The organism is Serratia sp. X3 (genome assembly GCF_014982455.1).
Classification (GTDB): domain Bacteria; phylum Pseudomonadota; class Gammaproteobacteria; order Enterobacterales; family Enterobacteriaceae; genus Serratia; species Serratia ureilytica.
Genome location: NZ_JADCNB010000001.1, coordinates 112,036 through 225,114, shown reverse-complemented (window position 1 = coordinate 225,114; position 113,079 = coordinate 112,036). Strand labels below are relative to the sequence as shown.

Annotated in this window: 109 protein-coding genes (2 of these 109 cut by a window edge); 29 read left to right on the top strand and 80 right to left on the bottom strand. The window is 60.9% G+C overall.

From position 1 onward, the window contains the following. The 3 genes from nrdA to yfaE all read left to right on the top strand — a co-directional run. On the top strand, positions 1 to 316 hold the end of the coding sequence (gene nrdA / locus IMX17_RS01140) for a class 1a ribonucleoside-diphosphate reductase subunit alpha (RefSeq protein ID WP_033632525.1). Its footprint begins 1,973 nt before the window's first position; the window shows 316 of its 2,289 coding nt (coding positions 1,974–2,289); its start codon lies beyond the left edge, outside the window; its stop codon occupies positions 314 to 316. Between the two features lie 67 nt (positions 317 to 383). Continuing rightward, positions 384 to 1,514 (top strand): class Ia ribonucleoside-diphosphate reductase subunit beta, encoded by a 1,131-nt coding sequence (gene nrdB, locus IMX17_RS01135; protein ID WP_004935915.1) that lies wholly within the window; start codon positions 384 to 386, stop codon positions 1,512 to 1,514. A 3-nt stretch (positions 1,515 to 1,517) separates the two neighbouring features. Continuing rightward, positions 1,518 to 1,778 (top strand): class I ribonucleotide reductase maintenance protein YfaE, encoded by a 261-nt coding sequence (gene yfaE / locus IMX17_RS01130; protein WP_004935919.1) that lies wholly within the window; start codon positions 1,518 to 1,520, stop codon positions 1,776 to 1,778. A 59-nt stretch (positions 1,779 to 1,837) separates the two neighbouring features. Here yfaE and IMX17_RS01125 read toward each other — a convergent pair whose 3' ends face one another. Both IMX17_RS01125 and IMX17_RS01120 read right to left on the bottom strand, forming a co-directional pair. Then, positions 1,838 to 1,990 (bottom strand): Hok/Gef family protein, encoded by a 153-nt coding sequence (locus IMX17_RS01125; protein WP_004935921.1) that lies wholly within the window; start codon positions 1,988 to 1,990, stop codon positions 1,838 to 1,840. Between the two features lie 230 nt (positions 1,991 to 2,220). Continuing rightward, entirely contained in the window at positions 2,221 to 3,042 is an 822-nt protein-coding gene (locus IMX17_RS01120; protein WP_193549236.1) for a helix-turn-helix domain-containing protein, read from the bottom strand. A gap of 114 nt (positions 3,043 to 3,156) precedes the next feature. Between IMX17_RS01120 and IMX17_RS01115 the strand changes: the two genes are divergently transcribed. After that, positions 3,157 to 4,365 carry an NAD(P)/FAD-dependent oxidoreductase gene (locus IMX17_RS01115; protein ID WP_227414439.1) on the top strand — a complete coding sequence of 403 codons (1,209 nt, stop codon included), beginning with the start codon at positions 3,157 to 3,159 and terminating at the stop codon, positions 4,363 to 4,365. A 3-nt stretch (positions 4,366 to 4,368) separates the two neighbouring features. On the opposite strand, the gene IMX17_RS01110 is transcribed toward IMX17_RS01115, so the two are convergent. Beyond that, entirely contained in the window at positions 4,369 to 5,565 is a 1,197-nt protein-coding gene (locus tag IMX17_RS01110; RefSeq protein ID WP_033651929.1) for a nicotinamide mononucleotide deamidase-related protein YfaY, read from the bottom strand. 245 nt (positions 5,566 to 5,810) lie between these two features. On the opposite strand from IMX17_RS01110, the gene tyrP reads away from it, so the two are divergent. Next, the gene (gene tyrP / locus IMX17_RS01105; RefSeq protein WP_193549235.1) at positions 5,811 to 7,019 is read left to right on the top strand and encodes a tyrosine transporter TyrP; all 1,209 of its coding nucleotides are present in this window, start codon (positions 5,811 to 5,813) and stop codon (positions 7,017 to 7,019) included. 61 nt (positions 7,020 to 7,080) lie between these two features. Here the strand turns inward: tyrP and IMX17_RS01100 are convergent, their stop codons facing one another. Then, positions 7,081 to 7,620, bottom strand: coding sequence for a YfaZ family outer membrane protein (locus IMX17_RS01100; RefSeq protein WP_033643844.1), 540 nt, complete (start codon positions 7,618 to 7,620; stop codon positions 7,081 to 7,083). A gap of 338 nt (positions 7,621 to 7,958) precedes the next feature. Here IMX17_RS01100 and katA point away from each other — a divergent pair, with 338 nt between their 5' ends. Next, positions 7,959 to 9,395 carry a catalase KatA gene (katA, locus tag IMX17_RS01095; protein ID WP_046896330.1) on the top strand — a complete coding sequence of 479 codons (1,437 nt, stop codon included), beginning with the start codon at positions 7,959 to 7,961 and terminating at the stop codon, positions 9,393 to 9,395. 43 nt (positions 9,396 to 9,438) lie between these two features. Here katA and menE read toward each other — a convergent pair whose 3' ends face one another. The 8 genes from menE to idnO all read right to left on the bottom strand — a co-directional run bounded on the left by menE (position 9,439) and on the right by idnO (position 17,700). After that, a complete protein-coding gene (gene menE, locus IMX17_RS01090) occupies positions 9,439 to 10,824 on the bottom strand; it encodes an o-succinylbenzoate--CoA ligase (protein WP_193549234.1) in 1,386 nt (461 codons plus the stop codon). Next, positions 10,812 to 11,795 carry an o-succinylbenzoate synthase gene (gene menC / locus IMX17_RS01085; RefSeq protein WP_046896328.1) on the bottom strand — a complete coding sequence of 328 codons (984 nt, stop codon included), beginning with the start codon at positions 11,793 to 11,795 and terminating at the stop codon, positions 10,812 to 10,814. The genes menE and menC overlap by 13 nt, the downstream gene beginning before the upstream one ends. Beyond that, complete coding sequence (gene menB, locus IMX17_RS01080; RefSeq protein WP_033639797.1) at positions 11,795 to 12,652, bottom strand: 1,4-dihydroxy-2-naphthoyl-CoA synthase; 858 nt, start codon at positions 12,650 to 12,652, stop codon at positions 11,795 to 11,797. Before menB ends, menC begins: the two co-directional genes overlap by 1 nt. An 11-nt stretch (positions 12,653 to 12,663) precedes the next feature. Then, positions 12,664 to 13,434 (bottom strand): 2-succinyl-6-hydroxy-2,4-cyclohexadiene-1-carboxylate synthase, encoded by a 771-nt coding sequence (gene menH / locus IMX17_RS01075; protein ID WP_046896327.1) that lies wholly within the window; start codon positions 13,432 to 13,434, stop codon positions 12,664 to 12,666. After that, complete coding sequence (menD, locus tag IMX17_RS01070; protein ID WP_046896326.1) at positions 13,431 to 15,107, bottom strand: 2-succinyl-5-enolpyruvyl-6-hydroxy-3-cyclohexene-1-carboxylic-acid synthase; 1,677 nt, start codon at positions 15,105 to 15,107, stop codon at positions 13,431 to 13,433. The genes menH and menD overlap by 4 nt, the downstream gene beginning before the upstream one ends. Before the next feature lie 380 nt (positions 15,108 to 15,487). After that, positions 15,488 to 15,799 carry a stress response protein ElaB gene (elaB, locus tag IMX17_RS01065; RefSeq protein WP_033643850.1) on the bottom strand — a complete coding sequence of 104 codons (312 nt, stop codon included), beginning with the start codon at positions 15,797 to 15,799 and terminating at the stop codon, positions 15,488 to 15,490. Between the two features lie 81 nt (positions 15,800 to 15,880). Further along, positions 15,881 to 16,912, bottom strand: a complete 1,032-nt coding sequence (idnD, locus tag IMX17_RS01060) for an L-idonate 5-dehydrogenase (RefSeq protein WP_193549233.1) — start codon at positions 16,910 to 16,912, stop codon at positions 15,881 to 15,883. Between the two features lie 23 nt (positions 16,913 to 16,935). Further along, entirely contained in the window at positions 16,936 to 17,700 is a 765-nt protein-coding gene (gene idnO / locus IMX17_RS01055) for a gluconate 5-dehydrogenase (RefSeq protein WP_033643852.1), read from the bottom strand. 268 nt (positions 17,701 to 17,968) lie between these two features. On the opposite strand from idnO, the gene IMX17_RS01050 reads away from it, so the two are divergent. Then, positions 17,969 to 18,952 (top strand): LacI family DNA-binding transcriptional regulator, encoded by a 984-nt coding sequence (locus IMX17_RS01050; protein ID WP_164057608.1) that lies wholly within the window; start codon positions 17,969 to 17,971, stop codon positions 18,950 to 18,952. Here IMX17_RS01050 and IMX17_RS01045 read toward each other — a convergent pair. Together IMX17_RS01045 and IMX17_RS01040 are read right to left on the bottom strand one after the other, a co-directional pair. Beyond that, entirely contained in the window at positions 18,932 to 19,441 is a 510-nt protein-coding gene (locus IMX17_RS01045; RefSeq protein WP_033643854.1) for a DUF1097 domain-containing protein, read from the bottom strand. The two genes, IMX17_RS01050 and IMX17_RS01045, sit on opposite strands and share 21 nt — an antisense overlap. Before the next feature lie 130 nt (positions 19,442 to 19,571). Next, a complete protein-coding gene (locus IMX17_RS01040) occupies positions 19,572 to 20,807 on the bottom strand; it encodes an MFS transporter (protein WP_193549232.1) in 1,236 nt (411 codons plus the stop codon). A gap of 288 nt (positions 20,808 to 21,095) precedes the next feature. Between IMX17_RS01040 and IMX17_RS01035 the strand changes: the two genes are divergently transcribed. Then, a complete protein-coding gene (locus IMX17_RS01035; RefSeq protein WP_193549231.1) occupies positions 21,096 to 21,983 on the top strand; it encodes a LysR family transcriptional regulator in 888 nt (295 codons plus the stop codon). 41 nt (positions 21,984 to 22,024) lie between these two features. Here the strand turns inward: IMX17_RS01035 and nuoN are convergent, their stop codons facing one another. The 14 genes from nuoN to lrhA form a co-directional block, all read right to left on the bottom strand. Then, on the bottom strand, positions 22,025 to 23,482 hold the full coding sequence (gene nuoN, locus IMX17_RS01030; RefSeq protein WP_033635324.1) for an NADH-quinone oxidoreductase subunit NuoN: 1,458 nt from the start codon (positions 23,480 to 23,482) through the stop codon (positions 22,025 to 22,027). 6 nt (positions 23,483 to 23,488) lie between these two features. Continuing rightward, positions 23,489 to 25,018 carry an NADH-quinone oxidoreductase subunit M gene (gene nuoM, locus IMX17_RS01025; RefSeq protein WP_033643857.1) on the bottom strand — a complete coding sequence of 510 codons (1,530 nt, stop codon included), beginning with the start codon at positions 25,016 to 25,018 and terminating at the stop codon, positions 23,489 to 23,491. 95 nt (positions 25,019 to 25,113) lie between these two features. Continuing rightward, positions 25,114 to 26,961, bottom strand: coding sequence for an NADH-quinone oxidoreductase subunit L (nuoL, locus tag IMX17_RS01020; RefSeq protein WP_193549230.1), 1,848 nt, complete (start codon positions 26,959 to 26,961; stop codon positions 25,114 to 25,116). Continuing rightward, a complete protein-coding gene (gene nuoK / locus IMX17_RS01015; protein WP_004936014.1) occupies positions 26,958 to 27,260 on the bottom strand; it encodes an NADH-quinone oxidoreductase subunit NuoK in 303 nt (100 codons plus the stop codon). The genes nuoL and nuoK overlap by 4 nt, the downstream gene beginning before the upstream one ends. Next, on the bottom strand, positions 27,257 to 27,814 hold the full coding sequence (gene nuoJ, locus IMX17_RS01010; protein ID WP_004936018.1) for an NADH-quinone oxidoreductase subunit J: 558 nt from the start codon (positions 27,812 to 27,814) through the stop codon (positions 27,257 to 27,259). Before nuoJ ends, nuoK begins: the two co-directional genes overlap by 4 nt. 13 nt (positions 27,815 to 27,827) lie before the next feature. Next, positions 27,828 to 28,370, bottom strand: a complete 543-nt coding sequence (gene nuoI, locus IMX17_RS01005; RefSeq protein WP_025160170.1) for an NADH-quinone oxidoreductase subunit NuoI — start codon at positions 28,368 to 28,370, stop codon at positions 27,828 to 27,830. A gap of 14 nt (positions 28,371 to 28,384) precedes the next feature. Further along, on the bottom strand, positions 28,385 to 29,362 hold the full coding sequence (gene nuoH, locus IMX17_RS01000; RefSeq protein WP_033643858.1) for an NADH-quinone oxidoreductase subunit NuoH: 978 nt from the start codon (positions 29,360 to 29,362) through the stop codon (positions 28,385 to 28,387). Then, entirely contained in the window at positions 29,359 to 32,097 is a 2,739-nt protein-coding gene (nuoG, locus tag IMX17_RS00995) for an NADH-quinone oxidoreductase subunit NuoG (protein ID WP_048234759.1), read from the bottom strand. The genes nuoH and nuoG overlap by 4 nt, the downstream gene beginning before the upstream one ends. Before the next feature lie 76 nt (positions 32,098 to 32,173). Continuing rightward, complete coding sequence (nuoF, locus tag IMX17_RS00990; RefSeq protein WP_015378579.1) at positions 32,174 to 33,520, bottom strand: NADH-quinone oxidoreductase subunit NuoF; 1,347 nt, start codon at positions 33,518 to 33,520, stop codon at positions 32,174 to 32,176. Further along, positions 33,517 to 34,068, bottom strand: coding sequence for an NADH-quinone oxidoreductase subunit NuoE (gene nuoE / locus IMX17_RS00985; protein ID WP_033635327.1), 552 nt, complete (start codon positions 34,066 to 34,068; stop codon positions 33,517 to 33,519). The genes nuoF and nuoE overlap by 4 nt, the downstream gene beginning before the upstream one ends. Before the next feature lie 2 nt (positions 34,069 to 34,070). After that, positions 34,071 to 35,867, bottom strand: coding sequence for an NADH-quinone oxidoreductase subunit C/D (gene nuoC, locus IMX17_RS00980; protein ID WP_094141780.1), 1,797 nt, complete (start codon positions 35,865 to 35,867; stop codon positions 34,071 to 34,073). Between the two features lie 96 nt (positions 35,868 to 35,963). Beyond that, a complete protein-coding gene (locus IMX17_RS00975; RefSeq protein WP_004936039.1) occupies positions 35,964 to 36,638 on the bottom strand; it encodes an NADH-quinone oxidoreductase subunit B family protein in 675 nt (224 codons plus the stop codon). Between the two features lie 15 nt (positions 36,639 to 36,653). Further along, positions 36,654 to 37,091 (bottom strand): NADH-quinone oxidoreductase subunit NuoA, encoded by a 438-nt coding sequence (gene nuoA / locus IMX17_RS00970; RefSeq protein WP_004936040.1) that lies wholly within the window; start codon positions 37,089 to 37,091, stop codon positions 36,654 to 36,656. A gap of 707 nt (positions 37,092 to 37,798) precedes the next feature. Next, positions 37,799 to 38,743, bottom strand: a complete 945-nt coding sequence (gene lrhA, locus IMX17_RS00965; protein ID WP_046896321.1) for a transcriptional regulator LrhA — start codon at positions 38,741 to 38,743, stop codon at positions 37,799 to 37,801. An 856-nt stretch (positions 38,744 to 39,599) separates the two neighbouring features. Between lrhA and IMX17_RS00960 the strand changes: the two genes are divergently transcribed. Both IMX17_RS00960 and yfbR read left to right on the top strand, forming a co-directional pair. After that, entirely contained in the window at positions 39,600 to 40,814 is a 1,215-nt protein-coding gene (locus IMX17_RS00960) for a pyridoxal phosphate-dependent aminotransferase (protein ID WP_019453720.1), read from the top strand. Positions 40,815 to 40,921: 107 nt separating this feature from the next. After that, complete coding sequence (gene yfbR, locus IMX17_RS00955) at positions 40,922 to 41,521, top strand: 5'-deoxynucleotidase (RefSeq protein ID WP_015378582.1); 600 nt, start codon at positions 40,922 to 40,924, stop codon at positions 41,519 to 41,521. Positions 41,522 to 41,548: 27 nt separating this feature from the next. Here the strand turns inward: yfbR and IMX17_RS00950 are convergent, their stop codons facing one another. From IMX17_RS00950 to yfbV, 4 genes are all read right to left on the bottom strand, one after another. After that, positions 41,549 to 43,381: an SLC13 family permease gene (locus IMX17_RS00950; RefSeq protein ID WP_046896320.1), complete on the bottom strand. Its 1,833-nt coding sequence runs from the start codon at positions 43,379 to 43,381 to the stop codon at positions 41,549 to 41,551. 97 nt (positions 43,382 to 43,478) lie between these two features. After that, a complete protein-coding gene (locus IMX17_RS00945; RefSeq protein WP_033643863.1) occupies positions 43,479 to 44,135 on the bottom strand; it encodes a sugar phosphatase in 657 nt (218 codons plus the stop codon). A gap of 17 nt (positions 44,136 to 44,152) precedes the next feature. Next, a complete protein-coding gene (locus IMX17_RS00940) occupies positions 44,153 to 44,647 on the bottom strand; it encodes a YfbU family protein (protein ID WP_033643864.1) in 495 nt (164 codons plus the stop codon). Between the two features lie 140 nt (positions 44,648 to 44,787). Further along, positions 44,788 to 45,243, bottom strand: coding sequence for a terminus macrodomain insulation protein YfbV (gene yfbV, locus IMX17_RS00935; RefSeq protein ID WP_004936061.1), 456 nt, complete (start codon positions 45,241 to 45,243; stop codon positions 44,788 to 44,790). 358 nt (positions 45,244 to 45,601) lie between these two features. Between yfbV and ackA the strand changes: the two genes are divergently transcribed. From ackA to IMX17_RS00920, 3 genes are all read left to right on the top strand, one after another. Beyond that, positions 45,602 to 46,804, top strand: a complete 1,203-nt coding sequence (gene ackA / locus IMX17_RS00930; RefSeq protein WP_004936063.1) for an acetate kinase — start codon at positions 45,602 to 45,604, stop codon at positions 46,802 to 46,804. A gap of 74 nt (positions 46,805 to 46,878) precedes the next feature. Further along, positions 46,879 to 49,041 (top strand): phosphate acetyltransferase, encoded by a 2,163-nt coding sequence (pta, locus tag IMX17_RS00925; protein ID WP_031300545.1) that lies wholly within the window; start codon positions 46,879 to 46,881, stop codon positions 49,039 to 49,041. A 330-nt stretch (positions 49,042 to 49,371) separates the two neighbouring features. Beyond that, positions 49,372 to 49,890: a hypothetical protein gene (locus IMX17_RS00920; RefSeq protein WP_019453725.1), complete on the top strand. Its 519-nt coding sequence runs from the start codon at positions 49,372 to 49,374 to the stop codon at positions 49,888 to 49,890. Positions 49,891 to 49,968: 78 nt separating this feature from the next. Here the strand turns inward: IMX17_RS00920 and IMX17_RS00915 are convergent, their stop codons facing one another. The 5 genes from IMX17_RS00915 to IMX17_RS00895 all read right to left on the bottom strand — a co-directional run bounded on the left by IMX17_RS00915 (position 49,969) and on the right by IMX17_RS00895 (position 54,009). Continuing rightward, complete coding sequence (locus IMX17_RS00915) at positions 49,969 to 50,931, bottom strand: transketolase family protein (protein WP_046896318.1); 963 nt, start codon at positions 50,929 to 50,931, stop codon at positions 49,969 to 49,971. Further along, on the bottom strand, positions 50,924 to 51,775 hold the full coding sequence (locus IMX17_RS00910) for a transketolase (RefSeq protein WP_182264114.1): 852 nt from the start codon (positions 51,773 to 51,775) through the stop codon (positions 50,924 to 50,926). The genes IMX17_RS00915 and IMX17_RS00910 overlap by 8 nt, the downstream gene beginning before the upstream one ends. 13 nt (positions 51,776 to 51,788) lie before the next feature. Continuing rightward, complete coding sequence (locus tag IMX17_RS00905; RefSeq protein ID WP_004936074.1) at positions 51,789 to 53,168, bottom strand: PTS ascorbate transporter subunit IIC; 1,380 nt, start codon at positions 53,166 to 53,168, stop codon at positions 51,789 to 51,791. A gap of 23 nt (positions 53,169 to 53,191) precedes the next feature. Continuing rightward, positions 53,192 to 53,473: a PTS sugar transporter subunit IIB gene (locus IMX17_RS00900; RefSeq protein WP_025303676.1), complete on the bottom strand. Its 282-nt coding sequence runs from the start codon at positions 53,471 to 53,473 to the stop codon at positions 53,192 to 53,194. A gap of 92 nt (positions 53,474 to 53,565) precedes the next feature. Beyond that, positions 53,566 to 54,009 carry a PTS sugar transporter subunit IIA gene (locus IMX17_RS00895; RefSeq protein WP_033643869.1) on the bottom strand — a complete coding sequence of 148 codons (444 nt, stop codon included), beginning with the start codon at positions 54,007 to 54,009 and terminating at the stop codon, positions 53,566 to 53,568. Between the two features lie 310 nt (positions 54,010 to 54,319). Between IMX17_RS00895 and IMX17_RS00890 the strand changes: the two genes are divergently transcribed. After that, positions 54,320 to 55,339, top strand: coding sequence for a LacI family DNA-binding transcriptional regulator (locus IMX17_RS00890; RefSeq protein WP_033651947.1), 1,020 nt, complete (start codon positions 54,320 to 54,322; stop codon positions 55,337 to 55,339). Positions 55,340 to 55,392: 53 nt separating this feature from the next. Here the strand turns inward: IMX17_RS00890 and yfcD are convergent, their stop codons facing one another. Together yfcD and yfcE are read right to left on the bottom strand one after the other, a co-directional pair. Beyond that, positions 55,393 to 55,938 carry an NUDIX hydrolase YfcD gene (yfcD, locus tag IMX17_RS00885; RefSeq protein WP_004936086.1) on the bottom strand — a complete coding sequence of 182 codons (546 nt, stop codon included), beginning with the start codon at positions 55,936 to 55,938 and terminating at the stop codon, positions 55,393 to 55,395. A gap of 100 nt (positions 55,939 to 56,038) precedes the next feature. Continuing rightward, positions 56,039 to 56,590, bottom strand: coding sequence for a phosphodiesterase (gene yfcE / locus IMX17_RS00880; protein WP_033643871.1), 552 nt, complete (start codon positions 56,588 to 56,590; stop codon positions 56,039 to 56,041). Between the two features lie 233 nt (positions 56,591 to 56,823). Between yfcE and yfcG the strand changes: the two genes are divergently transcribed. From yfcG to IMX17_RS00865, 3 genes are all read left to right on the top strand, one after another. Further along, the gene (gene yfcG / locus IMX17_RS00875; RefSeq protein ID WP_016926886.1) at positions 56,824 to 57,453 is read left to right on the top strand and encodes a GSH-dependent disulfide bond oxidoreductase; all 630 of its coding nucleotides are present in this window, start codon (positions 56,824 to 56,826) and stop codon (positions 57,451 to 57,453) included. Positions 57,454 to 57,566: 113 nt separating this feature from the next. Continuing rightward, a complete protein-coding gene (gene folX / locus IMX17_RS00870; protein ID WP_025303682.1) occupies positions 57,567 to 57,938 on the top strand; it encodes a dihydroneopterin triphosphate 2'-epimerase in 372 nt (123 codons plus the stop codon). Between the two features lie 16 nt (positions 57,939 to 57,954). Then, positions 57,955 to 58,869: a TIGR01777 family oxidoreductase gene (locus IMX17_RS00865; protein ID WP_182264113.1), complete on the top strand. Its 915-nt coding sequence runs from the start codon at positions 57,955 to 57,957 to the stop codon at positions 58,867 to 58,869. Between the two features lie 7 nt (positions 58,870 to 58,876). On the opposite strand, the gene hisP is transcribed toward IMX17_RS00865, so the two are convergent. From hisP to IMX17_RS00790, 15 genes are all read right to left on the bottom strand, one after another. Continuing rightward, the gene (gene hisP, locus IMX17_RS00860; protein WP_004936098.1) at positions 58,877 to 59,650 is read right to left on the bottom strand and encodes a histidine ABC transporter ATP-binding protein HisP; all 774 of its coding nucleotides are present in this window, start codon (positions 59,648 to 59,650) and stop codon (positions 58,877 to 58,879) included. A 21-nt stretch (positions 59,651 to 59,671) separates the two neighbouring features. Beyond that, positions 59,672 to 60,376: an ABC transporter permease gene (locus tag IMX17_RS00855; RefSeq protein ID WP_182264112.1), complete on the bottom strand. Its 705-nt coding sequence runs from the start codon at positions 60,374 to 60,376 to the stop codon at positions 59,672 to 59,674. Then, positions 60,373 to 61,059, bottom strand: a complete 687-nt coding sequence (locus IMX17_RS00850) for a histidine ABC transporter permease HisQ (RefSeq protein ID WP_033635345.1) — start codon at positions 61,057 to 61,059, stop codon at positions 60,373 to 60,375. Before IMX17_RS00850 ends, IMX17_RS00855 begins: the two co-directional genes overlap by 4 nt. A gap of 82 nt (positions 61,060 to 61,141) precedes the next feature. Beyond that, a complete protein-coding gene (hisJ, locus tag IMX17_RS00845) occupies positions 61,142 to 61,924 on the bottom strand; it encodes a histidine ABC transporter substrate-binding protein HisJ (protein ID WP_033643876.1) in 783 nt (260 codons plus the stop codon). Positions 61,925 to 62,228: 304 nt separating this feature from the next. After that, positions 62,229 to 62,801, bottom strand: a complete 573-nt coding sequence (locus IMX17_RS00840; RefSeq protein ID WP_033643877.1) for a UbiX family flavin prenyltransferase — start codon at positions 62,799 to 62,801, stop codon at positions 62,229 to 62,231. A gap of 139 nt (positions 62,802 to 62,940) precedes the next feature. Continuing rightward, complete coding sequence (purF, locus tag IMX17_RS00835; protein ID WP_033632500.1) at positions 62,941 to 64,458, bottom strand: amidophosphoribosyltransferase; 1,518 nt, start codon at positions 64,456 to 64,458, stop codon at positions 62,941 to 62,943. Between the two features lie 21 nt (positions 64,459 to 64,479). Further along, positions 64,480 to 64,980, bottom strand: a complete 501-nt coding sequence (gene cvpA / locus IMX17_RS00830; protein ID WP_004936119.1) for a colicin V production protein — start codon at positions 64,978 to 64,980, stop codon at positions 64,480 to 64,482. A 234-nt stretch (positions 64,981 to 65,214) separates the two neighbouring features. Continuing rightward, a complete protein-coding gene (gene dedD / locus IMX17_RS00825; protein WP_046896314.1) occupies positions 65,215 to 65,967 on the bottom strand; it encodes a cell division protein DedD in 753 nt (250 codons plus the stop codon). Beyond that, positions 65,968 to 67,233, bottom strand: a complete 1,266-nt coding sequence (gene folC / locus IMX17_RS00820; RefSeq protein ID WP_046896313.1) for a bifunctional tetrahydrofolate synthase/dihydrofolate synthase — start codon at positions 67,231 to 67,233, stop codon at positions 65,968 to 65,970. It lies immediately after the preceding gene. 191 nt (positions 67,234 to 67,424) lie between these two features. Continuing rightward, positions 67,425 to 68,333: an acetyl-CoA carboxylase, carboxyltransferase subunit beta gene (gene accD, locus IMX17_RS00815; RefSeq protein WP_046896312.1), complete on the bottom strand. Its 909-nt coding sequence runs from the start codon at positions 68,331 to 68,333 to the stop codon at positions 67,425 to 67,427. A 232-nt stretch (positions 68,334 to 68,565) separates the two neighbouring features. Then, on the bottom strand, positions 68,566 to 69,228 hold the full coding sequence (locus IMX17_RS00810; protein WP_004936130.1) for a DedA family protein: 663 nt from the start codon (positions 69,226 to 69,228) through the stop codon (positions 68,566 to 68,568). A 78-nt stretch (positions 69,229 to 69,306) separates the two neighbouring features. Further along, the gene (gene truA / locus IMX17_RS00805; protein ID WP_046896311.1) at positions 69,307 to 70,128 is read right to left on the bottom strand and encodes a tRNA pseudouridine(38-40) synthase TruA; all 822 of its coding nucleotides are present in this window, start codon (positions 70,126 to 70,128) and stop codon (positions 69,307 to 69,309) included. Next, positions 70,128 to 71,138: an aspartate-semialdehyde dehydrogenase gene (locus tag IMX17_RS00800; protein ID WP_046896310.1), complete on the bottom strand. Its 1,011-nt coding sequence runs from the start codon at positions 71,136 to 71,138 to the stop codon at positions 70,128 to 70,130. Before IMX17_RS00800 ends, truA begins: the two co-directional genes overlap by 1 nt. Before the next feature lie 110 nt (positions 71,139 to 71,248). After that, positions 71,249 to 72,370, bottom strand: coding sequence for a 4-phosphoerythronate dehydrogenase PdxB (pdxB, locus tag IMX17_RS00795; RefSeq protein ID WP_046896309.1), 1,122 nt, complete (start codon positions 72,368 to 72,370; stop codon positions 71,249 to 71,251). Positions 72,371 to 72,423: 53 nt separating this feature from the next. After that, the gene (locus tag IMX17_RS00790; RefSeq protein ID WP_046896308.1) at positions 72,424 to 73,197 is read right to left on the bottom strand and encodes a helix-turn-helix domain-containing protein; all 774 of its coding nucleotides are present in this window, start codon (positions 73,195 to 73,197) and stop codon (positions 72,424 to 72,426) included. A gap of 117 nt (positions 73,198 to 73,314) precedes the next feature. Between IMX17_RS00790 and IMX17_RS00785 the strand changes: the two genes are divergently transcribed. Next, positions 73,315 to 74,235, top strand: a complete 921-nt coding sequence (locus IMX17_RS00785) for a DMT family transporter (RefSeq protein ID WP_033651953.1) — start codon at positions 73,315 to 73,317, stop codon at positions 74,233 to 74,235. Here the strand turns inward: IMX17_RS00785 and IMX17_RS00780 are convergent. The 3 genes from IMX17_RS00780 to IMX17_RS00770 form a co-directional block, all read right to left on the bottom strand. Continuing rightward, entirely contained in the window at positions 74,232 to 75,650 is a 1,419-nt protein-coding gene (locus IMX17_RS00780; protein WP_182264106.1) for a sensor histidine kinase, read from the bottom strand. The genes IMX17_RS00785 and IMX17_RS00780 overlap by 4 nt on opposite strands. Beyond that, positions 75,637 to 76,311: a transcriptional regulator TctD gene (tctD, locus tag IMX17_RS00775; protein WP_033643888.1), complete on the bottom strand. Its 675-nt coding sequence runs from the start codon at positions 76,309 to 76,311 to the stop codon at positions 75,637 to 75,639. The genes IMX17_RS00780 and tctD overlap by 14 nt, the downstream gene beginning before the upstream one ends. A gap of 167 nt (positions 76,312 to 76,478) precedes the next feature. Further along, positions 76,479 to 76,808 (bottom strand): hypothetical protein, encoded by a 330-nt coding sequence (locus tag IMX17_RS00770; protein WP_046687556.1) that lies wholly within the window; start codon positions 76,806 to 76,808, stop codon positions 76,479 to 76,481. Positions 76,809 to 77,083: 275 nt separating this feature from the next. Between IMX17_RS00770 and IMX17_RS00765 the strand changes: the two genes are divergently transcribed. The 3 genes from IMX17_RS00765 to IMX17_RS00755 are packed head-to-tail and all read left to right on the top strand — an operon-like array spanning position 77,084 to position 80,040. After that, positions 77,084 to 78,064: a tripartite tricarboxylate transporter substrate binding protein gene (locus tag IMX17_RS00765; RefSeq protein WP_046896306.1), complete on the top strand. Its 981-nt coding sequence runs from the start codon at positions 77,084 to 77,086 to the stop codon at positions 78,062 to 78,064. A 15-nt stretch (positions 78,065 to 78,079) separates the two neighbouring features. Continuing rightward, positions 78,080 to 78,511, top strand: a complete 432-nt coding sequence (locus IMX17_RS00760) for a tripartite tricarboxylate transporter TctB family protein (RefSeq protein ID WP_046896305.1) — start codon at positions 78,080 to 78,082, stop codon at positions 78,509 to 78,511. A gap of 11 nt (positions 78,512 to 78,522) precedes the next feature. Beyond that, a complete protein-coding gene (locus IMX17_RS00755) occupies positions 78,523 to 80,040 on the top strand; it encodes a tripartite tricarboxylate transporter permease (protein ID WP_046896304.1) in 1,518 nt (505 codons plus the stop codon). A gap of 34 nt (positions 80,041 to 80,074) precedes the next feature. On the opposite strand, the gene IMX17_RS00750 is transcribed toward IMX17_RS00755, so the two are convergent. Continuing rightward, positions 80,075 to 80,704: a CatB-related O-acetyltransferase gene (locus IMX17_RS00750; protein ID WP_182264105.1), complete on the bottom strand. Its 630-nt coding sequence runs from the start codon at positions 80,702 to 80,704 to the stop codon at positions 80,075 to 80,077. A gap of 156 nt (positions 80,705 to 80,860) precedes the next feature. Next, positions 80,861 to 81,856, bottom strand: a complete 996-nt coding sequence (locus tag IMX17_RS00745) for a DMT family transporter (protein WP_182264104.1) — start codon at positions 81,854 to 81,856, stop codon at positions 80,861 to 80,863. A gap of 172 nt (positions 81,857 to 82,028) precedes the next feature. Between IMX17_RS00745 and IMX17_RS00740 the strand changes: the two genes are divergently transcribed. Further along, positions 82,029 to 83,495 (top strand): PLP-dependent aminotransferase family protein, encoded by a 1,467-nt coding sequence (locus IMX17_RS00740; RefSeq protein ID WP_193549229.1) that lies wholly within the window; start codon positions 82,029 to 82,031, stop codon positions 83,493 to 83,495. On the opposite strand, the gene IMX17_RS00735 is transcribed toward IMX17_RS00740, so the two are convergent. From IMX17_RS00735 to IMX17_RS00720, 4 genes are read right to left on the bottom strand one after another with little or no spacing between them, the layout of a single operon-like run. Continuing rightward, complete coding sequence (locus IMX17_RS00735) at positions 83,492 to 83,992, bottom strand: protein disulfide oxidoreductase (protein WP_046896300.1); 501 nt, start codon at positions 83,990 to 83,992, stop codon at positions 83,492 to 83,494. The two genes, IMX17_RS00740 and IMX17_RS00735, sit on opposite strands and share 4 nt — an antisense overlap. Continuing rightward, positions 83,985 to 84,701, bottom strand: coding sequence for a DsbA family protein (locus IMX17_RS00730; RefSeq protein WP_046896299.1), 717 nt, complete (start codon positions 84,699 to 84,701; stop codon positions 83,985 to 83,987). Before IMX17_RS00730 ends, IMX17_RS00735 begins: the two co-directional genes overlap by 8 nt. Beyond that, positions 84,698 to 86,734: a protein-disulfide reductase DsbD gene (locus tag IMX17_RS00725; RefSeq protein ID WP_193549228.1), complete on the bottom strand. Its 2,037-nt coding sequence runs from the start codon at positions 86,732 to 86,734 to the stop codon at positions 84,698 to 84,700. The genes IMX17_RS00730 and IMX17_RS00725 overlap by 4 nt, the downstream gene beginning before the upstream one ends. Before the next feature lie 49 nt (positions 86,735 to 86,783). Further along, positions 86,784 to 87,143, bottom strand: a complete 360-nt coding sequence (locus IMX17_RS00720) for a hypothetical protein (protein ID WP_046896297.1) — start codon at positions 87,141 to 87,143, stop codon at positions 86,784 to 86,786. Positions 87,144 to 87,348: 205 nt separating this feature from the next. Between IMX17_RS00720 and flk the strand changes: the two genes are divergently transcribed. Further along, positions 87,349 to 88,377, top strand: coding sequence for a flagella biosynthesis regulator Flk (gene flk, locus IMX17_RS00715; RefSeq protein WP_046896296.1), 1,029 nt, complete (start codon positions 87,349 to 87,351; stop codon positions 88,375 to 88,377). 4 nt (positions 88,378 to 88,381) lie between these two features. On the opposite strand, the gene IMX17_RS00710 is transcribed toward flk, so the two are convergent. Next, positions 88,382 to 88,837 (bottom strand): rhodanese-like domain-containing protein, encoded by a 456-nt coding sequence (locus tag IMX17_RS00710; RefSeq protein WP_033643902.1) that lies wholly within the window; start codon positions 88,835 to 88,837, stop codon positions 88,382 to 88,384. A 93-nt stretch (positions 88,838 to 88,930) separates the two neighbouring features. Between IMX17_RS00710 and IMX17_RS00705 the strand changes: the two genes are divergently transcribed. Further along, positions 88,931 to 90,364 (top strand): PLP-dependent aminotransferase family protein, encoded by a 1,434-nt coding sequence (locus IMX17_RS00705; protein ID WP_193549227.1) that lies wholly within the window; start codon positions 88,931 to 88,933, stop codon positions 90,362 to 90,364. 27 nt (positions 90,365 to 90,391) lie between these two features. Here the strand turns inward: IMX17_RS00705 and IMX17_RS00700 are convergent, their stop codons facing one another. After that, on the bottom strand, positions 90,392 to 91,288 hold the full coding sequence (locus IMX17_RS00700; RefSeq protein ID WP_193549226.1) for an endonuclease/exonuclease/phosphatase family protein: 897 nt from the start codon (positions 91,286 to 91,288) through the stop codon (positions 90,392 to 90,394). A gap of 217 nt (positions 91,289 to 91,505) precedes the next feature. Between IMX17_RS00700 and pepT the strand changes: the two genes are divergently transcribed. Further along, positions 91,506 to 92,753, top strand: coding sequence for a peptidase T (gene pepT / locus IMX17_RS00695; protein ID WP_042785118.1), 1,248 nt, complete (start codon positions 91,506 to 91,508; stop codon positions 92,751 to 92,753). On the opposite strand, the gene IMX17_RS00690 is transcribed toward pepT, so the two are convergent. Beyond that, positions 92,750 to 93,862, bottom strand: a complete 1,113-nt coding sequence (locus IMX17_RS00690; protein ID WP_046896292.1) for an SLC13 family permease — start codon at positions 93,860 to 93,862, stop codon at positions 92,750 to 92,752. The genes pepT and IMX17_RS00690 overlap by 4 nt on opposite strands. Before the next feature lie 152 nt (positions 93,863 to 94,014). On the opposite strand from IMX17_RS00690, the gene apbE reads away from it, so the two are divergent. Beyond that, a complete protein-coding gene (apbE, locus tag IMX17_RS00685; protein WP_046896291.1) occupies positions 94,015 to 95,046 on the top strand; it encodes an FAD:protein FMN transferase ApbE in 1,032 nt (343 codons plus the stop codon). Positions 95,047 to 95,097: 51 nt separating this feature from the next. Here apbE and IMX17_RS00680 read toward each other — a convergent pair whose 3' ends face one another. Both IMX17_RS00680 and fabB read right to left on the bottom strand, forming a co-directional pair. Beyond that, positions 95,098 to 95,319, bottom strand: a complete 222-nt coding sequence (locus IMX17_RS00680) for a hypothetical protein (RefSeq protein WP_004936201.1) — start codon at positions 95,317 to 95,319, stop codon at positions 95,098 to 95,100. Positions 95,320 to 95,531: 212 nt separating this feature from the next. Further along, positions 95,532 to 96,752: a beta-ketoacyl-ACP synthase I gene (fabB, locus tag IMX17_RS00675; RefSeq protein WP_004936203.1), complete on the bottom strand. Its 1,221-nt coding sequence runs from the start codon at positions 96,750 to 96,752 to the stop codon at positions 95,532 to 95,534. A 170-nt stretch (positions 96,753 to 96,922) separates the two neighbouring features. On the opposite strand from fabB, the gene mnmC reads away from it, so the two are divergent. Continuing rightward, positions 96,923 to 98,944: a bifunctional tRNA (5-methylaminomethyl-2-thiouridine)(34)-methyltransferase MnmD/FAD-dependent 5-carboxymethylaminomethyl-2-thiouridine(34) oxidoreductase MnmC gene (gene mnmC / locus IMX17_RS00670; RefSeq protein WP_193549225.1), complete on the top strand. Its 2,022-nt coding sequence runs from the start codon at positions 96,923 to 96,925 to the stop codon at positions 98,942 to 98,944. Between the two features lie 40 nt (positions 98,945 to 98,984). Here mnmC and IMX17_RS00665 read toward each other — a convergent pair whose 3' ends face one another. From IMX17_RS00665 to prmB, 6 genes are all read right to left on the bottom strand, one after another. After that, positions 98,985 to 99,266: a YfcL family protein gene (locus IMX17_RS00665; RefSeq protein ID WP_182264098.1), complete on the bottom strand. Its 282-nt coding sequence runs from the start codon at positions 99,264 to 99,266 to the stop codon at positions 98,985 to 98,987. A gap of 32 nt (positions 99,267 to 99,298) precedes the next feature. Continuing rightward, the gene (locus IMX17_RS00660) at positions 99,299 to 99,856 is read right to left on the bottom strand and encodes an elongation factor P hydroxylase (RefSeq protein ID WP_046896290.1); all 558 of its coding nucleotides are present in this window, start codon (positions 99,854 to 99,856) and stop codon (positions 99,299 to 99,301) included. A gap of 92 nt (positions 99,857 to 99,948) precedes the next feature. Then, the gene (locus IMX17_RS00655; RefSeq protein ID WP_182264097.1) at positions 99,949 to 100,755 is read right to left on the bottom strand and encodes a sulfite exporter TauE/SafE family protein; all 807 of its coding nucleotides are present in this window, start codon (positions 100,753 to 100,755) and stop codon (positions 99,949 to 99,951) included. Positions 100,756 to 100,758: 3 nt separating this feature from the next. Next, a complete protein-coding gene (gene mepA, locus IMX17_RS00650) occupies positions 100,759 to 101,586 on the bottom strand; it encodes a penicillin-insensitive murein endopeptidase (protein ID WP_025303719.1) in 828 nt (275 codons plus the stop codon). A gap of 5 nt (positions 101,587 to 101,591) precedes the next feature. Beyond that, positions 101,592 to 102,677, bottom strand: coding sequence for a chorismate synthase (aroC, locus tag IMX17_RS00645; protein ID WP_033643909.1), 1,086 nt, complete (start codon positions 102,675 to 102,677; stop codon positions 101,592 to 101,594). Positions 102,678 to 102,742: 65 nt separating this feature from the next. Beyond that, positions 102,743 to 103,675: a 50S ribosomal protein L3 N(5)-glutamine methyltransferase gene (prmB, locus tag IMX17_RS00640; RefSeq protein ID WP_004936224.1), complete on the bottom strand. Its 933-nt coding sequence runs from the start codon at positions 103,673 to 103,675 to the stop codon at positions 102,743 to 102,745. Between the two features lie 170 nt (positions 103,676 to 103,845). Between prmB and smrB the strand changes: the two genes are divergently transcribed. Then, a complete protein-coding gene (gene smrB, locus IMX17_RS00635; RefSeq protein WP_193549224.1) occupies positions 103,846 to 104,376 on the top strand; it encodes an endonuclease SmrB in 531 nt (176 codons plus the stop codon). Between the two features lie 69 nt (positions 104,377 to 104,445). Here smrB and sixA read toward each other — a convergent pair whose 3' ends face one another. From sixA to IMX17_RS00615, 4 genes are all read right to left on the bottom strand, one after another. Then, positions 104,446 to 104,928 carry a phosphohistidine phosphatase SixA gene (gene sixA / locus IMX17_RS00630; RefSeq protein ID WP_004936230.1) on the bottom strand — a complete coding sequence of 161 codons (483 nt, stop codon included), beginning with the start codon at positions 104,926 to 104,928 and terminating at the stop codon, positions 104,446 to 104,448. A gap of 389 nt (positions 104,929 to 105,317) precedes the next feature. Then, the gene (gene fadJ, locus IMX17_RS00625) at positions 105,318 to 107,483 is read right to left on the bottom strand and encodes a fatty acid oxidation complex subunit alpha FadJ (protein ID WP_182265079.1); all 2,166 of its coding nucleotides are present in this window, start codon (positions 107,481 to 107,483) and stop codon (positions 105,318 to 105,320) included. After that, complete coding sequence (gene fadI, locus IMX17_RS00620; protein ID WP_046896287.1) at positions 107,483 to 108,793, bottom strand: acetyl-CoA C-acyltransferase FadI; 1,311 nt, start codon at positions 108,791 to 108,793, stop codon at positions 107,483 to 107,485. The genes fadJ and fadI overlap by 1 nt, the downstream gene beginning before the upstream one ends. Before the next feature lie 196 nt (positions 108,794 to 108,989). Then, positions 108,990 to 109,286, bottom strand: coding sequence for a YfcZ/YiiS family protein (locus IMX17_RS00615; RefSeq protein WP_072145088.1), 297 nt, complete (start codon positions 109,284 to 109,286; stop codon positions 108,990 to 108,992). 405 nt (positions 109,287 to 109,691) lie between these two features. Between IMX17_RS00615 and fadL the strand changes: the two genes are divergently transcribed. Continuing rightward, complete coding sequence (gene fadL / locus IMX17_RS00610; protein ID WP_182264096.1) at positions 109,692 to 111,014, top strand: long-chain fatty acid transporter FadL; 1,323 nt, start codon at positions 109,692 to 109,694, stop codon at positions 111,012 to 111,014. Between the two features lie 117 nt (positions 111,015 to 111,131). Here the strand turns inward: fadL and mlaA are convergent, their stop codons facing one another. Both mlaA and ccmI read right to left on the bottom strand, forming a co-directional pair. After that, positions 111,132 to 111,890, bottom strand: coding sequence for a phospholipid-binding lipoprotein MlaA (gene mlaA / locus IMX17_RS00605; RefSeq protein ID WP_033643913.1), 759 nt, complete (start codon positions 111,888 to 111,890; stop codon positions 111,132 to 111,134). Positions 111,891 to 111,918: 28 nt separating this feature from the next. Further along, positions 111,919 to 113,079, bottom strand: the 3' portion of a protein-coding gene (ccmI, locus tag IMX17_RS00600) for a c-type cytochrome biogenesis protein CcmI (RefSeq protein WP_182264095.1). It continues 54 nt past the right edge of the window; only the last 1,161 of its 1,215 coding nucleotides appear in the window; the start codon falls outside the window, past its right edge; the stop codon is at positions 111,919 to 111,921.

The window sequence follows — 113,079 nt, the reverse complement described above, 5'->3', positions numbered from 1 at the left end:
GTATGAGCGTCTGAAAGACAACTACGAGCTGCTGTGGGAAATGCCGAGCAACGACGGCTATCTGCAGCTGGTGGGGCTGATGCAGAAATTCATCGACCAGTCGATTTCGGCCAACACCAACTACGATCCGACCCGCTTCCCGGGCGGCAAGGTGCCGATGAAGCAGCTGTTGAAAGACCTGCTCACCACCTACAAGTTCGGCGTGAAAACGCTGTACTACCAAAACACCCGCGACGGCGCGGAAGACGCCCAGGAAGATTTGCAGCCTGCCAAGGCCGGCGATGATGACTGCGAAAGCGGCGCCTGCAAGATCTAAAGTTTGACCTAGCGGGCCGGAATTTTCCGGCCCCTTCATTTAGCCACGTTACGATGGATTCAGGCTTATGGCTTACACCACTTTTTCTCAGACCAAAAACGACCAGCTGCAAGAGCCGATGTTCTTCGGCCAGTCGGTAAACGTTGCGCGTTTCGACCAGCAAAAGCATGAAATCTTCGAAAAACTGATCGAAAAACAGCTCTCCTTCTTCTGGCGCCCGGAAGAGGTTGACGTCTCTCGCGATCGCATCGATTATCAGGCGCTGCCGGAGCACGAGAAGCACATCTTCATCAGCAACCTGAAGTATCAGACCCTGCTGGACTCCATTCAGGGCCGCAGCCCGAACGTCGCTCTGCTGCCGCTGATCTCGATCCCTGAACTGGAAACCTGGGTGGAAACCTGGTCGTTCTCCGAGACCATCCACTCCCGTTCCTACACCCACATCATCCGCAACATCGTCAACGATCCGGCGCTGGTGTTCGACGACATCGTCACCAACGAAGAGATCAAGAAGCGCGCGAAAGACATTTCCGGCTACTACGACGATCTGATCGAGATGACCAGCTACTATCACCTGCTGGGTGAAGGCACCCACCAGGTGAACGGTAAAACCGTCACCGTCAATCTGCGTGCGCTGAAGAAGCAGCTGTACCTGTGCCTGATGAGCGTGAACGCGCTGGAAGCGATCCGCTTCTACGTCAGCTTTGCCTGCTCCTTCGCGTTCGCCGAGCGCGAATTGATGGAAGGCAACGCCAAAATCATCAAACTGATCGCCCGCGACGAAGCGCTGCACCTGACCGGCACCCAGCACATGCTGAACCTGATGCGTTCCGGCGCCGACGATCCTGAAATGGCGGAGATCGCCGAGGAGTGCCAGCAAGAGTGCTACGATCTGTTCGTGCTGGCCGCTCAGCAGGAGAAAGAGTGGGCGGAATACCTGTTCCGCGACGGCTCGATGATTGGCCTGAACAAAGACATCCTGTGCCAGTATGTGGAATACATCACCAATATCCGCATGCAGGCGGTCGGCCTCGGTCTGCCGTTCGAAACCCGCTCCAACCCGATCCCGTGGATCAACGCCTGGTTGGTGTCCGACAACGTGCAGGTAGCGCCGCAGGAAGTGGAAGTGAGCTCCTACCTGGTTGGCCAGATCGACTCGGAGATCAACGCCGACGACCTGAGCGACTTCGAACTGTAAGCGATGGCGACGCCAACCGTAACGCTGCGCGCCGCCGGCACGCAGCTCTCTTGCCCTAACAGTGAAAACTGCCTGCTCGACGTGCTGGAACGGCACGACGTGCAGGTGGAGTACCAATGCCGCTCCGGCTATTGCGGCGCCTGCCGCCTGAAGCTGGTGAAAGGCGAAGTGGCCTACCGCCAACAGCCGCTGGCGTTTATCAACGCCGGTGAAATCCTGCCCTGCTGCTGCATGCCGCTGACGGATATCGAGCTGGAAATGTAAAGTCGGGTGCCGGAAACCGCGCCTGGAGACCAGAAGGCGGGGTTGCCCCCGCCCTAGGATTACCGCTTCACCTCACACGCCAACCTGATCAGGATAGTGATATTTTCCTGGTAGATTTTCAGTTCGCACAGCGAATCTCTTATCATCCAGATAAATAACAAAACCGTAATACATACAACGGTTAGCGAGTGAAACACATGCCTTAAGCGCATGCTTGCCTCCTTGCTGTGAAGGGGCTACCATAACGGTGTCTAGGCGTTAGGGCAGCCCCATTCTGATTGAGAGTCAGTCTGGGGCTTTCATCTATCCGCCTTGTCACACAATGCCCAAGACGAACAGTCTCAAGCACCCGTCAAGAGAGTAACAGCATTCCCTCACCGCGAATATCCCCTATAAGATTATGATTAATCAGGGATATATAACTATCCTCAAAGTATTTCGCTTAGCGCCCCTTTCCCGCCGATGTGGAAAAATAACGCGCCGGGGAATCGCCGAAGGCTTTACGAAACATGGCGATAAAATTGCTCGGCGAGGCATACCCCAGCGCCTCAGCAATCTGCAGCACCGTTTCGCCTTCGGCCAGCTTCGCCAACGCATATGACAACCGAGCCTGCTGACGCCACTGGGCAAAACTCAACCCCGTCTCGCCGATCATCAGCCGCCGCAGGGTACGCGGCGACATCGCCCCCCATTCAGCCCACGCCTCCAGTGAACGTTCGCTCCCCGGTTGCGCCAGCAAGGCCTGCAGAACGCCGGCCAGGCGCGGATGGGACGACATCGGTAAATACAGCGGCTCCGTCGGCGCCAGCCGTATCTCGTCACGCATCACCTGCGCCATACGCTCCTGCTCCAGGGTAAGCGCGCTGCGTTTGTCCCAACCTTCCGCACGCTGAGCCAGCGCCTGCAGCACTGCGCTGATGCCGATAACGCAAGGTGTATTCGACAGATTGTGGCAGGCCTCCGGCGCCAGCAGTAAACTCCAGCCGCTCAGCGCGCCGCAAACCTGCACCCGGTGCTCCGCCGCCGGCGGGATCCAACCCGCCCGCTGAGGCGGCAGCACCCAATCGCCCTGCGCCGTGCTTACATGCAGCAAACCGCTTTCAACGCACAGCAACTGCCCGCGCACATGCTGATGCCAGTCGTATTCGCGCGTGCCCAACCGATACTCCCGGCCTGCCGCGTCGCGGCCGCCAAGGGCGATCAGCCAGGGGCCCGCCGACCATTCGCTGCAGTCAGCGTCGAGGGCGTGAAGGTTCGCATTCATATTGGCCACTAATCACTATTTTTAGTCCAGATACCGTTATACCAACCTTTTCCTGCGCCGAGATAATGAAATGCTTCCGGCCGCTACCGTCTGGCCACTGACTCACGAGGGAACATGATGACAACACTCAGCATTGGCATTATCGGCGCCGGGCCCGGCGGCCTGTGTCTGGCTCAGGGACTGCGCCGCTTCGGCATCCACGCCACGGTGTTTGAACGCGACACCACACCGCAAGCACGCGATCAGGGCTACCGGCTGCGCATCGATCCGTCGGGCCAGCAGGCGCTGGCCGCCTGCCTGCCGCCGGCGCACTACCGCTTGCTCTGCGCCGGCAGCGCGCAAAACAGCGGCGAGAGCAATCTATGGGATCCGCAGCTTGCCCCGCTCACCGGCCGGCGCCCCGAGCACTGGTTGCCCTCCAGCCAGCGCCAAACGCAAGAACCGGGCGGCGATCTCGGCATTCATCGCCAAACGCTGCGCGAGATCCTGCTTGCCGGCCTGCAAGACCGGGTGCGTTTCGGCCATACCTTGCGTGAATTTGCACAAACGCCGCAGGGTGTGGAACTTCAGTTCGCCAACGGCGAGCACGTGCGGGTCGATGTGCTGATCGCCGCCGACGGCGTCAACTCGCTGGTGCGGCGGCGCTGCCTGCCCGAGGCGGGGCCCGAAGACAGCGGTGCGGTCACCCTCTACGGCAAAACGCCGCTCGATGCGGCGACCCGCGCCCAATTGGCCCCTGAGCTGCTGAACGGCGTATCGGTGATCTTCGCCGACGGCATGTCGCTGGTGGTTGAACCGATGCGCTTTCAGGCCCCCATGGCGCAACTGGCGGCCGACTACGCGCCCGATTGCCGCCTCTCGCCGGTCGACGACTATCTCTATTGGGCCTGTATCGGATCGGCTGAGCGTCTCGGCGGGGCCCCGGGACTGGAGGAGAGCACCGCGTTGCAGGCGCGCGTGCGGCATATCTCGCAAGGCTGGGCGCCCACCTTGCAAACGGCGTTAGCGCTGGCGGATCCCCTGTCGCTCAGCGTGCGGACGGTGCAGGTTACGGCGGCGATGCCGGAATGGCACAGCGAACGCATCGCCTTTCTCGGCGACGCCGTGCACGCCATGAGCCCGGCGGGTGGGCTCGGCGCCAACACCGCGCTGGTAGACGCCGCCAGCCTGGCGGCGCATCTGGCGCACTCAGACAGCGCCGCGCAGGCGCTCAGGAACTACGGTACAGAGCTGCAAACGCGAGGCGCGGCGGTAATACGTCTTTCACGCCTGGCGTCCGAACGGCTACAACAAAACAGTGAGGCAGACAACTCAGCGCCATGAGCGTCACTCGATAATTTCCACCACCTCCAGCCAGGCGTTTTTACCGCACGCCTGGCCCCCATTCAGCCAACGGCGCAGCATATCCAGCGCCAGCATCGCCACCGACTCCTGCCGCAGCCGCAGCCCGTGGCGCGACGCGCGATAACGCACGGTCTGGCCAATCCCGCCGCGCGGCGTGTGCAGCGCAATGCTCACCTGCTCATCGCGCATGGCGCTGACCGCCAACGCCAACGGCGCGCCGGTCAATTCCGCCAGCGAGCGGGCGCGCGCCAGCGTCGTTTCCAGCGTTTCGATGCAATGGGCCGGCAGCAGCTCTCCCCCCGCCAGCGGCGCGCCTTCGCTCTGCAGCTGCAGGTTGATCAAGCCGCCGCTGAATTGCTCGCTCAACGCCAGCTTCAGCCCTTGCTGATTCAGGCGCTGCGTCAGCGTCGCCGGCAACCCGACGGTGCCTTCGAAGATGCAGTTGTCCCCCGCCACCTCGCGCACGCGTCGCCAGGCCAGCTCCATCTCCGCGCGCCGGCTTTCCGGCCCGGTCAGCTTCAGCTCAATGATCGGGCTGGACGAGCGGTACCCCAGCACCACGTCCGGCGGCAGCGGCAGGCTATCCAGTTCGGCGGCCAGATCGCTCTCGGAGGTGCCGAACGTCGTCAGGCGCAGGCACAGCGGCGGCGCTGGCAAAGTGAAGCGCTGGCGCAGACGCGGCACGATCTGCTGTTCGACCATCACTTTGAATTCCGAAGGCACGCCGGGGGTGAAGAACATCAGGCATTGGTTCAGCTGCAACGCGAAACCGCAGGCGGTGCCCACCGGGTTATCCAGCATTTCCGCATTGGCCGGGATCTGCGCCTGCTTGCGGTTGGAAGGGGCCATCGGCCGCCCGCGCTCGGCGAAATAGGCTTCCATGCGCGCCAGCCAGTCGGCCCGTTCAATCAGCTCTACGCCGCAGGCTTTCGCGGCGGCCAGCGCGCTCAAATCGTCACTGGTCGGCCCCAGGCCGCCGTTGACGATCAGCACATCGGCGATATGGCTGCGTTCCTGCAGGATCTCGATCAAAGCAGAGAGGCTGTCCCCTACCGTTTCCCGCCCGCTCATCGGCACGCCCTGCTGGAACAGGTAGTCCGCCAGCCAGGCGGCGTTGGTATCAATAATTTGCCCGTGCAGCACCTCATCGCCGGTGCTGAGCATCTCCACCCTTAACATTGATCTCTCCCGCATTTTTTGGTCATTCCACTATAGAAGCCCGTAAATAACTTTTCACTAGCCGCCGTCGGATTATTTCCGCCATCGCGTCGTTCATCATGCGCCATGCCGCCCGCAAGGTCGTAAACTTTAGTTTACAATGCGCGTAACGCCGGTTTGACACAAATTAGGGCTTCCACTATCCTGCCATCCTCATAAATCGTTACCTATAATTTTCAAAATCTTTCGGCTGGTAGAGAAAAAACGTGAAGAATCGCACTCTTGGCAGTGTTTTTATCGTGGCGGGCACCACCATTGGCGCCGGGATGTTGGCGATGCCGCTGGCGGCGGCCGGCGTCGGTTTCGGCGTCACGCTGGCCTTACTGGTCGGGCTGTGGCTGTTGATGTGTTACACCGCGCTGTTACTGGTAGAGGTTTACCAGCATGAGCAGGCGGATACCGGTCTGGGCACGCTCGCCAAACGTTATCTCGGCGGCGGCGGCCAGTGGCTGACCAGCTTTAGCATGATGTTCCTGATGTACGCCCTCACCGCCGCCTACATTAGCGGCGCCGGCGAACTGCTCGCCACCAGCATCAGCCAATGGACATCGCAGGACTTCCCGGTGTCGCTCGGCGTCCTGCTGTTCACCCTGGTGGCCGGCGGCGTGGTGTGCATCGGCACCCACTCGGTCGACTTGTTCAACCGCATCCTGTTCAGCGCGAAAGTGGTGTTTCTGGTGGTGATGCTCGGCCTGATGTTGCCGAATATCCACCAGACCAATCTGATGACGTTGCCGCTGGAGCAAGGCCTGGCGCTGTCGGCCATTCCGGTGATCTTCACCTCATTTGGCTTCCACGGCAGCGTGCCGAGCATCGTCAACTACATGGGCGGCAACATTCGCAAACTGCGTTGGGTGTTTATCATCGGCAGCGCCATCCCGCTGATCGCCTATATCTTCTGGCAACTGGCAACGCTGGGCAGTATCAGCTCCGACACCTTCGTCGGCATGCTGGCGCAGCAGGCCGGGCTGAATGGCCTGTTGCAAGCGGTGCGTGATGCAGTAGCTTCGCCGCACGTTGAACTGGCGGTGCACCTGTTCGCCGATCTGGCGCTGGCGACCTCGTTCCTCGGCGTTGCGCTTGGGCTGTTCGATTTCCTGGCTGACCTGTTCAAGCGGCAAGATAACGTGCGTGGCCGCCTGCAAACCGGCGCCATCACCTTCCTGCCGCCGCTGGCCTTCGCGCTGTTCTACCCGCGCGGTTTCGTGCTGGCGCTGGGTTTCGCCGCCATCGCCCTGTCGGTACTGGCGCTGCTGCTGCCTTCGCTGCTGGTGTGGAAAACCCGCCAAAAGCATCAGGCGCAGTATCGCGTCTGGGGCGGCACCCCTGCGCTGGCGCTGGTGTTTGTCTGTGGGGTAACGGTGATCGCCATCCAACTGGGTATCGCCAGCGGCATGCTGCCGGCGGTCGGGTAAGCGACGAAAGACAAGGAATGATAAAGAGAAAGGGGCCGCAATGGCCCCTTTTTGCTCAGCGTCAGAAGCTCAGACCGACACCGACATAAGGGCCATCGGCCAGGGTGTTGTCACGACGCCCGTCTTTGCCTTCCATCTGCATGTAACGATAGCCCACGTCCACGCTCAGCGGACGGAACTTCCAGCGCAGGCCGCCGCTGGCTTCGTTATAGGCCTTCACGCCGCTGGTGAAAGACTCAGGGGCAAAGTAACCTTCGCCGTGCAGGCTGAAGTAACGGTTAATTTCCCACTCCAGGCCGCCGCCCAGCGCCACCGCCCCGCCGCTTTTCCCGTCTTTCGGGCTGAGGTACAGCGCTTTGGCGCCCACGGTCGCCGTCAACGGCCCCAGCGGCACGCCGAAGTTCAACCCCACGCTGCCGACGTTGCCGTCGTGGTCGCTGCGCGCCCAGTTGCCGGTCAGGCCCAGACCTGAAGAGCCGGTGCTCATGCCAACGCCCAGGTTGGTGTAGTGTTGCCCGGCTTCGCCCGACACGCTGATGGCGTTCGCCGCGCCGGTCACAAACAGCAATCCTGCCGCGCACGCGACCCAAGTCTTTTTCATCATCTTTCCCTCTGGTTTGTCATCCGTACCGAATGATCGAATCAACGCAAAATAATAACGTCATGAGTCTATACCAAAGCGCAATGAGTATTTAAGGGATAAAAGCGAAAAAATTCTTCAATAATCAAATAAATGTAAAAATTTGCAAACAAAAATCCATATTCGTCAAGGCGATGCCAACGATAACCGAGACCTATTTGCCGTCGCTCGGCAATAGGGCTACAACTAGTAGTGGCTTTGACCAAGGTCAGGGGAAGAAGCCCCGCCAAAGGACTATGCTGATGAACGCTTAAACCGCCCGAGTCTTTACTTAACTGCACTACGATAAGGAGCAAGTGATGAGCAAGAAAGGACTGACCACCGCAGCCGGCGCCCCGGTTGTCGATAACAATAACGTGATCACCGCGGGCAAACGCGGCCCGATGCTGTTGCAGGACGTGTGGTTCCTGGAAAAACTGGCCCACTTCGACCGCGAGGTCATCCCCGAGCGCCGCATGCACGCCAAAGGATCCGGCGCCTACGGCACCTTTACCGTCACCCATGACATCACCCGCTACACGCGCGCCAAGATCTTCTCCGAAATCGGTAAGCAGACCGACATGTTTATCCGCTTCTCCACCGTCGCCGGTGAGCGCGGCGCGGCCGACGCCGAACGCGACATTCGCGGTTTTGCCATGAAGTTCTATACCGAAGAAGGCAACTGGGATTTGGTGGGCAACGATACGCCGGTGTTCTATCTGCGCGATCCGCTGAAATTCCCCGATCTCAATCACGTGGTGAAACGCGATCCGCATACCAACCTGCGTAATCCGGTGTACAAGTGGGATTTCTTCTCTCACCTGCCGGAATCGCTGCACCAGCTGACCATCGACTTCAGCGATCGCGGCATTCCCAAGTCCTACCGCCACATGCACGGTTTCGGCAGCCACACCTTCAGCTTTATCAATGCCGCCAACGAGCGCTTCTGGGTGAAATTCCACTTCCGCTGCGAACAAGGCATTGAAAACCTGATGGATGAAGAAGCGGAAGCGATCATCGCCAAGGATCGCGAAAGCTCACAGCGCGATTTGTTCGATGCGATCAAACGCGGCGACTTCCCGCGCTGGAAACTGCAGATCCAGGTCATGCCGGAACATGAGGCCTCGCAGACGCCGTATAATCCGTTCGATCTGACCAAGGTCTGGCCGCACGGCGACTACCCGCTGATCGACGTCGGCTTTTTCGAGCTGAACCGCAACCCCGACAACTACTTCTCCGAGGTTGAGCAGGTGGCGATGAACCCCGCCAACGTGGTGCCGGGCATCAGTTTCTCGCCGGATAAAATGCTGCAGGGCCGCCTGTTCTCCTATGGCGATGCGCACCGCTACCGCCTGGGCGTCAACCACCACCAGATCCCGGTGAACGGCGCCAAATGCCCGTTCCACAACTATCATCGCGACGGCGCGATGCGCGTGGACGGCAACAGCGGCAACGGCGCAACCTACGAACCGAACAGCTTCGGCCTGTTCCAGGAACAGCCGGACTTCAGCGAACCGCCGCTGAGCATTGAAGGCGCGGCCGACCACTGGAATCATCGTGAAGACGACGATTACTACAGCCAGCCGCGCGCGCTGTTCAACCTGCTGAGCGCCGAAGAGCACCAGCGCATGTTCACCCGCATCGCCGGCGAACTGTCGCAGGTGCCGGAACACATCCAGCGCCGTCAGGTCGAGCTGTTCACCAAGGTGCACCCGGACTACGGCGCCGGCGTCGCCAAGGCGTTGGGACTGAAATAACCCGCCGTCATCATTCGCTCAGCCGCCCTTTCGGGCGGCTTTTTTATGCCTGACGCAGGCGCTCCGCCACCCACGCCTGCAACCGGCGGCGCGAAATCTTGATGCCGCCGTTTTTCAGCTCATCAGGCAGCGGAAGCAATGCCGTCGGGCGTTGGAAATTGGCGAGCTTATCCTGCGACCAGGCGAGCAGCGTCGCCAGCGACAGCGACGGATCGCCGTCGATCACCGCCACCGGCCGCTGGCCGAATTCGGCGTCCACCACCGGCACCACAAACGCCTGCGTGATCTGCGGATGCGCCGCCAGCACGCGTTCGATATCTTCCGGCTGCACCCCTTCGCCGCCGCTGAAAAACAGGTTGTCCAGCCGGCCGAGAATGCGCAGTTCCCCCTCCGCCATCGCGCCGCGATCGCGGGTCGCGAACCAGCCCTGTTCATCGGCCAACGGCTGCAGATGGCCATGACGCCAGTAGCCAAGCGCCAGGCTGTCGGCGCGGATCCAGACCTCTTCATCCACCAGTTTTACCTCGCGGCCGCCGAGCGGCAGGCCGACACCCGGCCGCGCATCGGCGCGCTTGGCGCACACCGTGGAGGCCAGTTCGGTCAGCCCGTAGCCGCACCAGCAACGGATCCCCGCCGCCTCCGCCCGTTCGGTCAGTTCCACCGGGATCATCGCGCCGCCGAGCAGCACCGCCTTCAGCGTCATGCCCGCCAGCGGTTGCGCCAACAGCCGCCACAGCTGGGTCGGCACCAACGAGGCATGCGTGCATCCCGCCAACGTCTCGTTCAGCGGGTGCATCTCGCGCACCGCCAACCGGGCGCCCGCCGCCAGCCAGCGCCAGACAATGCCCTGTCCGGAGACATGAAACAGCGGCAATGACAGCAGCCAGCAATCCTCGCGCTGAAACGCCATCAGCCCCAACACCCCGGCGGCGCTGGCCAGATGGTTGGCATAGCTGTGCGCGGCCGCTTTCGGCATGCCGCTGGAACCGGAAGTCAACGTCAGCGTCGCCAGACGCTGCGCATCCCACGTCGGCAGGTCTGGCCAACGCGGCTCGGTCGACGGCGGGGTCAATCGAATCACGTCTTCCGGCAGCGCCGGCAACGAGTCTGGGCCGAAGACAAAGGTCATATCCAATTCCGGCAACAGCTGCGCCAGCAGCGGCGTCGGCAAGGCGGGATTGAGCGGCAGCAGGCGTGCGCCGCACTGCAACAGCGCCAGATAGGCCAGCAGCAGTGGATAGCTGTTTTTACCGCACAGCGCCACGCCGCAGCCCGGTTCAACGCCCTGATGCTGGAAATCCGCCGCCAGCTCATCCACCTGGCTCTGCAACGTCAGCCAGCTCAGCGGTTGTTCGCCGAGCATCAGCGCCGTCGCCTGCGGCTGAGTGCGCGCCCAGTGTCGCCACGGCCAATCGTTCAACGGCGCCATAGGCACTCCAGCGCCGAGACATCCAGCAGCGGCAACGCGCTGCCCGGCCACGGGCGCAGCACCTGCGCCTGCATCAACCCCAGCGTGTCCAGGCCCGGCACGGTATCCGGCGTCAGCCAATGGGCAATGCGCGCCAGCTGGGTCAACCCCAGGCTGGATTCGAGGCTGGAGCTGATCACCGCCGTCAGGCCCGCCGCGTGCGCCTGCGCCACCAGCGTCTGGCAACGCGCCAGGCTGCCGACCAGCGTCGGCTTGATCACGATGGCCGCCACGCCCGGCTCGGCCTGCACCACAAAGTCCGCCTCCCGCACGCTCTCATCCCAGGCGATGGCGATACCGGTCGCCCGGGCGAAGTCGCGCGATTCATCACGGGTCTTGCAGGGCTCTTCCAGGAAGGCGATGCGATCGCGCCACGCCGGGCTAACGTACCTGGCGAAGCCGTCGGCCTTGGCGCGGGTCCAGCTGCGGTTGGCGTCCAGCCGCAGCCGAAGATCCGGCAGCGCCTCCAGCAACACGTTGACGATCATGCCGTCCCGCACCGCCTCATACAGCCCCACCTTCACCTTGGCGACTTTCTCGCCCGGTAAAGCGCTCAATGTCTCGAACAGCTCATCCGGATCGCCGGTGCACAGCGGCGCCTTGCGAAAATCCGCCTGCATCGGCAAACGCTGCTCCAGCTCGGCCTGCGCGCAGCTGAGCCCAAAGGCCACCGAGGGCAGCGCGCTGTGCTCCGGTTCGTTGCCCGCCAACCACGCCTGCAGCCAGTCCAATGCGGCCTGTTCGGCCTGCGCCGGCGTTTCCCGGCTGAATTCCGGCAGCGGTGCGATCTCGCCCCAGCCTTCACGTTCGCCCTGACACAGCTGCACCACCCATCCGTCACGCGTTTTCAACCGTTGATTGCGCAGCACCACGCCCGCCTCCATCGGCAGGCTGTAACGGTATAGCGCCGCGCTGCGGTTTGCCCCGCTCATTACGGGTTACGCTTGAATTTGCTGAAGTCCGGTTGGCGCTTCTCGTTGAACGCGTTGCGCCCTTCCTGCCCTTCGTCGGTCATGTAAAACAGCATGGTGGCGTTGCCCGCCAGCTCCTGCAAACCGGCCTGGCCGTCGCAGTCGGCATTCAGCGCCGCCTTCAGGCAGCGCAGCGCCATCGGGCTGTTCTGCAGCATTTCGCGGCACCAGCGCACCGTCTCTTTTTCCAGATCGGCCAGCGGCACGACGGTATTGACCAGGCCCATGTCGAGCGCGGCGGCGGCGTCGTACTGGCGGCACAGGAACCAGATTTCGCGCGCCTTCTTCTGGCCGACGATGCGCGCCATGTAAGACGCGCCCCAGCCGCCGTCGAACGAGCCCACTTTCGGGCCGGTCTGGCCGAAGATGGCGTTATCCGCCGCGATGGTCAGATCGCACATCATGTGCAGCACGTGGCCGCCGCCGATCGAATAGCCGGCCACCATCGCCACCACCGGTTTCGGGCAGGTGCGGATCTGGCGCTGGAAGTCCAGCACGTTGAGGTGATGTACGCCGCTGTCGTCGCGATAGCCGCCGTAGTCACCGCGCACTTTCTGATCGCCGCCGGAGCAGAAAGCCTTATCGCCAGCGCCGGTCAGAATAATGACGCCGATGCCGTCGTCGTAACGGGCGTTGGCCAGCGCGTCGATCATCTCTTTGACCGTTTGCGGACGAAACGCGTTGCGCACCTGCGGCCGGTTGATGGTGATTTTGGCGATGCCGTCGGCGGACTTGTGATACAGAATGTCTTCGAAATCGCCGGTGCAATCTTGCCAGGCGATGGCGGCATACAGGTGTTCTTCATTCGGATAAAGCATGTTCGGTTCCTTTAACCAGGGTTAACGAGAAAGGTCTGCAGCTCGGCGACGAAATCCTGCGGATTGGCCAGATGCGCGTTGTGGCCGGCCTGCGGCACGATGCGCAACGGCAACCCGGCGTCGCGCGCCAGCCGTTGAAATTTGGGGTCGTTCTCACCGCACAGCACCCGCAGCGGCACGGTCAGTTGGCGCAGCTGCGGCGCCAGATAAGGCTGTCTGCCGAGCGATGTGGCTTCGAGCATGTCGGCAATCGCCGGGCCGCTGTTGATCGAACGCGCGGCGATCAGCGCCTGGCGGTGCACATGGCTAAGCTCTTTGAACACCGGCTGCTGATACCAGTCCGCCAGGACTTCGGCAATCGGCTCACTGCGAAAACGCGCCGCCCATCGCGCATCCTGCTCGCAACGATCGCGGCGCTGTTGTTCGTCCTCAAGCCCCGGATTGCCGCCCTCGACGATCACGCCTTGCAGGCCGTCATGGCGGCCGTGGCAAGCGTGATACATGGCGATGCGCCCGCCGAGCGAGTAGCCCACCAGCCAATAACGTTCAATATTGCGCAGTTGCAGGGTCGCGGCGATTTGCGCGCTGATGTCGTCAAAGCCGCGGCAGCTCACCGCCACAGAATCGCCGTGGCCGGGCAGATCGATGGCCAGCGACGGCCATTCCGGGCAACGCGCGGCGATCACCCGCCATTCATTGTTGTTGCCCAGCAGGCCGTGCAGCCATACCAGCCACGGACGCCCCGCTTCGCCCTGTTGCAAAATTCGCGTCGCCAGCATCATTGCACCGCCATCTGTTGCACCAGGAATTGCAGACTCTCGGCCCCTGCGCTCGGCGACACCTGCAGTTCTATCAGCGTGGCACCGCCGCGCCGCCAGCCTTGTTCAACCGCCTGTTGCAGTTGGCTCCAGTTCTCCGGCCGCGCGTAGCCAAGCTGGAACATCGCCGCCGCGTGGCTGAACTCGATATTTTGCGGCATGCAGTAAAAGCGCTGCCGTTCCTCTTCCGGCGTCGGCAGCAGCGAGAAAATTTGGCCACCGTTATTGTTGACGACGATCAGCACCGTCGGCGCCGAACAGTGGCGCAACAACGCCAGCGCATTGAGGTCATACAACGCGGAAAGGTCGCCCACCACCGCCAACGTCGGCCGGGCGGTGGCGCGCTGTACGCCGGCGGCGGTGGAAATCAGACCGTCGATGCCGCTGGCGCCGCGGTTGCTGAATACCGGGTAAGCGACAGGCAGCGTGGTTAACGCGTCGATCAGTCGCACCACCAGGCTGTTGCCGAGGAACAGCTGGCCGTTCTCCGGCAGCAGTTCCGGCAGGCGGTGCGCCAGCTGCGCTTCGCCAAAGTTATCGTGCAGATGCGTGGACGCCGCCGTCAGCGCCTTATCCGCCAAGGCCGCCAGCCCGGCGGCCCACGGTGCGCGCGGTTGCGCCGGATGCTGCGCCAACCACTGCGCCACCCCGGCACGCAGACGCCGCCCCCGGTGCTGGGCCGGATCGAGCCGCCCCGGCAGCTCGTCGATGACCCAATACTCTTCCGGCCGACACTGCGCCTGCCACTGCAGCAGGCGTTTACCGGTCAGACTGCCGCCGAACTGCACCACCAGCTGCGCGTCTTGCAACACGCGCTGCGCCTGCGGATGAGCGAGCCATAAATCGGCGCAGGGCAGCGGTTGCCCGGTCTGCGACAGCACATCGCCGATCAGCGGCCAGCCCAGCGTCTCGGCCCAGTCGGCCAGCCGTGCGCCCTCTTCCGCGCTCATGCGGCCGGCCAGCACCACGCCGCGTTTTTGCCGCCAGAAGAACCAGTCCGGCTGCGGCGACGGCGCCGCACGCGTCTCGCTTTCCTGCAGCCAAGGCCGATCGCTCTGCCACCAGTCGCCCAGCGCGGCGGACCAATCGGCATACTGACGCTCATCACCGCCGTACAGCGGTTCGGCGAACGGGCAGTTGATATGCAACGCACCGTGCTGCAGGCGCGCCATCGCGCTGTCGACGCTGGAGGCCAGCCACGCGGCCGGAATATCCGGCGTAGGACGCGGCAGATCGATCGCCAACGTCGGGTGGCTGCTGTAGAGGCCGTTTTGACGGATCGCCTGATTGGCGCCGCAGTCGATCAGTTCCGGCGGCCGATCGGCGGTGAGAAACACCAGCCGCTCACCGGTCAGACCGGCCTCGATTAAAGCCGGGTAAAGGTTCGCCGCCGCGGTGCCGGACGTGACAATCACCGCTACCGGCTCACGCGCCGCCTTCGCCAGCCCAAGCGCCAAATGGCCGAGCCCGCGTTCATCAAAGTGGGTATGACAGATAAAAGATCGGTTGGCCGCAGCGGCCAGCGTCAACGGCGTGGAGCGCGATCCCGGAGCGATACAAACATGCCGCACCCCATGGCGGGCCAGCGCCTCGAGCAGCACAGCCGCCCACCGGCGATTAAAAACACTTGTCGACATAGTTCGCTCACAAGTCAGTTAGCAGAGATCGTCCCCGGCGCAGCCGACGGACGCCGCGCCTGTAGTTACGCTCTGTATTATATGAGGTGTTATTTTCACGGCTTTTGCGCCAGCGCAAAAACGCCGTATATCCCTGGGTGTTTACACCAGATAATTATTTGATTTAGAACAAAAAATAAACAATAAATACACAAACACTTTACACCTGCAGCGACATGGCCTCAATCCGCCCGCACAAAAAACAGGGGAATAACGCCCCGCCTGCGGCGGCTAGCGGAAAGTATAGGCGGGAAATGGAAGAACTATCGGAGAAACAGCGGGATGAAGCACACAGTCTGCAGAAAAGAACGAGGCGGCTTGCGCCGCCCCTGGATCGTGGTTTATTTGCGGGCCAGCAGCAGCCCCAGCACCAGCCCGACGGTGGCGCCGATGCCCACGCTGTGCCAGGGTTTATCCCGCACATAGTCGTCGGTGCGGTGCACCGCTTCTTTGGCGCGGGCATAGTAGGATTCGCCGGTGTTCACCCAGCGCGCCTTGACCTCACTCAGCGCCTGCTCGGCGTGCGACTTGATGTCGATGTAGGCCTGATCCGCGCGATCGCCGCTGTATTGCAACACTTCTTCCAGCGTTTCGGTCAGCATTCTCAGATCGTCATCCAGCGTAGTTTGCTCAGCATCCGTATGTCTTGCCATCGTGAGATCTCCGTGGTTGAAAAATTAAGCGTTCCTACACTATAGACAACGATCGTCACCTGCGGCCATCGGACTTTTACCCTAAAACACTAATTGCACCTTGGCGGCCCGGCGCTTGTCGCCGGCAAACTCCAGCGCCTGCGCCAGTTGGTCCCCGGCGAACTCCGCCGACAGCAGCGGCAGCGGATCGACCACATCGCCGGCCAGCCAGGCCACCGCCAGCGCGAATTCCTCCACGAAGCGGAAGGAGCCGAGCAGATTCAACTCCTTGGCGATCAACAGCATCAGCGGGAAATCAGGGAAGCTGCCGCCCATCCCCACCTGCACGACGGTGCCCTTGGCGCGCGTGACTTCCAGGCAGCGCTGCAGCGACGTCGGATGCCCTGCTGCCTCGAAAGCGATGTCGAAATAGCCTTTGTGTTGCTGATATCCGCTGAAATCGTCGTCTGCGGCATGCAGACAGCAGTCCGCCCCCATCTGGCCGGCGAGCGCCAGACAGCGCGGGCTGAGATCGGCGCAGACGATCTCGGCGGCGCCCAGCGCTTTCAGCGCCGCCACCAGCAAACAGCCGATCGGGCCGACGCCGGACACGAAAACCGTTTTACCCTTCACCGCGCCGGGCTGTTTCGCCGCGTGGATCGCCACCGCCAGCGGTTCGGCGAATACCATCACCCTGTCGTCGCGATCGGCGGCGTAAGGAATGCACTGCACGCTATCCACCACCTTGTATTGGGTGAAAGCGCCGTCGACGTGCGGGAAATACATCGCGCTGCCGAAAAAGCGCATTTCGACGCACTGATTGCTTTGCTGCGCCAGACAATATTTGCACTGCCCGCAGGGTTTGCTGGGATTGAGCGCCACCTTCTGCCCGACCGGCAACTGCGGCGAATCGCTGGCGAGCACCTCGCCGATCGCCTCGTGGCCCAGCACCATCGGCTGGCGTACCTGAAAATTGCCGACCTTCCCTTCCTGAAAGTAATGCAGGTCCGAGCCGCAGATGCCGCCGCGGCGGATTTTCACCAGCGTGCCCTGCCCCTGATAATTCACTTCTTGCGCGATCACCGCCACGTCGCGTTTGCCGTTGACCATGCAGGACTGGGTTTGAATTTTCATCTCAACACTCCACGCAAGAGGGATTACACCGCAGCGGACATGCCGCCATCGACAAACAGCAGCTGCCCGTTGACGAAGCTGGAAGCGTCGGCGGCCAGGAACACCGCCGCGCCGATCAGCTCCTGCGGATCCCCCCAACGCGCGGCGGGCGTGCGCTGGGTTAGCCAGGCGGTAAAGGCCGGGTCGTCGGCCAACGCCTGCGTCATCTCGGTTTTGAAATAGCCGGGGGCAATGCCGTTGACCTGAATGTTGTAACGCGCCAACTCCACGCACATGCCGCGCGTCAGCATTTTCACCGCGCCCTTGGATGCCGCATAAGGGGTGATGGTGTCACGTCCCAGCTCGCTTTGCATCGAGCCGATATTGACTATCTTGCCGCGCCGGCGCGGCACCATGTAACGGGCCACGGTCTGCGACACGATGAAGACCGCCTTCTGGTTGACGGCGATGATGTCGTCCCAGTCTTGCTCCGGGAACTCGGTGAAGGGATGACGGCGCTGGATGCCGGCGTTGTTGATCAACACGTCTATCGCGCCGATGTCCGTTTCGATACGGCCGATGGCGGCATGCACCGCCTGAGAGTCGGTGACGTCGAACGCCGCCGCGTCGGCGCGCAGCCCCTCTTCGCGCAGGCGATCGGCGGCGTGCCGGGCATGTTCTTCGGTGGTGGCGTTGACCAGAATATGCGCGCCTTGCTGCGCCAGACCGCGTGCCAGCAGAAAACCGATGCCGCGCGAGGCGCCGGTGATCAAGACGGTTTTGTTATCCAGAGAAAACAGGTTGTTCATGGTGATTCCCGGCCTTCAGGCCTCCAATCGGACAGGCCTCTATCTCAGCCGATTGTTACCGGTAAAAACGTGATGGAAATCACTGAAAATAATGTTACGAAACCCTGTTACCCTTAACGTGAACTCACGCAGACAGTGAGAGAACAAAACCAACCTATCTAATTGAAAAATTAATGTTTTCAATAAAATCGCATGCGTTGTTATCACCAAATCGATTTGTTAACATACCGCTATCCCCCCTTGCCGCTCCGCCCGTTAAGGCTACCGAATGAAACACCCCCGCGTAACGCTACAGGACATCGCGCAATTGGCCGGCGTGACCAAAATGACCGTCAGCCGTTTTCTGCGCACGCCGGACAAAGTGGCGGCCGACACCGCCGAACGTATTGCGCAGGTCATGCGGGAGCTGAACATCACTGACGCCGATACCGCACAGGCCGGCAGAAAACCGCGCATCGGCGTGTTGATCCCCTCTTTCAATAACCAGATTTTCGCCGATCTGCTGGCCGGCATCGAATCCGTCACCCAGGCGCGGGGTTACCAAACGCTGGTGGTAAACTACGATTACAGCCCGCAGCGGGAAGAAGAGCAGATTGCACAGCTGCTGGCTTATCCAATCGCCGGGCTAATCCTCACCGATTCGGCGCACACCTTGCGCGCGGAGACCTATCTCGCCGCCGCGAAAATTCCCATCGCGCAGGTGATGGATCTCGACGCGCCGCCGGGGCGGATCGCGGTGGGATTCGACAATGAACAGGCGGGGTATGACATGACCGCCGCGCTGCTGGCCAGCGGCAAACGCCATATCGTTTACTTTGGCGCCATGTCCGACGCCCGCGACACTAAACGTTACCAGGGATACTGCCGCGCCATGGCGGCTCAGGGGCAAACGCCGCGCCAGATCACACCGCATCGGGTCTCATCGGTTTCGATCGGCGCCGACATGCTGGCGATGGCGCGCGAACGCTACCCGCAGTTGGACGGTATCCTGTGCACCAACGACGATTTGGCGGTAGGCGTGTTGCAGGCCTGCCTGCGTCTCGGCGTGCGCGTGCCGCAGGAGGTTGCGCTATCGGGTTTTCACGGTCTGGATATCGGCCAGGCGACCACGCCGGGCATCGCCAGCGTGATCACGCCGCGCTTTGAGATGGGTAAGGCCGCCAGTGAACTGTTGCTGCAGCGGATCGCGGGCGAGCCCTGCGCCGAGCGTCTCGACCTGCACTACCGCCTCTCACTCGGCGGCACCGTTTGAGCCGGCATGCCGGCTGACCGGTTGTGCGGCGCGGGCTTTTTCGCTGCGCGCCGCCCACCACAGCCCGCTGTTTTTCATCGCATAGCCGAATAGCAGGCCCACCAGCAAAGAGAGCGTCACCAGCGGCCAGTCGCCGCCGCCGGCGAAGGTCGCACAGGCGCCGATAAAGGTGCCGGGCACGAACCCCAGCCATTGCTGTTTGGCCTGTATGCACATCAAGAACGCCACGGCGCCGGTCAGCAGATACCCCAGCAAATTCCATTGCGGCGCCAGTTCGCTGCCGTGGATGATGACCATTGCCCAGAAAACGCCGCTGCAGCAGGTCAACGCGCCGATCAACAGCCCTTTCAGGCCGCCCTGCGGGCAGGCGAAATAGGCCGTGCAGCCGAGAAAACCGGCCCAACCGATCAGGCCCAGACTGACGGCAACCCATCCCCAAACGCCGGACAGGATCCCGGTGGTGACGGCAATGGCGAAAAGAACGTTCATAAAGTGACCTGCAGCAAAAAGAAAGCGCGCAGTTTACCCGAAAACGGGCCAATTTATGCGATACAAATCACATCATAAATGTAATTAAAGAATCATTAATTATAAAAAATAGATATTCATCACAAAATAATTAGCAAGTGAACCCCAGCCGGGACGTCTTCCATGCCAGCAACAGGCACACTGCGCTGCTGCTCAAGAACAGCAAATGGGTCGCCTGCTGCAGATCGACGCGATCGACCACCACGCCCAGCAAGATCGGCACCCAGTTGGCGATATAAGCGATAACGTAAAACAGAGAAAGCAAACGCGCATGGCTGGTCGGTGGCGAAATCAAGTTCACCAGGGTTGCGCTGCCGACGAAAATGGCGCCGTAAGCATAGCCGGCCACCACCAGCCCCGCCGCCGCCAGCCCCAGAGAATGCCACTGGATCGCCATGGCGAACACCACTGCCGCCAACACCTGCGCCAGGCAACCGAACAACAGCGAATGACGGGCGTTAATGCGGCGGCTCAGGATCTGGCTGATGCCGGCGATCAGCAGATACACCGCAATCGCATAGCCAAAGACGCCACGCTGGTGCATGCCTAACAGCCTTTCCGCCACGCCGGGGCCGATTGCCAAAATACTGGCGGCCAGCGCCCAACAGACAAACAGCGCTCCGGCGCACACAAAGAATTTACCGCCGGTAGCGCGCAGGCCATCGAGCAGCGTGCTTTTTTCCTGTTCGGCCGGCGCAGCGCGGGCCGGCGACGCAACCTGACCACGCGGCCACAGCAGCATGACGCCCAACGCCGCCATGGCGGCAATGGCCATGATGAAAACGAACGGCAGCGTCGTGGGATGAAAACCGGTCTGCAAAGCGATGCCGCTGAAGATCGGCCCCAGCGCTAATCCGGTGGTGAATGACAGCGTTGCGATTAACGCCGCGCTTTTACCGCCGTCGCGCGGCCCAAACCGCACCAACGCGATGTTCGCCGCGCCGGTCAGCGCCCCGGTGCCCACCCCGGCCAGCAGCCGCGCCATCAGCATCATGACAAAGGTATCAGCCAGCGCGAACAGCAGCGCGCCGCTCAACACCACCAGCAACGCCGGCACGATCATGCTGCGTAAATCCTTTACTTTGCCGGCCAGATTGCCGACGCCGAACAAAGAGATCAGCACGCCGGCGGCATAGGCGCCGTAGATGACGGTCAGACTGACCGAGCTTAGCGCAAGCCGCTGCTGATACAGCGGATAAAGCGGCGTCGGCGCGCTGCTGTTCAGCAATGCCGACATCAAAGCCAGCGCCAGGAACAGTAAAATGGCCGTGCGCGACGCCTGTGCGTTTGCTGGCGCCACGTCCTGGATGGCGGTATTTTCTGACATGCTTCAACTCCCAAAGTCGGCAGGCGGCGGCCTGCCATCGTCGTCTTTCCTCACCCGGTCTGCCGGGAACGGCGCTTATCATAGCGTTACGGCGAAAGGCGAAGTATCGCCAAGAATGAATCACCCCGATGCATTTTTGCATCACCGGGGAAATAACCGCCGATGTGCGTGCCGTTAACCGTCTTTCTCTCCCACCAGGCGGAACAACGCTTTATGATAGATACCGGTATCGTTCGCCCGGCCCACACTGCTCCCCTGGCGCCGACAAATCTGCAGAGAGGAAATGGCATGATGAATTGGGATGACGCGCGCTTCTTTCTGGCCGTCGCGCGCTGCGGCACGTTACGTAAAGCCGCCAACCAGCTGCAGGTTGATCAAGCGACCGTCGGCCGACGTCTCACCGCCCTGGAAAGCTCACTGGGTTCGAAATTGTTTATCCGCACGCCAAAATCCTTCTCCCTCAGCCCGCTGGGCGAATCCATGCTGGCGGACGTGATGAAGATGGAAAATGCCGTGCAGGCGATCGCTCGCAAAGCCGCCGGCGGCGACGAAAGCCTGTGCGGCAACGTGCGCATCGCCACCACCGATACCCTGGCCGAAGCCTTCGTGATACCGGCGCTGCAAGATCTGCGGCAACGCTATCCGGCCATTACCGTCACGCTGTTGACGGCACTGAACATCGCCGATATCGCTTACCACGGCGCGGATCTGGCGATCCGCGGCGCGCGCCCCGATGACGATGAACTGATCATCAAGCGGCTGGCCACCATCGAGATGGGGCTGTACGCCAGCCCGCACTATCTGGCGCAACGCGGCATGCCGGTCAAAGGCGAGCAGCTGCGCGGGCACGATCTGCTGATGTTCCCGCGCGAACTGGTGCCGCGCCATTGGAGCGATTTCGGCGGCGAGGCCCTGCACGAGCCCAACGTTGTGCTGCAATGCAATTCGCAACTGCTGTTACGTTCGGCCACTCGCAGCGGGCTGGGCATTGGCCTGCTCTCCGCGTTTCTGGCGGATAAAGACCCGGAGCTGGTACGCCTCTTTCCCGAGAACAAAGACTTGGTGGACATCTGGTTGGTGCTGCATCCCGACCTGCAGCGCGCCGCCCGAATACGCGCGGTCGTGCAGGCGCTGGAAGAGTCGTTTACTCCCGATTCCACCTTATCCGGCGCATAAAAAAGGTCGCCGAAGCGACCTTTTTACCGTCTGAAGCGTTATCAGAACGTCGGCTGCGCCATCTGCACCAGCGAAATCAGCGGCTGAGGATAAACCCCCAACAGCAGCACCAGCGCGGCTGAGATCAGCACCACGACGCCACCGGCGGTCAACGCCCAGTTGTTCGGGGTATCGCGCTGCAGCGATTCCGGCGCGCTGAGGAACAGGCTGACGGTCACGCGCAGGTAGTAGTACAGGCCGATGGCGCTGCCTACCACGACTGCGCCGGTCAGCCACCACAGGTGCGCGCTGACGCCCATCGCGATCACGAAGAACTTACCGATAAAGCCCAGCGTCATCGGGATACCGGCCAGCGACAGCATCATCACCGTCATTACCGCGGACAAGATTGGCTTGTGCCAGAACAGACCACGGTAAGAGAACAGCGAATCCGCATCCGGGCCGCGGTATGGGCTGGACATCAGGCTGACCACGCCGAAGGCGCCCAGGCTGCTGAACAGGTAACCGGCCAGATAAACGCCGGCGGTTTCCAGCGACAGCTGATGGGTTTGCACCGCAATCAGCGCCACCAGCAGGTAGCCCAGGTGAGCGATCGACGAGTAGCCCAGCAGACGCTTGATGTTGGTCTGGCTGATTGCCATCAGGTTACCGAACAAGATGGAGCAGAACGCGATGATCGACAACACCATGCGCAGCGCTTCGTTGTCGGCGGCCGGGGCATACAGGAACAAGCGCATCACGACCGCAAAGATCGCGATCTTGCTGGCGGTCGCCAGGAAGGTCGAGACCGGCGCAGGCGCGCCCTGATACACGTCCGGCGTCCACAGTTGGAACGGCACCAGCGACAGCTTGAAGCCCAGACCGACGATCATCATGCCCATGCCGGCCAGGATCAGCGGCTGGTGCATCATGTTTTCCTGCAGACTCTTGCCGAGGCCGGCCAGCGACAGATCGCCAGATTCGGCGTACAGCAGCGCCATGCCGAACAGCAGGAACGACGACGCGGCAGCGGACAACAGCATGTACTTGATGGCGGCTTCCAGCGGGCGCTTCTGGCGGTAGGCGTAGCCCACCAGGCCGAACAGCGGCAGCGAGATCAGCTCGATACCGATGAACAGCGAAGCCAGATGGTTGGCGCTCGCCAACAGGATGCCGCCCATGGCGGCGATCAGCACCAGCAGGTAGAACTCTTCGCGGTTATCCGGATAGCCGACCAGCCACGGATACGCGAAGGTGCAGGTCGCCAGACTCGCCAGCAGCACCAGCCCGGTGTAGAACATCGAGTAGCCGTCAACCCGCAGCAGCGGGGTGACGTCCATTGGGCCTGCCTGGCCGACAAAGTACAGCGAAAGCAGCGCCAGGTTGAGACCGATCACGGTCAGGGTGGCGTTGATAAAGTGGTCGCGTCGCCACGCAATGCCTAGCATCACAACCACCACCGTCAATCCGACGATCAACAGCGGCAGCAGTGCGATCAGTTGTTGAGGAGTTATTGTCATGGCGAATTACGGCCTTGTTGTTGAAATTGCTGAAACTGACGAACCAAACCAGTGTTGCACGTTGCTCATCGCCGCGTTGGAAGTATCCAGAATCGGCTGCGGGTAAACCCCCAGCAGAACCAGCAACACCACCAGCAGCAGAATGATGAACAGTTCGCGCGCGGTCATGCCCTGCAGCGGCTGGTCGGATTTAGGCGCACCGTAGTAAGCGCGCTGCATCATGATCAGCGAGTAAACCGAAGCGAACACCAGACCGAAGGTGGAGATCACGGTGATCACCGGCACCACCTGGTAGCTGCCGAACAGAATCATGAATTCGCCGACGAAGTTACCGGTGCCCGGCATCCCCAGCGTAGCCACGGCGAAGAACAGCGACAGCGCAGGGATGAACTTGATGCGCCCCCACAGGCCGCCCATCTGACGCATGTCACGGGTATGCAGGCGCTCATACAGCTGGCCGCAGATGATAAACATGCCGGCGGCGGACAGGCCGTGCGCGATCATCTGGATAACCGCGCCCTGGTAAGCCAGCTGGCTGCCGGTGTAGATGGCGATCAGCACGAAGCCCATGTGCGATACCGAGGTGTAAGCGATAAGGCGCTTGATGTCGGTCTGCGCGAACGCCATCCAGGCGCCGTAGAAGATGCCGATCACGCCAAGCCACATGGCGATTGGCGCGAACTCGTGCGAAGCCTCAGGGAACAGCGGCAGGCTGAAACGCAGCAGGCCGTAGGCCGCGGTTTTCAGCAAGATGCCCGCCAGGTCGACGGAACCTGCGGTTGGCGCCTGGCTGTGCGCATCCGGCAACCAGCCGTGCAGCGGCACCACCGGCATTTTCACCGCGAAGGCGATGAAGAAGCCCAGCATCAGCATATATTGCACGTTGTGGGACATCGGCGTTTGCAACAGGTCTTCGTAATCGAAGGTCCACACGCCGGTGGCGTTGTAGTGCACGAACACCAGGCCCAGGATCGCAATCAGCATCACCAGACCGCTGGCCTGGGTGTAGATGAAGAACTTGGTCGCCGCGGTGATGCGGGTTTTACCGTCCGACGCCTTGTGACCCCACAGCGCGATCAGGAAGTACATCGGCACCAACATCATTTCCCAGAAGAAGAAGAACAGGAACATGTCGATGGCGAGGAACACGCCGATAACGCCGCCCAGGATCCACAGCAGGTTGAGGTGGAAGAAGCCCTGATACTTCTGGATTTCACGCCAGGAACAGAGGATCGCCAGCACGCCCAGCAGACCGGTCAACACCACCATCAGCAGCGACAGGCCGTCCAGCGCCAGGTGGATGGAGATGCCGAAGCGCGGGATCCACGGCAGCAGGAATTCGCTCTGCCACTGCGGAATGCCTTTCGGCGTGGTCAATGTATAGCCGCCCTGCATCCACAGCTGCAGAGAGAGCGCCAACGTCAGCCCCATTGCGATCAGCGCTATCCAGCGCGGCACCTTAGTACCGAAGCGCTCAAGCTGCCAGCACAGCAGACCGCCGATAAAGGGGATAAGAATTAGCCAAGGTAATAGCATGGCGTTTTGTGTCCCTTATACGAATAATTTCAAACTTTGTACGTAGCGCCTGCCCGGCGCTACGCCCGAAAAATGCGTCTGTTTAAATTATTCAATTAAACCAAAATCAACAGAGCCAATACGACCACTGCACCCACACCCATAGACGCTATATACCAACGCACCTGACCGTTCTCGCTCACCGTCAGACCGCGGTTCCCCCAGCGGGAGAAGACGGCCGGCAGGTTCATCAGCGAGTTCAGCGGATCGCGTTGCAGCAGCTTCGCAATGCCCAGGTACGGCTTGACGAACACTTTGTCATACAGCCAGTCGAAGCCCCAGGCATGGAACCACCAGGTCGAGAAGAAACGGCCCGGCGCGCTGTTGGCGATGCTGTTGACCAGGCTGCGTTTGCCCAGCCACAGCGCGGCCGCCAGCAGAATGCCGACGATAGCCACCACGCCGGAGGTGATTTCAAGCCGCAGCACGCTGCCGTGCGCCAGCTCGGTGGTCTCCGGCAGCACGCCCTGCAACGGCGGCACGATCATCGCGCCGACGAAGGTGGACAGCACCAGCAGAACCAGCAGTGGCAAGTGGTGAGTGATGCCTTTACCGGCATGCGCTTTGATTTTCTCTTCGCCATGGAACACGATGAAAATCATACGGAAGGTGTACAGCGAGGTCATGAACGCACCGACCAGGCCGGCAACCATCAGGTTGATGTGGCCGTTGGCCATCGCGCCCGCCAGGATCTCGTCCTTACTGAAGAAGCCGGCCGTGACCAGCGGCAACGCAGACAGCGCCGCGCCGCCCACCAGGAAGCAGAAGTACACCAGCGGGATGCTCTTGCGCAGACCGCCCATCTTGAAGATGTTTTGCTCGTGGTGGCAAGCCAGGATCACCGAACCGGACGACAGGAACAGCAGCGCCTTGAAGAACGCGTGGGTCATCAGGTGGAAGATCGCCGCGTCCCATGCCTGCACGCCCAGCGCCAGGAACATGTAACCGATCTGGCTCATGGTGGAGTAAGCGAGCACGCGCTTGATGTCGGTCTGTACCAGCGCGGCGAAGCCGGCCAGCAGCAGAGTGACCGCACCGACGATGCCCACCAGGTGCAGCACTTCCGGCGCCATCAGGAACAGGCCGTGCGTGCGGGCGATCAGATAGACGCCCGCGGTCACCATGGTCGCCGCGTGGATCAGTGCGGAAACCGGGGTTGGGCCCGCCATCGCGTCCGCCAACCAGGTTTGCAGCGGCAGCTGCGCCGATTTACCGACCGCGCCGCCCAGCAGCATCAGGGTCGCCCAGGTGATGGCCGTGTCGCCCACCGCCAGTTTCTGCGGCGCCAGGATCATCAGCTCGCGGATGTTCAGCGTGCCCAGCTCGTTGTAGAGGATGAACAGCGCGAACGCCAGGAACACGTCGCCCACGCGGGTCACGATAAAGGCTTTCATCGCCGCCGCGCCGTTGGCCGGATCTTTGTAGTAGAAACCGATCAACAGGTAGCTGCACAGGCCCACGCCTTCCCAACCCAGGTACATCAGCAGCAGGTTGTCCGCCAGCACCAATACCACCATGCTGGCGATAAACAGGTTGGTGTAAGCGAAGAAGCGCGAATAGCCCTCTTCACCGCGCATGTACCAGGAAGCGAACATGTGGATGAAGAAGCCGACGCCGGTGACCACCGACAGCATGGTCAGCGACAGGCCGTCCAGCACCAGAGTCACGCCGATATTGAAGTTGCCGACGGCCATCCAGGTCCACAGGCTTTGCTCGAACAGCTGCACGCCGGCGGCTTTCTGGGCGAAGAAATCCATCGCCACATACACCGTGACCAGCGCAGCCAGGCCGATAGAACCCACGCCGACGGTGGCCGCCGTGTTTTCAGACCAACGACCGCGGGAAAATGCCAACAGCAGGAACCCGATCAGCGGTAGCAGAATTGTTAAATATAATAGGTTCATCCGCGCATCTCACTGACAGTATCAATATTCAGGGTATGACGACGACGGTAGAGCTGCAGCAGCAGCGCCAGGCCGATACTGGCCTCGGCTGCCGCCAGGCTGATCGCCAGGATGTACATCACCTGCCCGTCCGCCTGGCCCCAGTAGCTTCCCGCCACGATAAACGCCAACGCCGCAGCGTTGATCATCACTTCCAGGCTGATCAGCATAAACAGCAGGTTGCGGCGCACCAACAGCCCGGTCAGCCCGAGCACAAACAGGATAGCCGCCAGGATCAGGCCATGTTGAAGAGGGATCATGCTTGCTCCTCCGATTTTCTTCTCGCCATTTCGCCACCCACCGGCGCGTTGCTCAGCACCTCGCCAGGCTTGTGCTCGCGGCCGATATGGAAGGCGACAACCAGACCCGCCAACAGCAGCATTGAAGCCAGCTCAACCGCCAGTACGTAAGGCCCGAACAGGCTGATGCCCACCGCCTTCGCGTCAACCATCTCACCGCTGATGCCCTGATCGGATACGCTGCGGATCGCAACGATCAATACCACCAGCAGCGCCAGTGACAGCAGGCCAGGCCCGATCCACACCGTCGGTTTCATCCAGTCGCGCTCTTGCTGCTGCACGTTGCCGAGGTTCAGCATCATCACCACGAACACGAACAGCACCATGATGGCGCCCGCATAAACGATGATTTCCAACGCGGCGGCAAAGTAGGCGCCGAGAGAGAAGAAGACTGCCGAGATCGCCAGTAACGAGACGATCAGATACAGCAGCGCATGCACAGGGTTGGTATGGGTGATCACGCGAATCGTCGCGGCCACCGCAATCAAACCTGCCAGATAAAATGCAATTTCCATGCTTGCTGGCTCCTTAGGGCAACAGACCTTTGACGTCGATCGGTTTGGCTTCGTTTTCGGCTTCGCCTTTGGCTTTGCCGTCAATCGCCATACCGGCCATCCGGTAGAAGTTATATTCCGGATATTTACCCGGCCCCGAGATCAACAGATCTTCTTTTTCGTACACCAGATCCTGACGCTTGTACTCACCCAATTCGAAATCCGGCGTCAGCTGGATAGCGGTAGTCGGGCAAGCCTCTTCGCACAGGCCACAGAAGATGCAGCGCGAGAAGTTGATGCGGAAGAACTCCGGATACCAACGGCCGTCTTTCTGTTCCGCTTTTTGCAGCGAGATACAGCCGACCGGGCAGGCAACCGCACACAGGTTACAGGCGACGCAGCGCTCTTCGCCGTCCGGATCGCGCGTCAGCACGATGCGGCCGCGGTAGCGCGGCGGCAGGTAAACCGGTTCTTCCGGGTACATCTGGGTTTCACGCTTGGCGAAGGCATGCATGCCAATCATCCAAATGCTGCGCACCTGGGTGCCGAAACCAACCACTAACTCTTTCAATGTCATGGTTTATTCACCCCTTATTGAGCGTTGTACAAAATGACCGCGGCGGTTGCCAGCAGGTTCAGCAGCGTCAGCGGCAGGCACACTTTCCAGCCGAAAGACATCACCTGGTCATAACGCGGACGCGGCAGCGCGGCGCGGATCAGGATGAACATCATCATGAAGAAGGCCGTTTTCAACGCGAACCAGATGAATGGCGGCAGGAACGGCCCCTGCCAGCCGCCGAAGAACAACGTCACAATCAGGGCGGACACGGTGACGATACCGATGTATTCCCCCACGAAGAACAGACCGAACTTCATGCCGGAATATTCGATGTGGTAACCGTCAGCCAGTTCCTGCTCGGCTTCCGGCTGGTCAAACGGGTGACGGTGACACACCGCCACGCCGGCGATCGCGAAGGTCACGAAGCCGAAGAACTGCGGAATGACGTTCCAGACGTGCGCCTGCGATTCAACGATAGCCTGCATGTTGAACGAACCCGCCTGCATCACCACGCCCATCAGCGACAGGCCGATGAACACTTCGTAGCTCAGGGTTTGCGCGGAGGCGCGCATCGCGCCCAACAGCGAGTATTTGTTGTTGCTCGACCAACCGGCGAACAGCACGGCGTACACCGCCAGGCCGGCCATCATCAGGAAGAACAGAATACCGATGTTGAGATCGGACACCGCCCAGGTCGGGCTGACCGGTACGATGGCAAATGCCAGCAACAGGGAAGTAAAGGCGATCATCGGCGCCAGGGTGAAGATCACCCGGTCGGAGAATCTCGGCACCCAGTCTTCCTTGAAGAACATTTTGATCATGTCGGCGACCAGCTGCAGCGAGCCGCCCCAACCTACGCGGTTCGGTCCGTAACGGTTCTGGAACAGGCCGAGCAGGCGGCGTTCGCCGAAGCTCATGAATGCCCCGCACGCCACGACCACCAACAGGATCACGACCGCTTTAAGAACGGCGATCAGAATGTCGATCACCTCAGGGGTAAACCAGCTCATCGTGCCGCCTCCCGCAGATTGTCTACCTTAGCACCCACCAAGATCGGCGGGATCCCTGGCAAGCCGAGCGGCAAACCAACCTGGCCCTGGGTCAGGGTTTCACTCAGACGCACCGGCAGACGCAAGGTCTGGCCCGCACAGCTGAACTCCACCAGGCTGCCCGCGTTGACGCCAAGCGTCGCCGCGTCGGCCGGGTTGACCATCACGTAGGCTTCCGGCATGCGCTGCTGGATCACGTGAGAGCGCTGCGACATTTCATCGCTGCCGAACAGGTGGTAGTAAGGCGCGACACGCCAGCCGTCGTTCGGATTGAAGGCGGCTGGCACGCGGTCGAAGTAACCGAGGCTGCCCTCCCCCGCTTCGATCAGGCGCACGCCCGGATCGCCGTGGCGCAGTTTGCCGCCCACTTCGGCCTGGAACTTGTTCCATGCCTGCGGTGAGTTCCAGCCTGGCGCCCAGGCGAACGGGATCTGCTGACGATCGGCCAGCGGGCTGTTGTTCCCTTCCATCGAGAAGGCGAACATGGTGTCTTTATCCTGCGGCTGACGCGGCTCGTGCACGCTGATGTTGGCGCGCATGGCGGTACGGCCGCTGGAACGGTGCGGCGAACGCGCCAGCTTCTGACCGCGAATGCGGAAAGTCGCGTCCGGCGCGGCATCGACGATGCCCTGCAGCTGCGGCAACGCGGCGACGCAAGCGGCGATCACGTCATCGAGCTGAGTCCAGTCCACATGGCGGCTGGTGTAGGTGGAGTGCAGCGAGTGCATCCAGCGCCAGCTTTCCAGCATCACGGTGAACTGATTCTTCTTGGCGTCATCGTAGTAAGCCGGATCGTACACCTGGAAGAAGCGCTGCGCGCGGCCTTCCTGGTTGATCAGCGTACCGTCGCTCTCGGCAAAGCTGGCCGAGGAGAGGATCAGGTTGGCTTTGTCCATGATCGCGGTGCGCTGGTGATCGGCGACGATCAGGTTATTGACCTTGGCCAACGCTGCGTCCACCTGCGCCGCCGGCGCATGGCGATAGAGATCGTTTTCCATCACGATGGCGGTATCGGCTGCGCCGCTCGCCAGCTGTTCCAGCGCCTGATCGAGCGAACCGCCGCCGATCATCGCCAGGCCCATGCTGTTGGCGGCGCCCGCCACGAAGGTGATGCCGACGTCGGAACCGCGGCCCTTCAACGCTTTGGCGATGTTGGCCGCCGCTTCGATGATGGCTTCGCTGCCGGCGTTGCTGCCGGTCACGATCAGCGGTTTGCGTGCGCCGGTCAGCGCCTGCACGATGATATCGACTTTCTTGTTCAGACCTTCGGCCAGATCGTTCACCGCTGGCGCTGCGCTATCCAGCGCGTGCGCGATGGCGAAGCCGAAGCGCGCCTGCTCGTCTACCGGCGCACGGTAGTTCCAGGCGGCGATGTCGTCCAGGCGGGTGTTGTCGACGTTGGTGGTGAACAGCGGGTACTTGGCGTGCTGGCCGATGTTCTGCACCGCCGCGATCTGCCAGTCGGCCACGCGCTGCGCCGCCGCCATCGCGCGGGCTTTGCCTTTGACGGCCTGACGCACGGACAGCGCGATGCGCGCGCCGGTTTGCGTCAGGTCTTCGCCCAGCACCAGCACCGCGTCGTAATCTTCGATCTCACGCAGCGCCGGCGTATGAACGCCGCCGTTCTTCAGCACGTTCAGCATCAGCGCCAGGCGTGATTGCTCCGCCTGAGCGATACCGGTGTAGTAGTTCTCGGCGCCGACCAGCTCGCGCAGCGCGAAGTTGCTTTCCAGGCTGGCGCGCGGGGAGCCGATGCCGATGGTTTTCTTCGCCTGACGCAGGATGTCCGCCGCGCCCTGCATCGCCTGCTCGGCGTTCAGGGTGATCCAGTCGTCGCCGCGCAGCTGCTGCGGTTGACGCGGACGATCTTTCTGGTTGACGTAGCCGTAACCGAAGCGGCCGCGGTCGCACAGGAAGTAGTGGTTCACGCTGCCGTTGTAACGGTTTTCGATACGGCGCAGCTCGCCATAGCGCTCGCCCGGGCTGGTGTTACAGCCGATGCTGCACTGCTGGCAAATGCTCGGCGCGAACTGCATGTCCCATTTACGGTTGTAGCGTTCGGAGTGCGTTTTGTCGGTGAAAACGCCGGTCGGGCACACTTCCACCAGGTTGCCGGAGAACTCGCTTTCCAGCGTGCCGCTTTCCGGGCGACCAAAGTAGACGTTGTCGTGTGCGCCGTACACGCCGAAGTCGGTGCCGTCCGCATAGTCTTTGTAGTAACGCACGCAGCGGTAGCAGGCGATGCAGCGGTTCATCTCGTGCGAGATAAACGGCCCCAGCTCCTGGTTGTTGTGGGTGCGCTTGGTGAAGCGGTAGCGACGGAAGCTGTGGCCGGTCATTACCGTCATATCCTGCAGGTGACAGTTACCGCCTTCCTCACAGACCGGGCAATCGTGCGGGTGGTTGGTCATCAACCACTCGACCACGCTTTCACGGAACTGCTTCGCTTCGCCGTCATCGATGGAGATGAAGGTGCCATCGGATGCCGGGGTCATACAGGACATCACCAAACGGCCGCGCGTATCTTCCGCGTTTTGGTATTGCTTTACCGCACATTGGCGGCAAGCGCCGACGCTTCCCAGCGCCGGATGCCAGCAAAAGTAAGGAATATCAAGGCCGAGGGAGAGACAAGCCTGCAGCAGGTTGTCCGCCCCGTCTACCTCATACTCTTTGCCGTCTACATGAATCGTAGCCATAGTCAGCATGCTTCCAAGTGGCCTGCCTTGCGGCAGGCGTTAATCAAAAATTCTGGCCGTGTTCGGGCGAGTCGGCTTACCAGCGTTGCTTCAGCAGATTGTTCGGCTGAATGCCGCCAATCGCATGCGCGTTGCCGAAGTGCTGCACGGCGATACCCGCCTCGAACTCTTCACGGAAATATTTAATCGCGCTTTGCAGTGGCTCTACGGCACCTGGCGCGTGGGCGCAGAAGGTTTTGCCCGGGCCGAGGGAACGGCACAGCTGTTCGAGGGTTTCGATATCCCCCGGCTGCCCTTCGCCGTTTTCCAACGCACGCAGGATCTTCACGCTCCACGGCAGGCCGTCGCGGCATGGCGTACACCAGCCGCAGGACTCGCGGGCGAAGAACTCTTCCAGGTTACGCACCAGCGGCACCATGCCGATCTCGTGGTCTACCGCCATCGCCAACGCGGTGCCGAGACGGCTGCCGGCTTTGCCGATCGCGCCGTATTCCATCGGCAGATCGAGATGATCAGCGGTCAGGAAGTCGGTGCCCGCGCCGCCCGGCTGCCAGGCTTTGAAACGCAGACCGTCGCGCATGCCGCCGGCGTAATCTTCCAGGATTTCACGCGCGGTGGTGCCGAACGGCAGCTCCCAGACGCCCGGATTTTTCACCCGGCCGGAGAAGCCCATCAGCTTGGTGCCTTTGTCTTCACTGCCGGAGATGCCGGTGTACCACTCCACGCCGTTCGCCAAAATGGCCGGCACATTGCACAGCGTTTCGACGTTATTGACGCAGGTCGGCTTGCCCCAGACGCCGGCGCTGGCCGGGAATGGCGGCTTGGAGCGCGGGTTGGCGCGGCGGCCTTCCAGCGAGTTGATCAGCGCGGTTTCTTCGCCGCAGATGTAACGGCCGGCGCCGGTGTGGACGATCAGCTCGAAATCAAACCCGGTGCCGAGAATGTTCTTGCCCAGATAGCCGGCTTCGGTGGCTTCCGCGATGGCGCGACGCAGGTGCGCCGCCGCTTCGATGTACTCGCCGCGCAGGAAGATGTACCCACGGTAGGCTTTCAGCGCGAACGCGGAGATCAGCATGCCTTCCACCAGCAGGTGCGGCAGCTGTTCCATCAGCAGGCGGTCTTTATAGGTGCCCGGCTCCATCTCATCGGCGTTACACAGCAGGTAACGGATGTTCATGGATTCGTCCTTCGGCATCAGGCTCCACTTCAAACCGGTGGAGAAGCCCGCGCCGCCGCGGCCCTTCAGCCCGGAATCTTTCACCAGGCCGACGATCTCGTCCGGGGCCAGGCCTTTTAGGGCCTTCTCTGCGCCGGCATAGCCGTTTTTGCTGCGGTATTCGTCCAGCCACAGCGGCTGCTTGTCATCGCGCAGACGCCAGGTCAGCGGATGCGTTTCGGGAGTGCGTACAATGTGCTTGGTCATTGATACTGCTCCAGTAGCGTCTCGATATCTTCAGGCTTCAGCTGACTGTGCGTGTCGTCATCAATCATCATGGTCGGCCCTTTATCGCAGTTGCCCAGACAGCAGGTCGGCAGCAGCGTGAAGCGGCCATCAAAGGTGGTTTGACCCGGTTTGATGTTCAGCTTCTTCTCGATAGCGGCCTGAATGCCCTGGTAACCGGTGATGTGACAAACAACGCTGTCACAATAACGGATCACGTGACGTCCTACTGGCTGACGGAAAATCTGGCTGTAGAACGTGGCCACGCCTTCTACGTCGCTGGCGGGGATGCCCAGCACTTCCGCGATGGCGTAAATCGCACCGTCCGGAACCCAGCCGCGCTGCTTCTGCACAATTTTCAGTGCTTCGATGGAAGCGGCACGCGGATCCTCGTAATGGTGCTTTTCGTGCTCGATCGCATCACGTTCTTCCGCGCTCAGTACAAATGCATCAACGCCGCTCTGAGGAGCGGCTGCATTGATGGGCTCGAGCGCATCGTTGACTGCGTGATTGTCTTTTTGAGAGTGCATAGTTAGCGGTCCACATCTGACATTACAAAATCGATACTACCCAGATAGACGATCAGGTCGGAAACCAGGCTGCCTCGGATGACCGATGGGATCTGCTGCAGGTGCGCAAAGCTCGGCGTACGTACCCGGGTGCGGTAGCTCATGGTGCTGCCGTCGCTGGTCAGGTAGTAGCTGTTGATCCCTTTGGTGGCTTCAATCATCTGGAATGATTCGTTGGCTGGCATCACCGGGCCCCAGGAAACCTGCAGGAAGTGGGTGATCAGCGTTTCAATGTGCTGCAGCGTGCGCTCTTTCGGCGGCGGCGTGGTCAGCGGGTGATCGGCCTTGAACGGGCCTTCCGGCATATTGTTCAGGCACTGTTCGAGGATGCGCAGGCTCTGGCGCAGCTCTTCTACCTTCAGCATCACGCGGGTGTAGCAGTCGCTGGTGCCGTCGCCGACCGGCACTTCGAAGTCGAAGTTCTCGTAGCCGGAGTACGGGCGCCATTTACGCACGTCGAACTCGACGCCGGTGGCGCGCAGACCGGCACCGGTCACGCCCCATTCCAGCGCTTCTTTGGCGTTGTAAGACGCGACGCCGATGGAACGGCCTTTCAGAATGCTGTTCTTCAGCGCCGCTTTCACGTAGGAATCCAGACGCTTCGGCATCCATTCGAGGAATTCACGCAGCAGGCGATCCCAGCCGCGCGGCAGATCGTGCGCGACGCCGCCGATGCGGAACCAGGCCGGGTGCATACGGAAGCCGGTGATCGCTTCCACCAGATCGTAGATCTTCTGGCGGTCGGTAAAGGCGAAGAACACCGGGGTCATCGCGCCGACGTCCTGAATGAAGGTGGAGATGTACAGCAGGTGGCTGTTGATGCGGAACAGTTCGGACAGCATCACGCGAATGGTGTCAACGCGCTCCGGCACCTTGATGCCGGCCAGCTTTTCAACCGCCAGCACGTAAGGCATTTCGTTCACGCAGCCGCCGAGGTATTCGATGCGGTCGGTGTACGGAATGTAGCTGTGCCAGGATTGACGCTCGCCCATCTTCTCGGCGCCGCGGTGGTGATAACCGATATCCGGCACGCAGTCGACGATCTCTTCGCCGTCCAGCTGCAGAATGATGCGGAACGCACCGTGCGCAGACGGGTGGTTCGGGCCGAGGTTGAGGAACATGAAGTCTTCGTTCTCGGTGCCGCGCTTCATGCCCCAGTCTTCCGGCTTGAAGGTCAGCGCTTCCATCTCCAGATCTTCTTTCTGCTTGGTCAACACGAAAGGATCGAATTCGGTGGCGCGCGCCGGGTAGTCCTTGCGCAGCGGGTGCCCTTCCCAGGTCTGCGGCATCATGATGCGCGACAGGTGCGGGTGGCCGTCGAAGGTGATGCCAAACATTTCCCAGGTTTCGCGCTCGTACCAGTTGGCGTTCGGGAACACCTTGGTGGCCGTAGGCACGTGCAGGTCTTTTTCAGACAGCGCCACCTTCAGCATGATGTCGCGGTTGCGCTCGATGGAAATCAGATGGTAGAAAACGGAGAAATCCGCAGCGGGCAGGCCGTCGCGGTGGGTGCGAAGACGTTCGTCCACGCCATGCAGATCGAACAGCATGACATACGGCTTCGGCTGTTTTCTCAGGAACGTCATTACTTCCAGTAACTGGTCAGGTTTAACCCATACCACGGGCATGCCGGTGCGGGTGGCCTGAACAGTAAAGGCTTCCGGCCCAAAACGGTTGCGCAGTTCGCCGATCACCGGGTCGTCAAGGTGATCTCGGGTCTGCCAGGCAGGCAAGGCGTCGTGCGTCGTCAAATCTGTCATAATTTTTTTTCACCACACTAAAGGGTTATTCGCCGCAAGTTTCACTTTTCGCTGTGTTAACCAATAGCGCACTAAGATGGACGTTAAATGAACGTCTTAAATCTCGTCAGGCGTCCGGAGGTTGGTCACCGCGATGCGCTCGCCGTGTTTACGCTCTCTTTCAGACTGCATATTGGCGCGGTAAACGCCCTGATCGCCGACAACCCACGACAGCGGGCGACGTTCTTTGCCGATAGATTCCTGCAGCAGCATCAGCGCTTGCATGTAGGCTTCCGGACGCGGTGGGCAGCCGGGAATGTACACGTCAACCGGCAGGAACTTATCCACGCCCTGCACCACGGAATAGATGTCGTACATGCCGCCGGAGTTGGCGCAGGCACCCATCGAAATCACCCACTTCGGTTCCAGCATCTGCTCGTACAGGCGTTGGATGACCGGGGCCATCTTGGTGAAGCAGGTGCCGGCCACCACCATCAGGTCAGCCTGACGCGGGGAGGCGCGCAACACTTCCGCACCGAAACGCGCCACGTCGTGAACGGCGGTAAACGACGTCACCATCTCCACGTAACAGCACGAAAGGCCGAAGTTATACGGCCAAATAGAGTTTTTACGCCCCCAGTTCACCATGTCATGCAGCGCATGCTCGAGTTTACCCATGTAAACCGTGCGGTGGACCTGTTGTTCCAGGGGATCGGCGACGATCTCCTGTTTTTGCAGGGGATAACGGTCGTTCTCACCGTTCGGGTCTATGCGGGTGAGCGTATAGTCCATCTTAATGCCTCGCTGTTACTGCGGATGACTGTTGGTGTTAGTGATCGTGCTCGGTTTGCTGCGGCGTTGGGAACGCGCCGGAGTCCAATCCAACGCGCCGATGCGCACCAGATAAACCAGACCGGCCAATAGCACCAAAATGAAAATGGCGGCTTCGATAAAGCCTACCCAGCCGCTCTCGCGAATCGAGACCGACCAGGCATACAGGTATAAGGCTTCAACGTCGAAAATAACGAAGAACATGGCCACCAGGTAGAACTTGGCGGACAAACGCATGCGCGCCGTGCCGACCGAGTCGATGCCTGATTCAAACGGGGTGTGTTTGGCGCGCGCCCGGGCTCTCCCGCCCAAGAAGAACGCACCCAGCAGCATTAAGCCGCAGAGCCCGATAGCCACAACGAGAAATACGGCGAGCGCCCAGTGATGAGCGATAACTTCAGTGGTTGTTGACATACTCTATGCTTACTCATCAAAAGTGGCGTCGATCGCACTGCTCTTGTCACCGGCAGTTAGTGCGCCACATCGATTTAAGGGAAGGATAAATAACCACACAAACAAACTGCTTTTACAGCGAGTTAGGCAGCGTTTTTCTGTGGGCTTTTTACTCCTTTCTATAACCTTTTGTCAACTTTGACAAAAGTATCTACACACTAGTTTACATACGTATCATTTGATTAACATTTGATGCGCCAAGGGCTGGCTAAATCGTGTCAGTTAATTTTTGTGTAGAAACAGATAGATATAAACCAACATGCACATTTCAGTTTTACTATACCATTGTCTCAGGAATTCCCTGTTCTTCCACTCACTACCTAGGGGTATTTTTTTGATCCAGGACACGTTCTCAGCATAAATCCTCAAAAAAAGTGTGGGCCTTTAACAATTTTCCTCAATTTGAGCCGCAAAAACGGCCGCTATAAGCTAACAAAATAACCCTGCTATTACCATGCCTTTAACCCATTCAATCTTATTGCTCAAAAAACGCACCTGGCGTATTAAACCCGGCCAAACTCTCTTTTCAGTAACGCTTAAAAGTTAACAAAATAGCCAACTAAAGTTAAAAAACCATCTAAACACATATAAATACAACTTTAGGTAAAAAAAGGACAAAAAAAACCTCCGCCGAAGCAGAGGTTTTCATCAGATATCGCGCCGAGGCGTTATTCTTCTTCGTCCACCAGGCTGGCGTCATCCTGATCGCTCTGGAGACCGCCTTCCGCGCCGTTAAAGCCATAGCCGTCATTGCCGCCCTGCATCGCGCTGAAGATGGCCATCGCCAGCTCGTTGCTGCACTGCGCGTTTTTGCACAGCGCATACTGGGTATCCGGCAACGGCGGCAAACCTTCCGCTGCGCCCAGCACCCGCAGGTCAGGGCTCATCATCTCGATCGGCCGCGCGGTCACGCCCAGGCCGGCCTTGCAAGCCGCCCGCACCGCGGACAACGTGGAAGCGACGTAGGCGATGCGCCACGGGATGCCGGCTTCGTCCAACTGCTTGATCGCCAGCGAACGGAACGGGCTTGGCTCGTCCATCACCACCAGCGGGATCGGCTCGCCGGCCTGGTAATGGTAATCGGCGGCGCAGTACCACAACGTCGGCGACGTGCGCAGCACGATGTGCGGATGCCCTGCGGGATCGGCCGTGGTCACCGCCAGATCGATCTCGCCCTCTTCCAGCAGATCGACCATCGTCGTGCTGCGCTTCACGCGCACGTCAATCGCCAGCTTCGGATAGATGGCAGTTACGCGGTTCAGCAGGAAAGGCAGAATGGTATCGGCGGTGTCGTCGGAAGCGCCGATGGTCAGAACACCTTTAATATTGTTGTACATCAGAGAGGTACAGGCTTCATCGTTAAAGCGCAGGATTTTTCTGGCATAACCGAGAAGCTGAATACCATGCTCAGTCAGAAGTTTGTTGCGCCCATGGCGGGCAAACAGTTCTTTGCCGACCAGTTGCTCTAATCGCTGCATTTGTTGGCTGACGGCTGATTGAGTTCGGCAAACGGCGACAGCCGCCGCTGCGAAAGTATTCAAATCAGCAACCGCAACAAAGGTTCTTAGCAGATCGAGGTCGAGATTAAGTATCGGACGATTTGCAGTTGTCATAGTGTATTCTTCACTTTTTTAAATTCTAATTTACGAACTACTACCCTGGTGTGTTTCTCAGACGCCGTTGAAAAAGGACGGAGCCTGTTATGACAGTACCCCACTCATAAGTGGAGGGCAAAAAAATTACTTATGATTCGTTACCTCTATCGCTTTTTGAAATGCGATCTATCGATGCTGCTTATAGAACGCGGGGGACTAAATGCCGGCATACGGGGAAAACCCCCACCGGGCCTGAGATTTTACTCATTCATACTGCCTAATTTCCACTCCATTCGTGCTACTGATAACCCTTATCAACTGGCGTTCAGACTGCATTTACGAGCAAGAAATATAAATAATTAACGGCATCGACTTCGTATCACCACGCAATGAATTTAATAAATTCAATCAGTAAGATTTTTACTTTAAATAATATTCTCATAACCACATAAACAATTCTTAAGATAAAATATAAAGTAAAGCTTATGTAAATATGCCAATTTTCTTAGTGTGGTGTGTCATCTGACAACCCGCTATCAGACAACTCCGGTATTATCGTTCCTTTACAGTTACTGAAAACCATTCTCCCTTTCGGCTTATCAGTTCTCCACGCCCAGGCGCCGACGCCAGCGCGTCGCGTTGAACGACGCGCGATTTAACAGAACAAAACCCTAGTAAAATTATAGTTCATGAAATTATGAACCACAAAATAACTTTACCTTTGCTTATCATAACTAAAATCCCCCGTTACGACATGCATTTGCACCAAAGGCGTGCAAAACCCTTCAAAAGCAACTACGCCAGGAGTACATTGGGCGGGTTGCGGCGTCCCACGGTAGGAGCGCCCCTATCCCAGCAAAAGGCTCAACTTTTTATGTCCCCCATTGAGAAATCCAGCAAACTGGACAACGTCTGCTATGACATTCGCGGCCCGGTGCTTAAAGAAGCTAAACGTCTTGAAGAAGAAGGCAATAAAGTCCTGAAACTGAACATCGGCAACCCTGCCCCGTTCGGCTTCGACGCCCCGGACGAAATCCTGGTCGACGTGATCCGCAATCTGCCCACGGCGCAAGGCTACTCCGATTCCAAAGGCCTCTTCTCGGCGCGTAAAGCGATCATGCAGCACTATCAGGCGCGCAACATGCGTGACGTGACCGTTGAGGATATCTACATTGGCAACGGCGTCTCCGAGCTGATCGTTCAGTCCATGCAGGCGCTGCTCAACAGCGGCGACGAAATGCTGGTGCCGGCACCGGATTACCCGCTGTGGACCGCCGCGGTGTCGCTGTCCGGCGGCAAGGCCGTACATTACCTGTGCGATGAGCAGGCCGGCTGGTTCCCGGATCTGGACGACATCATCAGCAAGATCACCCCGCGCACCCGCGGCATCGTGATCATCAACCCGAACAACCCGACCGGTGCGGTCTACAGCAAAGCGCTGCTTGAACAGATCGTCGAGATCGCCCGTCAACACAACCTGATCATCTTCGCCGACGAGATCTACGACAAGATCCTGTACGACGAAGCAGAGCACCACTCTATCGCCGCGCTGGCGCCGGATCTGCTGACCGTGACCTTCAACGGCCTGTCGAAGACCTACCGCGTGGCGGGCTTCCGCCAGGGCTGGATGGTGCTGAACGGGCCGAAAAAGCACGCCAAAGGCTATATCGAAGGGCTGGAGATGCTGGCTTCGATGCGCCTGTGCGCCAACGTGCCGATGCAGCACGCGATTCAGACCGCGCTGGGCGGTTATCAGAGCATCAGCGAATTCATTCAGCCCGGCGGCCGCCTGTACGAACAGCGCAACCGCACCTGGGAATTGCTCAACGACATCCCGGGCGTCTCTTGCGTGAAGCCGCAGGGCGCGTTGTACATGTTCCCGCGCATCGATGCCAAACGCTTCAACATCCACGACGACCAGAAGCTGGTGCTGGATCTGTTGCTGCAGGAAAAAGTGCTGCTGGTGCAGGGCTCCGCGTTCAACTGGCCTTACCCGGATCACGTGCGCATCGTCACCCTGCCGCGCGTTGACGAACTGGAAATGGCGGTCGGCAAGCTGGGCCGCTTCCTGGAAGGCTATCACCAATAATCATCAGGGGCGCAGCGCCTCGCTGCGCCCTTCCCTCACAGCCCGGTTGCAAAATTCGCCGACACTGCTTCACAATGGGGCCCTCACTTGCCGTTAAAGAGAGCACCATGAGTCAGAGCCATTTCTTCGCCCATCTGTCCCGCCTGAAACTGATCAACCGCTGGCCACTGATGCGCAACGTGCGCACCGAGAACGTCTCCGAACACAGTCTGCAGGTGGCCTTTGTCGCCCACGCGTTGGCGGTGATCAAGAACCGCAAATTCAACGGCAACCTCAACGCCGACCGCGTTGCGCTGTTGGCGATGTACCATGACGCCAGCGAAGTGATCACCGGCGACATGCCGACGCCGATCAAATACTACAATCCGCAGATCGCCCATGAGTACAAGAAGATTGAAAAGATCGCCCAGCAAAAGCTGCTGGACATGATCCCGGCGGAGCTGCGCAACGATTTTCGCACCATTCTCGATGAGCATTATTACAGCGAAGATGAAAAGCAGGTGGTGAAGCAGGCTGACGCGCTGTGCGCCTACCTGAAATGCCTGGAAGAGCTGTCTGCCGGCAACAACGAATTCACCCTGGCCAAGGCGAGGCTGGATAAAACCCTGGAACAGCGCCGCAGCCCGGAGATGGACTACTTCATGGAAGTGTTCATTCCCAGCTTCAGCCTGTCGCTGGACGAAATCAGCCTCGACAGTTCGCTGTAACCCCGCCGGCGCAGCCTCGCTGCGCCGTTAAAAACCATAGAGCCACGGCACCACAATCACGCTGACCGCCATCACCAGCAGGGTGAACGGCACGCCGAGACGCACGAAATCGCCGAACTTGTAATTGCCCGGCCCCAGCACCAGCGTGTTGACCGGTGAAGAGACCGGCGTCATAAAGGCGGCGGACGCGGCGATGGCGATAATCATCGCAAACGGGTATGGCGATACCCCCATTTCGCGCGCGGCGGCGATGGCGATCGGCGCCATCAGCACCGCCGTCGCGGTGTTGGAAATAAACAGCCCGATAGTCGCGCACAAGACGAACAGGCACAGCAGCATCACGCGCGGCCCCGCGCCGCCGGCGACATCCATCAGCCCGCTGACGATCAGACTGACCCCGCCGGTCTTTTGCAGCGCCTGCGCGAACGGCATCATGCCGACGATCAAAATGATGCTCGGCCAATGGATCGATTTATAAGCGCTCTCCATGTCGATACAGCGGAATTTGCCCATCAGCAAACAGGCGATCAGCGCCGCGATCGGGTTGGGGATTTCGTCGGTCAGCATCATCGCCACCATCAACGCCAGGCAAAACAGCGCGTGCGGCGCCTGCGTGATGGCCGGCGCCACTTCGTCCACTTCGGCCGGCAAGTTGAGCACGATAAAGTCGTGGGTTTTGGCCTGCAGTTGACGGATCGCCTTCCAGTCGCCGATCACCAGCAAAATGTCGCCCAGCTCCAGCGGCTCGTCCACCAGTTTGCCGCCCAGCGTCTCGCCGTGGCGGCGGATGCCCACCACGTTCAGATCGTAGCGGCTGCGGAACGCCGCTTCGCGCAGGCTTTTGCCCAGCAGCGCCGAGTCAGGGATCAGCGAAACCTCCGCCATGCCGACGTTGCGCGACTGTTCCGAGAAGTAATCGCCGCGCAGCACCATCGGCTCCAGCCGCTGTTCGCCGCAGAATTCGCGCAGATCGATCTGGCTGTCCGACATGTCGATCAAGAGGACGTCACCCTCGCGCAGTTCGGTGCTGCCGGAGGCGCTGACCATCACCCGCCGGAAGCGTTTCCAGCGCTCGATGCCCACCACGTTGGCGCCGTAGCGCGCACGCAGGTGCAGTTCATCCAGCGAACGCCCGATCAGCGGCGAAGCGCTGCGGACAGCCAGCCGCCGCGCGCGGCCGGTCAGTCTGTAATCGCGGATCAAATCGCGGAAGGTGCGGCGCTGCCAGCCGTCGCCGGCTTTGCCCGCGTCACCGCTGCCCAGCCAACGCCGGGCGATCAGCATGTAGCCGACGCCCAGCGCCAGCACCACCAGGCCGATCGGCGTCACGCTGAAGAAACCGAAACCATGGATGCCTTCGCGCACCAGCTCGCTGTTGACCACCATATTGGGCGGCGTGGCCACCAACGTCATCATGCCGCTGATAAGCCCGGCGAAGCTGAGCGGCATCATCAGCCGCCCCGGCGCGATCTTCATTCTGGCCGTCACGCTGAGCACCACCGGGATAAAGATCGCCACCACGCCGGTCGAACTCATAAACGCCCCCAGCCCGGCGACCGTCACCATCAGCAGCATCAACATTTTGGTTTCGCTGCTGCCGGCCACTTTGACCAGCCAGTCGCCCACCTGATAGGCCACTCCAGTGCGCACCAACCCTTCGCCGATCACGAACAGCGCGGCGATCAGAATCACGTTGGGATCGCTGAACCCGATCGTCGCCTCCTGCAGGCTGAGCGTGCCGCTCAGCACGAAGGCGATGATCACCAACAGCGCCACCACGTCCATGCGCAGCTTGTTGGTGGTAAACAGCACGATGGCAATCAGCAGTAAACTCAGCACCCACAGTAATTCGCTGTTCAAAACGGCCTCATCCGGCAAATGTCCAAGGGCTTAAAAAATAGCATAAAAAAACCCCGCAAAGGCGGGGTCTAATCAATTAGGGTGAAGATAATGCCACTCAGGCCAGTAGGCGAACGATCGCGCCCTGCGCCGTTTTATCGACGGCGATCTGCGCCAGCGAATCCAGCCGCAGGTCGACCTGCTCCAGCTTCGGCGCGTCGGCCGGCGCGTTGACCGCAATCACCTGGCAGCCCGCCGCCAGCCCCGAAAGAATGCCGGCCGGCGCGTCTTCAACCACCACGCACTCGTGCGGCGCCAGCCCCAGACGTTCGGCGCCCAGCAGGTAGGCATCGGGCTGAGGCTTGCCGTGTTTAACCTGCTCGGCGGTGATGAACACCGCCGGCTGCGGCAAACCGCCGGCCTGGCGGCGAGCGCCGGCCACCGGCACCGAACCGGAGGTGACGATCGCCCAAGGGATGCCGAGCGCGTTCAGGCGCTCCAACAACGCGATGGCGCCCGGCAGCGCGCGAACGCCTTCGGTATCCTGCGCTTCCACCTGCTCCAGCAGTTGGAACTCGCGCTGAATTTCCGCTTCGCTTTCACCCGGCATAAAGTGGCGCAGAGAAGTAATGGCCTGTTTACCGTGAATGAAGTCCAGCACCGCTTGCGGATCGACGCCGCGACGCTCGGCCCAGTGCGTCCAGGCGCGCTCTACCGCCGGCAGCGAATCCACCAGGGTGCCATCAAGATCGAACAGAAAACCCTTACACTCCACAGAAAACCTCTTTTTAATCAAGCATTGATGATTTGCGCTATCTCAACGGCGCTCAAGTGATACTGGCGCGGGCAGGCCAGCCAGATCGCCAGCATACGCTGGTATTTTTCCCACATTTTGGTCTGGGCGTTGAAACCGTGGCTGCCGGAATCGAAGTGAGTATAGCGCCCCTCGGTATTGACCAGGAAACGCACATAGCTCAGGTAGCGCGCCTCGGTGGCGGCGTCGAAGCCGAGAAACGCCAGGCGGCGCTCGTCCAGCCCCTGCTTCTCTTTCAGATTGCCCCAGGAAACCTGCAGCGCATGGTGCATCTCCATCACGTTGATGATGGTGCGGCACACCTCTTCGCTCAGTTCGCCGAAGTCGCGATCCAGCTCGCGCATTTGCAAGCCGAAGCCGCGTTCGACGATGGTTTGCAACCGGCGATAACGATCGCTGTTGTCCGGATCGAGTAGCGTCATCATCTTGTACTGATTCGACAGGATCAGGCGCTGGGCATGGGTCATTTCCATCAGGATTTCCTCATTTCTGTATGATGGCGGGAGCATCGCACAGCGCAAGAACGCAGGAAATCACAACTCGACCGTTCTTTGATTTAAACCGGGGTTATTGGCGCTTTCACGAGAAAGGCCGCATCAGCGCGGCCTTTTCATTACAGATCGTCGAGGAAGGTTTTATCCAACTGCTTGAAGGCGCGCTTAAGCAGATCGGCCAACGTCTGATAGGTGGGCGTGCCCTCGAGCGGCGCCACCGCCTGCCCGGCTTCCGTCAGCTTGTTGCGCACCTCATGGAACCATTGCAGCAGCGTCGGCGGCAGCGGCGTGACCGAGCGGCGCCCCAGCCACCACAAGCCCTGCATCGGCAGGCTGCAGGCGAACAGCGCGGTGGCGATCGCCGGACCGAGCTGGCCACCCAGCGCGATCTGCCAGGTCAGCGTGAAAATCGCCAACGGCGGCATGAAACGGATAGCGAAACGGGTGGCACGCGCAACGCGGTTCTCCGGAAAGACCGGTGCCAGACGTTTGTCTGACGGCCAGGTTTTCATATAATGCTGCCCGCGCTGGAAGACCTGAAACCAGCTTACGGAACCGGACGGTTTGCTCGTCATTGCGTACCTCAACGTCACGTAAAGAAACTAAAAGCGTGCTGCCAGAGCCCATACTAAAAAATTTGAAGCTTTAAATTTATTTTGTGTTTGCACCGGGCTATCGGTATCCTAAGCCGGCCTTGTGGCCGGTAGAAGATGACGTAAATTTTGTCAACTTTTAGCCCTATAAAAATCAAGATTATTTAAACCGCAGAGAAATCATCGGTTTTTCCATCATCCTGTGATTTGTGCTCTTCACATGATGTTAATCATAAATGTCATCGGCACTATGCGCTACGCTTGTTGTCTGATTGACGATTAATTCACCACGTGTGTTCGATTTTCTTTTAACAACACGACTATTTAAGTAGGTACTTCCATGTCGAGTAAGCTAGTACTGGTTCTTAACTGCGGCAGTTCTTCTCTGAAATTCGCCATCATCGATGCCGTTAACGGCGACGAATTCCTCTCCGGTTTGGCCGAGTGTTTCCACCTGCCTGAAGCTCGCATCAAGTGGAAAATGGACGGCGCCAAACACGAAGCTGCCCTGGGGGCCGGCGCTGCACACAGCGAAGCGCTGAACTTCATTGTTAATACTATTCTGGCACAAAAACCAGAGCTTTCTGCGCAGCTGACCGCTATCGGCCACCGCATCGTGCACGGCGGCGAGAAGTTCACCGCTTCCGCCGTAATCAACGACGAAGTTCTGCAGGGTATCAAAGATTCCGTGCCGTTTGCACCACTGCACAACCCAGCTCACCTGATCGGCATCGCGGAAGCGCTGAAATCTTTCCCTCACCTGGCTGACAAGAACGTTGCCGTGTTCGACACCGCGTTCCACCAGACCATGCCGGAAGAATCTTACCTGTACGCCCTGCCGTACAGCCTGTACCGCGACCACGGCGTTCGCCGCTACGGCGCACACGGCACCAGCCACTTCTACGTAACTCAAGAAGCCGCGAAGATGCTGAACAAGCCGGTAGAAGAAGTGAACGTGATCACTTGCCACCTGGGCAACGGCGGTTCCGTCACCGCAGTGCGCAACGGCCAGTGCGTTGACACCTCCATGGGTCTGACCCCGCTGGAAGGCCTGGTGATGGGCACCCGCAGCGGTGACATCGATCCGGCTATCATCTTCCACCTGCACGATTCTCTGGGCATGAGCGTTGACCAGATCAACAAGATGCTGACCAAAGAATCCGGCCTGCTGGGCCTGACCGAAGTCACCAGCGACTGCCGTTACGTTGAAGACAACTACGACAGCAAAGCCGACGCCAAACGCGCCATGGACGTGTTCTGCCACCGTCTGGCCAAATACGTCGGCGCCTACAGCGCGCTGATGGAAGGCCGTCTGGACGCGGTGATCTTCACCGGCGGCATCGGCGAGAACGCCGGCATGGTGCGTGAGCTGACCCTGAACAAACTGGGCCTGCTGGGCTTCGAAATCGACCACGACCGCAACATGGCCGCTCGCTTCGGCAAATCCGGCGCCATCACCAAAGACGGCAGCCGCCTGGCGCTGGTTATCCCGACCAACGAAGAGTTGGTCATCGCGCAGGACGCATCCCGCCTGACCGCGTAATGCTCTCAAAACACCGTCAGCCCAGGCTGACGGTGTTGTTTTAGCCTCATGTTAATCGTGAAGAGGACTATTCTGTGTCACGTACTATTATGTTGATCCCCACCGGCACCAGCGTCGGCCTGACCAGCGTCAGCCTGGGTGTCATCCGCTCCATGGAGCAAAAAGGCGTTCGTCTGAGCGTGTTCAAGCCTATCGCTCAACCGCGCACCGGCGACAACGCACTCGACCAGACCACCACCATCATCCGCAGCAGCAACTCCACCATTACGGCGGCCGAACCGCTGCGCATGGACTACGTTGAGGGCCTGCTGAGCTCCAACCAGCAAGACGTGCTGATGGAAGAGATCGTGGCGCGTTACCACGAGAACACCAAAGACGCGGAAGTGGTGCTGATCGAAGGCCTGGTGCCGACCCGCAAGCATCAGTTCGCCAACGCGCTGAACTACGAGATCGCCAAAACCCTGAACGCCGAGATCGTCTTCGTGCTGGCGCTGGGCAACGACTCCCCGGCGCAGCTGAAAGAGCGCATCGAACTGGCGCGCACCAGCTTCGGCGGCAGCAAGAACAAAAACATCACCGGCGTTATCATCAACAAGCTGAACGCGCCGGTCGACGATCAGGGCCGCACCCGTCCTGACCTGTCCGAAATCTTCGACGACTCCACCAAGGCCAGCATCGCCCACGTCGATCCTGCACAGCTGTTCGCCAACAGCCCGCTGCCGGTTCTGGGCTGCGTGCCGTGGAGTTTCGATCTGATCGCCACCCGCGCCATCGACATGGCTCGCCACCTGAAGGCCCGCGTGGTCAACGAAGGTGACATCATGACCCGCCGCGTGAAGTCCGTGACTTTCTGTGCGCGCAGCATCCCGCACATGCTGGAACACTTCCGCCCAGGCTCCCTACTGGTGACCTCCGCAGACCGCCCTGACGTGCTGGTCTCCGCCTGCCTGGCGGCGATGAATGGCGTGGAAATCGGCGCCATCCTGCTGACCGGCGGCTACGCCATCGACGAGCCGATCAAGAAGCTGTGCGAACGCGCCTTCCAAACCGGCCTGCCGGTGTTCATGGTTGACACCAACACCTGGCAAACCTCGCTGAGCCTGCAGAGCTTCAACCTCGAAGTGCCGGCGGACGACCACCAGCGCATCGAGAAAGTGCAGAACTATGTGGCCAGCCACATCAGCACCGAGTGGATCGACTCGCTGACCGCCACCTCCGAGCGTTCACGCCGCCTGTCTCCACCGGCGTTCCGTTACGAACTGACCGAGCTGGCGCGTAAAGCCGGCAAGCGCATTGTGCTGCCGGAAGGCGACGAGCCGCGCACCGTGAAAGCGGCGGCCATCTGCGCCGAACGCGGCATCGCGGAATGCGTGCTGCTCGGCAACCCGGACGAGATCCAGCGCGTCGCGGCGGCGCAAGGCGTTGAGCTGGGCAAAGGCATCGAAATCGTCGATCCGGTCGCCGTGCGTGAAAACTACGTGCCGCGTCTGGTTGAGCTGCGTAAGAGCAAGGGCATGACCGAAGTGGTCGCGCGCGAGCAGCTGGAAGACAACGTGGTGCTCGGCACCCTGATGCTGGAACAAGGCGAAGTCGACGGCCTGGTCTCCGGCGCGGTTCACACCACCGCCAACACCATCCGTCCGCCGTTGCAGCTGATCAAAACCGCACCGGGCAGCTCGCTGGTCTCCTCCGTGTTCTTCATGCTGCTGCCTGACCAGGTACTGGTCTACGGCGACTGCGCGATCAACCCGGATCCGACCGCCGAGCAGCTGTCTGAAATCGCCATCCAGTCTGCGGATTCCGCCGCAGCCTTCGGCATCGAGCCGCGCGTGGCGATGATCTCCTACTCCACCGGCAACTCTGGTGCGGGCAGCGACGTAGAGAAAGTGCGCGAAGCGACCCGTCTGGCGCAGGAAAAACGCCCGGATCTGATCATCGACGGCCCACTGCAGTACGACGCCGCCATCATGGCCGACGTCGCCAAGTCCAAGGCGCCGAACTCGCCGGTGGCCGGCCAGGCGACCGTGTTCATCTTCCCGGATCTGAACACCGGCAACACCACCTACAAAGCGGTACAGCGTTCCGCTGACCTGGTCTCCATCGGGCCGATGCTGCAAGGCATGCGCAAGCCGGTGAACGACCTGTCGCGCGGCGCACTGGTTGACGATATCGTCTACACCGTCGCGCTGACGGCGATCCAGTCTTCCCAGGCTGACGCCGCCGCCGCCAAGGCCTGATAGCCCATTAACGCCCCGTTCCGGACGGGGTGGTGGATAATGAGTATTGGCGTAAACAATAAAGCACCGCTCAAGCATATTGAGCGGTGCTTTTTTTATTCTCAAGAGGAAGTCATGTCTCTCTCAAGCGGGCGAAGCTCGCTGCCTTCCTCACGCTGAATGCGCACAAATTTCCGTAGAAACAAACAAATAGCCGCAATATCGCCAGCGAGACACTCCTGTTCCGCCGCAAAATAAGAATACTCTTAATTAAAGGCCCGCCTTATTCTGATGACTGGGTTTTGTGCTAGACACTATGCACACTCATAAAAAAACCTGAAGGTTTACCCTATGGCACACACTGGTCAGTCCGTTGAGAAAATAGCCAAAACGCTCATTAACAATGCCATTAATTACGATTCCTACCTCTGGAAGATCGACCGGCTCGGCCCCACAACGAACAGAATGCTGGCGCTGGCTTTCTCTCTGACGAGGGGAAAAAGAGAGGTATCGGGATTAACCCGCTTCGTGGGCCACAGCGCAGGCATCACGCATGACGCCTCCCTATTTGACCGATATATTGCAGAACTGCAGGCGAAAGAGAAAAAAAGCCAGCGGCTGATTCTGCCGTGGAGCGGTAAAAAGGAAGTTGAAGCGCGGCCTTTTACCGCATGTGCCGAAGCCCATGTATGGCTTGAGCTTTATGCTCGCAATCTGCACCCACGTCATTACTACTGCGTTGCTTTCAACGGGGATGGGAGGATCGCGCCGTGTTGCAATAACTGCAAGATGTGGGTCCACAACGCGTTTTTCGGCGTTGTCACGCCCAATACCGAATATAACAACCGACACACCTATTCTCCGCGTTAAGGCGCGCGTTGCCTTGGCGACGTTTCATGGCCTTATCCATCAGGCAACGCCGGTCACTGACCGGCGTCTTGGCCTTTTCTAATGCTGCGCCAGCAGCTGCTTGGCAGCCTCCAGAATGTGCTCGGCGGTCAGGCCGTACTCCTGCTGTAAAAACGCCTGGGTGCCCACCTGGCCGTAACGCTCCTTCACCCCCACACGCCGCATCGGCGTCGGGCATTCCTCAGCCAATACCTCCGCCACCGCCGACCCCAGCCCGTTATGAATGCTGTGGTTTTCACAGGTGACGATGCGTCCGGTCTTGGCCGCGTAGGTTTTGATCAGTTCACGGTCAATAGGCTTGAGGGTGAACATATCGATCACCGCCGCGCTCACGCCCTGCCGCGCCAGCATCTCCGCCGCCTTCAGCGCCTCCGCCACCATGATGCCGTTGGCGATCAGCGTGATATCGTCGCCGTCGCGCAGCAGGTTGCCCTTGCCGATGGTAAAGCGCGAGCCGTCCTGGTAGATGCGCGTCGCCTGCTTGCGGATGGTGCGCACCCAGTAGAAGCCGCGCAGATCCATCAGCTGGCGCAGAATGTCGGCGAACATGGTGGCGTCGGTCACTTCCAGCACCACCGAGTGCGCCAGCCCGCGCACGATGCCCATATCCTCGAACGACATGTGGGTGCCGCCGTTGTGGCAGGCGCTCACCCCGGCGTCGGAAGCGATCACCTTGACGTTGTTGCGCTGATAATCCAGCGACATGAACAGCTGATCGAAACAGCGGCGGCTGGCGAAGGCGGTAAAGGTGTGCACGAAAGGCACCCGGCCGGTCAGCGACAGTCCGGCGGCGACGCCAATCACGTTGGCCTCCATGATGCCGCAGTTAATCACGTGCTGCGGGTGATCCTTGTGCACGCCGTCCATCGCCATGGAGCTCATCAGGTCCGCCTCCAGCGCGATGATCGGCGCGCCCGCTTCAATCTGCCGCCGCACCGCGCCGGCATAGACTTTGCGCATTTCGACGGCGTCGTTTTCCAACTGCGTCACTACGTTAAACATGGGCGGCCTCCAGTTCGGCGATGGCTTTTTCAATCTCCTGCTGCACGTCCGGCGTCAGGCGCAGGTGGTGTGAGTTCGACAGGTTTTCCAAATAGGTCACCCCCTGTCCCTTGATGCTGTCGAGCACGATCGCCAGCGGCCGCTGTTCTCCGCCGCGCGCCGGCCTCACCGCCGCCAACAGCGCCGCAATGTCGTCGCCCTTGATGGCCTGCACCTCAAAGCCGAAAGCGCGGAACTTGGCGGCCAGATCGAACGGTTGGATCACCTCGTCCAGCGCGCCGTCCAGCTGCTGTTTGTTGTAATCGATAAACAGCGTCAGGTTGTTCAGATTATGGTGGGCGATAAACTGGAACGCCTCCCAGCACTGCCCTTCATTCAGTTCACCGTCGCCGAGGATGCTGAACACCCGATTGCGGCGCCCCGCCAGCCGATGGGACAGCGCCATGCCGGCGGCGATCGACACGCCCTGCCCCAGCGAGCCGGTAGTGGCATCCACGCCGCGCGTGCGCAGCCGGTCCGGATGGCTCGGCAGGCGCGTGCCGTTCTGATTGAGGGTTTGCAACTCCGCCAGCGGGAAGTAACCCTTGATCGCCAGCGTGCTGTACAGCGCCGGGCCGGCGTGCCCCTTCGACAGCACGAAGTCATCGCGCTCCGGCCAGTCCGGATCCGCCGGATCGATGCGCATCACGCCGCCGTACAATACCGCCAGCGTCTCGACCACCGACATACAGCCGCCGTAGTGGCCAAACCCCAGCCCGGTCAACGCCTTCAAGGTTTCCAGGCGGATGGCGCGCGCCAGGGCGCGCAGCTCTTCAATTTCCATTTCGCTCGTTGTGTCATTCATCACTCTGCCCTCGTTATTTCTCGACGCGGTCAGCGGCCGGCGCGCCTTTGCGTTTTCCCAGGAAGTTATGCGCCACCAGCAGCGCGAACACGGCGACAATCGCCAGCATGATCATCTCTTTCGACATAAAGCGCGCCATGTTGCCCAGCAGGATGCCGATCGCGCCGAAGTCGGCGTCGGAGAAGGTGGTGTTGGCAAAGCCCAGCGCCCCCAGCACCGGCAACAGCAGCACCGGCAGGAAGGTGATCAGCAGACCGTTGGCGAAAGCGCCCAGCATCGCGCCGCGCCGCCCGCCGGTGGCGTTGCCGAACACCCCGGCGGTAGCGCCGGTGAAGAAATGCGGCACCACGCCGGGCAGGATCAGCACCATCTTCAGTTGCCCCAGCAGGAACAGCCCGGCCAACCCGCCGAGGAAGCTGAACAGGAAGCCGATCAGCACCGCGTTGGGGGCATAGGGATACACCACCGGGCAATCCAGCGCCGGCCGCGCGTTAGGCACCAGTTTTTCCGAGAAGCCGGTGAACGCCGGCACGATCTCCGCCAGAATCAAGCGCACGCCCTGCAGGATGATGAACACCCCGGCGGCGAAGGTAATGGCCTGGATTATTGAATACACCAGGTAGTTCTGGCCGCCGCTGAGCTCGCTTTCCACATAGGCCCGCCCGGCGCAGATCGCCAGGATCAGGTAGATGACGATCATGGTCATCGAGATCGAAATGGAGCTGTCGCGCAGGAAACTGAGGTTTTTCGGCAGGTTCATCTCTTCGGTCGAGCGCGAGTTTTTCCCCACTTTCGAGCCGATCCAACCGGACAGCACGTAGCCCAGGGTGCCGAAGTGGCCGAAGGCGATATCGTCGTTGCCGGTGATGCGGCGCATATAGCGCTGGGCGATCGCCGGGAAGAACGCCATCACCAGCCCCAGGGTCAGCGCGCCGGTGAACACCAGCTGTACGCCCTCGAAGCCCGCCACCGTCAGGATGATGCCGATCATGCAGGCCATGTAAAAGGTGTGGTGGCCGGTGAGGAAGATGTATTTCAATCGGGTAAAGCGCGCCACCACGATATTCGCCACCATGCCGAACGCCATGATCAGCGCGGTGGAAGCGCCGTATTTCTCCAGCGCGATGGAGACGATAGCTTCGTTATTCGGAATGATGCCCTGAATATTAAACGCGTGTTCGAACATGCCGCCCAGCGGATTGAGCGACCCGACCAATACCGTGGCGCCGCCGCCCAACACGATAAAGCCGAGAATGGTTTTTACCGTGCCTTTCACCACGTCGGAAAACGATTTCTTTTGCGCCAGCAAACCGATCAGCGCAATAAGCCCGACCAGTACCGAAGGCACCTTTAATATATCCACCACAAACTTAAGCGTTTCCTGGATAAACATATCCACCTCGCCAATCGTTTTATTCAGATGATTGAGTGGGCTTCGAAGTAAGCGCGCAGCTTGGCTTCCAGCTCATTAATGTCGATGATGTTGCTGATCACCACCAGCTGCTCGGCCGGTACGCTGGCGCTGTCGGCGATGTCTTTCGCCATCACGAACACGTCGGCGGCGCCGGGAGTGGCGGACGACAGATCGGAGTGTTCGACCTCGGCCTCCACCCCCATCTTTTTCAGCACCTTTTTAATGTTCATTTCCACCATAAAGCTGCTGCCGAGACCTGAACCGCAAATCGCCATGATTTTCATGATATCCACCTGTTGAATTTAGCGTGTAGGGTAGCGCCGCCAGGAATATTCCCGACGTTATGGGCATTAATAATGTTCCTGGTGATTAAACGTTAATAGCGGGCGATAATATCCTCAATTTGCCGTTTATCTGTGGCGTGAAATAACGCCTCCATCGCCGTGTTATCGGAAAATAATTCCGCCAACTGCGAAATCATTTCAATGTGACTGTTGCCGTCGGGTGCGGAAAGCATCACCACCACCTGAACCGGATCGTTATCCGCAGAATGAAAATTCACGCCCTGGTGGATCTTCAGCAGCGACAGCCCCAGCGCGTTGGCGCCCTGCTCCGGCCGCGCGTGCGGCATCGCGATGCCCGGCGCCAAGACGAAGTAGGGGCCAAGCTGCTCCTGCTGATGAAAGATGGCCGTCAGGTAATTCGGCGTAATCACGCCGCGTTGCAGCAGCGGTTGCGCGCTCAGCGTTACCGCCTGGCGCCAGTCCTCCACCCGTTCGCACAGCTGTATATGATCGGCGGTCAGCCATTCTTTCAGCACGTTACCCTCCCAAGCGTTGATGGTTTCGGCCGGTGATTAATTCACCGACGACGGTAAAACTTTAATCAACCCCTCTCGGCTGCACAGTGATTGGCATCACAAAGATAGCGCTACCAAAGCGTTATCATGCAGAACTGTGATAGCGCTATCAAAACGCTATGCCGCGGCGCGGCGTTAACCACAATTTTTTCTCGCTCTTCCGGGTTACGGGGTAGAATGTGCCGCATACTGGGATCGTCGAAGCCGCGCCGTCGGCTTCCCACCCTCACAATCTTTGTGCGCCGCGCGCGCATTTCAGTCGGGATTAGGCATGTCGATCGGTAAAAAACGCCGCAGCACAGGCAGGGTGACGTTGGCTGACGTAGCGCAGCTGGCGGGCGTCGGCACCATGACGGTGTCGCGCGCGCTGCGCACGCCGGAACAGGTTTCGGACAAACTGCGCGAGAAGATAGACGCGGCGGTAAACGAGCTGGGCTATCTGCCCAATCTGGCCGCCAGCTCGCTGGCCTCGGCCTCGTCCTACACCATCGCCATGGTGGTGCCCAGCCTGTCCGAATCCGGCTGCGCCGAGATGTTCGCCGGCCTGCAGAAAGTGCTGCAGCCCGCCGGCTATCACATCATGCTGGCGGAGTCGCAGCACCACCTGGAACGCGAGGAGAAACTGCTGGAGACGCTGCTCTCTTACAACCTGGCGGCGGCGGTGCTGCTCAGCGTCGAGCATTCGCAAAATGCCCGCAACGCGTTGATCGCCGCCAACATTCCGGTGGTGGAGATCGGCGCCGTACGCGCCGATCCGATCGACATGAGCATCGGCATCGATTACGTGGCGGCCATGTATCAGCTGACGCAAACGGTGATCGCCAGCGGTTACCAGAATATCGGGCTGCTGTGCGCCAATCAGGAGCAGTGGATTTTCCAGCAGCACCTGCAGGGCTGGCACAAGGCGCTGCTGCGCAACCATATGTCGCCGCATCGGGTCATCAACGCCGCGCAGCCCGCCAGCTTCAGCACCGGCGCGCAGCAGCTGCCGGAATTCTTGCTGGCCTGGCCGGAGCTGGACGCGCTGGTGTGCGCGTCGGACGAACTGGCGGGCGGCGTGCTGTATGAATGCCAGCGGCGGCGCATCAAGGTGCCGGACAATCTGGCGGTGGTGGGCTTTGGCAACAGCGAGTTCAGCCGGGTGTGCCAGCCGCCGCTGACCACCATGACCATTCCGCATCGCGACATCGGCATTCAGGCCGGCCAGGCGCTGCTGGCGCGGCTGAACGAGCATCCCTGGCAGCCGCCAGGCTCCCTGCCCGCCACGCTGTGCCGCCGCGACAGCTGCTGAATCCGCCCGTAAAAAAAGCCGGTCGATGACCGGCTTTTCCATGCGCAGGCGGCTCAGTGATTGTCGAGCGGCTTGCCGTAATCCTGTTCATTGTTGCGCGTCAGCCACAGCGACAGCGCCTTCAGCGAATCCGGGGTAAACTCGTCGCAGCGGGCGGTGATCTCTTCCGGCGTCAGCCAGCACACCTCGGCCACTTCTTCTTCCTGCAGCGCGAACGGCCCGTGCGATACGCAGCTGAACAGCGCGCCCCACACCCGGCACTGCTCTTCCTCGAAGTAGAACAGACCGTGCTCGGCGAAAGGCACGCCGGCGATGCCCAGCTCCTCTTCCGCCTCGCGCCGCGCCGAATCCAGCACGTTTTCACCGCTTTGCACTACGCCGCCCGCCGTCGCGTCCAGCCAGCCCGGGTAGAAGTCCTTGATCTCGGTGCGACGCTGCACCAGAATTTTTCCCATCCCATCATGCACCACAATATAGGTAGCACGATGACGCAGCCGCTCCGCCCGCATCTGTTGACGACTGGATTGAGCAATCACCTCGTTTTGCTCGTCGACGATATCAACCCACTCGGTATCTGCAGCCTGACCCTGTTCCGCCATCCTCTAAAACCTTCTATTTTGGCGCGATGCAATCCCGCGCGCTGGTTAATCAATGAGTGTTTTTCAAAGATTTTTATTGTGTGTGTATAAATTAGTGCGTTTAGCGTGTTAACGCCACCTCCGCGACGACCTTGCCGTCGTCGAGCGTCAGCACGCGCAAAGTGCCGCTTTCCAACATGCCGTAGCTGGCGGGAAAGCCCCCTTTCGGGATGCTGACCGAGCCCGGATTGAAGCAATAGATCTCACCCTGCCGCTCCGCCTGCGGCAGATGCGTATGGCCATAGGCCAGGACGTCACCGCAGGATAACGGCGGCAGTGCCGAGGGATGATAAAGGTGACCGTGGGTCAAAAACAATCGTCTTTTTTGCAGTAAAACCTGTTGCCAGGGCGCCTCGATGGGAAACGTCAGCAGCATCTGATCGACCTCGCTGTCGCAATTGCCGCGAACGGCGATGATCTTGTCGCTATAGCGATTCAATCGTTCGGCAACCTGAGCGGGCTGATACCCGGCGGGCAGCGCGTTGCGCGGGCCGTGATTCAGCAAATCACCCAGAAGAATCAACCAGTCGGCGCCGTGTTGTGCGAACAATTCCAGCACGCGTTCGGTAGCCGGCAGCGAACCGTGGATATCCGAGGCGAACATCAGCTTCATAACCTTGTCCTATAGAGGGAAATAAGCGCCATTTTACCGCGCCGGCGACGTGCGGCAAACCGCCGCCCGCCCCGGTGGAGAATTGTGATCCAACTGCGCAGATAGCATCGGACGAATCCCACATAGCCTGCTATCCTTAGCTGCTATTGTTGGATCTCTGATATACCTTTGTGCGCGGCGAAGACCGCAGCAACGTGTAATGAATTACAGATCACCTTACCGCAGGAGGCAACATGATTGACCTGTATTACGCGCCTACTCCCAATGGTCACAAGATCACCTTGTTTTTGGAAGAGGTCGGCTTACCCTACCGTATCCATCGCGTAAACATCAGCGCCGGCGAGCAGTTCAAGCCGGACTTTCTGAGCATTTCTCCCAACAACAAAATCCCGGCGATCGTCGATCAGCAACCGGTGGACGGCGGCGCGCCGATCAGCCTGTTCGAATCCGGGGAAATCCTGCTGTATCTGGCGGAGAAGACCGGCAAGCTGCTGAGCAAAGGCCTGCGCGAACGCGCCGCTACCCTGCAGTGGCTGTTCTGGCAGGTGGCCGGATTCGGGCCGATGCTCGGGCAGAATCACCACTTTAACCACTACGCGCCGCAGCCGGTGCCTTACGCCATCGAGCGTTATCATCTGGAGACCAAGCGGCTGTACGGCGTGCTGGAAGCTGAACTGCAAAAACACCCGTACCTGGGCGGCGACAACTACAGCATCGCCGATATCGCCACCTACCCGTGGGTCGTGTCGCATCCGCGCCAGCGCATCGATCTGGCGGATTACCCGGCGGTGCGCAACTGGTTCGAGCGCATCAGCAATCGCCCGGCGACCGAGCGCGCCTACAAACTGGCCGAACAAGCCTAAGTGCCCCCCGACTGACTCCCCATCGGCCGGGGAGTCACATCGTCCCTGCGTTATCATTTCCCTACTTTCCGTGTATTCTGAACGCTAATAATCAGACCTATGGAGAATCTCTGATGTCTTTCAGTCAACCCGACGCCGTTATTCGCATTAAAAATCTGCGGCTGCGCACGTTCATCGGTATCAAGGAAGAGGAAATCAACAACCGACAGGACGTCCTGATCAACGTGGTGATCCACTACCCGGCGGACAAGGCGCGCAACAGCGAAGATATCGCCGATGCGCTCAACTACCGCACCATCACTAAAGCGATCATCCGCCATGTGGAAGATAACCGTTTCGCGTTGCTGGAAAAATTAACGCAGGATGTGCTCGATATCGTAAAAGAACACGCCTGGGTGACCTATGCTGAAGTGGAGATAGATAAACTTCTGGCCCTGCGCTACGCCGACTCGGTTTCCATGACCATGAGCTACCGCCGGGACTAATTCAGGGAGGTCGACCATGCGGATCCTGATCACCGGCGCAACGGGATTGATAGGCAGCAGCCTGACGGCAAGACTGCTGGCGCTTTCTCACCACATTACGGTGCTGACCCGAGACGAACGGCGAGCCCGAGCCCGACTGGGTGATCGGCCGAGCTATTGGCGAACGCTGGACGACCGGCAATCGCTGGATGAATTCGACGCGGTGATCAACCTGGCCGGCGAACCTATCGCCGACAAGCGCTGGAGTGCGCAGCAGAAAGAGCGGCTGTGCCGCAGCCGCTGGGATCTGACCGAACGCTTGGCGAAGCTGATCAAAGCCGGCAGCACGCCCCCCGGCGTGCTGATTTCCGGTTCCGCCGTCGGCTACTACGGCGATCAGGGGCAGGCGGTGGTGACCGAAGAGGAGCCGCCGCACGACGAATTCACCCACCAGCTGTGTCAGCGCTGGGAAGCGCTGGCGCTGCAGGCGCAAAGCGACACCACCCGCGTCTGCCTGCTGCGCACCGGCGTGGTGCTGGCGCCACAGGGCGGCGCGCTGGCCAAAATGCTGCCGCCGTTCCGCTTCGGGCTCGGCGGCCCGATCGGCGACGGTCGCCAATACCTGCCGTGGATCCACCTCGAAGACATGGTCAACGGCATTATTTATCTGCTGGATCACGCCACCCTGAGCGGCCCGTTCAACATGGTGGCTCCTTACCCGGTGCACAACGAGCAATTCGCCGCCCAATTGGCCAACGTGCTCGATCGCCCGGCGTTTCTGCGGGTGCCGGCGTTCGTCATGCGGCTGTTGATGGGGGAAGCGGCGGTGCTGGTGCTCGGCGGCCAGCGGGCGGTGCCGAAGCGCCTGGAAGAGGCCGGTTTCCACTTCCGTTATCTGGAGCTGGAACAGGCATTGGATGACGTTGTCAATCAGCGGGCCGAAGCCCGCTGATCTGAGGTTACTTCAACGCGCCGGACAGGAACTGCTGCAGGCGCGGGCTTTTGGGATTGCCGAACAGCTCGGCCGGCGGGCCCTGCTCTTCGATCAACCCTTTGTGCAGGAAGATCACGTGGTTCGAAACGTGGCGCGCAAATTCCATTTCGTGCGTCACCACCACCATGGTTTTCCCCTCCTCCGCCAGCTTCTGCATGATGCGCAGCACCTCGCCCACCAGCTCGGGATCCAGCGCCGACGTCGGTTCGTCAAACAGCAGCACCTCCGGCTCCATCGCCAATGCGCGGGCAATAGAGACGCGCTGCTGCTGGCCGCCCGACAGGTGCACCGGGTACTTGCCGCGCGCCCGCTCGTCGATGCCCACTTTATCCAGGTAGCGCACCGCGCGCTCGTGCGCGTCGGCCTTGCTCAGCCCCAGCACCTGCACCGGCGCCTCCATCACGTTCTCCAGCACCGTCATATGGCTCCACAGGTTAAAATGCTGGAACACCATGGTCAGGCGGGTGCGCAGCAGCTGCAGCTGCTTCTTGTCGAATACCTTCAGCTGGCCGTCCTTGTCGCGCACCATGCGAATATCTTCGTTGTTCAGGCTGATCGAGCCTTCGCTCGGCTTCTCGAGGAAGTTGATACAGCGCAGAAAGGTGCTTTTGCCGGAGCCGGAGGAGCCGATGATGCTGATCACATCCCCGGCGTTGGCCGCTAGCGAGACGCCCTTCAGCACCTCGTGATCGCCATAGCGTTTGTGCAGTTCAGTGACGGCTAATTTATTCTCAGACATGGTTTTTCTTCCCGTCATTTATCAGTGACTAACGTGTGCCATCCAGCGTTTTTCAGCTTTGCGGAACAGGCTGATTAACACGTAGGAGATGATCAGGTACAACACCGCCGCAATGCCGAAAGCGTAAAACGGCTGATAGGTCGCGGCATTGATGTCGCGCGCAATCTTCAGCAGATCCGGCACGGTGGCAGTAAACGCCAGCGCGGTGGAGTGCAGCATCAGGATCACTTCGTTGCTGTAGGCCGGCAGCGCGGTGCGCAGCGCCGAAGGCAAAATGATGCAGCGATACATCTTGAAGCGCGAGAAACCGTAGGCGTTGGCGGCCTCGATTTCACCGTGCGGCACCGAGCGGATCGCCCCGGCGAAAATCTCGGTGGTATACGCGCAGGTGTTGAGCGTCAGCGCCAGGATGGTGCAGTTGAGCCCGCTGCGGAAAAACGCGTTGAGAAACTCGCTGCCGCGCACGATTTCCAGGCTGTACATGCCGGAGTAGAACACCAGCAACTGCACGTACAGCGGCGTGCCGCGAAACACGTAGGTGTAGAGCCATACCGGGAAACGCACCCAGCGAAGGGAAGAGACGCGCGCCACCGCCATCGGGATCGCCAGCAGCCCGCCCATCACCACAGAGGCGATCAGCAGCCACAGCGTGACCGCCACGCCGGTGAAACGGTAGCCGTCGCTCCACAGCAGCGACTGCCAGTACTGTTGCAGGATATCGATCATAGCTCGGCCCTCTTGACGCCCAGTGAGTAACGCCGTTCAAGCCACAGCAGCACGCCGTTGGAAACGGTAGTAAAAATCAGGTAAACCACGCCGGCTACGATGGCGAAGAAGAACGGCTGATAGGTGCCTTTCCCCGCCAACTGCGTGGCTTTCACCACGTCGTTCAGGCCAAGGATAGACACCAGCGCCGTCGCCTTCAGGATCACCTGCCAGTTGTTGCCGATGCCCGGCAAGGCGAAGCGCATCATCGCCGGGAACAAAATGCGCCGAAAGATCTGCGCGCCGCTGAAGCCGTAGGCCGTCGCCGCCTCAATCTGCCCTTTCGGCACCGCCAAGTAGGCGCCGCGGAAGGTTTCGGTAAAGTACGCGCCGTAAATAAAGCCGAGAGTAATGATGCCGGCACCGAGCGGATCGATATCGATCTGCGAGAAACCGAGCAGCGTGGTGATGTTGTTCAAGGCGATTTGCAGACCATAAAAAATCAGCAGCATCAGCACCAGATCGGGCACGCCGCGGATCAGCGTGGTGTAAGCGCCGAACAGGCCGGAAATAAGGGGGTTGTGGGAGAGTTTGCCGCCGGCGCCGATCAACCCGATCACCACCGCCAACAATACGGAACTGAGGGCCAACTCCAGCGTCACCAGAGCCCCCTCGAAAATCAGTTGGGAATAGCCTTGCAGCATCTACTTCACCCTGTCGTCTAGGATCCGAACCATCGGAGCCGGTGCACCGGCCCCGCAGTCACAGCATGGAACGGTTAGCGGATTAGCCGCCGTAGACGTCGAAGTCGAAGTACTTTTTCGCGTATTTATCGTAGGTGCCGTCTTTGCGCATCTCGGCGAAGGCTTTGTCCAGCGCCGCTTTCAGCTCGGTATCGGTTTTGCGCAGCCCCATGCCGGTGCCGACGCCAAAGAATTTGTCATCCTTCACCGATTCGCCGGCAAACGCATAGTCTTTGCCCGGCGGCTGTTTCAGGAAGCCATCGCTGCCCGCCACTTCATCCTGGAAGGCGGCATCGATACGCCCGGAGGCCAGATCGGCGTAGACCAGATCCTGGTTCTGATAAGGCACCACGGTGACGCCCTTCGGCTGCCACATGGCGTTGGCGTAGGCTTCCTGGGTCGTGCCCTGCAGCACGCCCACGCTCTTGCCTTTCAACGCATCCACGGTAGGCAACAGCTTAGACCCCTTCGGCGCGATCAGGCGGGCGTTGGCGGCATACAGCTTGTCGGTAAAGGCGATTTCCTGCTGGCGTTTTTCGGTGATGGACAGCGAAGAGATGATAGCGTCGATCTTTTTCGCCTTGAGGGATGGGATCAGCGCGTCAAAGTCGCTCTCCACGAAGGTGCATTGGGTATTTATGCGTTTGCACAGCTCTTTGGCCAAATCGATATCGAAGCCGACCAGCTCGCCTTTGGCGTTTTTGGATTCAAACGGCGCATAAGTCGGATCGGTACCGATCTTCAATGTCGATGGGATAGCGGCGAATGCGCTGTTTGCGGCCGCCAAAGCCAAGACTAAAGGAAGAACCTTAACCAGCTTTTTCATAAATTACCCTCAAATTGATTTTTTTGATGCCACTACGGGCATTACTTTTCCCCACCAAATCAATTTGCAGTAATCGTGCCACATTAGGTGCTACGGGCGGAGGGAACGGCTCCGGCCTTCACAATACTGTTTCCTGGGACGATAACCGCAAAATTAAATCGGCCGCTCGGGGCCGCGCCACTGGCAGCCGCGACAGGACGGCGCCATGAAACAGTGAACGTGATGAAGTGGGATCATTATGGTGCATGCGCCGCCCTAATTCAGTGCGGTGTTGCACAAATGTACCAATTTGGGGATGAAAATGTTAATCAGCGCCCTGCCAACGGGTAAACAGATCGGCCGGCAATTCGATATCAAACTGATCGATCACCCGATTGACGGTCTGATCGATGATGTCTTCCACGCTTTTCGGCTGGTGATAAAACGCCGGCACCGGGGGCATGATCACTGCACCCATTTCCACCGCCTGCGTCATCAGCCGCAGGTGCCCAAGGTGCAACGGCGTTTCACGCACGCACAATACCAGGCGGCGGCGTTCTTTCAGCACCACGTCGGCGGCGCGGGTCAGCAGTCCGTCGCTGTAGCTGTTGACGATGCCGGACAGCGTTTTGACTGAACAAGGCAAAATCGCCATGCCCAGGGTTTTGAAGGAACCGGAAGAGATGGCGGCGGCGATATCGCGCGCATCGTGAACCACATCGGCCAGCGCCTGCACTTCACGCAGACTGTACGGCGTTTCCAACGCCAGCGTCTGCCTTGCAGCGTTGCTCATCACCAAATGGGTTTCCACCTCTGCGACGTCGCGCAAGACCTGTAACAGGCGCACGCCGTAGATAGCGCCGCTGGCGCCGGAAATGCCGATGATGAGTCGTTTCATGAAGAATGGCCTCTGCCGTAAAAAGTAAAAAATAAGATCAGGCAGACTTTGCCGCAATGGCGAGGGATAAGCAAGTTCACAGGAGCAAGGCGCACCGCCGCAGACGCGGCGATGCCCCCTGATGGATCAACGCAGGCGGTTAGCCTTCGTTATGCAGTTCCAGATTTTCCGCTTCGGTCTGTCCCCGCAGCGCCTTGGCGTCGTCGTTGCGCAGCGACTCCAGGTATTCCAGATAGCTTTGATCGACGTCTTTGGTCACGTAGATGCCGTTGAATACCGAGCATTCGAACTGGGTGATGTCCGGGTTTTCTTCACGCACCGCTTCGATCAGATCGTCGAGATCCTGGAAGATCAGCCCATCGGCGCCGATGATTTGGCGGATTTCATCCACTTCGCGCCCGTGGGCGATCAGTTCGTTGGCGCTCGGCATGTCGATGCCGTAGACGTTAGGGAAACGCACTTCCGGCGCGGCGGAAGCCAGGTACACGCGCTTGGCGCCCGCTTCGCGCGCCATCTCGACGATCTGCTCTGAGGTCGTGCCGCGCACGATGGAATCGTCCACCAGCAGCACGTTCTTGTCGCGGAACTCGGCGCGGTTGGCGTTCAGCTTGCGGCGCACCGACTGACGACGCGCCTGCTGGCCCGGCATGATGAAGGTGCGGCCGACGTAGCGGTTCTTCACAAAGCCCTGGCGGTAGGGTTTGTCGAGAATGCGCGCGATCTCCAGCGCGATGTCGCAGGAGGTTTCCGGAATCGGGATCACCACGTCGATGTCCAGATCTTCCCATTCACGGGCAATCTTCTCGCCCAGCTTCTGGCCCATGCGCACGCGGGCGCTGTAGACCGAGATCTTGTCCATAAAGGAGTCCGGGCGCGCGAAATAGACGTATTCGAACAGGCACGGGTTGGTTTTCGGGTTCTCTGCGCACTGGCGGGTGAACAGCTGGCCCTTGGTGGTGATGTACACCGCTTCGCCCGGCGCCACGTCGCGCAGGAATTCAAAGCCCAGGGTATCCAGCGCCACGCTCTCGGAAGCCACCATATACTCGCTGCGGCCATCTTCCAGCGTGCGTTTGCCGATCACCAGCGGACGAATGCCGTACGGGTCGCGGAACGCCAGCAGGCCGTGGCCGATAATCATCGCCACGCAGGCGTAAGCGCCGCGCAGTTGCTGATGCATGGCGGCGACCGCGGTAAAGATGTTGTCGGCCTCCAGCGGATAATGCGGGAAGCGGTCCAGCTCGCTGGCCAGCACGTTCAGCAGGATTTCCGAGTCGGAGGTGGTGTTGACATGGCGGCGGCCGCTTTCGAACAGCTTTTGGCGCAGCTCATGGGCATTGGTCAGGTTGCCGTTGTGGGCCAGCGTAATGCCGAACGGCGAGTTGACGTAGAAAGGCTGGGCCTCAGAGGCGCTCGAGCTGCCGGCCGTCGGGTAACGCACATGGCCAATGCCCATGTTGCCCTGCAAGCGTTGCATATGGCGCGCCTCAAATACATCCTTCACCAGGCCGTTGGCTTTGCGCAAACGGAACCCGTTGTGGGCGTCAATGGTGACGATGCCTGCGGCATCCTGGCCACGGTGCTGAAGCACCGTCAGCGCATCATAAATCGACTGGTTTACCGGCATAAAACCGGCGATACCGACAATACCGCACATGTTGTCTTTTCCTCATCAGCGCTACCGCCCCGGCAATTGGGTCGGCAAGAAACTCGACGTGCTCTGCAGGTAGTCAAAGAACCACCTGATGACGTAACTGAACTGGGGAATCAGCTGCGACTGTTTCCAGTCGGCACTTTGTGAAAAGCCGGTAAAGGTATCCAGGAAGAACAGGATCGCCGCAACGATCAACACGCCGCGCAATGCGCCGAAGCAGATGCCCAGCACCCTGTCGGTGCCCGACAGCCCGGTTTTCTCTACCAGTGAGCTAATCACATAGTTAACAATAGCCCCTACGATCAGGGTCGCGATGAACAAAATCGCGATCGCGATGCCGTTTCGCACCAGTTCATCTTCAAAACGAGTGAAATAGACCGCAAGGTAAGAGTAGAAATGGCTGGCAACAAAAAACGCACATCCCCATGTCACAAGTGACAATGCTTCGCGAACAAACCCTCGGATCAGGCTCACCAGAGCCGAAAATCCAATCACCGCTATAATGACGTAATCAATCCAGACCATGAACTATTCCAATGATGAATCGCCCCTGCATCCAATTCGCGGCGAATTCTAACAGAAAAAGAAAACGTTTGCGTAGGGGATTTCCTACCACGTTACAAATAAAAAGCGGCGATTAGAAAATCCCCAATCGCCGCGCCTACATAGGTGATTTCACCTGTAAAAGGCGCGGTTTCTCTCGAGATCTCTCCACCACTCCTTAATTCAGGGGCGCATCCTGCTGCGCCCCTGCGGGGTTTAACGGCCGTACGGCTTCACCTGCCCGCTCAGCCCGCTGATCGAGTTCAGCGACGGCAATGCCGCCTGCAGCTTCTGCTTGGAAGCATCCGGGCCGACGTAGATGCGGGTGATCTGCCCTTGCACCGGCGTTGACGGCACGGTGAAGGCGCGATAGCCCGAAAGACGCAGCGAGGCGACAATTTCGTTCGCCTTGGCGGCATTTTTCAACGCCCCGAGCTGCACGACATAGGCTTGCCCGACCGGCGCTTTTTCTTCCGCCGGTTTCGGCTGCGGTGTCGGCTCAGGCTTCGGCGCCGGTTCCGGTTTCGGCTCCGGCTTAGGCGTCGGTTTCACTTCCACCGGCTTCGGCTGCGGCGCCGGTTTCGGTTTCACCTCTACCGGTTTGGTTTCCACCGGTTTCGGCTTCGGCTGCTGCTGCACCGGCTGAGGACGCGTCTCGACCGGCGGCGGCGCCACCTGCGTCGGTTGCTGAGCATTCTGTCGCACCGCCTGTTGCGCCGCCGCTTCGTTGGCCGCCTGCTGCTCGACCAGCGCGCCCGCCCCTTCCGGCGGCTGCGCCGGCAACGGCTGCGTCACCGGCGGCAACACGTCGTTCTCTTCGACGTCGCCCGCCTTCGGCACCAAAGGAATGGCCGCGAATTCATCCTCGTAATGCTTCTTTTTGCCGTCCAGCAACCCTGGCAGGATGATCACCCCCAGCGCCACCAGAATCACGGTTCCGACCAGTCGGTTCTGAAATTTACTCGCCACTCACACTCCCCGCATCTCGTCTGACGCCGCCATCACCTGCGCAACGGTGTGGAACGATCCACAGACGATCACAATATCCTGTTTATCAGCATCCTGCATAGCCTGCCGCCAGGCAGTTTCGACATCATTAAAACGTCGCGGTTCAGCCAGATGTTGCGCCAGCAGTTCGACGCTGGCGCCGCGCGGGCCGTCGAGCGGTGCGCAGTACCATTCATCCACCTGCTCGCTCAGGCAGGCCAGCGTACCGGCGATGTCCTTGTCCGACAGCATGCCCACCACCGCGCGCACCTTGCCGCCGTCGCGCGGCAGCTTGGCCAGACGCCCGGCGAGATAGCCGGCGGCGTGCGGGTTGTGCGCCACATCGAGGATCAGCATCGGCTCCCGCCGCACGATCTGGAAACGCCCCGGCAGCGTCGCCTGCTGCAGCCCGGTGAAAATCGCGCGCTCGTCGATTTCCAGCGGGGAACAGTTCAGCGCCGCCAGCGCGGTAGCGGCGTTGGCCAGCGGCACATTCGGCGTCGGCAGATCGGTCAGCAGCGTGTCGCCGCCCTGCCACTGCCAGCGATCGCCCTGCTCGCTGAAGCGCCAGGCTTCACCGCGGCGATACAGCGGCGCGCCCAGCGTTTCGGCGACCTGGCGAATGCTGTCCGGCATATCGGGTTCGCCCACTACCGCCGGCTTGCCGCTGCGGAAAATGCCGGCCTTTTCACGGCCGATGCTTTCGCGATCGTTGCCCAGCCAGTCAGTGTGATCGAGCGCGATGCTGGTGATCACCGCCACGCTCGGATCGACGATGTTGGTGGCGTCGAGGCGCCCGCCCAGGCCGACTTCCAGGATCACCACGTCCAGTCGCGCCTGTTTGAACAGCTGCAGCGCCGACAGGGTGCCGAATTCAAAATAGGTCAGCGACGTTTCGCCGCGGCCGGCTTCAATGGCGGCAAACGAGCGGCTGTGCTCCGCTTCGCTCAGCTCTTCCCCCTGAATGCGCACGCGTTCGGTGTAGCGCACCAGATGCGGTGAGCTGTAAACGCCGACGCGCAGGCCGGCGGCCAACAGAATGGCTTCAAGGGTGCGACAGGTCGTGCCTTTGCCGTTAGTGCCGGCAACGGTGAACACCGTGGGAGCGGGGGTCAGTAAGTCCAGATGCGCCGCGACGCGCTGCACGCGTTCGAGGCCGAGTTCGATCGCCTGGCTGTGCAGACGTTCCAGATAGTAAAGCCACGAGCTCAATGGCGACGTGGCTTGGGGAATTTGGTGGTTTTGCATGAGTCCCATCACTGAACTTGGGTTCATTAATCCATCAGAGCACCACCCTCACCGCAGTAAAGGCGATGCGCTTCGTCACTGCCGCCCATCTGCAAACCGCAACCTCATAGGCCGCGGCCGGCAGGGAACGGGCATCAGCCGTCACTTAGCCACAAAGTGGCGGCTGAACCCGGGCGGGATCCGTCTTTGCCTCAGGCGTCAGCCTGCTGCTCCGGCTCAATGACCGGCGCGGCCTCATCGAAATGCGGCTGCAGCTGGTTGGTCAGCTTGGACAGAATGCTCGCCAGCGTTTGGCGCATTTCCGGGCGGCGAACGATCATGTCGATCGCGCCTTTTTCGATCAGGAACTCGCTGCGCTGGAAGCCCGGCGGCAATTTCTCGCGCACGGTCTGCTCGATCACGCGCGGGCCGGCAAAGCCGATCAGCGCTTTCGGCTCGGCGATATTGATATCGCCCAGCATCGCCAGGCTGGCGGAGACGCCGCCCATGGTCGGGTCGGTCAGCACGGAGATGTACGGCAAGCCGCGCTCCTGCATTTTGGCCAACGCCGCGCTGGTTTTCGCCATCTGCATCAGCGACATCAGCGCTTCCTGCATGCGCGCGCCGCCGCTGGCGGAGAAGCACACCAGCGGACAGTTGTCCTCCAGCGCCTGCTCAACCGCACGCACGAAACGCGCGCCGACCACGGAAGACATCGAACCGCCGATAAAGGCGAATTCAAAGGACGCCGCGACGATCGGCATGCCGTACAGCGTGCCCTTCATCACCACCAGCGCGTCTTTCTCGCCAGTCGCTTTCTGTGCGGCGACCAAGCGATCTTTATAGCGTTTGGAATCCTTGAATTTCAGAACGTCTCTCGGCTCCAGATCGCTGCCCAACTCCACTTCGCTGCCTTCATCCAGCAGGGTATGCAGACGCGCGCGCGCGCTCATGCGCATATGGTGGTCGCACTTCGGACACACTTCCAGATTACGCTCCAGCTCGGCGCGGTAGAGAACCTGGCCGCAGCTGTCGCATTTGGTCCAAACCCCTTCAGGAATGCTCGCCTTACGGGTTTGTGTGATATTGCTCTTGTTAAGAATTCGTTCGATCCAGCTCATCGATGACCTTTCTGTTTGAACCTGACACAAGCCAGTCCGCTGTTCATGCTTTAACAATCCCCCCGAAAACACCCCCAATGAAAAAATGCCCGTACGCCGCGCGGCAAGCGCGCGACCGAGGCATCGGTTTCAGGGTTGTTCGCAGGAACAGACCATAATGTCGCTCATTAAACCATATCGGCCCGACGCTGTGGACAAAAAACTGGTCGAACCGACAGGTTGCGCGATGTTTTTACTGTTTTTGCTGGCGGGCGGCGGCGCGCTTGTGGCGCCAAATTTCAATCACCCCCGGCAGAATCGAAACGATGATGATCCCGACGATCAGCAGTTTCAGGTTCTCCTGCACCACCGGCAGATCGCCGAACAGGTAGCCAGCATAAGTGAAGAGCAGCACCCAAACCAGTGCGCCAATCACGTTGTAGGCGGCGAAGTGGCGATAGGACATATGCCCCATGCCGGCGACGAACGGCGCAAAAGTACGCACGATCGGCACGAATCGCGCCAGAATAATCGTCTTCCCGCCGTGCTTCTCATAAAACTGATGCGTTTTATCCAGGTAGCTGCGGCGGAAGATTTTCGAATTCGGGTTGCTGAACAGCTTCTCGCCGAACAACCGCCCGATAGTGTAGTTCACCGCATCGCCGATGATCGCCGCCACGGCCATCAACGCCACCATGGTGTGCACGTTCAGATCGTTGGTCGGCAAAGCCGCCAGCGCGCCGGCGACGAACAGCAAAGAATCCCCCGGCAGGAACGGCGTCACCACCAAACCGGTCTCGCAAAACAGGATCAGGAACAGAATAGCGTAGACCCACATGCCGTATTGTGCGACCAGTTCGGCCAGGTGCACATCAATATGCAGAATGAAATCAATAATAAACTTGATGATGTCCATAAATTCTCTCATTGATACCGGGCGTTTCAATCACCCGGCAGAAGCACAAGGGAGCGACGCTTTCAGGCGTGCCGGCGTTTAATCGTCGGGTAAAAACAGCGGCCCCATCGGCGGCCGCGGGATACCAAAGTGGTCGGGATAGTCCACGGAAACCAGATACAGCCCCTCGGCTCGCGCCGTCGCCGCCGCCAGATTGCGATCCTTCAGCGCCAGCAACTCGGCCATCCAGTTCTCATCCTGATTGCCGCAGCCGATCTCCATCAGGCTGCCGACGATGTTGCGAACCATGTGATGCACGAAGGCATTCGCCTTGATATCTACCACAATATATTCGCCGTAGCGCGTAACCTTAACGTGTTTTACGCAGCGCCACGGGGTGCGCGACTGGCATTGCACCGCGCGAAACGAGGTAAAGTCGTTCTCGCCCAGCAATGCCTGCGCCGCCCGATGCATGCGGTCCGCGTCCAGCGGGTGATAAAAATGCGTCACTCCCTGTTGCAACACCGCCGGCCGGTAGCGATGATTGAAAATAATATAGCGGTAACGGCGCGCGGTGGCGCTGAAACGCGCGTGAAAATCATCAGCGACGGGGCTCACCCAGCGCACCGCGATGTCCGGCGGCAAATGGGTGTTGACGCCCATCGTCCAGGCGGCGTCCTTGCGCCGCGCGGTGGTTTCGAAGTGCACCACCTGCCCGGTGGCGTGCACCCCGGCGTCGGTGCGCCCGGCGCACAGCACGTTGATCGGCGCATCCGCCACCTTGCTCAACGCCTGCTCCAGCCGTTCCTGCACGCTGGCCACTTCTTGCTGCCGCTGCCAGCCGTAGTAACGGCTGCCGTCATATTCGATGCCCAGCGCTACCTTCAGCGTCGGCTGAGTGGGCGAGACCACCTCAGACATCAGTACATCTGCTCCTGCACCAGACGCTCGGCGGTTTCGATCGCCATCAACGCGCCGCCGAAGCGGACGTTGTCCGCCACCGTCCAGAACTGCAACAGCTCGGGGATGCCGTAATCGTTGCGCAGACACCCGATGCTGAGCGCATCGCTGCCGGAAGCTTCGGTGACCTGAGTCGGGTAATCGTCCTCTTCACTCAGTTGAACGTCCTCGACCTCTTCAAGCTCGCTGCGCGCCTCTTCGGCGGACAGCGGACGCAGCGCTTCAAGGTGCACGACCTGCGCGTGGCCATAAAACACCGGCGACTGGATGCAGCTCACCGAAATCGGCAACCCTTCGTCCTGCAGCACCTTGCGCACCTGATCGACGATCAGGCGTTCTTCGCGCACGCTACCCTGCTCGTCGGCGACAAGCGGCAGCATATTAAACGCCAGCTGTTTAGTGAAAACGCCTTCTTCGGCCGGGATGCCGTTCAACAGACGCGCGCTCTGGCCAGCCAGATCGTCCACCGCCGCCTTGCCGCGCGAGGATACCGACATCAGCGTCGTGACGTGCAGGCGCGACAGCCCCGCCTGTTCGGTCAGTGGTTTGATCGCCGTCAGCAGTTGGCTGACCATGCTGTCGGCCACCGCGACGATGTTGCGGTTGCGGTAATCCGCCAGCACCTGCGGGTTAACGCCAGGCACCACCAGCGGCACATCCGGTTCCATGGCGAACAGGCCGCTGGTGTCGATCACCAGACAGCCCATGTTGCCGGCCTCTTCGGCATAGCGCGCGGAAGCGTCGCTGCCGGCGACGAAGAAGGCCAGCTGCGCCTGCGACCAATCGAACTCTTCGGCGTTTTGCACCAGAATAGACTTGCCGTTGAAGCGCACATTGGCGCCCGCGCTGCGTTCGCTTGCCAGAGGATAGAGCTCACCCACCGGGAACTGGCGTTCCTGCAACAATTCCAGCAACGCTTCACCTACCGCGCCAGTGGCGCCGAGCAGCGCGATATTCCAGCCGTCAGACATTGGGTTTTCTCCAGAGTATTTCATTCATAAAAGCAGACGGGCAGTGCAGCCACCGCCCGATAATCTTTGCCGCTCACTGTAGCGGCGTTGGCTTAAGACAACCTTACGCGCTACGCGATGCTGAAGCCCAACTTGCCGAGCAGCTCGGCGCTGGCGCTGTCATCGCATTGCACGGCCAGCGAAGACCACTCGCGGCGTTCCTGGTAGTGCTTGCGCAGGCGATCGAACTCGCCCGGTTGCCCAGCGACTTTGCGCAGCGGCGCATCATCGCGGCGCACATCATACACCAAGTGCATCAATCGTTTTAACCGCGCTTCATCCAGCGGGCCGTTGAGACGGATCTGGCTGAACTCCGGCACCGGCAGCAGCGAGGCCAGCGCCACCTGTTGCGGCTGCCCCAGATGACGGCTGAACGCTTCGAACACCTGGGTGGTGCCACGCGCCTTGCCTTCCAGCGTATACCCGGCGATGTGCGCGGTGCCGATATCCACCCGCGCCAACAGCGGCAAGGCGAGATCCGGCTCCGGTTCCCACACGTCCAGCACCGTGCTCAGCTTTTTGCCTTTTTCCAGCGCCTGCAGCAACGCGGCGTTATCCACCACCGGCCCGCGGCAGGCGTTGATCAGAATGCGGTTGTCCGGCAACGCCGCCAGCAGATCGGCGTTCGCCAGGTGCAATGAATGATACGGGCCGGATTTATTCAGCGGCGTATGGAAGGTCAGCACGTCGGCCTCGGCCACCAACTTCTCCAGTGGCCAGAATTCCCCGGCGTCGCCGCGATCGGCGCGCGGCGGATCGCACAGCAGCGTGCGCACGCCCAGCGCTTTGAGGCGCGCGTCCAGACGCGAACCGACGTTGCCCACGCCGACGATGCCGACGGTTTTATCCCGCAGCTGGAAGCCGTCGCGCTCGGCCAGCAGCATCAATGCGGAGAACACATACTCGACCACCGCGATGGCGTTGCAGCCCGGCGCGGCGGAAAACCCGATGCCCTGCCGTTGCAGCCAGGCGTCATCGACGTGATCGGTGCCGGCGGTAGCGGTGCCGACAAAACCGATGCGGCTGCCGGCCAACAAGGCTTCATTGACCTTGGTGACCGAACGCACCATCAGCGCGTCGGCATCCGCCAGCGCCTCAAGCGGGATCGGACGCCCCGGCACCGCCCGCACGTCGCCCAGGCGGCTGAACAGCTCGGCCGCATACGGCATATTTTCATCAACCAGAATTTTCACTGCGTTCTCCGACGGTTTACGGCTATTTGTCTGCGAAATAGTGTGCCACTGAATCAGGCACGGCGAAAGCGCTCAGGGGTGGTGCCGGCGATCTGCTGGAACATGACGATGAAGGCCGACGCGGAGCTGTAGCCGACCTCCAGCGCCACGTCCTGCACGGTTTTGCCCTGTTCAAGCAGCGACACGGCGTGCAGGAACCGCAGGCGCTGGCGCCATTCGCTGAACGGCATGCCCAAATCCTGCTGGCAGCGGCGAGACAGCGTGCGCTCGGTGGTGTATACCCGCTTCGCCCACGTCGCCAGCGAAGTGTTGTCCGCCGGGCAATGTTCCAGCGCTTCCAGCACCGGCGCCAAAAACTTGTCGTCCGACGACGGCAGATAGGTTTGCTGGCGCGGCGACAGATGCAGCTGGTCGATCAGCACCTGGCAGAGGCGCAAATCCGCCTCCGCCTGCGGAATGTACTGTTTGCGTGCATAGAAATCCTCGGCGATGGCGCGAAAGATCGGCGTCACATTGACCAGGCAAGGATCGGCCGGCATGCCGGCGCACAGCGCCGGCGCGATGTCCACCATGCGGCACTGCGCCAGCCGCTGGTTGTAACAGGAGTGTTCGATGCCCGCCGGCGTCCACAGCACGAACTCCGGCGGCGCCAGAAAGCGCTGCCCGCCGATGCGCAGCACCATCACCCCGGCTTTGACCCACATCAATTGGCCCCAGGTATGGCTGTGCGGCTGGAATTCGGTGCGGACGTTGAACTCCTCGCAACGAAACTGCACCGGGTTTGGCGCCGGGATCAGCGACTCGGGGAAATGGCGGATTTCTGGCATGGTTTCGTCCCGTGATTTGTCTTATTTACGCCGATTTTTGTCTGAATATCGTTATATATGATAAACCGGACACGCGTAGACTAGCCAGCATGTTGGACGCTATTGAGAATAATTGTCATGAATATGCTTTTCCCCCTGCTGGCCGTGCTGATTTGGTCGATTAACGCCGTCGTCAGCAAACTCTCCGCCACCGCCATCGATCCGGCGGCCATCTCGCTCTACCGCTGGCTGCTGGCGCTGATCGCCCTGACGCCGTTTGTGCTGCCGGGCGTGCTTCGCAACTGGGCGCAGGTGCGCGCCAACTGGTGGAAGCTGATGATCCTCGGCTTGCTCGGCATGGTGCTGTATCAAAGCCTGGCCTATTACGCGGCGCACAGCGTCAGCGCGCTGTTTATGGGCATCATCGTGTCGCTGATCCCACTGCTGACCATCCTGATCAGCATCGTACTGCTGCGCATTGCGCCGACCGTCGGCGTGCTGCTCGGCAGCATTCTCTCCTTCTGCGGTTTGATCTGGCTGGTCAGCGGCGGTCAGCCCGGCGCGCTGTTGCAGCACGGTATCGGCAAAGGGGAATTGATGATGCTACTCGCCACCGCCTCTTACGCGCTGTATGGCGTGTTGACCAAACGCTGGGCCATCGCGCTGCCGAACTGGCAATCGCTCTACGTGCAGATCCTGTTCGGCGTGCTGTTGCTGCTGCCGAATTTCCTGATGGCGCAGGATGTCGGCTTGAACGGCCATAACCTGCCGCTGGTGCTGTTCGCCGGCATTCCGGCCTCGATCATCGCGCCGTACCTGTGGATCCAGGGCGTGCTGCGCCTGGGCGCCAACACCACCTCGATCTTCATGAACCTGGCGCCGGTGTTTACCGCCGCTATCGCGGTGCTGTTCCTGCATGAGCAATTGCACGGTTACCACCTGATCGGCGGCGGCATCACCCTGCTGGGCGTGATCCTGTCGCAGCGGCTGCGCACGCCGCTGACGCGTAAAGCCAAAGCCCCGGCGGCAGGCGCAGATTCCTGCAAAGAGCAGGCCTAAGCCAGCAACCTGAAACGCACCCGCACCAACAGGCCGCCCAGCGCGGCGGAGCTCAACAGCTCCGGGCGGGTGCCGTGATACGCGGTGATGTCCTTCACCAACGCCAATCCCAAACCGGCGCCCGGCTGATCGCCCACGTTGTCCAAGCGATGAAACGGCTGCAGCGCCAACGCCTTGTCCTGCAAGGCGATGCCCGGGCCGCTGTCTTCTATCTCCAGCACCCCTTCCCCCGTAGCCTTATCCCGCGTAAGGCGGGCGGTCACCACGCCCTCGTGCGGCGTGTATTTCAGCGCGTTGTCCAGCAGATTGGCGCACAGCTCGGCCAACAGCAGCGGCTCCCCCGCGACCTGACACGCCGCTTCACCCTCGAAACCGAGATCGATCTGTTTGCTGCGCGCCTGTGGCAAGCGAGAGAAACAGGCGTCGCGCAGCACCTGCGCCAAATTGACCGGCTGCAGCTTGCGATCGGCGCTGTGCTCGCTGGCTTTCAGGCGCGAGAGGTGTAGCAGACGGTCGGTGAGCGCCACGGTGTTATCCAGCGTCGCGCTCATCGCCTGCAGACTTTCGCGCCACTGCTGCGGCCGATCGCTGGCCAGCGCCACCCCGACCTGGGTCTTCAGCACCGCCAACGGGGTGCGCAGCTGGTGAGAGGCGTCAGCGCTGAAGCGTTCCTGACGCGCCACCATCAGCCGCAGCCGTTCGATGTAACGATTAAAGGCCACCAGCAGCGGCTGCATCTCCGACCAGGGAAGAACCCGCGGCAAAGGCGTCAGTTCGCCCGGATCGCGCCGCAGCATGATGCCGGAGAGTTTACGCATCGGCTTCAACACCCGCTTGAGCAGCGCGAACGCCAGGATCAGGGTCAACACCACCACCGTGCCCTGGCTCAACAGCGCCGCGATCATCATCTGCCGCGCCAGGTAACGACGCGATTCCAGGGTTTCCGCCACCAGAATGGTCGCCATGCCGCTCACGCCCGACTCGTTGACCGGTTGAAACAGCGCCGCCACGCGGATCGGCCGGCCGAGGTATTCCGCATCGTAGAAATGCACCAATGCCGGATAGAGGGTGGAGCGTGGAATGTGAGGCGGCAACGACGGCAAATCGTCATAGCCCGAGATGCTTTTCCCCTGCGGCGAGATCACCTCGTAATAGAGCTGATCGTTCATGTTGCGCTCGAAGCTGTCGAGCACCACATAAGGCACATCGACCACCAGCTTGCCTTCGCGCACCACCAGCCGCTCCGCCACGGTGCGCGCCGACGCCAGCAGCGTGCGATCGTAGGCCAGGGTGGCGGCGCTCATGGCGCTGAAGTAGTGGGTGTAGATAGAGATGCCGCCCAGCGCCAGCAGCGGCAGGCCAAAAAACAGCAGCAGTTGATAAAACAGCGAGCGCGGCGCGTTAAACCACCGCATTGCACAGTTCCAGGCTGTAGCCCAGACCGCGCAGCGTGACGATCGCCACGTCGCTGCCCTGCAGCTTTTTTCGCAAACGGTGTACGTAAAGCTCGATGCTCTCCGGATTGGCCTCGTCAGACAGCGTAAACACCTGCTCAAACAGCTGCTGCTTGGCCACCGGGCGGCCGCGCCGGTGCATCAGCGCGGTCAGCACCGCCAGCTCGCGCGGCGTCAGCGCCAGCGGTTTGCTCTCCAGCAGGAAATAACCTTCGTCATGATAGGTCAACGCGCCGTATTGCAACGCCGGCTGCGCGGCGCCGACGCTGCGGCGCAGCAACGCCCGAATGCGCGCCTCCAGCTCGTCCAGTTCAAACGGTTTGGTCAGGTAGTCATCCGCCCCCAGATTCAGGCCTTTCACCCGATCGGTCACGTCGGTGCGCGCCGTCAGCAACAGCACCGGCAGATCCTGCCCGCGCTTGCGCAGGCGCGCCAGCAAATCGAGACCGTTCAGACGCGGCAACGCCACATCCAGCACCGCCAGCGCATAGCGTTCATTAAGCAACAGGTGGTCGGCGGCCACGCCATCCGGCGCGACGTCGACGGCAAATCCGGCGCCGGTCAGCGCCTTTTGCAACCAGTGAGACAGCTCGGGGTGATCTTCAACCAATAATAGTCGCATGTTCCCATTCCATTGATTTTCCTGAACAACCAGACACCGATGCGGCGTCTGTTAACAGGTCGATAACAGAGAATGGCATGGAAAATAAGGGGATAAAAGAGCGCCGCGCCGCCAGTTTTGGGAGCTGGCACACAATTATGCGTACTGGGGCGCGCTCGTGTGACGCCTCAGATCAGCGTGATGGGGCTATCGGCGAGAGCAAGATCCAACACCGGACGCAGCTTATCGGCGGTAAACGGCGAAGAAACCAGCACGGAGCGGTTGTTGGCGGCAAACACCAGATCGATGCCGGTCACACAGGCGGTCATCTGGCAAGCATACTTTTCACCGTCGGCGTTGACGAAATGCAGCTCAAATACGCCAATCTCAGGGCGCAAGCGCTTCAAACGACACTGCCCGGCTTCTCCCGCCATCTCGGCGTAGACCTCTGGCAACCGTTTAATCGCACATACCTTGGCGCTGTCCCTGCCGCCAAACAATTTCCCTAACGAAAACATATCACTGCATCTCTATTCATTTTATTACAGATGATTTTAACGCGAATGACTATCGGCAATCCTGACATTACGCAGGGTTTTGGCCGGTTTTGCGCGCTGTTCTCTGCGCCCATTCTATGTTAGCGCACCCGCCGTTCGCTCGCGACAAGAGACCCTAATCACAGACTGGAAACTTTTCCGTCCGCTGAAAGGTAAATGAAAGGTTGTTGTTTTAACAATCCTGCAACCGCACCCGGCGGGATTCAAAACCAGAACAATACCGAGGGCAAGTCACAATGAAAAAAATAATGACCCGTACCTTTACCGCCGCCGCCCTGCTGCTGGCGGCCAATCAGGCCTTTGCCGTGGAAGCGCCCAAACGCACTGAGTGCATCGCACCAGCCAAACCCGGCGGCGGCTTCGATCTGACCTGCAAACTGATTCAGGTATCACTGCAGGACACCAAGGCCATTGATAAACCGATGCGCGTCACCTATATGCCCGGCGGCGTCGGCGCGGTGGCCTACAACGCCATCGTCGCGCAGCGCCCGGCGGAGTTCGGCACCGTGGTGGCCTTCTCCGGCGGTTCGCTGCTCAACCTGGCCCAGGGCAAGTTCGGCCGCTACAACGTGGACGACGTGAAATGGCTGGCGGCGGTCGGTACCGACTACGGCATGATCGCGGTGCGCGCCGACTCGCCTTACAAAACCTTGAAAGACTTGATGGACGCTTTCCAAAAAGATCCCAACAGCGTGGTGTTCGGCGCCGGCGCCTCGATCGGCAGCCAGGACTGGATGAAAACCGCGCTGCTGGCGCGCGAAGTCGGCGTGGATCCGCGCAAGATGCGCTACGTGGCGTTCGAAGGCGGCGGCGAGCCGGTGACCGCACTGCTGGGCAACCACATCCAGGCGGTATCCGGCGATCTGAGCGAAATGGTGCCTTACCTGCAGGGCGACAAGATCCGCGTGCTGGCGGTGTATGCCGAGCAACGCCTGCCGGGCCAGTTGGCCGACATTCCCACCGCCAAAGAGCAGGGATACAGCTTGGTGTGGCCGATCATTCGCGGCTTCTACGTCGGGCCGAAAGTCAGCGATGAGGAGTATCAGTGGTGGATCGACACCTTCCAGAAAATGATGGCGACCGAGGAATTCAAGCAGCAGCGCGATCTGCGCGGCCTGTTCGAGTTCAACCTGACAGGCAAAGAGCTAGACGCCTACGTGAAGAATCAGGTTACCCAATACCGTGAGCAGGCGAAAGTGTTCGGCCTGGCCAAATAACCGCAGGGGAAAACCATGAGCGATCGTATTTTTGCCGGCTTTTGGCTGCTGCTGTGTATCGGCGGGCTGTTCATCGGCTGGGGCATTCAAAGCGAATACAGCTATGAACCGCTGGGACCACGCCCGTTCCCGCTGGCGATCCTCAGCCTTATGGCGCTGTGCGCGGCCCTGTTGTTGCTGCGCCGCCCACAGGCGGTGGAGTGGCCGCACCACAAAGTGCTGCAGCGGCTGCTGGTGCTAGTGATCACCCTGGTGCTGTATGCCTGGGGGTTTGAATGGCTCGGTTTCCCGCTGGCGACCGCGCTGCTGACGTTCAGCATCGGCCTGCTGTTTCAGGCCAGCCTGCCGGCGGCGGCCATCTCCGGCGTCATCATGGGCGCAGCGTTGTACTACGCCTTTGACCAACTTCTCGATGTCACACTGCCGCTCGGCGCCTGGCTGAGCTAACGGGAGCGATGATGGATACCTGGATGTATTTGACCCAAGGGTTCGAAGTGGCGCTGGTGCCGCAGAACCTGATTATCGCCCTGATTGGCTGCTTCGTCGGCACCATCGTCGGCCTGTTGCCGGGGCTGGGGCCGATCAACGGCGTGGCGATCCTGCTGCCGCTGGCGTTCGCCCTCAAACTGCCGGCCGAATCGGCGCTGATCCTGCTGGCGACGGTGTATATCGGCTGCGAGTACGGCGGGCGCATCTCGTCGATTCTGCTCAACGTGCCGGGCGATGCGGCGGCGATCATGACCGCGCTGGACGGCTACCCGATGGCGCAGCAGGGGCGCGCCGGCGTGGCGCTGTCCATCTCGGCGGTCAGCTCGTTCGTCGGCTCGATGATCGCCATCGGCGGCATCATTCTGTTCGCGCCGCTGCTGGCCCGCTGGTCGCTGGCCTTCGGCCCGGCGGAGTATTTTGCCCTGATGGTGTTCGCCATCGCCTGCCTCGGCAGCATGATGAGCCAAAATCCGCTGAAATCGCTGCTGGCGGCGCTGATCGGCCTGGGGCTGGCGACGGTGGGCGTCGACGCCAACACCGGCGTTTACCGCTTTACCTTCGACAGCGTGCACCTCTCCGACGGCGTGCAGTTTATCGTGGTGGTGATCGGCCTGTTCTCGGTCAGTGAAATTCTGCTGATGCTGGAAAGCACCAGCGCCGGGCAAAAGCTGGTGCGTAAAACCGGCCGGTTGCTGTTCAACCGCAAAGAGGCGGCGCAGTGCGCCGGCCCGACCCTGCGTTCGTCGGTGATCGGCTTCTTCGTCGGCATTCTGCCGGGCGCCGGCGCCACCATCGCCAGCGCGCTGACCTACATGACCGAGAAGAAAATCAGCGGCAACAGCGACACCTTCGGCAAAGGCGACATCCGCGGCGTAGCGGCGCCGGAAGCGGCCAACAACGCCTCGGCCTGCGGTTCGTTCATTCCGATGCTGACGTTGGGGGTGCCGGGATCCGGCACCACAGCGGTGATGATGGGGGCGCTGACGCTGTATAACATCACCCCCGGTCCGGCGATGTTTACCGAACAACCGGATATCGTCTGGGGGCTGATCGCCGCGCTGCTGATCGCTAACGTCATCTTGCTGATCATGAACCTGCCGCTGGTTGGCCTGTTCACCCGCATGCTGACCATCCCGCTGTGGTTCCTGGTGCCGGCGATCGCCGCGGTTTCCGCGGTGGGGGTTTATGCGGTACACAGCACCACCTTCGACCTGCTGTTGATGGTCGGGTTGGGAGTGTTCGGCTATATCCTGCGGAAAATGCACTTCCCGATGTCGCCGCTGATTTTGGGCTTCGTGCTGGGTGAGATGCTGGAGCAGAACCTGCGCCGCGCGCTGTCGATCAGCAACGGCGAATTCGGCATCCTGTGGAGCAGCAGCATCGCGCAAACGCTGCTGGTGCTGGCGGTCGCGGTGCTGGCGCTGCCGCCGCTGCTGCGCCTGATGCGCAAACGCCGCCATCCGGCGATCGAGGCCAAGGCCGAGTAACGCGAAACGGGCGGGAATTTCCCGCCCGTTGTGTTTAACGGCCCAGGGCCGCCATTCCCCTTTCCAACGCATCGATATCGTCATCGGCAAGCAACGGCTGGATCGCCGCGAAGTCCGCCTCAGGCAACTCATAGATGCGCAAGGCGAGCAAGCGCGCGATGACTTCCGGCGCGAATCGCCAACGGATAAACCTCGCCGGATTGCCGCCGACGATGGCATAAGGTTCAACATCGCCGGTCACCACGCTGCCGGCGGCGACGATCGCCCCTTCGCCTATCGATACCCCTGGCATCAACATCGCCCGCATGCCAATCCAGCAACCGTCACCCAGCCGGGTATCGCCTTTGGGGCGGTACGCCTGTTTGATGGTTGCCATAAACGGGTACAGGCTCAACCAGTCGATGCGATGGGTGTGATTGCCCCCCATCAGGATCACCGCTTCGGCCGCGATGCAGACATAGTCGCCGATCAGCAGGCGATCTATTTCGCCCAGCGGCTGCCATTGCCGGCTGACCGCGTCGCCGTGCAGATAGCGCACCACCGAGCGTTCGAAACCGTTATCCCAGCAGTCGCTGTAGTAGCTGTGGGTGCCTTTGACGATAATATTCGGGTTGGTCACCGTCTGATGCAGCAGTTCGGTGTTGGACCAGTGTTTTTCGGACATGGCGTATTCTCTTGTTACGGGAATAAAAGCCACGGAACGGAATGTCTGTGGCCGTGTTGTCGTTCACTCAACACGGCCCATCAAGCGATAAGCGCTCGTTTCAATCTCGGGTTATTCATGATTACCGCCTCTCTTGCGAGGCGAAATGGTAACCGATCACGCCTCGGCGGTCTTGCTTTTCAACAGCAGCACCCCACCCATGACCAACGCGCTGCCCAGCAGCTGCAGCTGATTCATGTTTTCCCCCAGCAGGAAATAGGCGATCACCGCGGTGAAAACCAGCTCCAACGACAGGATCAGGTTGGCTACGGCCAGCGGCAGCGTTTTCAGGCTGATGTTATACAACCCGAAGCCCAACAGCGTCGGCCCGGCGGCCAGCGCCAGCAGCAACAGCCAGCCGCTCCACTGAATGCCCTGCGCGCCGTGCGACAGGAACCACAGATCGCCGGCCATGCCGTGGAACGCCGCCAGCGGGAACGCCGTCAGCGCCGCATTGAACACCAGCTGATACAGCGCCGAAAAACCGAAAACGTACAAAATGGTGTTCCACACCGGATAGCCCCGTTCGCTGGCCACCCGCCCGCCGAGGGTATACAGGGTATAGCCGATGCCCGACAGCATCCCCACCAGCAGCCCCAACAAGTCGAAGTGCTGATTGCCCATGCTGTCGCCGTTGCTGACCAGGAAACAACCGCCCAGGCTGATGGCGATCACCAGCAGCTGGCGCAGCGTCAGGCGTTCGCTGTACATCACCCAGCCGAGGAACACGGTAAAGCCCACCGAACAGTAGGTCAGAATGGTCGCCACCGATGCGCCGTTCAGCGCCACCGACAGCGTCCACAGGCTGTTGAACAGCGCCAGCAGCAGCCCGTAAAGCGCGTAGAACAATACCTGTTCACGGCGCAGGCGCGCCCACTGCGGTTTCACCACCAACAGCAGCGGCAACAGCACCAGCGCCACCAGCGCCGCGCGCCAGAACGCCAGCACGAAGGTCGGCATGTGATAGTATTCGGTCAGCGCTCGGATGATGATGGCGGTAAAGGCCAGCAGCATGGCGCTGATAATGGCGATGACGTAACCCTGGCGGCTGCCCTGCAAGAGACGCGCGCCGGGCAACAAAGGCCGGGCGGAAACGCCTGACGGTAATGACATGAGATCCTCGGGAAAATGGCGACATAAATGCTCAGGCGCACAGTGTAACGCGGCCATATTTTCCCACTATAGCCACTTTTCGGCCTTGTCATGCAGGCCACTTTTCTGCGCTTGAAGCCCTGTCGACATGGGGTATAGTAAAAAGCTCTCTCCCTAACCGGGCCAATTTCGCATGCACATTCCGTTAGATCGCGAGCAGGACGTTCCGCTCTATTTACAGATCGAAGAAGCGCTGCGGCGCGCCATCCTCACCGGCGTGTTCGTGGATGGCGACAAGCTGCCCTCGACGCGCACGCTGGCGGCCGAATTGGCGGTCAGCCGTTTGACGGTGGATAACGCCTATGCCGAACTGGCGGCCAAGGGCTTTTTGCACCAGCGACGCGGCAGCGGCGCCTATGTTGCGCACCCGCAGACGCAAACGCGCCCGGCCCGGCCGACCAGCGATGCCCCCTTCCCGCTGGAGAACTTCACCACCCTCACCTCGCGGCTGGACGGCTATGCCGACGCCCCGCTGCCGGAGGGGCTGATCAACTTCGCCGCCGGCGTCGGCAGCCCTAAGGTGTTCCCGCTGGAGGCATTTCGCAAAGTGCTGCTGTCGGTGCTCAGCCGCCACGCGGAAGAGGCCTTCAGCTACGGCGAATACTGCGGCTACTACCCGCTGCGCGATACGCTGAGCCGCATCCTCAGCGCACAGGGCATCCCCACGCAGGCGGAACAGGTGCTGATCACCAACGGCTCGCAGCATGCCATCAGCCTGGTGGTGCAAAGCCTGCTGGCGCCGGGCGATACGGTGATCGTCGAAGAACCGACCTACGCCGAAGCGCTGGGCCTGCTGCGCCAGCACCGCATCAATATCGTTACCGTGCCCGGCGATCGCCACGGCATGCTGGTCGAACGATTGCCCGAGTTGCTGGAACGCCACCGCCCCAAATTGATCTACACCATCCCCAACTTCCACAACCCGACCGGCCGTTGCCTGAGCGAAGCTCGCCGGCGGCGCCTGCTGGCGATCGCCCAACGGGCCGGCGTGGTGATCCTGGAGGACGATTTCGTCGGCGATCTGCGTTACCAGGGCAAACAGCTGCCGTCGCTGCGTGCGCTGGCGCAGCCGGGCGCGGTGATCTACGTCAGCACCTTCTCCAAAATGCTGCTGCCCAGCATGCGCATCGGCTATCTGGTGGCGGACAGCGAGCACTATCAGCGCTTCGCGCGGCGCAAGCACGTTGACAGCTTCACCAGTTCCAGCCTGATCCAGCGTGCGCTGGACGCGTTTGTCACCGTCGGCCGTTACGACAAGCAGCTGCGGCGCGCCGGGCGCGTCTATCGCCTGCATCTGGAAGTGATGATCGACGCGTTGCAGCGGCGGTTGCCGCCGGGGTGCCGTTTCGAAACGCCGCAAGGCGGCTTGTTTATCTGGCTGACGCTGCCGGAGGCGGTGACTACCACCGAGCTGATGCCGGTGGCCTGGCGGCACGGCGTCACTTTCGCGCGCGGCGAATGCTTTTATGCCCAGGAACAGCTGGGCGCGCACAGTCTGCGGCTAAACTTCGCCGCCAACTCGCCGCCGCAGATTGAAGAAGGCATCGCCCGGCTGGGCCGGGCGATTGAGGAAGTGATAGCAGAGAAAAACGCCGGTTAGACGGCGGCCCACCACAGCCGCAGCTTCATTCCCCAGTAGCTGGTCCAGCCGGTGGTGCTCTGCACCACCTTGCCCTGCGAGACCACCACGAAGGTCGGCGTCACGCCAATCCGCCACTGCGCCGACAGCGCGCCGGCCGGATCGTTGACCACCGGCAGCGCCAGCCGTTTGCGCGCCAGCCACTGTTTCACCTGGGTATCGTCGCCCGATCGCAGCGCGACGGTCAGCACGTTGCCGCCCGCCGCCTGCAAACGGGCGACGTCCGGCGTGGTGAAACGACAAACGCCGCACCAGCTGGCCCAGAAGTAAACCAGCAGCGGCCGCTCATGACTGAGCTGCGCCAACGACACGCGCTCGCCGTCCAACGTGGTCAGCGTCTGGGCATCGAAGGCCGGCGGCGCCTGCGGCGCGTTCAGCCAATCCATCACCGTGATCACCGCCAGTGCGATCAGCGCCAGCAGCAGCAACTCGCGCCCCCAGCGCTTGAGCTTAGCCATGGTTGGCCTTCGCCAGCTGCTGCTTCACCATCGTTTCCAGCTCTTCATAGGACACCGCCCCTGGCAGCATCTGATCGCCGATCAGCGTCGCCGGCGTCCCTTGTACGCCCAGTTGTTCCGCCAACGCCATATTGGTGCGCAGCGTGGTCATGCTCTGTTCGCTCGGCGCCACCGCCTTGACGCCGGTTTTCTCCTGCGCGGCGGCGATGCTGGCGTTGTCATGGAAGCCCTTTTTCGCCATCAACCGCTGATGCAAGGCCCAGAATTGCTCCGGGTGCTGCTGCCAGGTGGTGAGCGCCACACGCGCCGAACTGACCGAACTTTCGCCCTTGAACGGCAACAGCTTCACCACCAGCGCCACATCCGGGTATTGCTTGACGATTTTCTCCAGCATCGGATCAAACCGCTTGCAGTACGGGCAGTTATAGTCGGTAAAGGTCACCAGCGTCAGTTTGGCGTTGGCGGCGCCCAGGCGCGGGCTGGCCGGATCCTGATATAGCGTTTTGGCATTCTGCTTGATAGCCTGGCTGATTTGCTGGCCTGCGGTTTGCTGCTGCCAGGCGTCCACCGCCTGCGCCAGAATGTCCGGGTTGGACACCAGCGTTTCGCGGATCATCTCTTTGATACGCGCCTCTTGCGCCGGGGTGAAAGGCTCGGCGGCCCACACCGGGGCGGCGATGATCATCAGTAAAATCAGTAGCTTTTTCATTGTTCGGTTCCTTTGGCATGGGAAAGCGTTTGCAGCACGGCGTCACGGGTCAACAGCGGGGATAACACCTCGCCGTCCGGGCTGCCGGGGCCATAGATTTGGTTGAAAGGCACGGCGACGCTGCCGCGCTTTTGCAGGAAGGCGCTGATGTCGGCCGACGGGCGGCTCCAGTCGCCGCGCAGCGCGACCACGTCATCAGCGCTCAACGCCCGCTGTACGTCATCGCGCAGCAGCACATTGAATTTGTTGGCTTTACAGGTCACGCACCAGTCAGCGGTCACGTCGACGAACACCCGTTTATGCTGCGCCAGCGCCTCGGCGATCGCCTGTTCGCTCAGCGGTTGCCACTGAACCCGATCCTGCAACGGCTGGCACCACAGACCGGCGGTCAGCGAACCGGCCAGCAAGGCCACACCCGCCAGCACCACAGTGCCCGCCGCCAGCTTGACCGCCAAGCGCGCCCCCTGCTGACGCCACACCGCCAGCAGCAACGCCAGCAGCGCCAGCGCCCCCAGCCACAGCGTGGCCTGCATGCCGATATGATTGCTCAGCAGGCTCAGCAGCCACAGCGACGACGCCAGCATCAACAACCCCATCGCCAGCTTGACGGTATTCATCCAGCGGCCGGGGCGCGGCAAGCGCAGCGCCAGCGAAGGCCAGGCGGCGATCAGCAACCACGGCAGACTCATGCCGATGCCGAGCGCGATGAACATGCCCCACAGCACCGGCAGCGACGCCGCCAGCGCGAAGGCCACCGCCGTGCCGAGAAACGGCGCCGAGCACGGCGTCGCCAGCAGCGTGGCGAAGGCGCCCTGCCAGAAATGGCCGCTCAGGCCGTGCCCGTTATGGGTGGCCAGCGACGTGTTCAGATCGGACGAGAGGCGCAGATGAAACAGGCCAAACAGGTTGGCGCTGAACAGCAGCGTCACCAGCACCATAAAGCCGATAAACCACGGATTCTGGAACTGAATGCCCCAGCCAAGCGCGTGGTTGCCGAGCCGCAGCAGCGTCATCAGCAGGGCCAACGCCATAAACGAGGCGACGATGCCCAGCGACGACGCCAGGAACTGCAAACGAACGCTGCGCCGATCGCGATGCTCCACCTGCAGGATAGAACCGAGCTTGATGCCCAACACCGGCAGCACGCACGGCATCAGGTTGAGGATCACCCCGCCCGCCAGCGCCATCAATACCGCCTGCCATAACGGGAACGCCGCACCGGCGGGCGCGGCCAGCGGATCGCCAATCGGCAGCGTAATCTGCTGCGCCATGCCGCCGTCGTCGATCACCAGCGTCAGCGTTTTTCCGCGCAGATCCGGCGCCGCCTCTCCCCAGCCATCGCTGACCGGGACTCGCGCCAGCAACCGATCGCCGTCGGTTTCAACCTGCGGCTTGCCGAGATCGGCATCCGCCAGCGTATCGAAGAACAGCGCGGGCCGCTGCCAACCGTCGGCGCGTTCGGCGGCAATCTGCAGCTCGCCGCTGCGGTAACCGGCCTTGACGCTTTCCGCCAACCCGGCGGCGATCGGCACCTGCCCCATCGCCTGCGCGAAGTCGTGATTAAACTGCGGATCGTTCGGCGCCGTCAGATCCAGACTGAACGGGTAGTCGGTCAGAATGCAGACATTACTGCAGGTGGACAGCGTCAGAGTGCCCGCCAACGGGCCGGATACCGGGCCTGGCATCACGATCGGCAGCGTGACCCGATGGTGATAGCCCTGGGTGGAAATGCCGGCCACCTCGAAACGCTGCGGCGTCGGCCAGTGCCAGGTCGCCGGCGGCGGGTGGCCTTGCCAGACGATAGCCGGCGCGATGCCGCCTTCGCCCGGGGAACGCCAGTAGGTTTTCCAGCCTTTTTGCAGCTCGACCGACAGCAGCAGACGGGTCTCTCCCGGCTGTGACGTGTCGGCGCGCAGCCGCACCTTGGCATGATCGTTGGCCGGATTTTGCAACCAGCCGCTGTCCGCCGCCTGCAAGGCGGGCAGCCACAGCATAAACAGGCAAGCGCAGGCCAGCCTGATAATTTTCAACATGTTAATTCTCCATAAATGATTAATTCACCGCGAAAAACGGGCGATTAACTCATTCACGGAAGACGCATAATCGAAGGTGCACCCTGAGGGTGGGCGGAGAAATGGCGCGAGGAGGAGGAATGCGCAGACGCGCGGCAATGCTCGGCGCCAACAGCGCCAGCAGCAGGCCCAGCCCGAACAGCACGGTTTCGAACATTACCGGCGGCGCGGCCAGCAATGATTTGGCGCTCAGTTCACAGGGCGTCGGCTGCGCTTCGGCAGCGTCGCTGGATTGAACGGCGGTAGCGGCCGGGATCCCCAGCGTTTGCTGCAGCGCATGCAGGCCCGCCATGCGCTGGGTCATGCACGTCAGCACCACCAGGCAAGCCAGGCATAAAAACCATTTTGCAATCCGCTGCCGTTTAACCATGCCATCCTCATGTTCAGATCTGGGGTTATCTTAGCGGCGCAGACGCGATTAGCAACGTTTTGTCGGTAAAGAAATGTCTGAGCGGCGGTATTGATGGCGGCGAATTACAGGTATCATAGAGGGTAAACCTGCGCTTTTCGCCGGGTACGATGACGATTCTCTCCTCCAGACACACTGCGGGGATACACAGCGAAGGACTGGTGATATGCAACCTTTGAGTGGGCCGGGCACCCCAATCGCCGGCGAGCGCCCCCCTTCCCCGGGCAAAACGGCGGCCACTGACGATCAACCCCTCTCTCCGGCGCAGCGCACAACGCTGGAAAAACTGATCGTGAAAATCATGACGCTCAGCCCGGTAAAATCGGCGGAGATCTGGGCGTCTCTGCGTCACGATCTCGGCGCCGACAAAGGCGGCGAACTGCTGGCGCGCCATTTTCAACCGGCGGAACAGCTGCTGCAAACGCGCCTGACGCAGGCGCAGCAAAACCATGCCGGGCGCCAACTGCTGCAACAGCTGGCCGAGTTGCTGCCGCAGGGCAATAATCGCCAGGCGGTCAGTGACTTTATTCGTCAACGGTTCGGCCATACGGTGTTGAGCCAGTTAAGCCCACCACAGCTGCAGCAGGTGCTGAATCTGTTGCAGACCGGCGGCCTGACCATTCCCCAACCGCAGCAAACCGCCACCAGCGATCGCCCGCTGCTGCCCGCAGAGCATCAAAGCCTGCAGCAGCAGGTCACCAAACTCAGCGCCGCGACCGGTGAAGCGCCGGCTAAAATTTGGCAAACGCTGTTCGATCTGGCGGGCGTGAAAACCAACGATCCGCTGCCGGCACGCCACTTCCAGCTGCTGAACCAGTTTTTACAGGTGAAGGTGGCGCTCAGCCCGCAGAACGCGCCAACGCTGAACAACCTGCTGGCGGCGCTCAAACAGCCGGCGGATGAGCAAGAACTGCAGCAGATGAACGACTATTGCCAGACGCGCTTCAACTGCGGCGCCAACGCGCCGCTGACGCATCCGCAAATGAGCGACGCCATTCATCAGCTGTTTGCCCGCCGCCTGGAGAAAGCCGGCCAGGCGCAGCCGATCGCCAGCCCTCCTGTCGAACCGCAGCCGCTGCTCAACCCGCTGATCGCCGCCCTGCCTCTGCCGCTGCAAAAAGCGCTGAGCAAGCCCGCCGTGGCGCTGATCCTGCTGCTGCTGGCGTTGGCCGTCGTGCTGGCGCTGGTGTTTTAACGCCTCAGGCGCAGCCGCAGTCCGCTGCGGCCGCCCGGGAGCGCAGTGACCCCGGCAGTTCGCCGATAGCCAACGGATGGCCGTCGCGCAGCCAGAAATCCAGCCCGCCAATCAACTCCTTCACCCTGAACCCCAACTTCGCCAGCTTGTAGGCGCCTTTGGTGGAACCGTTGCAGCCGATGCCGTCGCAGTAGGTCACATACACCTTTTGGCGATCCAGGTGCGCCGTGCCGGCTTCATCCATCAGGCGATGCGGCAAGCTGAGCGCGCCGGGGATATGCCCGGCGGCGTACAGCGCCTCCGCACGGGTGTCGATCACCACCATCCCGTCCACGCCATTGCGCAAATCTTCCGCCACGTCCCAGGCATCCGCATAGCGGCTCAGCTTGGCCGCCAGATAGGCCAGGCTCTCTTCCGGCGCTGCCGGCGGAAAGGCCAGCACCAAGGATTCTTTCGACATATCACTCACTCCCGTTTTTCAAGACAGATGACAATAGTGCCCGATTTTGGTCTTATGATTGATACCCATTTTTTACTCATGATAAGACCCATTATGCGGCACACGCTGATCACGCTGTTTCAGCAATCGCCCCAAGCCATCGGCACGCTGCGCGAACGTCTGTGTGCGGCATTGCGGCAGGCCATCCACCGCGGCGCATTGAGCGTCGGACAACGGCTGCCCTCCAGCCGAGTGCTGGCTGGGGATCTGAACCTCTCAAGGGTGACCGTCGAAGCCGCCTACGGCCAGTTGGAGGCGGAAGGGTATTTGCAGCGCCGCGTCGGCCAGGGCACATATGTGGCTATCCGCATCGCCAAATCGCCGCCGCCGGCGACCCGCACCGCCATGCCGCGCCTTTCGCGGCGCGGCCAACAGATCGTGCAAACCGGCGGCTGCCGCGATCCGCAGCACCCTCAGGCCTTCGCTGCCGGCTCGCCGGACCTGCGCGCGTTTCCGCTGGCCTTGTGGAAGCAGTTGACCGCGCAACGCTTGCGCCTGCAGGGAGAAAGCCTGCTGCGCTACGGCGATCCGCAAGGCTATCTGCCGCTGCGCGAAGCGATTGCCGCCCACGTCAACCAAACGCGCGGCGTAGTCTGCGATGCGAGCCAGGTTATCGTGCTGACCAGTTCGCAGCAGGCGCTGCAAATGATCGCCACCTTACTGTTGGACAGCGGTGAGGGTGTCTGGATGGAAGAGCCGGGTTACGCCGGGGCGAGAAACGCCTTTATCAGCGCCGGCGCCACGCTGACGCCGGTGGCGGTAGACGGCGACGGCCTGCGAGCAGAACCTTCCTTGCCCGATCCGCGTTTGATTTATCTGACGCCCTCGCACCAATACCCGACCGGCGCGGCGCTCAGCCTGGCGCGCCGCTTGGCGTTGCTGGCGCTGGCGGAGCGGCAACAGGCCTGGATCATCGAGGACGATTACGATAGCGAGTTTCACTACGACGGGCTGCCGATCCCGGCGATGCAAGGCCTGGATCGCCATGGCCGGGTGCTCTATCTCGGCACCTTCTCCAAATCGTTGTTCCCTTCGCTGCGGCTGGCGTACCTGATCGTGCCGCCCGCGCTGGTCGCTCCCTTCGTCACCGCGCGCACGGTCTATGACGGCCACAGCGCGCAATTGATGCAGGCAGTGACCGCCGAGTTCATCCGCCAGGGGCACTTCGCCGCGCATATTCGCTACATGCGCCAGCTCTATCACAGCCGGCGCGATGTGCTGCTGACGGAAGTGCGCGAAAAGCTGAGCCACTTCGCCACGGCCGCTCCCGCCGCCGGCGGCCTGCAGCTCAGCGTTTGGCTGCCGCCCGGCCGGGAGGCGGCACTCAGCCAACAGGCGCGGCGGCTCGGCGTCCTTACGCCCGGGTTAACGGCGCAATACCAAACGGTTCAGGCCCAGCGAGACGGATGGCTGCTGGGTTTTTCGGCCCTGACGCCGGGCGAGATCCGCAGCGCCGTCGAGCGGCTGGCTCGGATCGCCGCGGCTTAGCCCTGCCCCGAAGAGACACCGGCCGGTTTATTGCTCGGTCAGGCGCATCTCCGCCACCAGCGGCAGGTGATCGCTCACCGCCGGCCAGTGCACGCCGTTCCAATCGCCGCTGGCGTTCGGCACCGTCAGGCTGTCAAGATGCCAACGCTGCGCATTGCCGCTAAAGATGTAATCCACCTTGATTTCGGCGTTTTCCGCCGGCCAGCTGCGGCCGTCCTGCCCGTCCGGCATGATGTCGTTCCAATAGCGGCTCAGCTCCAGCCAGGTGACGCTGCCCGGCACGTCGTTCATGTCGCCGAACAGCAGTTTGATGCCGCGCACTTCGATGGTGCGATCGTTCAGCTCCCGCACCTGATCCAGACGCATCGTCGGATCTTCCTTGGTGTCGAGATGGGTGTTGAACAGGGTGATCGGCGTCGGGAACTCCGGCACATCGACCTTGGCGCTGAAGACGATGCGCTGCTCGCGCTGGCCGGACGGCAACGGATAGATCGCGGCGTCGTGCAGCGGATACTTCGAGAGAAACGCCAGGCCGTATTCACCGCCGTCGAAATCGATCGCCCGGCCGAACACCGCCTGCATGCCGGTCAGCTTCGCCAGTTCCGCCGCCTGATCGACCCGCCCGCTGCGAGCGGTGAGTTTATCCACCTCCTGCAGCGCCACCACGTCGAAGTTCATCGCGCGAATCGCCTTGGCGATGGCGGTCATGTCGCTGACCTTGCCGGCGGCGATATTGAAGCTGGCGACGCGGATCTTCGGCGCCTGCTCCAGTTCGTAGGTTTTGTTCTTCAGGCCGCCCAACGCGCTGGCCACTTCGCGGCTGTTGGCGTTGCTGTTGGCGTGCCCGGTATCGGCAGACGACCAGGCGCTGTGAGAGATGCCCAGGGACAGTAAGGTGATAAGCAGAGCGTGACCGGTGTGCATGAATTCTCCTTGAGGGACAGATAAGTGTTATGTGGGCGCTTCCTGGCCCACAGCTAACACCGATTTTGCCGCAGAAACCTGCGACTATTTCCTAGTTGCACCGCTATTTTTCGTTTCTGCGCGATGCTTCGCATTCTGGCGGTTTACGCATTGCACCGTTGGACAAACGGCTGATTTCGTTTTAAAACCGGTAGATTGCCAACCGCGAGGAGTTCCGATGACCAGCCCGATTGCCGAACAGCTTACCGAACGTTTCTTCCGCTATCTGGCGGTGACCAGCCAGAGCGACGCCGCCGCAACCGCCCTGCCCAGCACGCCGGGGCAGCATGAGATGGCGCAACTGTTGGCGGACGAGCTGCGCCGGCTCGGCCTGGCCGACGTGCAGATCGACGAGCACGCCACCGTGACCGCCCGCAAGCCCGGCACCCAACCCGGCGCGCCGCGCATCGGCTTCATCACGCATATCGACACCGTGGACGTCGGCCTGTCGCCCGAAATTCGCCCGCAGCGCCTGCGCTTCACCGGCGAGGATTTATGCCTGAATGCCGAGCAGGACATCTGGCTGCGTACCGCCGAGCATCCGGAGATCCTGCCCTACCGGAACGAAGAGATCCTGTTCAGCGACGGCACCAGCGTGCTGGGCGCCGACAATAAGGCGGCGGTCACCGTGGTGATGACGCTGCTGGCCAACCTGACCGCGGCCGATCGCCACGGCGATATCGTGGTGGCGTTCGTGCCGGACGAAGAAATCGGCCTGCGCGGCGCCAAGGCGCTGGATCTGCAGCGTTTCCCCGTCGATTTCGCCTACACCATCGACTGCTGCGAACTGGGTGAAGTGGTGTACGAGAATTTCAACGCGGCGGCGGCGGAGATCCGCATCGAGGGGGTGACCGCCCACCCGATGTCGGCGAAAAACGTATTAATCAACCCGATACGCATCGCCAACGACATCATTAACCGATTCGATGTGCAGGATACTCCGGAGCACACCGAAGGGCGCGAGGGCTATTTCTGGTTCACCGATCTGGCCGCCAACGCCAATCAGGCGACGCTGAAGGTGTCGATTCGCGACTTCGATCGCGCGGCGTTCGAGGCGCGCAAGGCCCGCCTTGAGGAAACGGTGCGCCAGGTGGCGGCCAACTATCCGCGGGCCAACGTCAGCTGCAGCGTCAGCGACATCTACAGCAACATCAGCAACGCCATCGGCGAGGACCGGCGCGCCATCGATCTGATCTTCGGCGCCCTCGCCGCCCACGGCATCCCGCCGAAGGTGATCCCGATGCGCGGCGGCACCGACGGCGCGGCGCTCTCCAGCCGCGGCATCCTGACGCCCAATTACTTCACCGGCGCGCATAACTTTCACTCGCGCTTCGAGTTTTTACCCGTCAGCGCCTTCGTGAAATCCTATCAGGTAACCCGCAGCATTTGCCTGCTGGCCGCGCGGCAAAGCGGCCAACCGGCTTAGCTCATCACCCAGCCGAGCAACGCGGCCCATACCAACAGCGGCAGCGAATAATAGTGGAAGCGCAACCAGATCTTGCGCTCCCCCGCCATGCGCAGCGCAATCAGGTTGGCGAGCGATCCGATCGCCAACCCGAAGCCGCCGGCGTTGACCGCATAGGCCAGCTGAGCGCTGGAGGGCACATAGTTGAGCAACAGTATGGTGGCCGGCACGTTGCTGACGATCTGCGATAGCCCGACGCCCAACGCATACACGCTCCCCTCGCTCAGCCCGGCGATGGCGGCGAACGCCGGCTGAAGCGGCGGCAAACGGGTAAACAGGCCGACATCGATGAACATGGCGGCGAACACGAAAATCAGACTCCAGTCGATCTGCAACAGCACTCGGCGCGCCAGCAGCAAGAAACCGACGAACACCGCCAGCAGCCCGTACAACGGCAGATCGAAATCGAGACACAGCAGGAAAACCGCATACAGCCCGACACAGCTCAGCAACAGCGGCCGCTGGTAGGGATACCCCTCGGTATTCGGCGTTTTCACGATGTCGCGCGCCGGGAAGCTGAACCAAGTCAGCACCAGCAGGCTCAACATCATTGCGACGCCAAACGGCGCCATCTGGCCGATGAAACCGAGGAAAGAGAGGCCGGAGCGGCTCCACAGCAGGATATTTTGCGGGTTGCCGATCGGCGTCAGCAACGAACCGGCGTTCACCGCCAGCGCCTGGAAGATGATCAAGCGGCCAACGGGCAGCGCCGACAGCTTTTTCAGCGTGATGGTGAGCGGAATGACGATAAACAGCGCCACATCGTTGGTAAGAAACGACGACAGCAGCGCGGCGGAAAACACCAGGAACAGCGCCAGCCGCCGTTCGCTGTGCAAGCGGTTGATAATCTTGCGGCCGACAAAATCGAAGTAGCCGCTGACCTCCACCCCTTTGGTCAGCAGCATCAGCCCCAACAGGGTGATGAGGGTACGGCCGTCGATGAAACCACCCAGCGCCGACAGCGGTTGCGGATGAAAAGCGAACATCGCCACGCCGGCCAGCAGCAATGCATGCAAGAAGCGATCTTTGACAAAGGGGTGGATAAGCCGAGAAATGGCGGTTGAACTCATAGCGGCAGTGTGAACCTCACCGAAAAGAATGGGCAGACGTTAGCTCAGACGCGGCTTCAGCGCCAGCAAAATGCTATTTTACCTTTATTCGCTTTTCATTTGCCGCGCTTTACTTTATTTGTAGCGGCTTTCACGGTTTCAAAGGACATGTTATGGCTTCCCTGCTCGCCAAAGGGGCGTTGCTCAGCGCCTTATGCGCCCTGCTCGCCGCCTGCGACGATCCCGCCTCTCGCCCGCAAATCGATATCGACGGCAAGACCATGGGCACCTTCTACAGCGTTAAGGTCAGCGGTGACGTCGCGATCGGCAAACAAGAGCTGCAGCGGCAGATCGACACGGTGCTCGAACGGGCCAACGACGATATCTCTACCTACCGCGCCGATTCGGTGCTATCGCGGTTTAACCGCAGCGCCAGCCTCGAGCCGCAGCCTATCCCGCGCGGCATGGCGGATATCGTATTGATGGCCCAACGCATCGGCCGCGATACCGGCGGCGCCATGGACATCACCGTCGGCCCACTGGTGAACCTGTGGGGATTTGGCCCAGACAAGCATCCGGTCAAGGTGCCGGAACAGGCGCAGATCGACGCGGCGAAGCAGAACATCGGCCTGCAGCACCTGAAGCTGATCAGCGACAGTCGCGGGGAGTGGCTGCAAAAAGATCTGCCGGGCATGTATGTCGATCTCTCGACGCTGGGCGAAGGCTATGGCGCCGATGAGCTGGTGCGCCTGATGAACCGTCACGGCATTACCAACTACCTGGTGTCGGTAGGCGGCGCGGTCTCTTCGCGCGGCGTCAACGGCCAGGGCAAACCCTGGCGGGTGGCGATCCAAAAGCCGACTGACCGTGAAAACGCAGTGCAGGCGCTGGTGGATCTGCACGGTTACGGCATCAGCACCGCCGGCAGCTACCGCAACTACTTCGAACAAAACGGCCAGCGTTACTCCCATGTCATCGATCCGACCACCGGCAGGCCGATCAGCCACCGGCTGGTTTCCGCCACGGTGATCGCCCCGACCGCGCTCGAGGCCGACGGCTGGGATACCGGCTTGATGGTGCTGGGCCCGGAGAAAGCGTTGCAGCTTGCAGAAGAGAAAGGGCTGGCGGTCTACCTGATCAGCAAAACCGACGACGGTTTCAGCGCCGTGATGACGCCGCAGTTCAAAGCATTTTTAGTGCAGTGAGATAAAAAAGCCCGGCGCGCAATGGCCGGGCTTATTCCTGTTCCGCGCCGATCACTTGGTCAGCGCGATGATACCGAGGGTCAGACCGGCAACCGCCGCCGCGCCGCCGGCGATCGCGCCCGCGGTTTCCCAGTTATCCTGAGTGGTGCCCTTCATACAGGTGTTGGTGTGCACCAGACGCCCCTGGTCATCGTAGACCGGCACGCAGGGAGAATCGGTGGCGCATCCGGCCAATACGGCCGACAGTAACCCAACCGCAATTAACTTTTTCATACTTCTTGCCTCAATGTTCGATCACTTTAGAAAGCTACGCCGAGCGATAATCACGCTACCTGGCTATTGTATGCCCAACGCGTGTAATGGCGAGGTAATGATGTGTCAGGGGATGTGATTTGGGAAAACTCCGAGCGCCCGGCCGGTGGGCTTCGGGCAGTAAAAAGCCCGCGAAAACGCGGGCTTGTTAGCGGAATGACGCGCCGGCGGAATTATTTCGCCAGTTTGCGCATCACCAGCGTGGCGTTGGTGCCACCGAAGCCGAAGCTGTTGGACATCACGGTGGTCAGCTCGCGCTGGGTCGGCTGAGTCACGATGTTCATGCCGACCGCCTGTTCATCCAGGGTTTCGATGTTGATGCTCGGCGCGATAAAGCCGTGCTCCAGCATCAGCAGGCTGTAGATCGCTTCCTGCACGCCCGCGGCGCCCAGCGAGTGGCCGGTCATCGCCTTGGTGGAGGAGATGGCCGGGGTATTGTCGCCGAACACTTCACGAATGGCGCCCAGCTCTTTCACGTCGCCTACTGGCGTAGAGGTGCCGTGCACGTTGATGTAATCGATCGGCGCATCCAGATCCTGCATCGCCATCTTCATGCAGCGCACTGCGCCTTCGCCCGAAGGGGCAACCATGTCGGCGCCGTCGGAAGTCGCGCCGTAGCCGACGATTTCCGCATAGATGTGCGCGCCGCGCGCCAGCGCGTGCTCCAGCTCTTCAACCACCACCATGCCGCCGCCGCCGGCGATGACGAAACCGTCACGATCGGCGTCATAGGTGCGGGACGCTTTTTCCGGCGTGTCGTTGTACTTGGTGGACAGCGCGCCCATCGCGTCGAACTCGCAGGCCATTTCCCAGCACAGCTCTTCGCCGCCGCCGGCGAACACGATGTCCTGTTTGCCCAGCTGGATTTGCTCAACCGCGTTGCCGATGCAGTGCGCGGAGGTCGCACAAGCGGAGCTGATGGAGTAGTTCACGCCGTGGATTTTGAACGGCGTTGCCAGGCAGGCGGAAACGCCGGAAGCCATGGCCTTGGTCACCACGTACGGGCCAACCGCTTTCAGACCGCGCGGGCTGCGCATCGCATCGGCGCCAAACACCTGGAAGCGCGGAGAACCGCCGCCAGAACCGGCGATCAGGCCTACGCGCGGGTTGTTTTGATACTCTTCTTCCTTCAGGCCGGAAGACGCGATCGCTTCTTGCATCGCCAGGAAGGCATAGATGGAAGCGTCGCTCATGAAACGCACCGCCTTGCGGTCGATCAGGCCGGTAGTGTCGAGCTTAACTTGCCCCCATACGTGACTACGCATGCCGGAATCTTTCAGCTCCTGGGAGAAAGTGATCCCAGAACGTCCTTCCTGCAGGCTTGCCAGGACCTCCTGCTGGTTATTACCAATGCTGGAGACAACTCCCAGGCCAGTAATCACTGCACGTTTCATTCAATACCTCTTCCACTATTTACCTACGGGATTTTGCATCGCACTTTAGCGTACAGATGTAAGCCGAACAAGTCCGATCAGCGTTTTTCAGCTTTATTGTTGTCCAGTTTGCGCCGGGGCGCCAGCGCCGTTAGAATTCGCGGCATCCCTTGAATTTCGAGCCATTGACCGTGAACCACGCCCCCATCCAAACCGCAACGCTAACCTGGAACGAACAGGGTACACCTGTTTCGAAACAGTTTGATGACGTCTATTTTTCCAATCAGGATGGGCTGGAAGAAACCCGCTACGTCTTCCTGCACGGCAATCGGCTGCCGCAACGTTTCGCCGCCCATCCGCGCTCGCTGTTTGTCGTGGCGGAAACCGGGTTCGGCACCGGACTCAATTTCCTCACGCTGTGGCAGGCCTTCGCCGGCTTTCGCCAGGCCGAGCCGGACGCAACGCTGCAGCGCCTGCACTTTATCAGCTTCGAAAAATTCCCCCTGCAGCAGGCTGACCTGGCGGCGGCGCATGCGCGCTGGCCGGAGTTGGCGCCTTATGCCGACGAGCTGCGCGCCCAGTGGCCGCTGCCGTTGCCGGGTTGCCATCGCCTGCTGTTAGCCGAAGGCCGCATTACGCTCGATCTGTGGTTCGGCGACGTCAACGATCTGCTGCCGCAGTTTGACGCCAGCATGAATAACCAGGTGGATGCCTGGTTCCTCGACGGTTTCGCGCCGGCAAAAAACCCCGACATGTGGACCGATCAACTGTTCGCCTCCATGGCGCGTTTCGCCCGGCCGGGAGGCAGCTTCGCCACCTTTACCGCCGCCGGCTTCGTGCGCCGCGGCTTGCAACAGGCCGGTTTTCAGGTCAACCGCTGCAAAGGCTTCGGCCAAAAGCGTGAGATGCTCGCCGGCGAGCTCCCGGCCGATGCGCAGCCCGCCGCACATCCGGCGCCCTGGTATCGACGCCCGGCGGCGGACAACACCGCCGACATCGCCCTGATCGGCGGCGGCGTCGCCAGCGCGCTCACCGCGCTGGCCTTGCTGCGCCGCGGCGCCACCGTCAAGCTGTACTGCGCCGATGAGCAGGCGGCCGAGGGCGCATCCGGCAACCGCCAGGGTGCGATTTATCCTTTGCTCAACGGCAGCGGCGACGCGCTGGAGAGCTTTTTCAGCGCTGCGTTTCCCTTCGCCCGCCGCCAGTACGATGCCCTGTTGCAACAAGGCGTCGCCTTTGATCACCAGTGGTGCGGCGTCAGCCAGTTGGCCTATGACGAAAAGAGCGGCGCCAAGATCGCCAATATGCTGCAAACCGACTGGCCGCAGGCCTTGGCGATGGCGGCCGACCGCGAGACGCTCAGCGAACGGTGCGGCGTCGATACCGGCTTTGGCGGCATCACCTACCCGCTAGGCGGCTGGCTTTGCCCGGCCGAACTGACGCGCGGCGCTATCGCGCTGGCGCAGCGTCAGGGCTTGGTCTGCCACTACCGGCACGATGCGCAGGCGCTGACCCAGGAAGAAAACGGCTGGCGCATCGATTTCGCCAACGGCGACAGCCGGCGCCATGCCACGGTGATCCTGGCCAACGGCCATCGGTTGGCCGAGCTGGCGCCGACGGAAGCTCTGCCGCTGTATTCGGTACGCGGGCAGGTGTCGCATATCCCAAGCTCGCCGGCCCTCGGTCAATTGAAACAGGTATTGTGTTACGACGGCTACCTGACGCCGGTCAACGCCAACAACGGCCACCACTGCATCGGCGCCAGCTACCAACGCGGCGACACCGCCACCGACTACCGCGAGCAGGAGCAACAGGAGAACCGCGAGCGCCTGCTGCGCTGCCTGCCTGAGCAGGCCTGGCCGCAGCAGGTGGACGTCAGCGCGCATCAGGCGCGCTGCGGCGTGCGCAGCGCCACTCGCGATCATCTGCCGATGGTCGGCGCGCTGCCGGACTATCAGGCCACCCTGGCGCAGTATCGGGACTTGCAGCGGCAGAACCAGCGCGGCGAAACCGTCGCCGATGCGCCGGTCTATCCCGGTCTGTTCGCTATCGGCGGGTTAGGCTCGCGCGGCTTGTGTTCGGCGCCGTTGGCGGCGGAAATTTTGGCGGCGCAGCTGTTCGGCGAGCCGTTGCCGGGCGATGCACGCCTGCTGGCGGCGTTGAATCCGAATCGGATGTGGGTGCGGAAATTGCTGAAAGGACGTGCGGTTTAATCAACCTTGAGGGGCGCGGCGACGCGCCCCGGCATGACGATCAGGCGGCAGGGGTTGCAGCCTGATAGAGGTTTTCCCACATGCCGCGCACCAGGATCTGATCCGGCGGCGAGAGTTCCCCGGCGGCGATCGCTTTGTGCAGGCTATCCTCCACCCGCGCTTTCAGCGCTTCGGCGGTGTGTTCTCCCTGCTCTTCCGCCTCGGCCACCGCCAGCGTCAGATGACCGCGCAGGTAGCCACCGGCAAACAGTTCATCATCGCTGGCGTGCTCTACCATGTCATCAATCAGCGCCAAAATGCGCGCTTCAAATTCTGCGATCATCAAATTTCCTCATTAAATAACGGGCTGTGGCGTCAGTTGAGATCTTCCGGATACGGAAAGTGCTCGGCCGCCAACGGTGGCGTATTGTAGAACGATTGCAACGCCTGAATAAAGCGCGCAGGCCTTGTGGGTATTCCCTGCTCCAGCAGCGCCAATACCCGGGCGCGCACCTTGCGTTGAAACGCGATGCGATCCGGCTCGCAGTCGCCGTTCAGGTTGTCGCAGCTGACGTTGAACGGGAAACCGGCCGCCACGCAGAACATCCATTCCAGCGCCTGCGGTTTGACCTCTACCGCTTCAAATTCGCTCTGGGTCTGCGCGTCCCGCCCATCCGGGCAATACCAATAACCGAAGTCCACCAATTGACGGCGCGCGTCACCGGCGATGCACCAGTGCGAAATTTCGTGCAGGCCGCTGGCGTAGAAGCCGTGGGCAAACACGATGCGGTGATACGGCAGTTCATCGTCGGCCGGCAGGTAGATCGGTTCGTCGTCGCCCTTCACCAGGCGGGTGTTGTAGTCATCGCTGAAGCAGCGATTGAAGATCTCGATCAACTGCTCATAGTGATGGCGGGTCTGCGTGTCTGACATAAAAAAACTCTATAACCACAAAAATAAAGAGGCCATTATACCCGATAACCGGCGGGGGGATACGGGCGCATAAACGGCGCCCATTTTCATCGTCAACCGTGCGCGAAGGCCGTCAACCACTGCTGAATCTCTGCGCCGTGATTGTCGTAAAGCAGCTTGAGACTCATCACCAGCGAGACGATCACGATCATCGGCCGAATCAATTTCTGGCCGCGGGTCAGCACCATGTGTGCGCCCAGACGCGCCCCCAGCACCTGCCCCACCAGCATCACCAGACCGATGCTCCACACCACCTTGCCGCCGATGATGAACAGCGCCAACCCGCCGACGTTGGAGGTAAAGTTCAGCACTTTGGCGTGCGCCGTGGACTTGGCGAGGTTGAAACCGCACAGCGTTACGTAGGCCAGCGCGTAGAATGAGCCGGCGCCGGGGCCGAAGAAACCGTCGTAAAACCCGACGCAACCGCCGGCCACCAGCCCGAACGGCAAGGCGCCGAGGCGGCGTTGACGATCTTCCTCACCCAGTCGCGGCATCAACAAGAAATAGAGACCGATGCCGATCACCAGCAGCGGCAGCATCTGCCGCAGCAAATCGGCGCGCATATGCTGCACCAGAATCGCGCCGGCGATCGAGCCGGTCAGCGTCAGAAAAATCGTCAGCTTCTGGTCGTTGAGGTTCACCGCTCGCCGACGAATGAAGTACAGACTGGCGGAGAAGGAGCCGCCGACCGACTGCAGCTTATTGGTCGCCAGCGCCTGCGCCGGAGGAACCCCCACTGCCAGCAAGGCCGGCACCGTCAGTAATCCGCCGCCGCCGGCGATGGAGTCGATAAACCCCGCCAGCAGCGCTACCGCAAACAACACCCCGAGCATCTCGGGGCCAATGACGAACCAGTCCATGTGTTATTCCGCTGAGAAATGGTGATCCAGCAATGCCTGACAGGTCGGCGGTAACGGCGGCGGCACGGGTTTGCCCGGCTTCGCGTTCGGCTGATGCGGTACGAACCAGCTCGCCAGTTCGGCACCGCAGCCATCGCCCGGCGGCGGCGTATCCTGCTCCTGGCACTCCAGGCTGCCGGCCGGACAACGCAGACGCACGTGCATGTGCGCACGGTGGCCGAACCACGGCCGCACCTTGTGCAGCCAGGCGCGATCGGCGCCGGCGTCCAGGCACAGACGCTGCTTGATCGCCGGGTTGACAAAGATGCGCGTCACGTCCGCATCCTGCGCCGCCAGTTTGATCAGCGACTCAATCTGCGGTTGCCATTGGCTCGCCACCACCTGTTTGCCGTCGCCCGACACCAGGTCGATCGGCTGCGGTTTGAGCAATTGCTGCGCGCTCCAGCGTTGGCGCGGCAGCTGCAGCCAGATGTCGACATCGAGCCCAGACTGATGGCTGGCGTGGCCGCTGCTGAAGCGCCCGCCGGCCGGCATCGCCATGTCGCCGATCAGCACCGTGCCCAGCGCTTTCTGGTTCGCTTTGCTGCTGAGGCGCTGTATGAACGCCAGCAGATCCGGATGGCCGAAATAGCGGCGCTGGTCGGTACGCATCACCTGATAATCCGGTGAATTCAGCGGCAACGGCTGCGCGCCGATGATGCAGCCGTTGGCGAAACCGCCCACCGCCTGCGGCGCGCCGGCCACCGGATGGTCGATTTTCTGCCACGGCGTCAGCGCCATGGCGGAAGCGGAGGCCGTCAGGGCCACCAGGCCCAACATCCAGTTTTTCATGGCGATTACCAGCGAGGCACGTCGGAAACCACATCACCGTTTTGCGCACGCTGGCGCAACAGGTGATCCATCAACACGATCGCCATCATCGCTTCGGCGATCGGTACGGCGCGGATACCCACGCACGGATCGTGGCGACCGCGCGTCACCATTTCCACCGCTTCCCCATGGCGATTGATGGTGCGGCCCGGCACCATGATGCTGGAGGTTGGCTTCAGCGCCAGATGCGCGATCACCGGTTGGCCGCTGCTGATGCCGCCGAGAATGCCGCCGGCATGGTTGCTCTGGAAGCCTTCCGGGGTGATTTCATCGCGGTTTTCGCTGCCGCGTTTGGTCACCACGGCGAACCCGTCGCCGATCTCCACGCCTTTCACCGCGTTGATGCTCATCAACGCGTGCGCCAGATCGGCATCGAGGCGGTCAAACACCGGCTCGCCCAGGCCAACCGGCACGTTTTCCGCAATCACGCTGACCTTGGCGCCGATGGAGTCGCCCTCTTTTTTCAGCGCGCGCATCAGTTCGTCCAGCGCTTCCAGCTTGTCCGGATCCGGGCAGAAGAACGGGTTCTGTTCGACCTGATCCCAGTCTTTCAGCTCGCAGGTCACGTCGCCGATCTGCGCCAGATAGCCGCGCACCTGCACGCCGAATTTCTGCTGCAGGTATTTCTTGGCGATAGCGCCCGCCGCGACGCGCATGGCGGTTTCACGCGCCGAAGAGCGGCCGCCGCCGCGATAGTCGCGCAGACCGTATTTCTGTTCGTAGGTGTAGTCGGCATGTCCTGGACGGAACACGTCTTTGATGGCGCTGTAATCTTGCGAGCGCTGATCGGTGTTCTCAATGATCAGACCGATGCTGGTGCCGGTGGTCACGCCTTCGAATACGCCGGAGAGAATGCGCACCTGATCCGGTTCGCGGCGCTGGGTGGTGTAACGCGAGGTGCCCGGACGACGGCGGTCCAGATCGTGTTGCAAATCGGCTTCGGTGAGCGGGATGCCGGGCGGCACGCCGTCGACGATACAACCCAGCGCCACCCCGTGAGATTCACCGAAGGTGGTGACGCGGAAAATCTGCCCAATACTGTTTCCTGCCATCACGGCTCCTTACCGTTAGTCTTTTATCGTTATGAGGCCCGCCATGCGGGCCTTGGAAATGCGGCTTAGCTGCGATAGAGGCTGAAGTGATCCTTGCAATCCACCAGCTGCTGTTTGGTCAGCATGAACACGCCGTCGCCGCCGTTTTCGAATTCCAGCCAGGTGAACGGGATGTCCGGATATTGTTCCATCAGATGTACCATGCTGTTGCCCACTTCACAAATCAGCACGCCGTCGTCGGTCAGGTAGTCCGGCGCGCAGGCCAGGATGCGGCGCACCAGCTTCAGGCCGTCGCTGCCCGCCGCCAGCCCCAGTTCCGGCTCAAAGCGGAACTCCTGCGGCAGATCCGACATGTCTTCCGCATCGACGTACGGCGGGTTGGTGACGATCAGATCGTACTGGATCGCGGGAACGTCGCGGAACAGATCGGAACGGATCGGGATCACCTGGTGCTCGACGCCGTGCGCCTGAATATTGCGCTCGGTCACCGCCAGCACGTCGCTGGAGATGTCCACCGCGTCCACTTCCGCTTCCGGGAAAGCGTAGCCACAGGCGATGGCGATGCAGCCGCTGCCGGTGCACATGTCGAGAATATGGCGCGGCGGGTGCGGGATCAGCGCGCTGAAACGATCGTTGATCAACTCGCCGATCGGCGAGCGCGGCACCAGCACGCGTTCGTCGACGTAGAATTCCATGCCGCAGAACCAGGCCTTGTTGGTCAGGTAGGCGACCGGGATACGCTCGTTGACGCGGCGGATCACGCGCTCAACGATGCGATGGCGCTCGCTGGAAGTCAGACGAGCGGTATGCATGTCCTCCGGAATGTCCAACGGCAGAAACAGGCTTGGCAGCACCAATTGCACCGCTTCGTCCCACGGATTGTCGGTTCCGTGACCATAATAGATATTGGCGGCGTTGAAACGGCTTACCGTCCAGCGCAGCATATCTTGAATGGTGTGCAGTTCGTTCACTGCTTCGTCGACGAAAATTTTGTCCAATTTGCCCTCCGGCAGGCGCTGTGTTTCATGATTTAGCCGCATAGTTTGCCATGAAGCCCGCGACAAATCACGCGCGCCCCTCGCGCTTTTCACTCTGGCCCGAGTTTTGCGTCGACAGCGCTCATTCACAAGGTAAACTAGCGAAATAAACGATTTCCGGTGAATGAAGCATGAAGAACAAGCCCCCTCTGAGCAAAGACGAACAACAGCTCTTCAGAGAGTCGGTGGCGGGCGCAAAAAAGCTGCGCCAGGACACCATCGTCCACCGCCCGCCGAAGCTCAAGGTGAAACAGGTTGCGCCGCAGCGGCTGCTGCAGGAGCAGGTCGATGCCAGCTATTATTTTTCAGATGAATATCAGCCGCAGCTGGAAGAGGAAGGCCCGACGCGCTACGTGCGCCTCGGCAGCAGCCCGTATGAGCTGAAGAAGCTGCGACGCGGCGATTATTCGCCGGAGCTGTTTCTTGATTTGCACGGCCTGACTCAGCTGCAGGCCAAGCAGGAATTGGGGGCGCTGATCGCCGCCTGCAAACGCGAGCATGTGCACTGCGCCTGCGTGATGCACGGGCACGGCAAACACATTCTCAAACAGCAAACGCCGCTGTGGCTGGCGCAGCATCCCGACGTGCTGGCGTTCCATCAGGCGCCGAAGGAATGGGGCGGCAACGCCGCCGTTCTGCTGTTGGTGGAGCTGGCAGAATAGCCTCCCGCAGAAACGACTCAGGGCGATGTCAGACATCGCCCTGAGTTTATTCCGCACCGCATCCGCGGCTCACACTTTGGCCATCACCTGCGACGGGCTGACCTGCCATTCAAATTTGCCGTAGCTGCCGTCCGCCGGCAGATCGACGTTGGCGATCGCCGAGGTCGCGAACATCGGCGGGCACTCGCCCGGACACAGTTCCGCCACCAGATACCCCACCAGCGGCAGGTGCGACACGATCAGCACCGAGCTCACCCCTTGCATCGCCAGCGCCTGAAGATAGCTGCCGACCTGTTCGGCGTTCCCGCCCGGCGTCAGCTCGGGCAGCACTTCTTCGCCCTCCGGCAGCGTCAAGGCTTCACGCACCGTCGCCAGCGTCTGTTCGGCCCGCAGATAGGGGCTGACCAGCACGCGTTCGATATCCACAGACTTGGTGTTCAACCAGGCCGCCATCTGACGGGACTCGTCGCGGCCGCACAGGGTAAGGGGCCTTACCGCATCGCTGGCTGCCTCGAGCGCCGCCTCTCCGTGACGCATAATCAAAACTTGCATATTGCACCGCTGTTGTTGACAAAGTAACGCTATACAGAAACGCCGTGCGTGCTGTACCGCCGAGTTTTACAACCCCAAAGCCAAAGCTTTAAAACGATAACGCGCCGTCTCTTTATGGCGGCCGGGCATTTTGCCTGAAAGTTTGCGTAAAGAAAATGCTGTTTTTTACAGCAATCCTCCCCGGGCAAACCTCGATTGCTCATAGAACAATCAATTCAACGGGTTAAATTTTAACCTTTTCGCCATGAAAATTATTGATGGCGCTCAAGCTAACTTACCGCTGCCGCAGCCTTGCTGTACAGCCTCACGGGCTGACGCTGTCGCAAGGAGTGATGGCGATCACAACGCGGCCCTGTTGCAACTATAGTGCAAATCGGGCCGCCCTGCGTTCAACTCCCCAGCGGGTAAAAACGTTCGCCCTGCTGCGCCATGCGCTGCAGGCGTTCGCAGGGCGCGAAGTGCTCGCCGTGCTGCTGACGCAGGTAGTCCAGCGTCTTCACCACTTTCTCGGCGCCGAGTTCATCCATATAGCGGAACGGGCCGCCAAGGAACGGCGGGAAACCGATGCCGAACACCGCACCGATGTCACCGTCGCGCGCGCTGCGGATCACGCCTTCATCCAGGCAGCGCGCCGCTTCGTTCAGCATCATCATCACGCAGCGCTGGGCAATGGTCGCCGGCAGCATGTGCGCCTTCGGCGTGACGCCGAGCAACGTATACAATGAGGTGTCCGCGCGCTTACGCCGCTGGCGCTGCTGCCCCTCGCTCGGGTAAAGATAGAAGCCGCGGCCGTTCTTGCGCCCTTTACGCCCGTCCTTCAGCACCGCATCGAACGCGGCAGGCGCGGCGAAGCGCGGCCCCAGCGCCTCAACCAGCACCGGAATGATCTTGGTGCCGACGTCGATGCCCACTTCGTCCAACAGGGTGATAGGGCCGACCGGGAAGCCGAAGTCCACCAGTGCTTTGTCCAGCGATTCAATGGGCTCGCCTTCCAGCAGGCAGCGCGCCGCTTCGTTGATGTACGGCGCCAGGATGCGGTTGACATAAAAACCGGCGCTGTCGCCCACCACGATGGCGGTCTTGCCCTGCTTGTGCGCCAGCGCCACGGTGGTGGCGATGGTTTGTTCGCTGGTGCCAGCGTGCGGGATCACTTCCACCAGCGGCATTTTGTCCACCGGGCTGAAGTAGTGCAGACCGATCACCTGCTGCGGCCGCTGGGCCTGTTCGGCGATTTGACCGATAGGCAGCGAGGAGGTATTGGAGGCGAACACGGTATGCGGCGCGCAGTTCGCTTCAATCTCGGCCACCATTTTCTGCTTCAGCGCCAGATCCTCAAACACCGCCTCGACCACGATATCCACCTGCTCGAAGCCGGTGTAATCGGTAGAGCCGGAGATCAACATCATCTGCTTTTGCCGCTCCGCCGGGCGCATGCGCTTGCTGCGCACCCGCTTGCCGAGCACGTCCCAACTGTATTTCAGCGCATGATTGATGCCGGTTTCATTGATGTCTTTGATGCGAACCGGCAAACCGCCGCGGGTGGCGGTGACGCAGGCGATGCCGCCCCCCATCAGGCCGCCGCCGAGAATGCCGACGCGATGCAAGGCGCGCGGCTGAGCATCGCCGCCCCGCTCTTTTTTCAGCGCGGTGGAAGCGAAGAACAGGCTGCGCAACGCCGCCGATTGCGGCGTCATCGCCAGCTCGCCAAAGGCGCGCGCTTCGGCTTCATAGCCGCTGGCGCTGCCGTGATCCAGCCCGGTGCGCACCACCTGAATAATGCGCTCCGCCGCCGGGTAGTTGCCGTGCGTTTTCGCCAACGTTTTCTTGCGCACGATGCTGAACAGCAGATTTCTGCCCAGCGGGCCGTTGAGCAGACGATCCTGCCACGGCAGCTCGCGCTGATGCTTCCAGCCCTGCTTCACCCGCTCGATGGCGGTCTGCAGCAAAATCGATTGCGGCACGGCGTCGTCCACCAGCCCCATGCGCAGCGCCTGGCGGGCGCGAATGTGCTTGCCGGTCAGGATCATGTCCAGCGCCTTGGCGGCGCCTACCAGGCGCGGCAGGCGCTGAGTGCCGCCGGAGCCCGGCAGCAAGCCCAGCTGCACTTCCGGCAGACCGAGCGCGGTTTTGTCATCCAGCGAACAGACGCGGCCGTGGCAGGCCAGCGCCAATTCCAGCCCGCCGCCCAGGCAGGCGCCGTGGATGGCCGCCACCACCGGCACCGGGAAGGCGGCGATCTGCGCCAGCGTGCTCTGCCCTTTCTTGGCCAGCGTTTCCGCCTCTTTGGCGCTGGTGCAGGCGGCGATCATGGTGATATCGGCGCCGGCGATAAACGAGTCCGGCTTGCCGGAAACGATCACCAGCCCTTCCAGCGCAGTATGCTGCTGCGCGCGGATCAGCACGTCGTTAACCTGTTCGACGAACTCGGCCTTGAGCGTATTGACCTTGTCGCCCGGCACGTCGATGGTGATCACCCCGATGTTGTCGGGGCGGATCGTCAGTTGAAAGGCCGACGGTTTGGCGCGCTGCTCGTGCAATGCGTTTTCGACGCTCATCATTCCACCTCCACGATCATCGCGGCCCCTAACCCGCCGGCGGCGCAGGCGGTGGTCAGGCCCAGCCCGCCGCCGCGGCGTTTCAGCTCACGCAGCGTCTGGGTAATCATGCGCGCGCCGGTGGCGGCGAACGGGTGACCATAGGCGATAGAACCGCCCAATACGTTGAATTTGTCCATGTCCACTTCGCCGATTGCCTGGCTGCGGCCAAGCTTCTCGCGGGCGAACGCTTCGCTGGCGAACATCTTCAGGTTGGCCAGCGTTTGCGCGGCGAAGGCTTCATGCATGTCGATGAGCGTCAGATCGGCCAGGCCGATGCCGGCGCGATCCAGCGCCAGCGGCGTGGCGTAGGAGGGCCCCAGCAGCATGTCTTCCCACACATCGATGGCAGCGAAGGCGAAACTGCGCAGATAGCCGAGCGGCTGCAGCCCCAACTCTTTGGCGCGCGATTCGCTCATCATCAGTACCGCCGCCGCGCCGTCGGTCAACGGCGTGCTGTTGGCCGCAGTGACGCTGCCGTGCTTGCGATCGAACGCCGGTTTCAGCTTGGCGTAGGAAGCCAGGCTGGAGTCTTTGCGGATATTGTTGTCTTCAGAAAGCTGAGCGCGGTAAGGCGGCACGTAGGCGGTCATCACCTCGTCGCGCAGCCACCCCTCCCGCCAGGCTTTGGCCGCCAGCTCGTGGGAACGATGCGCCAGCGCATCTTGCGCTTCACGGGTGATGCCGTGGCTTTTCGCCATCTGTTCGGCGGTATCGCCCATGCGCAGGCCGGTGGAATACTCCGCCACCGCCGGCGGCACCGGCATCAGATCGCGGAATTTCAGCCGGCTGAACAATTTGAGGCGCTGCGACAGCGTGCGCGCCTTGTTGACGTCCACCAACGTGCGCGCCAGCGCCTTGCTGACGCCGATCGGCAAGACGGAAGAAGAGTCCGCCCCGCCGGCGATGCCGACGCTGATGCTGCCGGCCATGATGCTCTCCGCCACGTTGGCGATCGCCTGGAAGCTGGTGGCGCAGGCGCGCGACACGCTGTAGGCGTCGGTATGGACGCTCATGCCGGTGCCAAGCACGATCTCACGCGCGATGTTCGGCGCCTCGGGCATTTGCACCACCTGGCCGAACACCAGTTGTTCGATCAGTTGCGGCTCGATACCGCTGCGCGCCAACAGCTCGCTCACCGCCGTTTTCCCTAAATCCACCGCCGGAATGCCGTGATAGGCGGTCGCCTGTTTGGCAAAGGGGGTACGCAGTCCATTCACAATCGCAATGCGGTCACCATGACGGGTCACCAACGGCAGTGCCTTACTCATAAATGCTCCTGAAGAAAATAACGTCAGCGCAATGGGCAGAAAGAGGTCTGACCTGATGAGGTCATTGTTAACCAAACGGTTACATTTGGCAAACCGGCAGAGATCAAAACTGCGAGCAGGCGCACTTTCTATCGGGAACGAGGCGGGGAAGGAAATCCCCGGCGCGCAGCAGGCGGCGCCGGGGGTAAAGCGGGGATTAACGCAGGCCGAGCTGGAAGATCAGGGTTTCCGCCTGGCAGGCGAAGGTAAAATCGGCTTCCAATTGTACGCCGCCGTCAACCGGTTTAATGCTACTGCTGATGTCACAGGGGTCGGATTCGACCGCGCGCGCCTTTTCGCTCAGCGCCGCCAGCATCGCCTCCGCATCTTGTTGATTGCTGAACACCTGGCTGTAGGATGCGGTGCAATCGGTGTTATCCATCACGGTGCCGACATCCACGCAGCAACACGCGGCGGTTTCCTGGGCGCTGCATTTATTAATTGCATCTGACATGGTTGGTTCTCCTCAAGGGCCTCTGTTATCAGCCCAAATTGCCGTTTTATTCACCGGCGCAAAGCCACAAAATTCTGTGGGTATTTTACGCTCCCAAGCCGGCAATCACTAGCACTTACTTTTACTGGGTGTTTTAAGTGATGGAAATCACAAATAAAAAGGAGCGCCTGCTAAGAAATGGTAAGAATTTTGTTATTTACCACTGTCTTTTTGTTAAGCAGATCTCTTTTTTGATATCAGAGTGGAAATATCTCAAAAACAAACTTGCAACATTTTCACAGGTCAGACCTATACTTCAGCCACTGGTCTGATTTGTCTGAACGATAACGGACCCTACAATCCCGCGCTCCTTGTTACTTCGTGTAACAATAGTTTAAATAATAAACACATAATGAGGTTTTGGTCATGAGCCAGAAAAACCTATTGACTAAATCAGCTCTCGCAGCTGCAGTGGCAATTATTTCTTCAAACGTGTCTGCCGCAGGATTCCAGCTGAATGAGTTCTCATCAGCTGGTTTAGGACGTTCGTATTCTGGCGAAGGCGCCATGGCGGATACGGCGGCCTCCGCAAGCCGCAACCCGGCGTTGCTGATGATGTATACCCGCCCGGAACTCTCTTTCGGCGCAGTCTTCATCGATCCGGACGTAGATATTTCCGGTACCTCACCTTCCCGCGCCAGCCTGGATGCGAAAAACATCGCGCCGACCGCCTGGGTGCCGAACCTGCATTATGTTCACCCGATTAACGATCAATTCGCCGTAGGCGGCTCGGTCACCAGCAACTTTGGTTTGGCGACCGAATACAACAACGGTTATGCGGCGGGCTCCATGGGCGGCAAAACCGATCTGGAAACCCTGAACCTGAACCTGAGCGGCGCTTATCGCCTGAACAAGAACTTCAGCTTCGGTCTGGGTTTTGACGCCGTCTACGCCAAGGCTAAACTCGAGCGTTACGCCGGCGATCTGCCAAAATTGATCGCCGGATCGGGCCAGTTACCGCCACAGTTGGCCGGCCCGGTTTCGCAGATCCCGGCAGATACCCAGATTTCGCACCTGAAAGGCGACGAATGGGGCTTCGGCTGGAACGCCGGTATTCTCTACGAAGTGGATGAAAACAACCGTTACGGCTTCACCTATCGCTCAGAAGTGAAAATCGACTTCGACGGCGATTACAAGAGCAGCCTGCCTTCAGCCTTCAACCCGTTGCTGGCCTCTAAAGGTCTGCCGTGGGGCACCAACGGCACCACCATCCCGGGTTCTCTGAGCCTGCACCTGCCTGAAATGTGGGAGCTGTCCGGTTACAACAAAGTGGCGCCGCAGTGGGCCGTTCACTACAGCCTGGCCTACACCAGCTGGAGCCAGTTCCAGGAGTTGAGAGCCACCGGCAACAACGGCCAGACGCTGTTCCAGAAGCATGAAGGCTTCAAAGACGCTTACCGCATCGCGCTGGGCACCACCTACTTCTACGACGATAACTGGACCTTCCGTACCGGTATCGCCTTCGATGACAGCCCGGTGCCTGCCCAAAACCGTTCGATCTCCATTCCGGATCAGGACCGTTTCTGGCTGAGTGCCGGTACCACCTATGCGTTCAACAAAGACGCCTCGGTTGACGTCGGCGTGTCCTACATGCACGGCCAGAAAGTCACCATCAATGAAGGTCCTTACACCTTCACCTCCGAAGGCAAGGCCTGGCTGTACGGCGCCAACTTCAACTACCGCTTCTAATCTCGCCTGAGATGGATGCCAAAGCGCCCCGCGGGGCGCTTTTTCTTTGCCTGTCGCTCGCCGCGGGCGTAAAAAAACCCGCCAGACGGCGGGTTTTCATGGGCATAAGGCCGGCGGTTACTGCGAGTCGATTTCGTCCAGATCGCCCTGAATCGCCTTGGCGTTCGGGTTCTCTTCCGGCTTGAGCGAACCGCCGTTGGCGATGAAGTCGTGGCGCTGGAAGTAAGCTTCACGCACCATGACATAAGGATCGGAGGAGTTGCGCAGCAGGCCGTCGGAATCCAGCAGTTGAGCGCGAGTTTCGATCCCCTCGACCACCCATTTGCCCGCCGACATCCAGAAAGTCAGGTAGCTCAGCATCGGATACAGCGTATCCGCAAAGTCGCCGCCGTCTTCACGCAGGGTAAAGCTGCCGTAGCCTGGCAGCATCACGTACGGACCGTAGCCCACATCGTAATGCCCCAACGTGCTGCCGAAACGGTTCGGCTCTTCGCGCGCCAGTTTCGGGTTGGCCATGCCGGCCACGTCGATCAGGCCGCCCATCCCGAGCAGGGTGTTCAGGAAGAAACGGTTGAAGTGGATCATCCCGCGGTAAGGATCGCCCTTCAGGAAGGCGTTGACCATGCTGGCCGGCTCTTCCAGGTTAGAGGTGAAGTTGCTGATGCCGTTACGCGCCGGCATCGGCACGTAGTCACGCCAGGCCACCGCGACCGGACGCAGGATATAAGGATCCAGGACGTTGTAGTTGAAGTCGAACATCGTCCGGTTAAATCCTTCCAGAGGATCGGAACGCCCTTGCGGCTCATTGTCTGGCGCGCTGGCACAGCCCACCAGTAATGCCGCTGCGAATGCCACCCCAGTCAGGCGAAAGTTCATATTTTTCTCCATAAAAACACGTTCGGTCTTATTTTTCAGGGACCTGCTTGTTTATCTGAACGCTAACCTGCTCTTTGCCGCTGAATGTCTGCAGCGAGCTTTCGCCGAACCAGTCCCCCGGCTGCGGCGTGGCCAATCCGTCCTGTGAGAGGCGCACACGCACCTGCACCTGATGCTGTGCCGAGAGTAGACGCTCGGGCATCATGGCGTTGCTGTCGTCCAGAGAGAAAGACAGCGGAAAACGGCTCAACGGCAATTGTTTTACCGCGACCGGCACCGGGCTGACGCCGTCGGTCACCGAGATAACCAGCGTCCCCTGCGGCGGCATGGCTTTCGCCGCCTGCGGTGACAGCGAAACAGTCACATTCAGTTTAACAGTTTCTCCGCCAGCCTGGGCTTTTGCTTGTGCAATACTGCGCTTTATCACTTCCGCGCGCGGATCGTTGGCCGGCAGCAGCTGCAACATCACCTGCCAGGCGCCGATCGCCTGTTTGAAATCGCCCTGTTCGAAAGCATTAAACGCCAACAGGCTGAGCACCCGCGGATCGCTGTGATTTTCCGCAATCATGCGCCGCAACAGCTGCGTCGCCTGCTTGTTATCCTCCGGATCGTTGGATCGCGTCAAGACCTCGGCATAGCCGAGCCGCACTTCCAGACTATTCGGATCCAATTGATAGGCATGGGCAAACGCCTGCGTGGCGGTAGTGGCGTTGTTCAGCGCCATGCCGACGCGCCCCAGCATCATCCAGTCATTGATATTGCGATCGTCCTGCTGCAGCTCGGTGCGCAGCCCCAGCCCGAGGCGAGCGATCTCTTCCATGCTCAGCGGTTTGGCGCGCTCATTGGCGACGCGCTCACGCAATTCCGGCATTTGCGCCTGCACCAGACGCCAGTCCAGCACCTGCGCCAGCCCGCCGGTTTTCAGATAAAAGCCAACGGTCACCGCCAGCAATAACAGCACGCCCGGCACTAACGCCCAGCGGTTGATCGGCTTCGCCTGCGCCATCTGCTCGGCCGGGATGTCGTTCAACAGGTTCTGTTGCAGCTCTTTCACCAGTTCCGGGCGCTCGGCCACCACGCCCTGTTGCTCGTCCTGCTCCAGTTCGCTGAGGCGATCCTGATAGAACGCCTTGTTGAGCGCATCGCGCGTGGCGGCGCTCTGCTTGCCGTGGCGCATCGCCGGCACCAC

Bases quoted from the DNA above. Each gene is read 5' to 3' on its own strand.
- nrdB (WP_004935915.1), top strand. From the start codon at position 384: ATGGCTTACACCACTTTTTCTCAGACCAAAAACGACCAGCTGCAAGAG.
- yfaE (WP_004935919.1), top strand. From the start codon at position 1,518: ATGGCGACGCCAACCGTAACGCTGCGCGCCGCCGGCACGCAGCTCTCT.
- IMX17_RS01125 (WP_004935921.1), bottom strand. From the start codon at position 1,990: ATGCGCTTAAGGCATGTGTTTCACTCGCTAACCGTTGTATGTATTACG.
- IMX17_RS01120 (WP_193549236.1), bottom strand. From the start codon at position 3,042: ATGAATGCGAACCTTCACGCCCTCGACGCTGACTGCAGCGAATGGTCG.
- IMX17_RS01115 (WP_227414439.1), top strand. From the start codon at position 3,157: ATGATGACAACACTCAGCATTGGCATTATCGGCGCCGGGCCCGGCGGC.
- IMX17_RS01110 (WP_033651929.1), bottom strand. From the start codon at position 5,565: ATGTTAAGGGTGGAGATGCTCAGCACCGGCGATGAGGTGCTGCACGGG.
- IMX17_RS01100 (WP_033643844.1), bottom strand. From the start codon at position 7,620: ATGAAAAAGACTTGGGTCGCGTGCGCGGCAGGATTGCTGTTTGTGACC.
- katA (WP_046896330.1), top strand. From the start codon at position 7,959: ATGAGCAAGAAAGGACTGACCACCGCAGCCGGCGCCCCGGTTGTCGAT.
- menE (WP_193549234.1), bottom strand. From the start codon at position 10,824: ATGGCGCCGTTGAACGATTGGCCGTGGCGACACTGGGCGCGCACTCAG.
- menC (WP_046896328.1), bottom strand. From the start codon at position 11,795: ATGAGCGGGGCAAACCGCAGCGCGGCGCTATACCGTTACAGCCTGCCG.
- menB (WP_033639797.1), bottom strand. From the start codon at position 12,652: ATGCTTTATCCGAATGAAGAACACCTGTATGCCGCCATCGCCTGGCAA.
- menH (WP_046896327.1), bottom strand. From the start codon at position 13,434: ATGATGCTGGCGACGCGAATTTTGCAACAGGGCGAAGCGGGGCGTCCG.
- menD (WP_046896326.1), bottom strand. From the start codon at position 15,107: ATGTCGACAAGTGTTTTTAATCGCCGGTGGGCGGCTGTGCTGCTCGAG.
- elaB (WP_033643850.1), bottom strand. From the start codon at position 15,799: ATGGCAAGACATACGGATGCTGAGCAAACTACGCTGGATGACGATCTG.
- idnD (WP_193549233.1), bottom strand. From the start codon at position 16,912: ATGAAAATTCAAACCCAGTCCTGCATGGTCAACGGCAAACGCGACGTG.
- idnO (WP_033643852.1), bottom strand. From the start codon at position 17,700: ATGAACAACCTGTTTTCTCTGGATAACAAAACCGTCTTGATCACCGGC.
- IMX17_RS01050 (WP_164057608.1), top strand. From the start codon at position 17,969: ATGAAACACCCCCGCGTAACGCTACAGGACATCGCGCAATTGGCCGGC.
- IMX17_RS01045 (WP_033643854.1), bottom strand. From the start codon at position 19,441: ATGAACGTTCTTTTCGCCATTGCCGTCACCACCGGGATCCTGTCCGGC.
- IMX17_RS01040 (WP_193549232.1), bottom strand. From the start codon at position 20,807: ATGTCAGAAAATACCGCCATCCAGGACGTGGCGCCAGCAAACGCACAG.
- IMX17_RS01035 (WP_193549231.1), top strand. From the start codon at position 21,096: ATGATGAATTGGGATGACGCGCGCTTCTTTCTGGCCGTCGCGCGCTGC.
- nuoN (WP_033635324.1), bottom strand. From the start codon at position 23,482: ATGACAATAACTCCTCAACAACTGATCGCACTGCTGCCGCTGTTGATC.
- nuoM (WP_033643857.1), bottom strand. From the start codon at position 25,018: ATGCTATTACCTTGGCTAATTCTTATCCCCTTTATCGGCGGTCTGCTG.
- nuoL (WP_193549230.1), bottom strand. From the start codon at position 26,961: ATGAACCTATTATATTTAACAATTCTGCTACCGCTGATCGGGTTCCTG.
- nuoK (WP_004936014.1), bottom strand. From the start codon at position 27,260: ATGATCCCTCTTCAACATGGCCTGATCCTGGCGGCTATCCTGTTTGTG.
- nuoJ (WP_004936018.1), bottom strand. From the start codon at position 27,814: ATGGAAATTGCATTTTATCTGGCAGGTTTGATTGCGGTGGCCGCGACG.
- nuoI (WP_025160170.1), bottom strand. From the start codon at position 28,370: ATGACATTGAAAGAGTTAGTGGTTGGTTTCGGCACCCAGGTGCGCAGC.
- nuoH (WP_033643858.1), bottom strand. From the start codon at position 29,362: ATGAGCTGGTTTACCCCTGAGGTGATCGACATTCTGATCGCCGTTCTT.
- nuoG (WP_048234759.1), bottom strand. From the start codon at position 32,097: ATGGCTACGATTCATGTAGACGGCAAAGAGTATGAGGTAGACGGGGCG.
- nuoF (WP_015378579.1), bottom strand. From the start codon at position 33,520: ATGACCAAGCACATTGTACGCACTCCCGAAACGCATCCGCTGACCTGG.
- nuoE (WP_033635327.1), bottom strand. From the start codon at position 34,068: ATGCACTCTCAAAAAGACAATCACGCAGTCAACGATGCGCTCGAGCCC.
- nuoC (WP_094141780.1), bottom strand. From the start codon at position 35,867: ATGACAGATTTGACGACGCACGACGCCTTGCCTGCCTGGCAGACCCGA.
- IMX17_RS00975 (WP_004936039.1), bottom strand. From the start codon at position 36,638: ATGGACTATACGCTCACCCGCATAGACCCGAACGGTGAGAACGACCGT.
- nuoA (WP_004936040.1), bottom strand. From the start codon at position 37,091: ATGTCAACAACCACTGAAGTTATCGCTCATCACTGGGCGCTCGCCGTA.
- lrhA (WP_046896321.1), bottom strand. From the start codon at position 38,743: ATGACAACTGCAAATCGTCCGATACTTAATCTCGACCTCGATCTGCTA.
- IMX17_RS00960 (WP_019453720.1), top strand. From the start codon at position 39,600: ATGTCCCCCATTGAGAAATCCAGCAAACTGGACAACGTCTGCTATGAC.
- yfbR (WP_015378582.1), top strand. From the start codon at position 40,922: ATGAGTCAGAGCCATTTCTTCGCCCATCTGTCCCGCCTGAAACTGATC.
- IMX17_RS00940 (WP_033643864.1), bottom strand. From the start codon at position 44,647: ATGGAAATGACCCATGCCCAGCGCCTGATCCTGTCGAATCAGTACAAG.
- yfbV (WP_004936061.1), bottom strand. From the start codon at position 45,243: ATGACGAGCAAACCGTCCGGTTCCGTAAGCTGGTTTCAGGTCTTCCAG.
- ackA (WP_004936063.1), top strand. From the start codon at position 45,602: ATGTCGAGTAAGCTAGTACTGGTTCTTAACTGCGGCAGTTCTTCTCTG.
- IMX17_RS00920 (WP_019453725.1), top strand. From the start codon at position 49,372: ATGGCACACACTGGTCAGTCCGTTGAGAAAATAGCCAAAACGCTCATT.
- IMX17_RS00915 (WP_046896318.1), bottom strand. From the start codon at position 50,931: ATGTTTAACGTAGTGACGCAGTTGGAAAACGACGCCGTCGAAATGCGC.
- IMX17_RS00910 (WP_182264114.1), bottom strand. From the start codon at position 51,775: ATGAATGACACAACGAGCGAAATGGAAATTGAAGAGCTGCGCGCCCTG.
- IMX17_RS00905 (WP_004936074.1), bottom strand. From the start codon at position 53,168: ATGTTTATCCAGGAAACGCTTAAGTTTGTGGTGGATATATTAAAGGTG.
- IMX17_RS00900 (WP_025303676.1), bottom strand. From the start codon at position 53,473: ATGAAAATCATGGCGATTTGCGGTTCAGGTCTCGGCAGCAGCTTTATG.
- IMX17_RS00890 (WP_033651947.1), top strand. From the start codon at position 54,320: ATGTCGATCGGTAAAAAACGCCGCAGCACAGGCAGGGTGACGTTGGCT.
- yfcD (WP_004936086.1), bottom strand. From the start codon at position 55,938: ATGGCGGAACAGGGTCAGGCTGCAGATACCGAGTGGGTTGATATCGTC.
- yfcE (WP_033643871.1), bottom strand. From the start codon at position 56,590: ATGAAGCTGATGTTCGCCTCGGATATCCACGGTTCGCTGCCGGCTACC.
- yfcG (WP_016926886.1), top strand. From the start codon at position 56,824: ATGATTGACCTGTATTACGCGCCTACTCCCAATGGTCACAAGATCACC.
- folX (WP_025303682.1), top strand. From the start codon at position 57,567: ATGTCTTTCAGTCAACCCGACGCCGTTATTCGCATTAAAAATCTGCGG.
- IMX17_RS00865 (WP_182264113.1), top strand. From the start codon at position 57,955: ATGCGGATCCTGATCACCGGCGCAACGGGATTGATAGGCAGCAGCCTG.
- hisP (WP_004936098.1), bottom strand. From the start codon at position 59,650: ATGTCTGAGAATAAATTAGCCGTCACTGAACTGCACAAACGCTATGGC.
- IMX17_RS00855 (WP_182264112.1), bottom strand. From the start codon at position 60,376: ATGATCGATATCCTGCAACAGTACTGGCAGTCGCTGCTGTGGAGCGAC.
- IMX17_RS00850 (WP_033635345.1), bottom strand. From the start codon at position 61,059: ATGCTGCAAGGCTATTCCCAACTGATTTTCGAGGGGGCTCTGGTGACG.
- hisJ (WP_033643876.1), bottom strand. From the start codon at position 61,924: ATGAAAAAGCTGGTTAAGGTTCTTCCTTTAGTCTTGGCTTTGGCGGCC.
- IMX17_RS00840 (WP_033643877.1), bottom strand. From the start codon at position 62,801: ATGAAACGACTCATCATCGGCATTTCCGGCGCCAGCGGCGCTATCTAC.
- purF (WP_033632500.1), bottom strand. From the start codon at position 64,458: ATGTGCGGTATTGTCGGTATCGCCGGTTTTATGCCGGTAAACCAGTCG.
- cvpA (WP_004936119.1), bottom strand. From the start codon at position 64,980: ATGGTCTGGATTGATTACGTCATTATAGCGGTGATTGGATTTTCGGCT.
- folC (WP_046896313.1), bottom strand. From the start codon at position 67,233: ATGCAAAACCACCAAATTCCCCAAGCCACGTCGCCATTGAGCTCGTGG.
- accD (WP_046896312.1), bottom strand. From the start codon at position 68,333: ATGAGCTGGATCGAACGAATTCTTAACAAGAGCAATATCACACAAACC.
- IMX17_RS00810 (WP_004936130.1), bottom strand. From the start codon at position 69,228: ATGGACATCATCAAGTTTATTATTGATTTCATTCTGCATATTGATGTG.
- truA (WP_046896311.1), bottom strand. From the start codon at position 70,128: ATGTCTGAGGTGGTCTCGCCCACTCAGCCGACGCTGAAGGTAGCGCTG.
- IMX17_RS00800 (WP_046896310.1), bottom strand. From the start codon at position 71,138: ATGTCTGACGGCTGGAATATCGCGCTGCTCGGCGCCACTGGCGCGGTA.
- IMX17_RS00790 (WP_046896308.1), bottom strand. From the start codon at position 73,197: ATGCCAGAAATCCGCCATTTCCCCGAGTCGCTGATCCCGGCGCCAAAC.
- IMX17_RS00785 (WP_033651953.1), top strand. From the start codon at position 73,315: ATGAATATGCTTTTCCCCCTGCTGGCCGTGCTGATTTGGTCGATTAAC.
- IMX17_RS00780 (WP_182264106.1), bottom strand. From the start codon at position 75,650: ATGCGGTGGTTTAACGCGCCGCGCTCGCTGTTTTATCAACTGCTGCTG.
- tctD (WP_033643888.1), bottom strand. From the start codon at position 76,311: ATGCGACTATTATTGGTTGAAGATCACCCCGAGCTGTCTCACTGGTTG.
- IMX17_RS00770 (WP_046687556.1), bottom strand. From the start codon at position 76,808: ATGTTTTCGTTAGGGAAATTGTTTGGCGGCAGGGACAGCGCCAAGGTA.
- IMX17_RS00765 (WP_046896306.1), top strand. From the start codon at position 77,084: ATGAAAAAAATAATGACCCGTACCTTTACCGCCGCCGCCCTGCTGCTG.
- IMX17_RS00760 (WP_046896305.1), top strand. From the start codon at position 78,080: ATGAGCGATCGTATTTTTGCCGGCTTTTGGCTGCTGCTGTGTATCGGC.
- IMX17_RS00755 (WP_046896304.1), top strand. From the start codon at position 78,523: ATGGATACCTGGATGTATTTGACCCAAGGGTTCGAAGTGGCGCTGGTG.
- IMX17_RS00750 (WP_182264105.1), bottom strand. From the start codon at position 80,704: ATGTCCGAAAAACACTGGTCCAACACCGAACTGCTGCATCAGACGGTG.
- IMX17_RS00745 (WP_182264104.1), bottom strand. From the start codon at position 81,856: ATGTCATTACCGTCAGGCGTTTCCGCCCGGCCTTTGTTGCCCGGCGCG.
- IMX17_RS00740 (WP_193549229.1), top strand. From the start codon at position 82,029: ATGCACATTCCGTTAGATCGCGAGCAGGACGTTCCGCTCTATTTACAG.
- IMX17_RS00735 (WP_046896300.1), bottom strand. From the start codon at position 83,992: ATGGCTAAGCTCAAGCGCTGGGGGCGCGAGTTGCTGCTGCTGGCGCTG.
- IMX17_RS00730 (WP_046896299.1), bottom strand. From the start codon at position 84,701: ATGAAAAAGCTACTGATTTTACTGATGATCATCGCCGCCCCGGTGTGG.
- IMX17_RS00725 (WP_193549228.1), bottom strand. From the start codon at position 86,734: ATGTTGAAAATTATCAGGCTGGCCTGCGCTTGCCTGTTTATGCTGTGG.
- IMX17_RS00720 (WP_046896297.1), bottom strand. From the start codon at position 87,143: ATGGTTAAACGGCAGCGGATTGCAAAATGGTTTTTATGCCTGGCTTGC.
- flk (WP_046896296.1), top strand. From the start codon at position 87,349: ATGCAACCTTTGAGTGGGCCGGGCACCCCAATCGCCGGCGAGCGCCCC.
- IMX17_RS00710 (WP_033643902.1), bottom strand. From the start codon at position 88,837: ATGTCGAAAGAATCCTTGGTGCTGGCCTTTCCGCCGGCAGCGCCGGAA.
- IMX17_RS00705 (WP_193549227.1), top strand. From the start codon at position 88,931: ATGCGGCACACGCTGATCACGCTGTTTCAGCAATCGCCCCAAGCCATC.
- IMX17_RS00700 (WP_193549226.1), bottom strand. From the start codon at position 91,288: ATGCACACCGGTCACGCTCTGCTTATCACCTTACTGTCCCTGGGCATC.
- pepT (WP_042785118.1), top strand. From the start codon at position 91,506: ATGACCAGCCCGATTGCCGAACAGCTTACCGAACGTTTCTTCCGCTAT.
- IMX17_RS00690 (WP_046896292.1), bottom strand. From the start codon at position 93,862: ATGAGTTCAACCGCCATTTCTCGGCTTATCCACCCCTTTGTCAAAGAT.
- apbE (WP_046896291.1), top strand. From the start codon at position 94,015: ATGGCTTCCCTGCTCGCCAAAGGGGCGTTGCTCAGCGCCTTATGCGCC.
- IMX17_RS00680 (WP_004936201.1), bottom strand. From the start codon at position 95,319: ATGAAAAAGTTAATTGCGGTTGGGTTACTGTCGGCCGTATTGGCCGGA.
- fabB (WP_004936203.1), bottom strand. From the start codon at position 96,752: ATGAAACGTGCAGTGATTACTGGCCTGGGAGTTGTCTCCAGCATTGGT.
- IMX17_RS00665 (WP_182264098.1), bottom strand. From the start codon at position 99,266: ATGATCGCAGAATTTGAAGCGCGCATTTTGGCGCTGATTGATGACATG.
- IMX17_RS00660 (WP_046896290.1), bottom strand. From the start codon at position 99,856: ATGTCAGACACGCAGACCCGCCATCACTATGAGCAGTTGATCGAGATC.
- IMX17_RS00655 (WP_182264097.1), bottom strand. From the start codon at position 100,755: ATGGACTGGTTCGTCATTGGCCCCGAGATGCTCGGGGTGTTGTTTGCG.
- mepA (WP_025303719.1), bottom strand. From the start codon at position 101,586: ATGAAAAACTGGATGTTGGGCCTGGTGGCCCTGACGGCCTCCGCTTCC.
- aroC (WP_033643909.1), bottom strand. From the start codon at position 102,677: ATGGCAGGAAACAGTATTGGGCAGATTTTCCGCGTCACCACCTTCGGT.
- smrB (WP_193549224.1), top strand. From the start codon at position 103,846: ATGAAGAACAAGCCCCCTCTGAGCAAAGACGAACAACAGCTCTTCAGA.
- sixA (WP_004936230.1), bottom strand. From the start codon at position 104,928: ATGCAAGTTTTGATTATGCGTCACGGAGAGGCGGCGCTCGAGGCAGCC.
- fadJ (WP_182265079.1), bottom strand. From the start codon at position 107,483: ATGAGCGTCGAAAACGCATTGCACGAGCAGCGCGCCAAACCGTCGGCC.
- fadI (WP_046896287.1), bottom strand. From the start codon at position 108,793: ATGAGTAAGGCACTGCCGTTGGTGACCCGTCATGGTGACCGCATTGCG.
- IMX17_RS00615 (WP_072145088.1), bottom strand. From the start codon at position 109,286: ATGTCAGATGCAATTAATAAATGCAGCGCCCAGGAAACCGCCGCGTGT.
- fadL (WP_182264096.1), top strand. From the start codon at position 109,692: ATGAGCCAGAAAAACCTATTGACTAAATCAGCTCTCGCAGCTGCAGTG.
- mlaA (WP_033643913.1), bottom strand. From the start codon at position 111,890: ATGAACTTTCGCCTGACTGGGGTGGCATTCGCAGCGGCATTACTGGTG.